Source organism: Anaerofilum hominis (genome assembly GCF_014287275.1).
Lineage (GTDB): Bacteria > Bacillota > Clostridia > Oscillospirales > Ruminococcaceae > Pygmaiobacter > Pygmaiobacter hominis.
Map to the genome: position 1 here is coordinate 1 of NZ_JACONZ010000004.1, position 114,377 is coordinate 114,377.

Annotated in this window: 98 protein-coding genes, 6 tRNA genes and 1 CRISPR repeat array (1 of these 105 running past the window's edge); of the genes, 73 read left to right on the forward strand and 31 right to left on the reverse strand. The window is 61.4% G+C overall.

Annotation, left to right across the window (positions count from 1 at the left end):
• Window positions 1-424 precede the first annotated feature (424 nt).
• From H8S23_RS10540 to H8S23_RS10575, 8 genes are all read left to right on the forward strand, one after another.
• Window positions 425-499 (forward strand) — tRNA-Glu (locus tag H8S23_RS10540).
• 37 nt (window positions 500-536) lie between these two features.
• Window positions 537-612 (forward strand) — tRNA-Lys (locus tag H8S23_RS10545).
• Window positions 613-1,894: 1,282 nt separating this feature from the next.
• Window positions 1,895-2,455, forward strand: a complete 561-nt coding sequence (locus H8S23_RS10550; RefSeq protein ID WP_186888323.1) for a hypothetical protein — start codon at window positions 1,895-1,897, stop codon at window positions 2,453-2,455.
• Between the two features lie 139 nt (window positions 2,456-2,594).
• The gene (locus H8S23_RS10555) at window positions 2,595-3,743 is read left to right on the forward strand and encodes an aldo/keto reductase (protein WP_186888324.1); all 1,149 of its coding nucleotides are present in this window, start codon (window positions 2,595-2,597) and stop codon (window positions 3,741-3,743) included.
• A gap of 507 nt (window positions 3,744-4,250) precedes the next feature.
• Window positions 4,251-4,673, forward strand: a complete 423-nt coding sequence (locus tag H8S23_RS10560) for a MarR family winged helix-turn-helix transcriptional regulator (protein WP_186888325.1) — start codon at window positions 4,251-4,253, stop codon at window positions 4,671-4,673.
• Complete coding sequence (locus H8S23_RS10565; RefSeq protein ID WP_186888326.1) at window positions 4,670-6,376, forward strand: ABC transporter ATP-binding protein; 1,707 nt, start codon at window positions 4,670-4,672, stop codon at window positions 6,374-6,376. Before H8S23_RS10560 ends, H8S23_RS10565 begins: the two co-directional genes overlap by 4 nt.
• Window positions 6,377-8,191 (forward strand): ABC transporter ATP-binding protein, encoded by a 1,815-nt coding sequence (locus H8S23_RS10570; protein ID WP_186888327.1) that lies wholly within the window; start codon window positions 6,377-6,379, stop codon window positions 8,189-8,191.
• 640 nt (window positions 8,192-8,831) lie between these two features.
• Window positions 8,832-10,181, forward strand: coding sequence for an MATE family efflux transporter (locus tag H8S23_RS10575; protein WP_186888328.1), 1,350 nt, complete (start codon window positions 8,832-8,834; stop codon window positions 10,179-10,181).
• Window positions 10,182-10,330: 149 nt separating this feature from the next.
• On the opposite strand, the gene H8S23_RS10580 is transcribed toward H8S23_RS10575, so the two are convergent.
• On the reverse strand, window positions 10,331-11,194 hold the full coding sequence (locus H8S23_RS10580) for a MerR family transcriptional regulator (RefSeq protein WP_186888329.1): 864 nt from the start codon (window positions 11,192-11,194) through the stop codon (window positions 10,331-10,333).
• Between the two features lie 185 nt (window positions 11,195-11,379).
• On the opposite strand from H8S23_RS10580, the gene H8S23_RS10585 reads away from it, so the two are divergent.
• Genes H8S23_RS10585 through H8S23_RS10595 form a run of 3 tightly spaced genes read left to right on the forward strand, consistent with a single transcriptional unit; the run spans window position 11,380 to window position 13,282 of the window.
• Window positions 11,380-11,757, forward strand: a complete 378-nt coding sequence (locus H8S23_RS10585) for a GntR family transcriptional regulator (protein WP_186888603.1) — start codon at window positions 11,380-11,382, stop codon at window positions 11,755-11,757.
• Window positions 11,758-11,759: 2 nt separating this feature from the next.
• Window positions 11,760-12,626 (forward strand): ABC transporter ATP-binding protein, encoded by an 867-nt coding sequence (locus H8S23_RS10590; RefSeq protein ID WP_186888330.1) that lies wholly within the window; start codon window positions 11,760-11,762, stop codon window positions 12,624-12,626.
• Window positions 12,623-13,282, forward strand: a complete 660-nt coding sequence (locus H8S23_RS10595) for an ABC-2 transporter permease (protein ID WP_186888331.1) — start codon at window positions 12,623-12,625, stop codon at window positions 13,280-13,282. The genes H8S23_RS10590 and H8S23_RS10595 overlap by 4 nt, the downstream gene beginning before the upstream one ends.
• Before the next feature lie 412 nt (window positions 13,283-13,694).
• Here H8S23_RS10595 and H8S23_RS10600 read toward each other — a convergent pair whose 3' ends face one another.
• Window positions 13,695-14,153 carry an Lrp/AsnC family transcriptional regulator gene (locus H8S23_RS10600; protein ID WP_186888332.1) on the reverse strand — a complete coding sequence of 153 codons (459 nt, stop codon included), beginning with the start codon at window positions 14,151-14,153 and terminating at the stop codon, window positions 13,695-13,697.
• A 199-nt stretch (window positions 14,154-14,352) separates the two neighbouring features.
• On the opposite strand from H8S23_RS10600, the gene H8S23_RS10605 reads away from it, so the two are divergent.
• Window positions 14,353-15,744, forward strand: coding sequence for an aspartate ammonia-lyase (locus H8S23_RS10605; RefSeq protein ID WP_186888333.1), 1,392 nt, complete (start codon window positions 14,353-14,355; stop codon window positions 15,742-15,744).
• Between the two features lie 491 nt (window positions 15,745-16,235).
• Here the strand turns inward: H8S23_RS10605 and H8S23_RS10610 are convergent, their stop codons facing one another.
• Window positions 16,236-18,011: an oleate hydratase gene (locus H8S23_RS10610; protein WP_186888334.1), complete on the reverse strand. Its 1,776-nt coding sequence runs from the start codon at window positions 18,009-18,011 to the stop codon at window positions 16,236-16,238.
• 510 nt (window positions 18,012-18,521) lie between these two features.
• The gene (locus H8S23_RS10615; RefSeq protein ID WP_186888335.1) at window positions 18,522-19,076 is read right to left on the reverse strand and encodes a TetR/AcrR family transcriptional regulator; all 555 of its coding nucleotides are present in this window, start codon (window positions 19,074-19,076) and stop codon (window positions 18,522-18,524) included.
• Window positions 19,077-19,238: 162 nt separating this feature from the next.
• On the opposite strand from H8S23_RS10615, the gene H8S23_RS10620 reads away from it, so the two are divergent.
• The gene (locus H8S23_RS10620) at window positions 19,239-19,865 is read left to right on the forward strand and encodes a DUF1847 domain-containing protein (protein WP_186888336.1); all 627 of its coding nucleotides are present in this window, start codon (window positions 19,239-19,241) and stop codon (window positions 19,863-19,865) included.
• Between the two features lie 319 nt (window positions 19,866-20,184).
• On the opposite strand, the gene H8S23_RS10625 is transcribed toward H8S23_RS10620, so the two are convergent.
• The 5 genes from H8S23_RS10625 to H8S23_RS10645 form a co-directional block, all read right to left on the reverse strand.
• Entirely contained in the window at window positions 20,185-21,024 is an 840-nt protein-coding gene (locus tag H8S23_RS10625) for a sugar phosphate isomerase/epimerase family protein (RefSeq protein WP_186888337.1), read from the reverse strand.
• A 760-nt stretch (window positions 21,025-21,784) separates the two neighbouring features.
• Window positions 21,785-21,860: transfer RNA gene (locus H8S23_RS10630), tRNA-Asn, on the reverse strand.
• Between the two features lie 79 nt (window positions 21,861-21,939).
• Window positions 21,940-22,212 carry an acylphosphatase gene (locus tag H8S23_RS10635; RefSeq protein ID WP_186888338.1) on the reverse strand — a complete coding sequence of 91 codons (273 nt, stop codon included), beginning with the start codon at window positions 22,210-22,212 and terminating at the stop codon, window positions 21,940-21,942.
• A 573-nt stretch (window positions 22,213-22,785) separates the two neighbouring features.
• Window positions 22,786-23,544: a hypothetical protein gene (locus H8S23_RS10640; protein ID WP_186888339.1), complete on the reverse strand. Its 759-nt coding sequence runs from the start codon at window positions 23,542-23,544 to the stop codon at window positions 22,786-22,788.
• A 118-nt stretch (window positions 23,545-23,662) separates the two neighbouring features.
• A complete protein-coding gene (locus tag H8S23_RS10645; protein ID WP_186888340.1) occupies window positions 23,663-23,995 on the reverse strand; it encodes an alpha-helical endospore appendage domain-containing protein in 333 nt (110 codons plus the stop codon).
• A gap of 687 nt (window positions 23,996-24,682) precedes the next feature.
• Between H8S23_RS10645 and htpG the strand changes: the two genes are divergently transcribed.
• Window positions 24,683-26,605 carry a molecular chaperone HtpG gene (gene htpG / locus H8S23_RS10650; protein ID WP_186888341.1) on the forward strand — a complete coding sequence of 641 codons (1,923 nt, stop codon included), beginning with the start codon at window positions 24,683-24,685 and terminating at the stop codon, window positions 26,603-26,605.
• 132 nt (window positions 26,606-26,737) lie between these two features.
• Here the strand turns inward: htpG and H8S23_RS10655 are convergent, their stop codons facing one another.
• Window positions 26,738-27,064, reverse strand: a complete 327-nt coding sequence (locus tag H8S23_RS10655) for a helix-turn-helix domain-containing protein (protein ID WP_186888342.1) — start codon at window positions 27,062-27,064, stop codon at window positions 26,738-26,740.
• A 166-nt stretch (window positions 27,065-27,230) separates the two neighbouring features.
• Between H8S23_RS10655 and H8S23_RS10660 the strand changes: the two genes are divergently transcribed.
• The 3 genes from H8S23_RS10660 (at window position 27,231) to H8S23_RS10670 (ending at window position 28,758) form a co-directional block, all read left to right on the forward strand.
• Complete coding sequence (locus tag H8S23_RS10660; RefSeq protein ID WP_186888343.1) at window positions 27,231-27,464, forward strand: hypothetical protein; 234 nt, start codon at window positions 27,231-27,233, stop codon at window positions 27,462-27,464.
• A gap of 915 nt (window positions 27,465-28,379) precedes the next feature.
• A complete protein-coding gene (locus H8S23_RS10665) occupies window positions 28,380-28,538 on the forward strand; it encodes a hypothetical protein (RefSeq protein WP_186888344.1) in 159 nt (52 codons plus the stop codon).
• On the forward strand, window positions 28,528-28,758 hold the full coding sequence (locus H8S23_RS10670; RefSeq protein ID WP_186888345.1) for a hypothetical protein: 231 nt from the start codon (window positions 28,528-28,530) through the stop codon (window positions 28,756-28,758). Before H8S23_RS10665 ends, H8S23_RS10670 begins: the two co-directional genes overlap by 11 nt.
• 79 nt (window positions 28,759-28,837) lie before the next feature.
• On the opposite strand, the gene H8S23_RS10675 is transcribed toward H8S23_RS10670, so the two are convergent.
• Both H8S23_RS10675 and H8S23_RS10680 read right to left on the reverse strand, forming a co-directional pair.
• Window positions 28,838-29,482 carry a bactofilin family protein gene (locus H8S23_RS10675; RefSeq protein WP_186888346.1) on the reverse strand — a complete coding sequence of 215 codons (645 nt, stop codon included), beginning with the start codon at window positions 29,480-29,482 and terminating at the stop codon, window positions 28,838-28,840.
• Between the two features lie 38 nt (window positions 29,483-29,520).
• Window positions 29,521-30,450, reverse strand: a complete 930-nt coding sequence (locus tag H8S23_RS10680; RefSeq protein ID WP_186888347.1) for a polysaccharide deacetylase family protein — start codon at window positions 30,448-30,450, stop codon at window positions 29,521-29,523.
• A gap of 412 nt (window positions 30,451-30,862) precedes the next feature.
• On the opposite strand from H8S23_RS10680, the gene H8S23_RS10685 reads away from it, so the two are divergent.
• Entirely contained in the window at window positions 30,863-33,196 is a 2,334-nt protein-coding gene (locus H8S23_RS10685) for a glycogen/starch/alpha-glucan phosphorylase (protein WP_186888348.1), read from the forward strand.
• 19 nt (window positions 33,197-33,215) lie between these two features.
• Here the strand turns inward: H8S23_RS10685 and H8S23_RS10690 are convergent, their stop codons facing one another.
• Window positions 33,216-33,431: a helix-turn-helix domain-containing protein gene (locus tag H8S23_RS10690; RefSeq protein ID WP_186888349.1), complete on the reverse strand. Its 216-nt coding sequence runs from the start codon at window positions 33,429-33,431 to the stop codon at window positions 33,216-33,218.
• A gap of 154 nt (window positions 33,432-33,585) precedes the next feature.
• On the opposite strand from H8S23_RS10690, the gene H8S23_RS10695 reads away from it, so the two are divergent.
• Window positions 33,586-33,948, forward strand: a complete 363-nt coding sequence (locus H8S23_RS10695) for a helix-turn-helix domain-containing protein (RefSeq protein ID WP_186888350.1) — start codon at window positions 33,586-33,588, stop codon at window positions 33,946-33,948.
• Window positions 33,949-34,380: 432 nt separating this feature from the next.
• Here the strand turns inward: H8S23_RS10695 and H8S23_RS10700 are convergent, their stop codons facing one another.
• The 4 genes from H8S23_RS10700 to H8S23_RS14145 all read right to left on the reverse strand — a co-directional run bounded on the left by H8S23_RS10700 (window position 34,381) and on the right by H8S23_RS14145 (window position 36,152).
• Window positions 34,381-34,644, reverse strand: coding sequence for a hypothetical protein (locus H8S23_RS10700; protein WP_186888351.1), 264 nt, complete (start codon window positions 34,642-34,644; stop codon window positions 34,381-34,383).
• Window positions 34,645-34,662: 18 nt separating this feature from the next.
• On the reverse strand, window positions 34,663-35,040 hold the full coding sequence (locus H8S23_RS10705; RefSeq protein WP_186888352.1) for an SHOCT-like domain-containing protein: 378 nt from the start codon (window positions 35,038-35,040) through the stop codon (window positions 34,663-34,665).
• A 19-nt stretch (window positions 35,041-35,059) separates the two neighbouring features.
• The gene (locus H8S23_RS10710) at window positions 35,060-35,419 is read right to left on the reverse strand and encodes a DUF2089 domain-containing protein (protein WP_186888353.1); all 360 of its coding nucleotides are present in this window, start codon (window positions 35,417-35,419) and stop codon (window positions 35,060-35,062) included.
• Window positions 35,420-35,633: 214 nt separating this feature from the next.
• The gene (locus H8S23_RS14145; protein ID WP_279289083.1) at window positions 35,634-36,152 is read right to left on the reverse strand and encodes a hypothetical protein; all 519 of its coding nucleotides are present in this window, start codon (window positions 36,150-36,152) and stop codon (window positions 35,634-35,636) included.
• 1,820 nt (window positions 36,153-37,972) lie between these two features.
• Here H8S23_RS14145 and H8S23_RS10725 point away from each other — a divergent pair.
• The 3 genes from H8S23_RS10725 to H8S23_RS10735 all read left to right on the forward strand — a co-directional run bounded on the left by H8S23_RS10725 (window position 37,973) and on the right by H8S23_RS10735 (window position 39,515).
• On the forward strand, window positions 37,973-38,806 hold the full coding sequence (locus H8S23_RS10725; RefSeq protein WP_186888354.1) for a GH25 family lysozyme: 834 nt from the start codon (window positions 37,973-37,975) through the stop codon (window positions 38,804-38,806).
• Between the two features lie 261 nt (window positions 38,807-39,067).
• A complete protein-coding gene (locus tag H8S23_RS10730) occupies window positions 39,068-39,304 on the forward strand; it encodes a helix-turn-helix domain-containing protein (protein WP_186888355.1) in 237 nt (78 codons plus the stop codon).
• Window positions 39,282-39,515: a DUF6514 family protein gene (locus tag H8S23_RS10735; protein WP_186888356.1), complete on the forward strand. Its 234-nt coding sequence runs from the start codon at window positions 39,282-39,284 to the stop codon at window positions 39,513-39,515. Before H8S23_RS10730 ends, H8S23_RS10735 begins: the two co-directional genes overlap by 23 nt.
• A 418-nt stretch (window positions 39,516-39,933) precedes the next feature.
• Here the strand turns inward: H8S23_RS10735 and H8S23_RS10740 are convergent.
• From H8S23_RS10740 to H8S23_RS10780, 9 genes are all read right to left on the reverse strand, one after another.
• Window positions 39,934-40,009, reverse strand: a tRNA-Thr gene (locus H8S23_RS10740).
• A gap of 3 nt (window positions 40,010-40,012) precedes the next feature.
• Window positions 40,013-40,089, reverse strand: a tRNA-Asp gene (locus H8S23_RS10745).
• Between the two features lie 3 nt (window positions 40,090-40,092).
• A tRNA-Trp gene (locus H8S23_RS10750) sits at window positions 40,093-40,168 on the reverse strand.
• A gap of 174 nt (window positions 40,169-40,342) precedes the next feature.
• Entirely contained in the window at window positions 40,343-41,401 is a 1,059-nt protein-coding gene (mnmA, locus tag H8S23_RS10755) for a tRNA 2-thiouridine(34) synthase MnmA (protein WP_186888357.1), read from the reverse strand.
• 20 nt (window positions 41,402-41,421) lie between these two features.
• Window positions 41,422-41,871 carry a Fe-S cluster assembly scaffold protein NifU gene (gene nifU / locus H8S23_RS10760; RefSeq protein ID WP_186888358.1) on the reverse strand — a complete coding sequence of 150 codons (450 nt, stop codon included), beginning with the start codon at window positions 41,869-41,871 and terminating at the stop codon, window positions 41,422-41,424.
• 64 nt (window positions 41,872-41,935) lie between these two features.
• Complete coding sequence (gene nifS / locus H8S23_RS10765; protein ID WP_186888605.1) at window positions 41,936-43,144, reverse strand: cysteine desulfurase NifS; 1,209 nt, start codon at window positions 43,142-43,144, stop codon at window positions 41,936-41,938.
• 755 nt (window positions 43,145-43,899) lie between these two features.
• Window positions 43,900-44,364 carry a helix-turn-helix domain-containing protein gene (locus tag H8S23_RS10770; RefSeq protein WP_186888359.1) on the reverse strand — a complete coding sequence of 155 codons (465 nt, stop codon included), beginning with the start codon at window positions 44,362-44,364 and terminating at the stop codon, window positions 43,900-43,902.
• Between the two features lie 472 nt (window positions 44,365-44,836).
• Complete coding sequence (gene rnhA, locus H8S23_RS10775; protein WP_186888360.1) at window positions 44,837-45,277, reverse strand: ribonuclease HI; 441 nt, start codon at window positions 45,275-45,277, stop codon at window positions 44,837-44,839.
• 373 nt (window positions 45,278-45,650) lie between these two features.
• Window positions 45,651-46,028 (reverse strand): hypothetical protein, encoded by a 378-nt coding sequence (locus H8S23_RS10780; protein ID WP_186888361.1) that lies wholly within the window; start codon window positions 46,026-46,028, stop codon window positions 45,651-45,653.
• Window positions 46,029-46,310: 282 nt separating this feature from the next.
• Between H8S23_RS10780 and H8S23_RS10785 the strand changes: the two genes are divergently transcribed.
• From H8S23_RS10785 to H8S23_RS10855, 15 genes are all read left to right on the forward strand, one after another.
• Entirely contained in the window at window positions 46,311-48,368 is a 2,058-nt protein-coding gene (locus H8S23_RS10785) for a ribonuclease J (RefSeq protein WP_186888362.1), read from the forward strand.
• Between the two features lie 235 nt (window positions 48,369-48,603).
• Window positions 48,604-50,571, forward strand: a complete 1,968-nt coding sequence (locus tag H8S23_RS10790; protein WP_186888363.1) for a DHH family phosphoesterase — start codon at window positions 48,604-48,606, stop codon at window positions 50,569-50,571.
• 43 nt (window positions 50,572-50,614) lie between these two features.
• The gene (gene rplI, locus H8S23_RS10795; RefSeq protein ID WP_186888364.1) at window positions 50,615-51,058 is read left to right on the forward strand and encodes a 50S ribosomal protein L9; all 444 of its coding nucleotides are present in this window, start codon (window positions 50,615-50,617) and stop codon (window positions 51,056-51,058) included.
• Window positions 51,059-51,531: 473 nt separating this feature from the next.
• The gene (gene dnaB / locus H8S23_RS10800; RefSeq protein WP_186888365.1) at window positions 51,532-52,914 is read left to right on the forward strand and encodes a replicative DNA helicase; all 1,383 of its coding nucleotides are present in this window, start codon (window positions 51,532-51,534) and stop codon (window positions 52,912-52,914) included.
• Entirely contained in the window at window positions 52,901-54,292 is a 1,392-nt protein-coding gene (tilS, locus tag H8S23_RS10805; RefSeq protein WP_186888366.1) for a tRNA lysidine(34) synthetase TilS, read from the forward strand. Before dnaB ends, tilS begins: the two co-directional genes overlap by 14 nt.
• A 7-nt stretch (window positions 54,293-54,299) precedes the next feature.
• Window positions 54,300-54,839, forward strand: a complete 540-nt coding sequence (gene hpt / locus H8S23_RS10810; RefSeq protein ID WP_186888606.1) for a hypoxanthine phosphoribosyltransferase — start codon at window positions 54,300-54,302, stop codon at window positions 54,837-54,839.
• Between the two features lie 100 nt (window positions 54,840-54,939).
• Window positions 54,940-57,075, forward strand: coding sequence for an ATP-dependent zinc metalloprotease FtsH (gene ftsH / locus H8S23_RS10815; RefSeq protein ID WP_279289084.1), 2,136 nt, complete (start codon window positions 54,940-54,942; stop codon window positions 57,073-57,075).
• Window positions 57,076-57,356: 281 nt separating this feature from the next.
• The gene (locus H8S23_RS10820; protein WP_186888367.1) at window positions 57,357-59,336 is read left to right on the forward strand and encodes a DNA gyrase/topoisomerase IV subunit B; all 1,980 of its coding nucleotides are present in this window, start codon (window positions 57,357-57,359) and stop codon (window positions 59,334-59,336) included.
• Between the two features lie 75 nt (window positions 59,337-59,411).
• Window positions 59,412-61,658 (forward strand): DNA gyrase/topoisomerase IV subunit A, encoded by a 2,247-nt coding sequence (locus H8S23_RS10825; RefSeq protein ID WP_186888368.1) that lies wholly within the window; start codon window positions 59,412-59,414, stop codon window positions 61,656-61,658.
• A gap of 74 nt (window positions 61,659-61,732) precedes the next feature.
• On the forward strand, window positions 61,733-62,266 hold the full coding sequence (locus H8S23_RS10830) for a zinc ribbon domain-containing protein (protein WP_186888369.1): 534 nt from the start codon (window positions 61,733-61,735) through the stop codon (window positions 62,264-62,266).
• A 298-nt stretch (window positions 62,267-62,564) separates the two neighbouring features.
• A complete protein-coding gene (gene secG / locus H8S23_RS10835; protein ID WP_186888370.1) occupies window positions 62,565-62,813 on the forward strand; it encodes a preprotein translocase subunit SecG in 249 nt (82 codons plus the stop codon).
• Window positions 62,814-63,020: 207 nt separating this feature from the next.
• Window positions 63,021-65,147 (forward strand): ribonuclease R, encoded by a 2,127-nt coding sequence (gene rnr / locus H8S23_RS10840; RefSeq protein ID WP_186888371.1) that lies wholly within the window; start codon window positions 63,021-63,023, stop codon window positions 65,145-65,147.
• Between the two features lie 181 nt (window positions 65,148-65,328).
• On the forward strand, window positions 65,329-67,233 hold the full coding sequence (locus H8S23_RS10845) for a glycerophosphoryl diester phosphodiesterase membrane domain-containing protein (RefSeq protein WP_186888372.1): 1,905 nt from the start codon (window positions 65,329-65,331) through the stop codon (window positions 67,231-67,233).
• A 397-nt stretch (window positions 67,234-67,630) separates the two neighbouring features.
• Window positions 67,631-68,503, forward strand: coding sequence for an SPL family radical SAM protein (locus H8S23_RS10850; protein ID WP_186888373.1), 873 nt, complete (start codon window positions 67,631-67,633; stop codon window positions 68,501-68,503).
• Window positions 68,504-68,859: 356 nt separating this feature from the next.
• On the forward strand, window positions 68,860-71,436 hold the full coding sequence (locus H8S23_RS10855; protein ID WP_186888374.1) for a cation-translocating P-type ATPase: 2,577 nt from the start codon (window positions 68,860-68,862) through the stop codon (window positions 71,434-71,436).
• Window positions 71,437-71,448: 12 nt separating this feature from the next.
• Here the strand turns inward: H8S23_RS10855 and H8S23_RS10860 are convergent, their stop codons facing one another.
• Window positions 71,449-72,594, reverse strand: coding sequence for an amidohydrolase (locus H8S23_RS10860; RefSeq protein ID WP_186888375.1), 1,146 nt, complete (start codon window positions 72,592-72,594; stop codon window positions 71,449-71,451).
• Between the two features lie 105 nt (window positions 72,595-72,699).
• Between H8S23_RS10860 and H8S23_RS10865 the strand changes: the two genes are divergently transcribed.
• The 25 genes from H8S23_RS10865 to H8S23_RS10985 all read left to right on the forward strand — a co-directional run bounded on the left by H8S23_RS10865 (window position 72,700) and on the right by H8S23_RS10985 (window position 97,844).
• The gene (locus tag H8S23_RS10865; protein WP_186888376.1) at window positions 72,700-73,005 is read left to right on the forward strand and encodes a hypothetical protein; all 306 of its coding nucleotides are present in this window, start codon (window positions 72,700-72,702) and stop codon (window positions 73,003-73,005) included.
• Window positions 73,006-73,194: 189 nt separating this feature from the next.
• Complete coding sequence (spoIVB, locus tag H8S23_RS10870; RefSeq protein WP_207721156.1) at window positions 73,195-74,421, forward strand: SpoIVB peptidase; 1,227 nt, start codon at window positions 73,195-73,197, stop codon at window positions 74,419-74,421.
• 177 nt (window positions 74,422-74,598) lie between these two features.
• Window positions 74,599-75,363 (forward strand): sporulation transcription factor Spo0A, encoded by a 765-nt coding sequence (gene spo0A, locus H8S23_RS10875; RefSeq protein ID WP_186888377.1) that lies wholly within the window; start codon window positions 74,599-74,601, stop codon window positions 75,361-75,363.
• Between the two features lie 231 nt (window positions 75,364-75,594).
• Window positions 75,595-75,948, forward strand: coding sequence for a hypothetical protein (locus H8S23_RS10880; RefSeq protein ID WP_186888378.1), 354 nt, complete (start codon window positions 75,595-75,597; stop codon window positions 75,946-75,948).
• Between the two features lie 17 nt (window positions 75,949-75,965).
• Window positions 75,966-77,111 (forward strand): 2-C-methyl-D-erythritol 2,4-cyclodiphosphate synthase, encoded by a 1,146-nt coding sequence (gene ispF, locus H8S23_RS10885; protein WP_186888379.1) that lies wholly within the window; start codon window positions 75,966-75,968, stop codon window positions 77,109-77,111.
• A gap of 153 nt (window positions 77,112-77,264) precedes the next feature.
• Window positions 77,265-78,221 carry a diadenylate cyclase CdaA gene (gene cdaA / locus H8S23_RS10890; protein WP_243165998.1) on the forward strand — a complete coding sequence of 319 codons (957 nt, stop codon included), beginning with the start codon at window positions 77,265-77,267 and terminating at the stop codon, window positions 78,219-78,221.
• Window positions 78,199-79,497, forward strand: coding sequence for a CdaR family protein (locus H8S23_RS10895; RefSeq protein ID WP_186888380.1), 1,299 nt, complete (start codon window positions 78,199-78,201; stop codon window positions 79,495-79,497). Before cdaA ends, H8S23_RS10895 begins: the two co-directional genes overlap by 23 nt.
• Window positions 79,498-79,539: 42 nt before the next feature.
• Entirely contained in the window at window positions 79,540-81,114 is a 1,575-nt protein-coding gene (locus tag H8S23_RS10900; protein WP_186888381.1) for an NAD(P)/FAD-dependent oxidoreductase, read from the forward strand.
• A gap of 63 nt (window positions 81,115-81,177) precedes the next feature.
• Window positions 81,178-83,211 carry a single-stranded-DNA-specific exonuclease RecJ gene (recJ, locus tag H8S23_RS10905; RefSeq protein WP_186888382.1) on the forward strand — a complete coding sequence of 678 codons (2,034 nt, stop codon included), beginning with the start codon at window positions 81,178-81,180 and terminating at the stop codon, window positions 83,209-83,211.
• Window positions 83,212-83,298: 87 nt separating this feature from the next.
• Complete coding sequence (locus tag H8S23_RS10910) at window positions 83,299-85,452, forward strand: RelA/SpoT family protein (RefSeq protein WP_186888610.1); 2,154 nt, start codon at window positions 83,299-83,301, stop codon at window positions 85,450-85,452.
• A gap of 42 nt (window positions 85,453-85,494) precedes the next feature.
• On the forward strand, window positions 85,495-85,953 hold the full coding sequence (gene dtd, locus H8S23_RS10915) for a D-aminoacyl-tRNA deacylase (protein ID WP_186888383.1): 459 nt from the start codon (window positions 85,495-85,497) through the stop codon (window positions 85,951-85,953).
• Window positions 85,954-86,148: 195 nt separating this feature from the next.
• Window positions 86,149-86,721: an MBL fold metallo-hydrolase gene (locus H8S23_RS10920; protein WP_186888384.1), complete on the forward strand. Its 573-nt coding sequence runs from the start codon at window positions 86,149-86,151 to the stop codon at window positions 86,719-86,721.
• Between the two features lie 23 nt (window positions 86,722-86,744).
• Window positions 86,745-88,241 (forward strand): coproporphyrinogen dehydrogenase HemZ, encoded by a 1,497-nt coding sequence (hemZ, locus tag H8S23_RS10925; protein WP_186888611.1) that lies wholly within the window; start codon window positions 86,745-86,747, stop codon window positions 88,239-88,241.
• Window positions 88,207-89,136, forward strand: coding sequence for an AAA family ATPase (locus tag H8S23_RS10930; RefSeq protein WP_186888385.1), 930 nt, complete (start codon window positions 88,207-88,209; stop codon window positions 89,134-89,136). The genes hemZ and H8S23_RS10930 overlap by 35 nt, the downstream gene beginning before the upstream one ends.
• A gap of 157 nt (window positions 89,137-89,293) precedes the next feature.
• Entirely contained in the window at window positions 89,294-89,656 is a 363-nt protein-coding gene (locus tag H8S23_RS10935; protein WP_243165999.1) for a zinc ribbon domain-containing protein, read from the forward strand.
• A 221-nt stretch (window positions 89,657-89,877) separates the two neighbouring features.
• Window positions 89,878-90,660 carry a nucleoside triphosphate pyrophosphohydrolase gene (gene mazG, locus H8S23_RS10940; RefSeq protein WP_186888386.1) on the forward strand — a complete coding sequence of 261 codons (783 nt, stop codon included), beginning with the start codon at window positions 89,878-89,880 and terminating at the stop codon, window positions 90,658-90,660.
• 50 nt (window positions 90,661-90,710) lie between these two features.
• Window positions 90,711-90,986, forward strand: coding sequence for an HU family DNA-binding protein (locus tag H8S23_RS10945; protein WP_186888387.1), 276 nt, complete (start codon window positions 90,711-90,713; stop codon window positions 90,984-90,986).
• Window positions 90,987-91,507: 521 nt separating this feature from the next.
• Window positions 91,508-92,890, forward strand: a complete 1,383-nt coding sequence (gene cysS, locus H8S23_RS10950) for a cysteine--tRNA ligase (RefSeq protein WP_186888613.1) — start codon at window positions 91,508-91,510, stop codon at window positions 92,888-92,890.
• 49 nt (window positions 92,891-92,939) lie between these two features.
• Window positions 92,940-93,185 carry an RNA-binding S4 domain-containing protein gene (locus tag H8S23_RS10955; RefSeq protein WP_186888388.1) on the forward strand — a complete coding sequence of 82 codons (246 nt, stop codon included), beginning with the start codon at window positions 92,940-92,942 and terminating at the stop codon, window positions 93,183-93,185.
• Window positions 93,186-93,629: 444 nt separating this feature from the next.
• Window positions 93,630-93,962, forward strand: a complete 333-nt coding sequence (locus H8S23_RS10960) for a YabP/YqfC family sporulation protein (protein WP_243166000.1) — start codon at window positions 93,630-93,632, stop codon at window positions 93,960-93,962.
• Window positions 93,962-94,432 (forward strand): spore cortex biosynthesis protein YabQ, encoded by a 471-nt coding sequence (yabQ, locus tag H8S23_RS10965; RefSeq protein ID WP_186888389.1) that lies wholly within the window; start codon window positions 93,962-93,964, stop codon window positions 94,430-94,432. The genes H8S23_RS10960 and yabQ overlap by 1 nt, the downstream gene beginning before the upstream one ends.
• 52 nt (window positions 94,433-94,484) lie before the next feature.
• Entirely contained in the window at window positions 94,485-94,787 is a 303-nt protein-coding gene (locus tag H8S23_RS10970) for an FtsB family cell division protein (protein ID WP_186888390.1), read from the forward strand.
• Between the two features lie 37 nt (window positions 94,788-94,824).
• Window positions 94,825-95,241, forward strand: a complete 417-nt coding sequence (locus H8S23_RS10975) for a S1 RNA-binding domain-containing protein (protein ID WP_186888391.1) — start codon at window positions 94,825-94,827, stop codon at window positions 95,239-95,241.
• A gap of 776 nt (window positions 95,242-96,017) precedes the next feature.
• Window positions 96,018-96,536 (forward strand): ribosome hibernation-promoting factor, HPF/YfiA family, encoded by a 519-nt coding sequence (gene hpf, locus H8S23_RS10980; RefSeq protein WP_186888392.1) that lies wholly within the window; start codon window positions 96,018-96,020, stop codon window positions 96,534-96,536.
• Between the two features lie 198 nt (window positions 96,537-96,734).
• Window positions 96,735-97,844, forward strand: coding sequence for a THUMP domain-containing class I SAM-dependent RNA methyltransferase (locus tag H8S23_RS10985; RefSeq protein ID WP_186888393.1), 1,110 nt, complete (start codon window positions 96,735-96,737; stop codon window positions 97,842-97,844).
• Between the two features lie 415 nt (window positions 97,845-98,259).
• On the opposite strand, the gene H8S23_RS10990 is transcribed toward H8S23_RS10985, so the two are convergent.
• Window positions 98,260-100,122 carry a hypothetical protein gene (locus tag H8S23_RS10990; RefSeq protein WP_186888394.1) on the reverse strand — a complete coding sequence of 621 codons (1,863 nt, stop codon included), beginning with the start codon at window positions 100,120-100,122 and terminating at the stop codon, window positions 98,260-98,262.
• 15 nt (window positions 100,123-100,137) lie between these two features.
• Entirely contained in the window at window positions 100,138-101,046 is a 909-nt protein-coding gene (locus tag H8S23_RS10995) for a radical SAM protein (RefSeq protein WP_243166001.1), read from the reverse strand.
• 524 nt (window positions 101,047-101,570) lie between these two features.
• Between H8S23_RS10995 and H8S23_RS11000 the strand changes: the two genes are divergently transcribed.
• The gene (locus H8S23_RS11000) at window positions 101,571-102,584 is read left to right on the forward strand and encodes a tyrosine-protein phosphatase (protein ID WP_186888395.1); all 1,014 of its coding nucleotides are present in this window, start codon (window positions 101,571-101,573) and stop codon (window positions 102,582-102,584) included.
• Window positions 102,581-103,468: a PfkB family carbohydrate kinase gene (locus H8S23_RS11005; RefSeq protein WP_186888396.1), complete on the forward strand. Its 888-nt coding sequence runs from the start codon at window positions 102,581-102,583 to the stop codon at window positions 103,466-103,468. The genes H8S23_RS11000 and H8S23_RS11005 overlap by 4 nt, the downstream gene beginning before the upstream one ends.
• 58 nt (window positions 103,469-103,526) lie before the next feature.
• Here the strand turns inward: H8S23_RS11005 and H8S23_RS11010 are convergent, their stop codons facing one another.
• A complete protein-coding gene (locus H8S23_RS11010; protein ID WP_207721157.1) occupies window positions 103,527-103,847 on the reverse strand; it encodes a helix-turn-helix domain-containing protein in 321 nt (106 codons plus the stop codon).
• Between the two features lie 187 nt (window positions 103,848-104,034).
• Between H8S23_RS11010 and H8S23_RS11015 the strand changes: the two genes are divergently transcribed.
• The 5 genes from H8S23_RS11015 to H8S23_RS11035 all read left to right on the forward strand — a co-directional run bounded on the left by H8S23_RS11015 (window position 104,035) and on the right by H8S23_RS11035 (window position 105,919).
• Complete coding sequence (locus H8S23_RS11015; protein ID WP_207721158.1) at window positions 104,035-104,556, forward strand: VanZ family protein; 522 nt, start codon at window positions 104,035-104,037, stop codon at window positions 104,554-104,556.
• A 264-nt stretch (window positions 104,557-104,820) separates the two neighbouring features.
• Window positions 104,821-105,117, forward strand: a complete 297-nt coding sequence (locus H8S23_RS11020) for a DUF2089 family protein (RefSeq protein ID WP_186888398.1) — start codon at window positions 104,821-104,823, stop codon at window positions 105,115-105,117.
• Between the two features lie 2 nt (window positions 105,118-105,119).
• Complete coding sequence (locus H8S23_RS11025) at window positions 105,120-105,404, forward strand: hypothetical protein (RefSeq protein ID WP_186888399.1); 285 nt, start codon at window positions 105,120-105,122, stop codon at window positions 105,402-105,404.
• A gap of 25 nt (window positions 105,405-105,429) precedes the next feature.
• Window positions 105,430-105,717, forward strand: a complete 288-nt coding sequence (locus H8S23_RS11030; protein WP_186888400.1) for a hypothetical protein — start codon at window positions 105,430-105,432, stop codon at window positions 105,715-105,717.
• Between the two features lie 13 nt (window positions 105,718-105,730).
• Window positions 105,731-105,919, forward strand: a complete 189-nt coding sequence (locus tag H8S23_RS11035) for a cysteine-rich KTR domain-containing protein (RefSeq protein WP_186888401.1) — start codon at window positions 105,731-105,733, stop codon at window positions 105,917-105,919.
• Between the two features lie 360 nt (window positions 105,920-106,279).
• Here H8S23_RS11035 and H8S23_RS11040 read toward each other — a convergent pair whose 3' ends face one another.
• Entirely contained in the window at window positions 106,280-107,656 is a 1,377-nt protein-coding gene (locus H8S23_RS11040) for an MATE family efflux transporter (RefSeq protein WP_243166002.1), read from the reverse strand.
• A 192-nt stretch (window positions 107,657-107,848) separates the two neighbouring features.
• Here H8S23_RS11040 and H8S23_RS11045 point away from each other — a divergent pair, with 192 nt between their 5' ends.
• From H8S23_RS11045 to cas3, 4 genes are all read left to right on the forward strand, one after another.
• A complete protein-coding gene (locus tag H8S23_RS11045; protein ID WP_186888402.1) occupies window positions 107,849-109,195 on the forward strand; it encodes an MATE family efflux transporter in 1,347 nt (448 codons plus the stop codon).
• Between the two features lie 269 nt (window positions 109,196-109,464).
• Entirely contained in the window at window positions 109,465-110,370 is a 906-nt protein-coding gene (locus H8S23_RS11050; RefSeq protein WP_186888403.1) for a cation diffusion facilitator family transporter, read from the forward strand.
• 73 nt (window positions 110,371-110,443) lie between these two features.
• Window positions 110,444-111,130, forward strand: coding sequence for a sigma-70 family RNA polymerase sigma factor (locus H8S23_RS11055; protein WP_186888404.1), 687 nt, complete (start codon window positions 110,444-110,446; stop codon window positions 111,128-111,130).
• 338 nt (window positions 111,131-111,468) lie between these two features.
• A CRISPR array of direct repeats spans window positions 111,469-112,105; the repeat unit is 33 nt; unit sequence GTCGCCGTCCGCAAGGACGGCGTGGATTGAAAC.
• A gap of 340 nt (window positions 112,106-112,445) precedes the next feature.
• A protein-coding gene (cas3, locus tag H8S23_RS11060) for a CRISPR-associated helicase Cas3' (RefSeq protein WP_186888405.1) crosses the window boundary here: on the forward strand, window positions 112,446-114,377 show its 5' portion. The gene runs 195 nt beyond the window's last position; only the first 1,932 of its 2,127 coding nucleotides appear in the window; the start codon lies at window positions 112,446-112,448; its stop codon lies beyond the right edge, outside the window.

Genomic DNA, 114,377 nt, shown 5'->3' on the forward strand with positions numbered 1-114,377 from the left:
CTTGGTTGGAGACGACCTGGGAAAATAGGTAGGTGCCGGCCCTTTTCTTATATGAGGGGAAAAGATCCTCAGCAAAAAAGCATGAGTGCAAAGAAGAAGCGGAAGATGGCGGTGATCGCAAAGCGATCCGGGACGCGTGAGCGTCACGAGGACATCTTCGCTACATTCAAAAGCACAAAGTGCTTACCCGAAAGAGCCAGAGCGCAGAAGAGCGCCGAGGATGGCCGTGATCGCGAAGCGATCCGGGATGCGTGAGCATCACGAGGGCATCCTCGCTGCAATGAAAGCGCCGGTGGCACTTTTACACAAAAGCATGAGTGCTGGAGTGAGCCGAAGATGGCCGTGATCGCAAAGCGATCCGGGGCGCGTAAGCGTCACGAGGACATCTTCGCTACATTCAAAAGCACAGAGTGCTTTTGAATGCGGCCCCTTGGTCAAGCGGCTAAGACGGCGCCCTCTCACGGCGCAATCGTGGGTTCGATTCCCGCAGGGGTCACCATTACGGAAAAACGGCGTATGCCGTTTTTCTTTCGTCTGCACCTCTAGCTCAGTTGGTAGAGCAGCTGACTCTTAATCAGCGGGCCCAGGGTTCGAGTCCCTGGAGGTGCACCAAATAGCCGACCCCTGGAATGCTGGGCAGTTTAAGAAAACTGTTCAGTATTCCGGGGGTCGTTTTATACCGGAAAGCCTGATTCCATCAGACTTTCCGGCATTTTTATTTGGTTAGGGATACCAGTGGCTATGCCGGTGGAGGCACCGCGCAAAAAAGCTTTCGCTTCAAGTATCGAGCGAAGCGAGTTGCTAACATAGCAGCCTGCCGAGCAGCAACGGCTTAGGGAGATGGGCTTGTGTCCGTTTACGGGCGGCGGAGCAGTTGATGCGAGAGAAAGATGGTTCAGTACATCTTTAGGTGCCCGCCGCTAAAATGCCCTTTTGGGGCTTGATCAAGCCTCCGGCTTGGCTGGAGGTCATGACTTCTTTTCAACAGATAACATGAGTCTGAAAACTGAATTGTTTTTGGAGGATAGGATTCGAAAGCGCGTGCTTTATCCACTCCGTTGTGACCTCTTTTTGCCGATACTGATTTTGCGCGGTAGCGGCAGTTCAAATCCCCTGTTTGGCACGAATCTTCTTCTGTCGGCGAGACTTCTTAGCCAGACAGGAAATTTCTTTGTGTTAGGAGCGGCCCCGTTTCGCCGAACTGCGTCTTGAGGAGGACGCCGCCTGCGGGCAGACCTTTCACCGGAGGCGGGAAAAACTGCGATCCGCCGTGCAGCGCTTTTTGGAGGGACCGGGGACAGCACGGGGAAGCGGAGCCTGCCGCTGTTCCGCCGGCTCTTTATCGGGCCTGCCGGCAGGCCGCTGCTCTCGACGTTTGGCGGCGGGCAGGCGATGTGCAGGCCTTTCCGGGGCAAGGCCTGTCCAGAGGGGGAACTTCCGCACAGCGCATGCGCGAGAGGGAGGCATGGACGAGACGGACTTTCCGCAGAGAGGCAGACAGAAAGTCGGAATGTGTGAAAGGACGGTTTTGATACGCCCCCCCTCTGCGGGCAGGGAAAAAGCCGCCGGTATTTTACGGCGCGGCGGGTTTGAAGGTTTTTTGCAGGGAATGATCATCCTACAGCGGCGGAGCAGGAGAAAGGCCCCGTGCGGGGTGGTTTCCCGCCGGGGGCGCCGGACTGCCGGCCTGCTCTGTACGGCGGGTAACGGCTGTGGTAAAATAGCAGCAGGGGAAGAAGATCACGCTTTCCGGGGTCCTTTGCAGGCGTTTTCCGGGGGCCTGAAAAACGGCGCGCGCCCTGAGAGCCCCGACGGGGCGGCACAAAACGGGGCGCCGCCGCTCCGCGGCCGCCGGGCGTTTGAAAGGACGGGGCAAAGGGGGGGCATACCGCGCATGGAAGAACACACAAAAAAGCCCGGCTATATGCTTCTTCTGGAAAGCAGGGGGATCGCAGCGGGAGGATATTTTTGCCTGGGTGCGCCGCAGGGGAAGAACTGCTTCCGGGTGACGGGCGACTGCCGTCTGCTTGATCTGGATGGTGCGCTGGCAGCGCTGGACGAGAACCGTCTCTGGGAACAGTGGGACAGCCTGACCCCCATCACGCGCAGGGAATTTATCGCCGCGCGGGACGCACTGTGGGAGGCGCGCCGCGCCGCTGACGGCAGGCCCACCGACGCAGAACTGGAGCCCCTGGCGCGGCAGTTTGCACAGGAATACGCCGCGGCTTATGCTGCCGGCAGATGGAAAGCGTTCTGCACTTGGGACGAGGAGACGCTGCGGCGCATTTTGCTGCGGGCAGCCGCTCTTTTGCCCGGTGTGAAAGGCGCCCGGGCAGCGCGCAAAAAGGCGGCGCAGCTTTTCAGCGAGGTGATCGCGGCGGGGCTGAAAAGCGGCCTAGCAGGGCCGCGGAGAAAAAAAGGGCGGCAGGGGCAGGAGACACCGCCCGGCGGCTGACGGGGCGCAGTTTTCTGCACCGGGGAAAAACGGCCGGCTGTGCGGGGCGCGGGCAGGCGCGCTGCCTGGACAAAACGACGGACGGGGCCTGCTGCCGGCCGCCGCAAAAAATGGGAGATCTTAAAAAGGAGGAAGCGGGATGCAATATCGGGAACTGGGGCGGACCGGCCTGCGGGTCGGCGAGATCGGCATGGGCTGTGAGGGCTTTGTGGGCAAAAGCGCGGCGGAGGCTGCCGCGCTGGTGGATGTGATGGAGGAGGCGGGCGTCAACTGTATCGATCTCTATGCGCCCGACCCTGTCATGCGGGAGGCGCTGGGCAAGGCGCTGCGGGGCCGCAGGGACAAATTTGTCCTGCAGGGCCATCTGTGCACGATCTGGAGGGACGGACAGTACAAGCGTACCCGGGAGATCGCTGAGGTGAAGGCCGGGTTTGAGGATCTGCTGGCGCGGCTCGGCACGGACCATGTGGAGATCGGGATGATCCACTATGTGGACGCGCTGGACGACTGGGAAACGGTGAAAAACGGACCGGTCATGGCGTACGCCCGGCAGCTGAAAGCGGAGGGGAAAATCGGCTGTATCGGCCTTTCCAGCCACAACCCGGCCCCGGCGCGGGCTGCGGTGGAGAGCGGCCTTGTGGACGTGCTGATGTTCAGCGTCAATCCCTGTTATGACCTGCAGCCCGCAGGGGAGGATGTGGAGGCGCTGTGGGCGGATGAGAGCTATGAAAAGCCGCTCACGAACATGGACCCCGAGCGGGCGGGGCTTTACGAGGCCTGCCAGCGGCTGGGGGTGGGCATTACGGTGATGAAAGCGTTTGGCGGCGGCGACCTGCTCAGCGCGGAGCTTTCCCCGGCGGGAAAGGCGCTCACGGTCAGCCAGTGCCTCCACTATGCGTTGACCCGCCCCGCGGTGGCCTGCGTGATGTCGGGGGCGCATACCGCAGAGGAACTGCGGGCGTGCCTGCGCTATGAGGACGCCCCGGCCGAGGAGCGGGACTATGCGGCCGCGTTTGCCGCCCTGCCCCGGATCAGCTGGAAAGGGCATTGCATGTATTGCGGGCACTGTGCCCCCTGTCCGCAGGGGATCGACGTGGCCTCGGTGACAAAATTTCTCAATCTGGCCCGCGCCCAGGGCGCGGTGCCCGAGACTGTGCGGGAGCACTATGCCCTGCTGCCCCGCACCGCGGCCGCCTGCATCTCCTGCGGCGCCTGCGAAAAGCGCTGCCCGTTCGAAGTGCCGGTCATCGACAATATGAGACAGGCAAAGGAGATCTTCGGCTGCTGAACCGCTTTCCTGCGTTTGCGCCGGTCCTGCCGTTTTAGAAGGTCCACTTTGGTGGAAGCGGTTTGCGGGGACTGGGAATGGACGGCAGGAGCCGGCAGAGAAAGCATCGCCCTGCAGGGAGCCGTTTTCCGGGCCGGCCCGTTTTGATGTTTTTCCGCTTTCCCTGCCGGTTTCCCGCCTGCTTTGCTGAACTTGTTTCGGGCGCATTTCCGGGCTTTTGGGCCGCTTTATTGTTTGCCCGGCCGGTGGCTGGCGGCGGGATCCCGGACCTGCGCTGTGCTGTGCTGTGCATCCGGGGTGCTGCCGCTTTTCCGAAGCTAAAAGCCCCGAAAAAAACGTATTGCAGCTGAGAAAAGGACACTTGTGCTTTTTCAGCAGGGCTGGTATAATAATACAAAACAGAAGTTCCTTTCTCAGAAGTGTTGAGAAAGGAATTTTTAAGGCCATATAATTGCGCGCGCAATAAATGCGCACGCAACAAAATGACAGGCGAGCGAGGAGGACAGGATGAAACATCATTTGATGGGCAATATCAACACGATCTCGCGCTGTGCCGCCCTGTACCGGGAGGCGCGGCTGGAGGGGACGGGCCTGACCGGCTGGCAGGCCCCGTATCTGCCGGAGATCTGCAGCACGCCCGGCATCACGCAGGACCAGCTGGCGCTGCGGCTGCATGTCAACCGCAGCAATGTGACACGGCAGCTGACGATGCTGGAAGAAAACGGATATGTGCTGCGCCGCCGCAGCGAGAGCGACCGGCGGGCGGTGGAGGTCTATCCCACAGAAAAGGCGCAGCAGATGCTGCCGGTGGTGCGGGAAGCTTTCCGCAGCTGGCGGGAAAAGCTGTTTCGCGATCTGGCTGCTGAGGAGCGGGATCAGCTGGAAGATCTGTTGGAGAAACTGGCGCGCCGCGCGGAGGAGATCGGATGAAAACGGTTTTGCGATATCTGCGTCCCAAAGCGGGCATTATTGCGGTGGAAATGTGCATCAAACTGGCGGGCACGGTGGTGGAACTGCTGCTGCCCTGGATGCTCTCGGTCATCCTGGACGAGGCGGTCCCCTCCGGCGACTTTCACAGCGTGTTGGTATGGGGCGGCCTGATGGTCCTCTGCGCGGCCCTGGCGGTGGTGGGCAATGTGGCGGCGAACCGCATCTCCTGTGCCACCTCGCGGGATGTCACACACAGGCTGCGCGGCGATCTGTTTGCCAAGGTGACCCGCCTCTCCTGTGCACAGGAGGACGCATTTACCACCCCGTCCCTGATCTCGCGGCTGACCTCGGACACCTATAACGTGAACCAGATGATCGACCGCATGCAGCGTCTTGGCGTGCGGGCGCCGATCTTACTGCTGGGCGGGATCGCGCTCACCCTATCGCTTGAACCGGTGCTCACGCTGGTCCTCATCGCCACGCTGCCGCTGCTGGGGGCCGTCGTCTGGTTTGTCTCCACCCGTGGCGTGCGGCTCTACACGCGCACCCAGGCGGCGCTGGACGTGCTGGTGCGGCGCTCGCAGGAGAGCATGGCGGGCATCCGGGTGATCCAGGCGCTGTCCAAGGGCGAATATGAAAAGGCGCGCTTCGACGAGGCGAATGCCCAGGTCGTGGACCGCGAGCGCCGGGCGGGCCTGCTGATGAACGTCACAAACCCGGTCATGAACCTGCTGCTCAACGCCGGTCTGACGGCGGTGGTGGTGGCGGGCGCGTTCCGGGTCAACGCCGGACACACACAGCCGGGCACTATCATCGCTTTTCTGAGCTATTTTACCATTATCCTCAACGCGCTGATGATGGTATCCCGCATGTTTGTGATGTATTCAAAGGGCGCAGCCAGCGGCCGCCGCATCGCCGAGGTGCTCAACGCGCCGGAGGAGCTGCAGAGCCGGCCGCAGCCGGCGGCGGGAGGAGAGGAGCACATCCGTTTTGACCACGTCTCTTTTTCCTACGGCAAGGTGGAGGACAACCTGACGGATATCAGCTTTTCCCTGCGCAGGGGGGAGACGCTGGGGATCATCGGTCCCACCGGCAGCGGCAAAAGCACCATCCTGCAGCTGCTGCTGCGCTTTTATGACCCGGACAATGGTGTGATCTCCGTCGATGGAAAGGATCTGCGCTCGGTGGAGCCGGCGGCCCTGCACAGTATCTTTGGAGTGGTCTTTCAGAACGATTTTCTGTATGCGGACGAGATCGGGGCCAATATTGATTTTGGCCGCGGCCTGCCGCAGGAGCGTCTGGAAGCGGCGGCCCGCACGGCGCAGGCTGACTTTATCAACACCCGGGCGGGCGGCTTTGGCGCCGAGCTGTCGCCAAAGGGCGCCAACCTGAGCGGCGGGCAGAAGCAGCGGGTGCTGCTGGCCCGCGCACTGGCAGCGGACCCGGATATCCTGCTGCTGGACGACAGCTCCAGTGCTTTGGACTATAAGACCGATGCCGCGCTGCGCCGCGCTTTGGCCCGGGACTTCAAAGACACCACCAAGATCATCGTCGCCCAGCGAATCAGCTCGATCCGCAGCGCAGACAGGATCCTGGTGCTGGAGGACGGGCGCGCCGTGGGCTATGGCAGCCATGACGAACTGATGCGGACCTGCGGCAGCTATCGCGAGATCGCCGAGATCCAGATGGGGGAGGTGGAGTAGATGGCGCGCAATAAGGGAATGGGGGGACATGGCCACAGCGCCGCGTTCGAGCGCCCCAACGCAAAATCGTCCGTGATCCTGCGGCGGCTGTGGGGCTACCTCAGCGGCTATAAGTGGCTGCTGGCAGCCGCGGCGGTGCTCAGCCTGTCCAGCAATCTGCTGGCCCTGGTGGGGCCAAAACTGTCGGGATACGCCATCGACGCCATCCGGCCGGGCCCGGGTCGGGTGGATTTTGCCACGGTATTCAAATATGCGGGCCAGATGCTGCTTTTCTACCTGATCTCGGCCGTGCTCAGTTATCTGCTCGCCGCCCTGATGGTGCAGTTGAGCCGCAATGTCGTCTATCGGCTGCGCAAAGATCTGTACGATCATTTGATGAAGCTGCCGGTGCGATTTTTTGATACCCGCGCCATCGGCGATGTGCTGAGCGTGCTCTCCTACGACGTGGACACCGTCAGCGCCTCGCTGTCCAACGATCTGGTGCAGATGCTGGCCAGCGCCATCACGGTGGTGGGGTCCTTTGTGATGATGCTCACCATCTCTCCGCAGCTGATCCTGATCTTCGTGGTGACGATCCCCATCTCGATCGTGTTTACCCGTTATCGCTCCCGGCGGGTGAGGCCGCTTTATCGCGACCGGTCCCAAAGCCTGGGCGACCTGAACGGGTTTGCCGAGGAGATGACCGGCGGTCTGCGCACCATCAAGGCCTATGGGCGGGAAGAAGTGTTTCAGCAGCGCTTTGAAGAAAAAAACCAGGCCGCCTGCGACGCCAACTGCCGGGCCGACACCTTTGCCAGCGCCACCGGGCCGACCGTTAATTTTATCAACAACCTCTCCCTTGCGCTGGTGAGCATCTTTGGCGCGCTGCTCTATATGGGCGGGGGCATCAGCCTGGGCAGCGTGTCCTCCTTTGTGCTCTATTCGCGCAAGTTCTCTGGCCCGATCAACGAATTTGCCAATATCCTCAGCGAGCTGCAGTCGGCGCTGGCGGCGGCAGAGCGGGTATTCCGCCTGCTGGATGAGCCGGAAGAGACCCCCGATGCGCCGGAGGCGGCCGAGCTTGCGCAGGTGCGCGGTGCGGTGGAGCTGCGGGAGGTGCGGTTTGGCTACTCTGCCGGCACACCGGTGCTGGACGGCTTTACGCTGTCGGCCAGGCCCGGGCAGGTGGTGGCCATTGTGGGCCCCACCGGTGCGGGCAAGACCACGGTCATCAACCTGCTGATGCGCTTTTATGACGCCGATTCGGGCGTCATCACCGTGGACGGCAGCGAGATCGGCTCGCTTACCCGGGCCAGCCTGCGCAGGGCCTATTCCATGGTCCTGCAGGACACCTGGCTCTTCTCGGGCACAGTCTATGAGAACCTGGCTTACGGCAAAGAGGGGGTGACGCTGGCAGAGGTGCGGGAGGCCGCCAAAGCCGCCAGGATCGACCGGTTTATCCAGTCGCTTCCCCAGGGCTACGACACGGTGCTGCGGGACGGCGGGACCAACATCTCCAAGGGGCAGCGCCAGTTGCTGACGATCGCGCGCGCCATGCTGCTGGATGCGCCGATGCTGATCCTGGACGAGGCCACATCCAACGTGGACACCCGAACCGAGCGCCGCATCCAGGCAGCCATGCTGCGCCTGATGGAGGGGCGCACCTGTTTTGTGATCGCCCATCGCCTTTCCACCATCCAGAACGCGGACCTGATTGCAGTGCTGCGGGAGGGCGCGGTGGCCGAGTGCGGCACGCATGAGGAGCTGATGCGGCGCGGCGGCTATTACAGTGAGCTTTATCGCGCCCAGTTTGACTGCGCCGAGGGGGCGAGCTGAGCGGCGGCCCATGGTTTGCCTGCGGAGCGGCGGGGGCGGCGGGCAGACGCACTTTTCCGCCGCGGAAAACCGCGGCGCCGGATTTGCTCCCCGGGGCTCTCTCTTGCATCGGCTGCCTGGCCCGGCCTGGCGCGCTTTCACCAGATGGACAAAAAACGGCAGCCGCCTTATCCTGGGCGGCTGCCTGATCGCTAAAAGGCTAGTTTTCTTTTTTTGCGGCAAAAGAACAGCTGACTGCGGCGAACAGGCCGATCAAGATCCACGGGAATGCTGCTTTCATAAAATCACCGATCATGCTCTCTTCCTCCTTGCATGCGGATGGATCAGCGCGGCTTGTGCGCGGAGATATCCTTAGTTTTTTTATTATAGCACATTCCGCGCTGCGGCGCACGGTTTTCGCGGTGTAGGGGGTGAAATTTCCAGCCGCCCAGCGGCCGCCCCCCGGGCAAAAGAGCGGAGCTGGGCGGCCGGTTGACAAATTTTTGCAATTACTTTATACTGGATAACGTTCATCGGAGGGTGGGCGCTCATTGGAAGTTGCGGCACCGGAGAAGATGACAGGCTGAGACGCCTGTTATTTGCTCCGGTGCTTTTTTGTGCAGCCGGGGCGGTCCCATCCGTTTCAGCGCAGGAGGAAACTATGAGTCAGACACAAAATTTCACGCAGGGCAAAATACTGGCGCCGCTTCTCAAATTCACCCTGCCGGTGCTGCTGGCGCTCTGCCTGCAGGCCATGTATGGCGCGGTCGACCTGCTGGTGGTCGGCCGGTTCGGCGCGGCGGCGGACGTCTCGGCCGTCTCCACGGGCAGCCAGATCATGCAGACCATCACCTTTCTTGTCAACAGCCTTGCCATGGGCGCTACGATCCTGCTGGCCCAAAAGATCGGCCAGGGCCGCAAAGCGGAGGCGGGCGGCGTCATCGGCAGCGCCATTTGCCTGTTTGCCGCGCTTGCGGCGGCGATGCTGGTGGTGATGGAACTGGCTGCCGGCGCGCTGGCCGTCCTGATGCAGGCCCCGGCTGAAGCTTATGCCGGCACGGTGACCTATGTGCGGGTCTGCTCGGGCGGGCTGCCCTTTATTGTGGCATATAACGTGCTGGGCGGCGTGTTCCGCGGCATGGGCGATTCCAAAACGCCGCTCTTCACCGTATCGGTGGCCTGCGCGGTCAACATTGCGGGAGACCTGATCTTTGTGGCGGGCTTCGGCATGGGGGTGGCGGGGGCGGCCCTGGCCACCGTGCTGGCCCAGGCGGTCAGCGTGGCGCTTTGCCTGCTGGTCACAAAGCGGCGGGGGCTGCCTTTTCCATTTTCGCGCAGAGACATCCGCTTTGACCGTGCAAATATTTCGCGCATGCTGCGCCTGGGCGCGCCCATCGCCCTGCAGGAGCTGCTGGTCAGCATTTCTTTTCTGGTGATTTTGGCCATCGTGAACTCGCTTGGGGTCATCGCCTCGGCGGGCGTGGGCGTGGCGGAAAAGCTCTGTGCGTTTATCATGATGGTGCCCTCGGCCTATATGCAGTCCCTGTCCGCTTTTGTCGGCCAGAACATCGGCGCGGGGCAGCCGGCGCGGGCAAAGCGGGCGATGCTTTACGGCATGGCGGCGGCGTTCGCGTTCAGCGTGGTCATGGCGGCGCTGGCCTTTTTTAAAGGCGACGCGCTGGCGGGCATTTTTGCCAGAGACCCGCAGGTGGTCGCCGCCGCGTGGGATTATCTGCGCGCTTACGCCATCGACACGCTGATGGTCTCGTTTTTGTTCTGCTTCTGCGGGTATTTCAACGGCAGCGGAGAGACCGCTTTTGTCATGGTACAGGGCATCGTGGGCGCGTTTCTGGTGCGTATCCCAGTCTCTTACTTTATGGGGACGCTGCGCCCGGTCTCGCTGTTCAGGGTCGGGCTGGCGACGCCGGCCTCCACGCTGGTGCAGATCCTGCTCTGCATCGGCTATTTTATCTGGGTGGAGCGGCGGACGCGCGGGCAGCGCGGGCGGTGATCCGCCCGGGGGGGGAAGCCTGGCCCTGCGCCCGCCCCCGGCGGCCGGGGCGGCACAAAAAGACGGTGGAGAAAGCCCAAACGCTTTCTCCACCGTCTTTTTGCTGTTTTTTAACTCCTTTCTCCCTTGTGGGAAAAGGGAGCGGGCGTTCAGCTCTTGTTTTTTTGCTCTTTTCCGTAAAAGCTCTCGATCGCGTGTTTGAAAAACGCCGCCGCCCCATCGCCGTACTTTTCGTCGGTGCCGGCGCGGATGCGCTCGTCCTCGTAGCTGGCGGCCACCTGCAGCATCAGCCCGTCCTCGCGCTTGATCTGATAGAGCTGTTTCAGGAGATACCCATACTCGCCCACGATCTCCTTTACGGCAAAAGTATCTACCGGCTCGTCCCGGTGGGCGATCAGCTTCTGCAGCACCGCGTCCACCCGTTTCATGCAGGCCTGGGCGACCTCCATGCTGGGCGGATCGGTCATTGCTTTCAGGGCGGAGCCTTTGTCCCCATACCATTCAACCAGCTTTTGATAGCCGCGCTGCATGTCTTCTTTTGCGGCGCGCTCGATATAGTGCGCCCGCCACTGTTCTATGCTGCCGAACTCCTGCAGGATGCTCTGACGCAGGAGATCCGGCATGCGGTCGATGGTGGTCTGGCAGAGCGCCTCGATCTCAGAGCGATTAAAAATTTCAAAATCCATTTTGTTCTCCCCTTTCAGGATGCCGTCGATGCTGGCGATCAGCCGCGCGATGCGCGCCTTTTTGGCCTCCAGCATGCCGCGCTGCATCCGAAGAATTTGATCCCGGTCAAGAGACGGGTCTTCCATCACGGCTTTGATCTCTTTTAAGGGGATATCGAATTCACGAAAAAACAGGATCTGCTGCAATACTTCCAGGGCTTTATCGTCATAAAGCCGGTAGCCCGACGCGCTTTTGCCGGTGGGCTTCAGCAGCCCGATCTCGTCGTAATAGTGAAGCGTGCGCACGCTGATCCCTGTCAGGTCCGATATTTCCTTTACTGTTTTCATCGCCGGTTTCCTCCCGCTCTTGATGACCTCATTCTAGACTATAACGCACCGTGAGGGTCAAGTGCTTTTTTGCCTTTTTTAAAAAATTTTTGGAAATGGTGACCCGCCTTTTGTTGACAGAGGGCTCGGGCTGTGTTATAGTGTACTTGTTTGATAAGTACACTATAGAACACTGGGGGACTATCGTGGAACTCGTCATCAGCAGCAATACCAGTAAGCCGATCTATGAGCAGATAACCCTGCAGATCAAGGCCATGATCATGAGCGGGGAGCTGCAGACAGGCCAGGCGATCCCGTCCATGAGGGCGCTGGCAAGGTCGCTGCACATCAGCGTCATTACGGTCCAAAAGGCGTATGAGGACCTGCAGCGGGACGGTTTTATCGAGACCACGGTGGGCCGCGGCAGCTTTGTAGCGCTTCAAAACAAAGATTTTTATCAGGAAGAGCAGCAGCGGCAGGCGGAAGAGCACCTCCAGCAGGCTGCACAGATCGGCCGGACAAGCAATATCCCACTCGAAAAACTGATTGAACTGTTATCCTTGTTCTACACAGAGGAGGAATGACGATGTGCCCTGTTTTGGAACTGACGGATGTTTCGAAAAGCTATGCAAAGTCTGATTTTGTTTTGGACAAGGTTTCTTTCGCCGTACCGGCGGGGACCATTATGGGCCTTGTGGGAGAAAATGGAGCGGGAAAGACCACGGTGATCGGCTGCATCCTCAACACGCTTTTCAGGGACGGCGGGACGGTCAGGTTATTCGGCAGCGAATTGTCGGACGGCGACCGGGAGCTGCGCGAAAACATCGGCGTCGTTTACGACGGAGACAATTTCCCCGATCATCTCTCTGCGGGGCAATTGGCGGACATTATGCGCGGTGTCTACAGGCAATGGGACGACGCGGCCTTTCAGGGATATCTCGACAGCTTTTCCATCACCAGAGAGCAGAAAATAAAGTCGTACTCCAAAGGGATGACGATGAAGCTGGCCATTGCGGCGGCGCTGGCGCATCATCCCAGGCTGCTGATCCTGGACGAGGCGACCAGCGGGCTGGACCCTATTGTGCGCGACGAAATGCTGGACGTATTTCTCGGTTTTGTGGAGGATGAGAGCCATTCGATCCTGCTTTCTTCCCACATCACCAGCGACCTGGAAAGAATCGCGGATCACATCACGTTCCTCCACAGAGGAAAAGTCGTCCTGACCGCCTCCAAAGACGACCTGATCTACCGCTATGCAGTGCTGCGCTGCAAAGAGAGACAGTTTGAGGCGATCGATCCAAAAGACATCATTGCATACCGGAAAAAAGAATACCAGATCGACGTATTGGTGCCCAACGGGAAAGAAGCCCGCCAAAAGTACAAAGACGTCGTGGCCGACCAGACGACGATAGATGAGATCATGCTGCTGCTGGTGAAAGGAAAAACAAAATGAGAGGTCTGCTGAAGAATAATTTTTACAGTGCGCTTGAAAGCCTGAAGCTGTTTTCCGGGTTTTTGCTCCTGTTTGCCGCGGCCCTTGTTTTGACCGGCAATGCGGCGCTGCTGTTTGGGTTTGCGGCCGCGGCGGCCCCGGGGTTTGCGCTTCTCTCCCTTGCAGGGCTGAGAAAAGAGGCCGGTTCCAAATGGGGCAGGCATAAGCTGGCCTTTCCTGTGCGCAGAAGCGAGATCGTGGACAGTTTTTATGCCACCCACGCGGCTTTCTGCCTGCTGGGGGTTCTGGTCACGGCCTTGGCGACGGCGCTGACCGTTTTTTTGCATGGAAACCATTACTTCGACCTGGGCCTGCGGGATGCCCTCACCCTGATCACCGGGGGCGGCGTGATCGCGGTGTTTGCCGGGGCGGTTTTCTGCCCGCTCTTTTATCGCTTCGGCGCGGAAAAGACAGAGGCGCTGATCGTCATCAGCTTTGCCGGCGCGGTCGGTTTTGGGATGCTGCTGGCCTGGGTCATCAATCTGATGAACGGGTTTCAAAGGATCGACGATCTTCGGTATTACATGAGCCTGCTGCTGGTGTGGGCTGTGACGGCCGCCATGTTCTTTTTGTCGTCCCGGCTGGCAAACGCCGTTTTCAAAAGGGCCGAGTATTGAAAACAAGCGGGCGTACCGGCAGGGAAACCGGCCCTGGGCCGCAGGGGAAAGCGCAGGGCTTAGGGCTGGGGCGGTCTCAGGGCGCGGGCGCTGTTTTGCAGCAGCGCCTCAGGGAGCGTAAAACCGGCAAAGGCCGCTGCCCCCGATGGGGGTCCCCGTCGATGCGGGGGACGCAGGCAGACCGCCTGCGGGCCCGGCCGCAGGAGAAAACGGGCAAAAAAACGCGCCCTGGCCCGGCTGCCCCGGAAAGCGGGAATGCGTTTTTCTGCAGGAGCCGCCCATGGAACCACGCAAAAAAGCAGCCGCGGCGCGGCTGCTTTTTTTGTGCCGGCCCGGCGTCCGGGCAGAGGATGGAGCAAAAGGGCGGGACGCAGCGGGAAACAGGGGACGGCCTGAGGCAAAGAGGGCGGTTTCAGCTGCCGGAGGGCTCCGCCGCAACCGCAGCGGGCAGTACCGGCTCGTCCTTGACGGTGGAAAAGATGATCTGGGTCTGGGTCTTGCCAAAGGCCTGCAGCCGCTTGACAAACCGGTCCATCTCCCGCGTGCCGGAAAAACCGGCCCGCAGCACCATGGAATAGGGCCCCGCCACATGATGGCATTCCCACACCTGGGGAGAATCCAGAATCAGGGCCGTGAATTCAGGCTCGCGGGCAGGGGGCATCGAGAGGCTGATCAGTGCCGTCAGCGGATAACCGCACTGCTCCGGGGCCAAAAGCGCACGGTAGCCGCGCAGCAGCCCCTCCCGTTCCAGCCGGGCGATGCGGGCCGCCACCGCGGGCGGGGAGAGATGTACCCGCTGCGAGAGCTCCCGAAAAGAGGCGCGGGCATTTTCTGCCAGCAGGAAGAGCAGTTCCTGATCCAATTGGTCCAAAAGATCCTCTCCTTATTCCCGCGGCGCGGCAACAGCGGTTTTCTGCTTCTATTATAAAACAAAAAAAGCGGCCTTTCCACGAAAAAAACAAAAGTTTTGAGGCGTGCAAACAAAATGTTCCATTGACCTCGGCCGGACCTGTTTACACCCCACGGGGCCTGTTGTATGCTTGAGGCAGACAAAAAGGGGGGCAGTGAAAATGAGGCAGGAGCATGATTCCATCGGCACGCTGGCAGTGCCCGAGCAGGCCTATTATGGCGTGCAGTCTCTGCGCGGACAGGAGAATTTCCCCATTACCGGGCGGCGGCTGCACCCGCAGCTGATCACGGCGCTGGCAGAGGTGAAAAAAGCCGCGGCGCTCTGCAACCGGGACGCAGGGCTGCTGGACCCGGCGCGGGCGGATGCCGTGCTGCGGGCCTGCGACGAGGTCATTGCCGGGGGCCTGCGGGACGCCTTTATCGTGGACCCCATCCAGGGCGGGGCGGGCACGTCGGCAAATATGAACGCCAACGAGGTGATCGCCAACCGCGCCATCGAACTGCTGGGCGGGGCAAAAGGCGATTACAGCATCCTGCACCCCAACGACCACGTGAACATGGGGCAGTCCACCAACGATGTCTTCCCCACGGCGGGCAAGATTGCGGCGATACGGCTGCTGCGGGATGCGCGCGGGGAGCTGTCCCGCCTGCGGGCCGCGCTGGAAAAAAAGGCGCTGGAGTTTGACGGCGTGCTCAAAATGGGGCGCACCCAGCTGCAGGACGCGGTGCCGGTGCGGCTGGGGCAGTCGTTTGCAGCCTGGGCGGCTGCGGCCCGCCGGGACGAGGCGCGCCTGGCTGCGGCGGAACAAAAGCTTTTGGTGGTCAACCTGGGGGGCACGGCCATCGGCACCTCGCTGAACGCCGACCCGCGCTATCTGCAGCGGGTGGTCCCTGTTCTGGCGGAGCTGACCGGCCTGCAGCTGCGCCGCGCGGACGACCTCATCGACGCCACCCAGAACCTGGACTGCTTTGTGGAAGTCTCGGGGCTGCTCAAGACCTGCGCGGTGGACCTCTCCAAGCTGGCAAACGATCTGAGACTGCTCTCGATGGGGCCGCGGGCCGGCATCAGCGAGATCGCACTGCCCGCCAGACAGAACGGCTCTTCCATCATGCCGGGCAAGGTGAACCCGGTGCTGCCCGAAGTGGTGAACCAGGTCGCGTTCCGGATCATGGGCAACGACGTCACCATCATGCTGGCCGCTGAGGCGGGCCAGCTGGAACTGAACGCTTTCGAGCCCGTGCTGCTGCACAGCCTGTTTGAATCCGCCGAGCTGCTGCGCAATGCGGTGCGCACCTTTGTGGACCACTGCGTGGCCGGCATCCGCGCCGAGCGGGAAAACTGCCGCCGCATGGTGGAGCGCAGCGCCGGGGTCGCGGCCGCCCTTTGCCCCATCATTGGGTACGAGCGCAGCGCGGCGCTGGCAAAAGAGGCGGTGCAGGAGGAGATCCCCGTGCGGCTGCTGGCGGAGCGGGAGGGGGTACTGCCGCCCGAGCGGCTGCAGGAGGTGCTGGAACCCCTGCGGATGACAGGCCCCTTGCGCTGCGGCGCCTGAGCGGGCGCGGCAGGGACACGCTTTTGCCTGACTGCGGGGGAGAAGAGAGCCGGGGCGCTGTGCCGCGGCCGCTGTGCGGCGGGAAAAGGCGGCCGGCGGCCTGAGGGAGCCGCAGTTCCGGAACAGGACAGCGGCCCCCCGTCCGCACAGGAGCGCCGCGCGAACGGGGCAGAGAGCGGCATGTGTTCAGCGCCCCAGCCCGGCGCCGGGGCGTCAGCCTGTCCGCGCCGGGGCGGCGCGGCGTACCGCGGCGGCTGAGGCTTTGCCGCAGGGGGGCGGCTGTCCATCCAGGCATGCGATCACGCCTGTGCTCAATATCCCGGCGCGCCGGAAAGAGATCGGCGGCGCGCGAAAAATCGGCGCGCAGAGGCCGCAGATAAGGCGCCTGCGCTGCGACAGGCGCAGAGGAAGAAAAAGAGGGCCGGGCGCTCTCCCCACAAAGCGGGGAAAAGCGCCCGGCCGTTTTTGTTTTTTTGAGCGGACAGACAGGGTCAGATCGCGTGATAGCGGCGCAGCAGCTCTTCCGCCACCGTGCCCTCCAAAGCTTTCAGGGCCTTTTTTTCCACCAGCTGGGCGGCCAGAGGCAGTTTGACGTCGGTGAGCTTTTTGCCGTCCATCATCTTCACAGTCGCGTCCAGCAGGGCGCGCATATCATAGACGCTGCCCCAGACCTCTGGCACGCCGCGGTCCACGTCCAGCAGGGTGTAGACCGCTTCCATTGCGGTGCGCACCGAGTACTCGGTGGTGAAGATGGTGTCCCGCGGGGTCTCGGCAAACTGGCCGAGAAAAGCAAAGTTGACGCAGCCCTGCGGCACCACCGCCGGGCGGTCGCCCGCGGCGCGGGGCATGAAGAACGCCGTGATATAGGGCATCATGACCGGCACGCAGACAGCGGAGTGGGCCGCCATGTCGGGGATCTCCGCTTCGGGGACCCCCAGATGATAGAGCCACTCTTCCGTGATCTCCATGCCGGTGCAGTCTTTCATCGGCTTTTTGACAAAATCACCGGGCCGGTCGGTATACAGACCGTACACCCATACGCAGAGCTGGTCTTTGCCCTGGCTGCGGAACTGAGGCTGACGGTTAACGGTCCAGCTCATGTACCAGCCCGAGTCCCGAACGGTCACGATGCCGCCGGTGACCACTCGGCCGGAGAACGGGTCGCGCTTGCAGATCTTTTCCAGATAGGGAGGAATGCGGCCGTCCAGCGTGGTGACGGTAGCGGATTCCCAGTTGCTGCGGCTGATGTCGGAACAGAACTTTTCAGGACGGCCGAAAGAGGTGTCCTGGGCGGCGATATTGCGCCACAGATCCCAGCAGGCGCCCTCGCCGTTTTTCACCGTGACGGCCGGAGCATGGTCCTGATCGCCATAGGCGGAGCTTTCGGTGCAGCAGCCGTTGGTGACAAAGACCAGGTCGTCCTCGATCAGGTCGATGGTCTCCTCTTTGCCGCCGCGCACACAGACGATCTGCCGCGCGGTTTTTCTGCCGTCCGCGATCTCAAAGCGCACGTTGGTGACCGTCACGCCGTATTCAAACTGCACGCCGTGCCCCTGCAGATACTTTACCATCGGCAGGATCAGGGATTCGTACTGGTTGTATTTGGTGAATTTGAGGGCGGAAAAATCGGGCAGGCCGCCGATATGATGGATATAGCGCTGGATATACAGCTTCATCTCCAGCGCCGAGTGCCAGCGCTCAAAGGCGAACATGGTCTGCCAGTACAGCCAGAAGTTGGAAGAGTAAAACTCCTCGTCGAACACATCGTCCAACGTTTTGTCGTACAGCTGCTCGTCCGGGGTGAAGAACAGCTTCATCACCTGCATGGCCGCCTTGTCGGACAGGGTGAACTTGCCGTCGGTGTGCGCGTCCTGCCCGCGTTTTTCGGTGGCACGGCAGAGAGAGTAATTGGGATCGTGCTTATTCAGCCAGTAATATTCATCCAGCACCGAGACACCCTCGGTCTCGATGGAGGGGATGGAGCGGAACAGGTCCCACAGACATTCGAAATGGTTTTCCATCTCGCGGCCCCCGCGCATCACAAAACCGCGGGTGGGGTCCTGAACGCCGTCGCAGGAGCCGCCCGGCAGATCGAGCGCCTCCAGGATGTGGATGCGGTCCCCTTTCATCTGGCCGTCCCGCACCAAAAAACAGGCGGCAGCCAGCGAGGCCAGGCCGGAACCCACCAGATAGGCTGATTTTTTATCCACGTCTTTCGGCTTTTCGGGGCGCGCGAACGCCTCATAGTTCCCGTTTGAATAATACATTTGTTTTCCCTCCATTAAAAAATGCCGGTCCTCCGCTTTCCCCGACAGGGCAGCGGGGCTTTTCTCAGCGCTTTTCAAGAGCTGTACGGCGTCCGGCCCGGTTGCCTGCGCCATCGTTTTCTCTTGATGGTTCCATGATAGCGCTCTATACGGCCCGCCGCCATGGACAGAAAAAAGGCCGTGTCGGAAATTCCGGCACGGCGGCAAAATTGTATAAATTTTGGTCACAGAGGGGGATCTGTATGAAAAATAGCCGCAGGCTATTTTTTGTAGCCATGCGGCCTGTCCTCAGGCCACGGTGAATCAGAATAAGTTGTTTTTGTTGCAAAGTAACAAAAATAGCCGCGCAGCGGCTATTTTTTCGGCCATCCGCCCGGTTGCCGCGCAAGCGGCGAGGGCGGGGGCAATTAAGATGGATCGCTTTTTCTTGCGAAGCCATAAAAAAACAGAGGGCGGGTCCAGCGGCGGGAAAGGCAGAGCGGAACGAAAAAAGCCGCGCCGCGCCGGGGGTCAGTGGGCGAGGCGGTCCAGCGCGGCGGAGATGCTGCCGTGGATCACCAGTTCCAGCCGCTCCACCAGGGCGCGGGGGTCCTCTTTCATGCCGGCGCCGATCCAGTCCAGCATCAGCCCCACAAAACCGTATTTGTAAAAATTGGCGATAAAGGCCTTGTCGCTGCTGCGGATCGAGCGCCCCGCAGACTGCTCCTCCACCACGTTTTCCAGCAGGGCGTAGGTCTCGCTGAAAAGATAGCGTTCCAGGTGTTCCCGGCTCAGGGAATGGTAGGTGCGCAGCACAAAGGCACGGTTTTCCTGCGCGTAGCGAAAGATCTCCAGAAAACCCTGCTGCCAGGTGTCATAGGTTTTCTTTTCCCCCAACGCGGCGCTGGCCTCGCTGGTATAGATCCATTCCACCAGATCGTAAATATCGCGAAAGTGGTAATAAAAGGTCTGGCGGTTGACACCGCAATCCTCCACCAGGTCGGTGACGGTGATCTTGTCCAGCGCTTTTTCGGCCAGCAGCTTTTTCAGCGAGGCGGCCAGCGCCCGCTTGGTGATCTGAGACATGGCAGAAAACCTCCTTGCAGTGCAGAAAACTGCCTTTAGCATACCACGGCGCGGCGCAAAAGTCGAATCTCCGCGCGCCGCGTTGACAAAAAAGTCGGGCAGGCCTAAGATGAGAGGGAGAAAAAAGTTGGGCGCTGCGCTTGCCCGCGGAAAGAGGGAATCATGTATCCGACCTGTGCCAGTTGTACTGTTCAGGCCTGTGCCAAAGGCACGGCCGAGGGAGTGCCCCAAAATTGTCCCATGCGGGAGCCGATGTTCTTTGAGCAGACCTTTCCCGAGTATCAAAAAGAGGAAAACCACGAGTTTTATGTAGCCGCTTCCGAGATCGAGGGCCTGGGGTATGGCGAGTGGTGCCGCCTCAAAGAGACGCTGGAGCTCTGCAAGGCGATGAACTACCGGCGCATCGGCATCGCTTTCTGCCAGGGTCTGTCGCAGGAAGCGCGCATCATCAGCCGCATCTTTGTCCGGCACGGGTTCGAGGTGGCGTCGGTCATCTGCAAGACGGGCGGCATCGAAAAAGAGCGGGCGGGCATTGCCCGGGAGCACAAGGTGGACCCGGAAGCGGAAGAGATGATGTGCAATCCCATTTCCCAGGCAAAGCTGCTCAACCTGCACGGCACCCAGTTCAATGTCCTGATAGGGCTCTGCGTGGGGCACGACTCCCTGTTTTATAAATACTCGGATGCTCTTGTGACCACCCTGATCGCCAAAGACCGGGTGTTGGCCCACAACCCCGCAGGCGCAGTCTACTGCGCGGAGGGGTATTACAGAAAAAAACTGGGGCTGTGAAGCCGGCGTGCGCAAAACGCCGGTGACAAAAAGCGGTGCCGCTGCCCCCCGCGCACAGCAAGAGAAGCTGCGAGCAGAACCGGAAAGCAGTGCCGCGAGGGCCTCGCTTTGGCCGCTCTCACGGGCTGCAGGCAGGGCGACGGAAGAGGCGGCAGAGCGCTCTCTTTAAGGCGTGCGCTGCGGCCGGCGAGCAGACTTGCAGGGACGCGGGCGCAGGGACCTGGGCACAGCCCACAAAATACGAAAAGGACGGGCCTTGTCCGCTTTTTGAGCGGCAGGGTCCGTCCTTTTCGTGCAAAACAGGAGAAAGAGAAAACACTTAAAAGCCCAGGACGTTGTGCAGGTAATTGCGGCTGTCCATGGCGGACTTGTAGTTGCAGACCGGCTGGTAGTCCAGCTCGACGCAGAGGATGCCGTCATAGCCCTCTTCTTTCAGGCCGCGCACCACGCCCCTGAAGTCCACGCAGCCATAGCCCAGCGGCAGAAAACGGCGCATCGGCCACTCGGGATGAGCTTCGGGGTTGGGGTCAAGGTCTTTCAGATGCATATAACCCACCCGCTTGCCGTATTTTTTCGCGGCCTTGGGGGCGTCCATACCCGCCAGGGTGATGTGGGCGGTGTCCAGGCAAAGCCAGACATACTGGGGGTCGGTGTTGGCGCAGAAAAGATCGATCTGCTCCTCGGTGAATACGGCGGTATTTGCGTGGGGATGCATGCAGGCCTTGATGCCGGCCTCGGCGCACAGTTTGCCGATCACATTGCTGCGGCGCGCATAGCTGAGGATCTTTTCCTCGTCAGTGGGGCGGCTGAAAGGGGTGTCTTTCCACATCACGCCCTGCATATTCATGTGATGCGCCCCCACCTCTTTGGCAAAGGCGATATATTTTTTTGCATTTTCGCAGTCAGCGGCTTCATCATCCGTAAAATAAAAGTAGAGATTTTCGAATTTCAGGCCATATTTGGCAACTACGTCTTTAAAGCCCTGGACATCGTCTGCATAATAGTCGGCGATAAAGCTGAAATTTTCTACCGTCTCATAGCCCAGGTTGGAAACCTCGCGCAGGAACTGCTCGAAATTTTCTTTGTGAAACTCGTTGAACGGGGCCCAGTCGCGATACTCGTCGGTGTCCCAGGTCCAGCCGGTGTACCCAATTTTCATAATAGATCATCCCTCCGTTTTTTGTTGCTGCAAGTTTTACGGGGCGCTCGTCCGACAGAGCACGTCTCCTGCCGACGCCGCGGGCGCGGTCGTTTTTAAGAAACAGATTTGTTTCTGTACCGAGTATATTTGAGTAACTTTGTTACGTAAACTGTTGCAATCGCAAAAAAATAGAGAATGTTTTTGACGGATTTGTACAAAGGAAAGGCAGGAGATCGCTGTATAACAGAGAAAACAGCGGGCAGTTGCGGCCTTTCGTCTGGCAATGCGCCGCACCTTCCATCGTTAGCAGAGGCACAGAGGATGCGGCCGCAGGCGAAAGCACATTTTTGACCGGTAAAGGAGCGAGGTCCTGCTTCTGCATTTTTTTCTGAAGTGTGTTCGGAGGGCAGCGATCAGCCTTACGCTGCTGCCCGGTATCTGTGAGGCCGGCGCGCGGAGAGCAGAAAATATGCGGGCCGCGCACCTTTGGACCGCAGGCAGGGCGGGCAAAAGGCCTGTGCCGCAGATTAGGGCCGGGCACAAGGCAGTATGCAAAAGAGAAAAAAGCAGGCCACATGACCGGCCTGCCCACATACACCGCACGGCTTTTGCAGCCTCACCCTGGGCCGGCTGGCCCCCAGCCCGGTTTTGCCTGTCGCCGGGCCGCGGGCGCAGGCACGTTCCCGCCCGCAGGGCCGGAAGCCCTACGGCGCAGAATACTGCAGCGCCTTTTTTGAGACAAAATAAAAAAGACTTCGTCATTGACGAAGTCTTTTTCTGGCTCCCCCTGTTGGGCTCGAACCAACGACCCTGCGGTTAACAGCCGCATGCTCTACCGACTGAGCTAAGGAGGAATATCTGTTTGGTACTTTGATAATATACCACGTTTTTTTTTCGTTTTCAAGTATTTTTCCAGCATAGGGCGAAAAATATTCACCAATCCGCCACCGAAAAGTTATTTTCTTTCACCGGGGCCAAAGGCTGGGTCTCAAAGCGCTGCACCTGGGCATAGTGTGGGCCGCGGCGCATGGCCTCACAGAACGCTTCCAGGTCGTCGGGAGCGCCCTGGGCTTCCAGCTCCAGATCGCCGTCCTCCCGGTTGCGGACCCAGCCGGTGAGTCCCAGCCGCCGGGCGGAGTAAACGGCATAATAGCGATAACCCACGCCCTGGACGCAGCCGCCGATACGGATATACAGCCTTTCCATCCCCTGTGCCTCCCAGTCCTATAAAAAGCTTTTGTTTTTGATTATAGCATCTGCCGCGGCGCACCGCAAATCCCCGGAGGAAGAGCGGCCGTTCCGCAGCCCGGACAGGGATAGAAAAAAGAGCCGCGGCGGACAGACGGCGTCCGCTGGAAAAAAGAACGCGTCAGACCGCGCGCAGATAGGGGCGGCAGAACGATTTGGACGGCACGATAACGGCGCGGGCCGGGCGGAAGACAGGGCTTGCTGTTTGCCGCAGTTTTCAGAAAAGGGCAGGGCGGCCCGAAGAGAAACGCTGCGCGCGAGGCCGGCTGCGCAGGGGCGCTGACCGCCGCGCAAAACAGCGCTGCGGCTTGAGATCAAAAAGGGAAGCGTCTGCCGCGGCGCGTTTGTCCGGCCCACGCAGGGGGCGTTTTGGGTGCGCGCTTCTGGCGGGGACATGGGGTCCAGACAACAGATGCTGCGGGCAGCTGTTGCGCTGCGCGAAGCAAAATTTCTTTGCTTCGGTAAAAAAGAAGAAAGCCCGCCGGGCGGCGGGCCGAAGTTTGGATAGGAGAGATCTTCCGGATTCTCTTGTCAGCTGCACTGCCAGCAGCCGGTATCTTTGGGCACTGTGCGTTTTTTGGACTCTGTTTTTGAAGGCGCCGCCGTGGGGACGACACGGCGCGAGACCGGAACGCCCCAGGCGCTGTCGGTCGCAGGAGTCAAAAGGTGAACGGATCGCGGTTCACTGGGGGCGCTCATGCCGCGCTGCAGTTCCGGCGGCAGCACCGGGTCGGGCTCCGCAGCGGAAAAAGAGGCGGCTTTGGAGGCCGGCGGAATTTCTTTCTCCGCTTCAGTGGGGAGAGGCTCTTTTTCCGGCGCCTGCTCTTCCCAGGAAAGGGACGGCTCGGGGACTTCGCCGCCAAAGTGTTCTTTCACCGCATCGGGATCGGCGGGCGCGGGGTTTTCAGGCCCCTCCCAGCGCAGGAGAGGGTCGGAAAATTCGCCGCTCCCCCCAGCCTCTTCAGCAGAAGAGGCGCTTTCGCCTGCGGGGTCCTCCCAGCGCAGGAGAGGGGCGGGAAATTCGCCGGTCCCCCCGGTCTCTTCAGCAGAAGAGGCGCTTTCGCCTGCGGGGTCCTCCCAGCTGAGGGTGGGGTCGGGAAGTTCACCGATCTCCCCAGACCCCTCAGGAGAAAAGACGCTTTCGCCTGCGGAATCCTCCCAGTTGAGGGTGGCATCCGGCACGACGCCGATCTCCGCTGCCGGCGCGTCCTCCGGGCCGGCTTTCTGCGGCTCCTGGTCCCAGCAGCCGGGGTCCTCCCAGGTAAGGGTCGGGTCGGGCACGGTCTTCACGTCTTCCCGGCAGCCGGGGTGCGCGCCGGAATAGCCGTCGGGAGAGCCGCCGGCCGTCGGACGGCGGAACAGTTCAGAGCCCGGGGTTCTGGCAGCGGGGCAGTACGCTGCCGGCAGATCAGCACAGGTCGGAAGATCCCTCACACTCTCGGGGGGAGGCGGTTTCCTCCCCGGCCAGCTCCACGACGCTTTCCAATTTAAGCGCCAGAAGGATCTGGGTCATCATGGTGTCCCGCACCATCTTGCGTGCGCTCTCGTTGATGCGGTAGATATCCTCCACATCAAACGGGCTGTCGCCCTCGCGCAGGGTGCCCAGCGCGATCTGGATCTTTTCTCCCTCGGCGTTGAGCAGATGCGCAAGGCTGAGCTCTTCCATGCCGATTGAGGCCAGGATCGTGTTGAGGCTGTCCTCGCGGTCGATTTGTACGTCCGGTAGATTGGGCATAGACATATTCGCGTCCACCTCACTGGTTAGATTGGCCCTCGTCACCGGGAAACGCCGGGGCGAAACGCGGAGCGCCGCACCTCGCCGTCCCCATGCGCCGCACCCCGTCATCTGTCGGGCTTACCACAGTGTATGCCGGTTTGCCCTGTTTTGTCCCCGCAGGTTCGGCGCAAAGCCGCCTTTTTTTGAGTTTTCCCATTTTAAAGGAGGGGAGAAGACTTGGCCGCGTCCCCTGACGGCAGCCCGCCCTTTCCCGCCGTGCCGTGCCCGGCACGGCGGGAACAAAGCGCCGCCTGTCCGGCCTTTCAGCCTTTTCAGGAGGGAGCGGCGTTTTTTCGGCAGGCCTGCCCCGTCCGCCACGACACTCCCGGGAAGCGGCGGGCGGGGCCCCCGGCTTGTGGGAAAGAGGCGAAAAGAGAAGCGGAGCAGCTGCGGAGGACCCCGGGTCCCCTGCCCGCCACGGGAGAGGACGGCGGCCCGCGGCCGGGGCGCGGCGATCGCCCCCAGCAGCAGCGGCGCAAGCCGCATCAGGGACAGCTTTGGACGGGCTTTTTTAAAAAATTGTTAAATCCGCGGCAGAGCTCTTGATTTTGCCCTGAAAAAAGGCTATAGTAATACTTACATTAGCACTCAAAATAAATGAGTGCTAAAAATGAAAATGGCTAAAAAATTCAGATAAAGGATGCGGTAAATATGGCGAAAAAGCAATTCAAAGCGGAATCCAAGCGCCTGCTGGAGCTGATGATCAACTCCATCTATACCAACCGGGAGATCTTTTTGCGCGAGCTGATCTCCAATGCCAGCGACGCCACGGACAAGCGCTACTACAACGCGCTGCACGAGGGCAAAAGCGGCCTCAACCGGGACGAGCTGTCCATAGAGCTTGCGGTGGACAAGGAGGCGCGCACCCTCACCGTCAGCGACCATGGCTGCGGCATGACAAAGGAGGAGCTGGAGCAGAACCTGGGCACCATCGCAAAAAGCGGCTCTTTGGATTTCAAGCAGAACAACGAGACGGCGAAAGAAGACGTGGACATCATCGGGCAGTTCGGCGTGGGCTTTTACGCGGCGTTCATGGTGGCAAAGCACGTGGAGGTCACCAGCCGCAGCATGGAGGGCGACGAGGCATGGTGCTGGCGGTCGGACGGCGCGGACGGCTATACCGTGACGCCCGCCGAGCGGGCCGAGTGCGGCACCGCCATCGTGCTCACGTTGAAAGACAACACCGAGCAGGACAATTACGATGAATTTTTGCAGGAATACCGCCTGCGCGGCATCGTGACCAAATATTCCGACTATATCCGCTACCCCATCCGCATGCCGGTGGAAAAATCCCGCATGGTGGAGGGCAGCGACAAGGACGCCGAGGGCAAGGACAAGACGCCGGAATATGAGAGCTACACCGAGGTCGAGACCCTGAACAGCATGGTGCCGATCTGGAAAAAGCGCAAAGGCGAGGTCAGCGAAGAAGAGTATGACCGCTTTTATCAGGATAAGTTCTACGATTATGAAGCGCCCCTGAAAGTCATCACCTCTTCCACCGAGGGGCTGGCCACCTATAACGCGCTGCTGTTCATCCCGGCCCGCGCGCCCTATAACTATTACAGCCGCGATTTTGAAAAGGGCCTGCAGCTGTATTCCAGCGGCGTTCTGATCATGGACAAGTGCGCCGACCTGCTGCCAGACCATTTCAGCTTTGTGCGGGGCATTGTCGACAGCCAGGACCTGTCGCTGAACATCAGCCGCGAGATGCTGCAGCATGACCGGCAGCTGAAGCTGATCGAGGGCAGTTTGGAGAAAAAGATCAAAAACGAGCTGGAAAGCCTGCTGAAAAACGACCGTGAAAAGTATGAAACGTTCTTCAAAGAGTTTGGCCTGCAGCTCAAATACGGTATTTATTCCAGCTATGGCGGCGCCAAGGACCTGCTGGCGGACCTGCTGCTGTACACCACCTCGGCGGAAAAGAAGTATGCCACCCTGAAAGAGTACCGCGACCGCATGAAAGAGGACCAGAAGTATATCTATTACGCGGCGGGCGAGAGCGCGGCCAAACTGGACGTCATGCCGCAGAATGAACGCCTGAAAGAACAGGGGTATGAGATCCTGTACCTCACCGACGACATTGACGAATTCACCCTGAAAGCCATGCGGGAGTATGACGGCAAGGAGTTCAAGTCCACTTCGGACGACGATCTGGGCATTGACAATGAGAGCGAAAAAGAGGAGATCAAAAAGCAGAACGAGGACAATAAAGATTTGCTTGCCTGCGTGAAAGATGCGCTGGGGGACAGGGTGTCCGCCGTGGTGCTCACCAGCCGCCTCAAAAGCTATCCTGTCTGCCTGACCGCCAAGGGCCAGATCAGCCTGGAGATGGAAAAGGTCCTGAATTCCATGCCCGCGCCCGAAGAGGGGAAGATCAAGGCCGAACGGGTGCTGGAGATCAACGCTGCCCACCCTGTCTTTGCCGCCCTGCAGAAGCTGTATCCCGGCGACGAAGAAAAGGTCAGGTCCTACGCGGAGATCCTCTATACGCAGGCATTGCTCATTGAGGGCATCCCGGTGGAAGACCCCATCGCCTACACCAACGCGGTCTGCGCGCTGATGACCGGCGAATAAGGGCCCGCGCGCCCGGCGCGGAGATCTTGAAAATACAGTTCCGGCGGATGCGGCGGCGGCAAAGCCCGCGCCTGCGGCGACGCCTGGAGAAGAGAAAATAAGGGAACCCGCTCTTGTTTGGAGCGGGTTCCCTTATTGCGTTTCCAAAATGTCCTCTGCGATGGAGAGCAGCAGCTTTTTCTGGGAGGGGGACATTTCCGCGCAGGCAGCGCTGAGGGCGCCGTCCAGATATCCCGGGGCGCCCGGTGCGGCCCCGGCCAGCAGCTCGGAGGGGTCGCAGCCCAGACAGGCCGCAATGGAAGCAAGGGTGTCGAGGCTGACCTTGGTGACGCCGCGTTCGATCTGGCTGACATAGCCGACTGAAACCCCCAGCGCTTCCGCCAGGGTGTCCTGGGTCTGGCCCAGAGCGCGGCGCCGTTTTTTGATCTGGCGTCCCAGCTGGTCATAATCTACCGCCATTTTCATCCCACTTTCTACATTTCGTTCCATTCCTTTCAGTGTAAAAGCAAAATAAAAGAGAGGACAGACAGCAATAAATATAATTAAAGTTATCAATATTGACTGGAAATGCGTAAAATGGTAAAATTCTTGAGGAAACGGGAAAAAAGCGAAAGGGGATGCCGGTGTGGACCTGATGGATGCGCTGACAGAAGCGGCGGGATGCCGGTACCTTTCTGATCTGAGGTATGTTGTGATCGGCCCGGGACAGGAAGAGCGGATACGCGCGCTCTCTGAAACCGAGTTCACGGCAAGCCAATATCGGGAGGCTGTGGTCTATCTCGGAGGGACTCCTGACCCGGGAGCGGACATTGCGGCGCTGAAAGAAAGCATCCTCCGCTGCATGAAGCGCCACACCTGAAAGGGCAGCCGGAGGCCGCTTTTCGCGGCTGCTCGGCTTGTCCCATCGCTGCGGCGGATCAAAGCAAAAATACTGTTTGATGTTTCGGCATCTCGATCGTCCGGGTGCCGATAAGAGCCGGCAGGCCGGCCCTTTTGCTGTCCCGCCGTGCTGTACCATAAAAATGGCCTGCGGCTGTTTTTAGCTGCTATGGGGCCTGTCCTCAGGCCGCGGCGAATGGAAATAAATTGTATTGCGAAGCAATAAAAAATAGCCGCGCAGCGGCTATTTTTTTTGGCCAATGCCCGGTTGTCCCGCAGGGACGAGGGGCGTACCATAGAAATAAGTTATTTTTTTGCCATCCGCCCGGTTGCCGCAAAAGCGGCGGGCAAAAGGCCGTGCGGAGGGCTGCGGCGGCGCGGCGGCCTCCTGCCCCCAGCTGCTGTGTTCGGAAATTTTGGATAAGGAGACGCCCACGGCAATGTCTGCTGCGAAGTAGGCCCCCCGTCTCGTTATAGGGGCCGCAGGGCGGGGCCCAAAACGGCCGAGGCACAGGGGGGAGGCACAGCGGGGAAGAGCAGCAGCGCGGGGCTCCTGATCCTGGAAAAATGCGCGAAGCTGGCGCGCAGGCGGGTCGGGGAGCGCAGAGGAACCCCGCGGCCCGCAGAGGAACGCGGTGCGGCTCGCAGAGAAACCCCGCGGCCCGCAGAGAAACCCGGCGGCCCGCAGAGGAACGCGGTGCGGCCCGCAGAGGAACCCAGCGCCCCGCAGGGGGACCCGGCGCGCCTTGCAGAAGACCCGGCGGCCGGATGGAGCGTTTTTGCCCCGCCGCCGGAACACGGCAGCGCATTTTTTTGTGCTTGTGCCCCAGAGCGCGCCGTCAAAAAGAGTATAAGCTGTCTTTGCTGGGGCAGACTAGCAAAGAGGTGAAGAGAGATGCAGGACCTGCAAAGATTTGACGAACGCATGCGCGCTTATTTTGACACCCTGCCCGCGGATATCCAGAACACGGTGCTGTACAGCGATCTTGTGCTGGACGATCTGGACGGGCTGGAGACCTTTGCGGAAAACGTGATGAAGCTGTATGAGCAGTGAGGGGGACGCCATGGCGATGGAAGAAGCGGTCGTCCACCGGGACAAGGCCTACAGGGCCGACCCTGCCCTGAGAGCGTATTACGTCGCCCTGCCGGGCGAAGTCCAGATCCAGCTCTGCCGTGCGGCGGGCCCCATCAGCACGCTGGGCGAGCTTCAGTCGGCGGCGGAACACCTGAAACAGGGCTGGCGGGACCAGATGGGTGAAGAACGGCTGGAGTAAAAAACAAAAACAGCGGCGCGGGAGCAGACAAGCTCTCGTGCCGCTGTTTTTGTTCTGCAGGACCGCAGGGCGGCCGGGGTCAGCGGTCTTTTTCTTTTTCAGCTTCAGTTTTCGGAGAAGCGCTTCCCTGCCGGCTCTTTTCGGGGGAAGAGATCGCTTCATCCTCCCTTGCGGCGGTCATCTGCAGGTTGCCGCAGAGCTGGGCGCCCTCCCGCACGGCGAGCACCTTTGTTTCCACATTGCCCAGCAGCAGGGCGGTGCCCTCAAAGGTGACGGAATTTTTCAGCTTCAGATCGCCTTCCAGCCGCCCGCAGGCGGTCAGGTCGCCCGCGGAGATATCCCCCACCACAGCGGACTGCGCATCCACCTGGACCCGCTCCGCTGCCGCAATATTGCCGTGTACCGTCCCCGAGAGCAGCGTCACGTTCTGCCCGCTGACGTTGCCCGTCACCTTACCAAAGATCCGCACATCCCCCTGGGTGACCAGATCGCCCTCCAGGGCGCCGTTCAGCTCTACGTTGCCGCGCGCCTCAATGCGGCCGATGATGGTGAGGTCAGAGGTGAGCACCGAGGTGTCCTTGCGCGCGCTGCCGGCAATGGGGGCCGCCGCAGGGGACGGGACGTCCCGGCGGACCGGCGTGTCGGTGGCGGCGGAGCCGTCCGGGGACTTTGCATCCCCAAACAGCTCTCCGGCCGCCTGCATAAAATTTTTCTTCACATCCATGATAGTTTCCTCCTCCTGTATCTGGGGCCCTCTGCGGGTCATTCCCTGTAAAAAAAGTGGATGGGCCGCACCTCGTTGTTCAGGGCGGCAAAAGTGAAGCCCTGGTCCCGCAGGCCCGCGATCACCTCCGGCAATGCTTCGACGGTGGTCTGCTTGCCGGACGAGTCGTGCAGCAGCACGATGCCGCGCATCACGCCCAGCGCCCCCGAAAGGATATTGTCGGAGATCTGCGCCGCGGGCACAGCCGCCGTCGCCGCGTCGCCCGCCGCCAGATTCCAGTCGAAATAAGTGAAGCCGCGCCGCGTCATCTCGCTGATGATCTCGCGGTAGACGCCGCTGTTATAGGTGTTGACGCTGCCGCCGGGAAAGCGGAAAATAGTGGGCGTGACCCCGGTGACGCTTTGGATGTAGGTGAACATCTCATTGAAGTCGTCGAGAAAGCTCTCCACAGAGGTATAGATCTGGAGATAATCGTGCGAATAGCTGTGGATCCCCAACGTGTGACCCTCCCGCACGATGCGCTGTAAGGCCTCGCGGCCCGCGGGGGTGTCGTGGCTGCGGCCGACCACAAAAAAGGTGGCCTTGACGTCGTTCTGAGCAAGGATATCCAAAATCTCTTCCGTGTGATCGGAGGGGCCGTCGTCAAAGGTGAGGTAGATGACCTTTTCAAGATAAACGGGCTCTGTGGGAGGCGTACAATAGAGGTCGGGATAAAGTTTTTGGTAGGGGAGTTCCTCCGTCCAGACACGCTCCTGCAGCGGGAAGCCGGCCTCCGCCTGCGAGGGATCCGCTGCCGCGGCGGCCGGGGCCTGCAGGGTTTTCAGCTGCAGGACAAGCTGGCGGTTGACCGCGTCCAGCTGATGAGCGCGAAGCCCCCAAAAGACGCACAGCCCGGCGGGGATGACGATCATCAGGGCGATGCCTGCAAGGATCAGATGTTTAAAAAAGCGGACGCTGCCCCAATACATCTCAAGCGACTCTCTTTCCGGCAGGGCGGGATCGATATTGCCGCCGCGCCGATGGATTTTGTTTTGGAGACAGGCCCCTGGGCCGGGGCAGCCGCGGCGTTTTGTCCGGCCCCCGCAGGAAAAGCCGGTCTTTGCCGCCGCGCCCGCGGCCACACCGTTTCCGGCGCCTGTCTCTAATATCTGCAAGGCGGGCGGCCGGCGGGCCGGGCTGCAGGCGCTCCTCCGCCGGGCCGGTGCAGCCCGCCGTTCCTCCGCTTCGCATAATTGCTTTCAAGTTCTGTATACTATTTTTATCTCCCGGCTCGCGCCCTGAGCGCAGCCGGGGACCGGGCTGTTGGATAAATATGGAAAACGTCCCCGGGCTGTGTTACAATAAGGGGACAAGAACCGCACTTGGAAAGGAAAGACACACATGAGCGCTTTTTCACAGGATATCCTGGAGCTTCTCCGACTGGATTACGGCGTGAGCCCTGAGCAGGCGTCCACCGTACAGATTTACGACGCGGTGAGCCGGGCGGCGATGGCGCAGGCGCGCAGGCGCTGGCAGACGCCCGCGCGGGGCAAACGGGCCTGCTATTTTTCCGCCGAGTTCCTGATGGGGCGGATGATCGGCGCAAACCTTTATAATATGGGCCTGCTCAAAGAGTGCGCCTCTTTTCTCGCTGCCCATGGGCTGGACATGAATATGTTTGAGGAGATCGGCGACGCCGCGCTGGGCAACGGCGGCCTGGGCAGGCTTGCGGCCTGCTTTCTGGACAGCGCGGCCACCTGCGGCGTGCCGCTGGACGGCTATGGCATCCGCTACCGGTACGGGCTGTTTGCCCAGACCTTTGAGGACGGCTTTCAAAAGGAAGCGCCGGACGATTGGCAGAGGTTCACCGACCCGTGGGCGGTGCGCAGGGAAGAGGACGCCGTGCTGATCCGCTTTGCCGACCAGACCGTGCGGGCCGTGCCCTATGACAGCCCGGTGATCGGCTGCGGCGAAAACGCGCTGGTCAACACGCTGCGCCTGTGGCAGGCAGAGGCCCAGCGGCCGTTTGACTTTGATCTGTTCAACCGCCAGAAATACAGCGCCGCCGTGGAAGAGCGCGACCGCGCCGAGGCGATCAGCGCGGTGCTTTATCCCAACGACGACACCCGCGAGGGCAAGCGCCTGAGGCTCAAACAGCAGTATTTCTTTTCCGCGGCCTCGCTGGCTGACCTGGTCAAGCGCTATAAGGCGGCGCATGGGCCGGATCTCTCCGGCTTTGCCGAGGCCTATGCCATTCAGCTCAACGACACCCATCCCACGATCTCCATCCCCGAACTGCTGCGCCTGCTGATGGAAGAGGGGATGGATTTTGACGCGGCTTTTGCGGTGGTGTGCAGGACCTTTGCCTACACCAACCACACCATCATGGCCGAGGCGCTGGAAAAATGGGACGTCAATCTCTTCAAATCCGTCGTGCCCCAGCTTTACCCTTATGTGGAACTGCTGGAAAACGCTCTGGAGATGGAGCTTGCCCTGCGCCGTGTGCCGCGGGAAAAAAAGCAGAACTACCGCATCATCTGCCGCGGGCAGATCCATATGGCGCGCATGGCGATCTTCGCCACCCATTCCACCAACGGCGTGGCCCGCATCCATACCGAGATCATCAAGCACAGCGCGCTGCCGGAGTGGTATGCCCTCTGGCCCGAGCGGTTCAACAACAAGACCAACGGCATCACCCAGCGCCGCTGGCTGGCGCTCTGCAACCCAGAGCTGTCCGGCCTGATCACCCAGCGCATCGGCGACGGGTGGATCACCGATCTGGATCAGCTCAAACGGCTGGTCCCCTATGCGGACGACCCGGCCACTCAGGACGCGTTTCTGGCGGTCAAGGAGGAAAAAAAGCGTCAGCTTGCACAGGTGATCCGCAGCAAAGAGGGGTTCCGGCTGGACCCGACTTTCCTCTACGACATCCAGATCAAGCGTCTGCATGAGTATAAGCGCCAGTTCATGAACGCCCTGTCCATCCTGGATCTGTACTATGGCATCAAAGAGGGACGGATCACCGATCTCCAGCCCACGGCTTTCCTGTTTGGCGCCAAGGCCGCCCCGGGGTATTACCGCGCAAAGGGGATCATCAAGCTCATCAACGAGATCGCCCGGCTGGTGGATGGCGACGAGGCGGTGCGCGGGCTGCTGCAGGTGGTGTTTGTGCAGAACTACAACGTGAGCTATGCGGAAAAGCTGATCCCGGCCGCAGAGGTGTCTGAGCAGATCTCCACAGCGGGCACCGAGGCCAGCGGCACCAGCAATATGAAGTTTATGCTCAACGGGGCGGTGACGCTGGGCACCTATGACGGCGCCAATATCGAGATCGTGGAGGCGGCCGGAGAAGAGAACAACTATATCTTCGGCGCCCGGGTGGAAGATATCGAAAAACTGCGGCAGAGCTATGACCCCAAACAGATCTATCAGGCCGAGCCGCGGGTGCGGCGCGTGATGGACGCCCTGGTGGACGGCACTCTTTCCGACGGGAGCACCGGCGTTTTCCGCGAGCTGTACGACAGTATTCTGGAGGGGGCCAGCTGGCACCGGCCCGACCAATACTATCTGCTGCTGGACCTGATCCCCTATTGCGAGACGCGTCTGCGGCTGAACCGGGATGTGCGCGACAGACGGGCCTTTGCAAAAAAATGCCTGCTGAACATCGCCAACGCGGGCCAGTTTTCCAGCGACCGCACCATCCGCCAATACGCGCGGGAGATCTGGAGCGTTTGAGGCAGCGAAAAGCAGAAGTTCAGTCTTTTTCGTCCAGCAGCGCCATCAGCTGGCTCTGTTCGATCTGCAGCTGCCGGCACAGGGCCAGCAGCTCGCTGCCGCGGATCGCCGCGTTCTGATGAAAAATGCGCATCAGCCTTTGGTAGCTGATACCGCATCGCTCCGCCAGAACGGAGTACTTGATCCCTTTTTCCCTGATGACCGTTTTCAGGAAATGAATTATTTTTTCATTCATTTTCTCCCACTTCCTTTTAAAGGTTGAATAATTCATTTCCAATCGCATTATACAGTTGAAAATATCGATTGTCAACGCTTTTTGGTTGAAATAGTCAATTTCTGGTTGAGTTTTGACGCTCCTTGTTGTATGATTCATTCGAAGAGGTGATTCGATGGCAAGTAAAAAACTGGGGGAGACGTTGCGCAGGCTGCGCACCCTTAAGGGATATACGCAGCAGCAGGTGGCGGACCTGCTGGGCCTGAAAAACAAAAGCACGCTGGGCTCCTGGGAAGTGGGAAAGTCAGAGCCGGATGGCTATACCTTTTTGAGGCTGTGCCGGATCTACGAGGTAACGGACATTTACGCCGCTTTTGAAGAGGAGGCCTCCGTGCGGCAAAGAAAAGATGCCTCCCACGACGTGCTGGAGAAGTACCGGCAGCTGACCCCGGAGAAGAAAAAGATCGCCGACAGCCTGATCCTGCAGCTGGCCGAGCTGCCTGTCCCAAAGCGGGACCGGCAGGCACAGGAGGAGTGAGGCGGCGGGGAGGGGACAGCGCCTTTTATTCCGCAGATAAAAAACGCAGGGCGGGGCCCCGGCTTTGAACGCCGGGGCCCCGCCCTGAAAAAATTTGACCTGAAAAGTTTAAAGCGTGCTTTGGGGAGCCTCCTGCCCCCTCCGATGCAGAACTGCCCTCCCTTTCGGGCTGCCGCTTTGCCGGGGAAAAGCGGGAGGCGCGGGACATTCTTTCTTTCGGAGCGCCGCGCTTTTCCCCCGCGCGGGGCAGCATCCCCCTGGGAGCCGTTTTCCCGCCGGGCACGCGTTTGCGCTCTGGACTTGACCGAAACAGGGCCCTCTCTGCTTTTTTCAGAGAGGGCCCTGTGTTTTGTGGGTCCTGCGCGCAGAGACCGGCGTGCAGAGGCAGACGGGAGCGCGCTTTTACCGTCCGGCGGCAAGAGAGGACTGCGCTCAGAGCCGGATAGAGATAAAGGTGCCGTCGCGGGCTTCCACATGGACGGCCTCCAGTCCGCGGTTTTCTTTTAAAACGTCGAGACATTGCTCCAGGACCATCGTGACGGTCTCTTTTGTGACAAGGCAGCGGTAGGGCTCCGGCGTGTTGACGGCCATTTTGTCAAACGCCCCGGCGGGGATCAGTTTGACGGCAAAGCCGATCATCGAGACCGGCAGCGGCATGGAAAAATGAAACTCTCTCGTCCTGATCTTTACTTTCATCCGTCCACCCTTGTTCCCTTATTGATCCACGAATATCCGCACGGTGGTCCCGTCGGCGGCTTCCACGTTGACAAAATCCCCCTCGATCTCCGCTTCGAGGCATTCGGCTACCGCGTCCATCATCTCGGAAAGGTCGATCCCCTGCAGATCTTTTTCAGGGATCGGCAGCCTGCCGGTGACCTTCAGGATCTTTTTGACGGCTCCTACCGGAAACTGGATTTTTACCTTGTCTCCCGAGAGGCCGTCCACAAGGATACGGAACATTTTTTTGTCGTAGCTGCCGCGCAGCACATCGTCACCCGGGGCGGCGCCGAGGGCGGCCATCAGCTCGGCCGCCTGTTCCGCGGTGATCGTCCCATCCTCCACCATTTTCAAGATCCTCAATTTTTCATCCATGACCGGTCTCCTTTTTCCTTTATTTCAGCTGTGTGATGGCCTGCTCCGCCGTGATCTCGCCGTTTTCAAGGGCTTTTAAGATCTCCTCCCGCCGGAGCGCCTGCGCATCCGGCCCCGTGTCGTGGCCCAGCTTTTTGATCACCGCGTCAAGCCGGGAGCGGACGGTGGGGTAAGAGATGCCCAGTTCCTTTTCCACCTCTTTGATATTGCCGCGGCAGCACAGAAAGGTCTCGGTGAAGCGGAGTTCTTCCTCTGAGAGATAATCGAATTTGCTGAGCCGGAAGTTATTTTCTATCACCGTGTCGCAGGAAGCGCACCTGAGCCGGGTCACTGCCAGTTCCCCGCTGCACACCGGGCAGCGGCCGATCACTTTTTTCATCGTCCCACTTCCTCTCCGTCTGTCAATAATATAACACAAATATAAAATATGTCAATTAAAAAATTAATTTTTTTAATATAAATATTGATTTTTTTAAACCATTAGAAATTCAAGTGCTGCGAATGCGCTGCAGCAGATGCAACGGCGAAGAGAAACAAAAAGGCCGCCCCGGAGGGCGGCCTTTTTTATTGATGGGAAACAGAGTCCCGGACGGTCAGCTCTGCGCTTCGTCCGGCGGCCAGCGATAATCGGCGATGCGGATGATATCGAGAAAACCGAACAGCCGCACGCTTTCAGAGGCGTTCACTTTGAGGCGGACATAGATATCTACAGGCGCGTAGAACAGGAACGTGTTTGCCGCGGTGACCGCCGCAGCGCTGCTCTGGCTCTGCGTGGTGCAGGAATAGGGGATCTCACTGGAATTTCCGATCACCGGCGTGAGCTTCAGATAGCCGCCGGCAGACACGGTGGCACTGGCGGAGTAACTGAATAGATAGGCGCCGCCCTGCGCCAGCTTTACAGTGACGTCGTCCGGCTGCAGGTCAATGCCGCCGCCATTCCAAAAATACCGAAACAGCGGGATGTAGGTGGCGTCGTCCTGGCACTGGTCGTAGAACTGATACTCGGCGTAGGCCCGGGGACAGGTCCCCGCGGCGCCCTGCGGTCCCTGAGGGCCGACAGGCCCCTGCGGCCCGCGCTCTCCGGCAGGTCCCTGCGGGCCGGGGAGACCCATTTCTCCGGCGGGGCCGACAGGCCCGCGTTCTCCGGCAGGCCCCTGCGGACCCATGGGGCCATCCGCGCCCTGTGGGCCCATGGGACCCTCAGGCCCCTGTGGGCCGGTGAGGCCCATTTCTCCAGCGGGACCGACGGGCCCGCGCTCCCCGGCAGGACCCTGTGGACCCATGGGGCCATCCATGCCCTGCGGCCCCATTGGGCCTTCAGGCCCCTGCGGGCCGGGGAGGCCCATTTCTCCGGCGGGGCCGACGGGCCCGCGCTCTCCGGCAGGACCCTGCGGACCCATGGGGCCATCCGCACCCTGGGGGCCCATGGGACCTTCAGGCCCCTGCGGGCCGGGGAGGCCCATTTCTCCGGCGGGGCCGACGGGCCCGCGCTCTCCGGCAGGACCCTGCGGGCCCATGGGACCCTCAGGTCCCTGCGGGCCGGTGAGGCCCATTTCTCCAGCGGGACCGACGGGCCCGCGTTCCCCGGCAGGACCCTGCGGACCCATGGGGCCATCCGCGCCCTGTGGGCCCATGGGACCCTCAGGCCCCTGCGGGCCGGGGAGACCCGTTTCGCCCCTGGGTCCTATCGGACCGCGCTCTCCGGGCAGGCCTTGGGGCCCCATCGGACCCTCGGGACCCTGTTCGCCCTCAGGTCCCTGCGGGCCTTGGGGACCGCGGGGGCCAGGGCAGCCGGGCAGGCCGGGTAAGCCGGGTTCCCCGCGCGGACCGGGTTCACCCGGTTCACCTTTCGGTCCCTGCGGACCAGGACAACCGGGACAGCCGGGTTCACCGGGCTCTCCCTTGAGCCCTCGGGGACCAGCAGGCCCCGGACAGCCAGGTTCACCGGGCTCGCCCTTTGGCCCCTGCGGTCCGGGGCAGCCCGGACAACCAGGCTCACCGGGATCACCCTTGGGGCCCGTACAACCGGGCTCGCCCGGTTCACCTTTGGGCCCCTGAGGCCCGGGACAGCCAGGGCAGCCCGGCTCGCCGGGCTCTCCCTTGGGCCCTCGAGGACCTGCGGGCCCCGGACAGCCGGGTTCGCCCGGATCACCTTTTGGGCCCTGCAGGCCCGGGCAGCCGGGGAGGCCGGGTTCACCGCGCGGCCCCGGCTCGCCTTTCGGTCCTTGAGGTCCGGGACAGCCCGGACAGCCGGGCTCACCGGGTTCGCCCTTGGGTCCTCGGGGACCTGCAGGTCCCGGACAACCCGGTTCGCCTTTTGGCCCCTGCGGCCCGGAACAGCCGGGTTCGCCCGGCTCGCCTTTCGGCCCCTGCGGTCCGGGGCAGCCCGGGCAGCCAGGTTCGCCGGGTTCGCCCTTAGGGCCCCGGGGGCCCGCAGGTCCCGGACAGCCGATATCGCCTTTTTCTCCTTTGGGCCCCTGTGGCCCCATGGGCCCGGCGGGGCCGGGCTCTCCCTGAGGCCCTACCGGCCCCTGAGGTCCGGGCACGGGACAGCAGTTTTCCGGCAGGCGGCAGAGGGATCCCCGTTCATCGGGCCCCGGAGGCGCACATCCCGGACAATTGTCCTCGCCGCATCCTCCAAACAAAAATCTGGACATACAAACTCCAATCGCCGCACGCGGCAGCCTGCGCGGCCCCGGGGCGCGGCGCCGCTTTTCCGGCAAGCGGCCGGCCAAAACTTACAGCGGAACGCGAAGGCCGGGCAGAAAGACAAAGCGGCAGCCCGCGCCAGTCAAAGCGCTCTGCTACACGTTATGCCGCCGCAGAGAGAGATGTGCCCATGCCTCCCGGCCGCACGGGCTGCGGGCCAAAAAGCACACCGGCGACGCGGGGGGCATAGCATGGGTAAAGTCTCAGGAAAGAGGGGATGACCATGGCCTTTTACGGGATCGACGTCTCACATCACGAGGGGACGATCGACTGGCAGAAAGCCAAAGTGAACGGCCCGGATTTTTGCTTTGTGCGGGTGGGCTACGCCAATGGCGACGGCACCATCACCATGGACCGGGAGTTTGAAAATAACATGAACGGCATTGCCGATACCTGCATCGATACCGGGCTGTATCTTTACAGCTATATCCGCACCGAGGCGGCGGCGGCAGAGGCGGCGGGGGCCTTTCTCACCATTGCCCAGGCCTATGACCTCACCATGCCGCTGGTATTTGATCTGGAGGACGTGGGGGTCTATGGCGCGCTGGGGGTGGAGCTGACCACCAGCATCGCGCAGATCTTTCTGGGGATGGTGCGGGACGCCGGCTATTACCCCATGCTTTACAGCAATACCAATTTTGCAAACAACTACGTCGATATGTCCCAGCTGTCCCAATTTGATTTCTGGGTAGCGGACTACCGCTCCTGGATCGGCTATACCGGCGTTTACGGCATTTGGCAGTATACCGATCAGGGCGTGATCGATGGTATCCGGGACAGGGTGGACCTGAATATCGCCTATCGGGATTATCCGTCGATCATCAAAAGCGGCGGCTATAACCGCCTGCCTGCATGGATGCGCATTTTGCCCGGCAGCGTGGTGCGCATCCTGCCCACCGCCGCCGTCTATGCCAACAGCAGTGTGCCGATCCCGCCCTGTGTGCGCCGGCAGGACTATACGGTGCTCAAGGTGTGCGGGCACACGGCGCTGCTGAGCTGTATCAATTCCTGGGTCCGGCTGGAGGATCTGCAGCTGGTGCGGGGCCCGGCCGTGTGATGGGCACCGGCGGGACACGCGCCCGCCGCAGCCCGCTTTTTTCCAGCGCCGCCGGCAGAAGTAAGCGTCTGCCGGCGGCCTTGTGTGTTCCGATGCAGGATGCAGCCGCTGCAAAAGTGCCGTTTCCGCCGGCAAAAGCTGTAAAAGGTCCCAAGCCACAGAAAAAAGCCCGAGCTGATTTGTACAGGCTTACAATATGAACTGGAGTTCGTTTCAATGGGGCGAAAAATGACATAAAATCCCCACCAGAGGAGGATTTTCATGTCGATAAACATGATCTTTTCCCGGGTGATGCTGCAGCGGCGCATCTCCAAAAATCTGACCCAAAGCCAAGCCGCAGAGAGATGTGGCCTTTCACTGCGCGGATATCAAAAGCTGGAAAGCGGGCGCGCCGTCCCGAGTTTTGCCAGCGCCTTGTATATTTCAAATGAACTGGATTTCAGTCTGGATCAGATCAAAAAGGAAGTGTTTCAGGATGATACTGTATCAGCTCACTGAAAAGCCTGTTGAGGTTTCCGGCCTGGAGAAAAAAGCCTCTTTTGGGATCGAATGCCGGACGGTGGAAAACGGAGAAGCCGTGCTGCTGGACGCGATCGAGGATATCGCCAGCAGCAGGCAAAGCGTGGCCGCTCTGGCACAGCGCTGTACGCAGGCCCAGTTGTCACCTGTGCATTTTCGGGATGTGGTGGAAGACTTTCTTCTGCGGTAACAGAAAAAATAAAAAACGGGGAGACCGGTTCTCACAGAGCCGCGTCTTCTTTTTTTGTTGACCCAAGCGGGACGAATGGGGTGTAGAACGCCAGTAGGAGGGTCGAAACGTAATCACACCACATCGGGCCCGACATACTTTCACAGCCGCAGCCATCAAAGCAGGTGTGGCCCGGAGGCTTTGACAGAAGTGCTGGAACACACAAAATACTCTACTACAGTAGAAAAATACGGTGATCAGTTGGACACTGATTTTATTAAAGAAGAGCTGCAAAAAGTAAGGTGATCTTGTTAGCTTATCTGTTAGTTTATGACGCTTTGTTATGCTTTTTCATGATTTTTGTGCAACAAATATCTATCTATTTTCACAAATAAAAAACCCGCAAACTGGCTTTATAGGCCAATCTGCGGGTTTTTTATGGAGCTGTCTATGCGATTCGAACGCACGACCTCTTCCTTACCAAGGAAGTGCTCTGCCGACTGAGCTAAGACAGCAAATGGCGACCCGGATGAGGCTCGAACTCACGACCTCTAGCGTGACAGGCTAGCGTTCTAACCAACTGAACTACCGGGCCACATGGCAGGGGCAGAAGGACTTGAACCCTCGGCACGTGGTTTTGGAGACCACTGCTCTACCAACTGAGCTATACCCCTATTTCGGGCAGGCCCTTAAGTGAGGGCGCTTTAATATAATAACGAAAACAGCAAAGAAAGTCAAGCCCTTCCAACCAAAAAAATTGACAGTTTTTTTGCGTAGGGGCAGGACGGTAAAAGCGCGGGGGCCATGGCACCGAAAAGGCGGCGGAAAAGCGCCGGGGCGGCGCCTTTTCACCGCGCGGGGGCCTGCGGCAAAATGTCGCGGATCAACCCGCCGCCCACCAGCAGATCGTCCTGGTATAAAACGGCGGATTGTCCGGGGGCGGGGGCGCGGGCGGGCTGGTCGAAAACGATCAGTGCGCTGTCGGCCCCCCGCGCCGTCACCGTGCAGGGCACGGGCTTTGCCGCAGAGCGGATCTTGACCTGATAGCGGCCGCCCGCCGCCAGCCCGGCCCCTGTTTCGGCCAGATGGTCCAGTTCTATGGCGGCGTAGTATTCGTCGCCGGAAAAGGCCAGTTCAATGTCTCCGCCGGGCAAAATGCGCCGGACAAAGACCGGCTTGCCCAACGCCACCCCCAGCCCGCGGCGCTGGCCTACGGTGTAGTGCAGCACCCCCCGGTGCGGGCCCAGGACAGTGCCGTCTGGCGCGATAAAGCGGCCGGCAGGGCCGCGGCAGCCGCGGCTTTCAATGTAGGACGCATAGTCGCCGTCCGGGATAAAGCAGATCTCCTGGCTATCCGGCGCATTTGCCGCGGCAAGGCCCAGCGCCGCGGCGCGGTCGCGGACAGCGGGCTTTTCAAATTCCCCCACGGGCAGCAGCAGGCGGCTGAGAATGGACTGGGGCAGCCGGTAGAGCATATAGCTCTGGTCGCGCGCTGCGCTGACCGCCTGGCGCACGTAAAACGCGCCGTCCCGCCGGGCGATGCGGGCATAATGCCCGCTGGCGACCAGCGGGATGCCGCGCTCGTCGGCCACGTCGCAGAGCAGCCGGAATTTGACCTGCGGGTTACAGATCACGCAGGGGTTTGGCGTGCGCCCGGCACAGTACTCCGCGCAGAAAGGGGCAATGACCTCCCGCTCAAACTCCGGGCCGCAATCGCGCACCGTCAGGGGCACGTCCAACTGCCGGGCGGCCTCCTGCGCGGCGGCCACCGCTTTTTCGTGCGCGGGCGAAAAGCGAAGGACCAGGGCCTCCACAGAAAAGCCCTGGTCTTTGAGCAGCTGAACGCACACGCTGGAGTCCACGCCGCCCGACAGGGCGACCAGGACGCGGCCAGACGGATATTGCATAAAAACGATCCCTCCATTTTTTACTGCGGCGCGCCGCAGCCCGCCGCTTCGCAGGCGTGACAATCCTCCACCAGTTTGCCGACGATGGGTTCCGGGTCCACGCCCTGGCGGCGGTAGTAGTCGGACAGGGCGGCCTTTACCGCCTGTTCCGCCAATACGCTGCAATGCACCTTTACCGGGGGCAGGCCGTCCAGAGCCTCGATCACCGCCTTGTTCGACAGCTGAAGCGCCTCGTCTACCGATTTGCCCTTGATCATCTCGGTGGCGATGCTGGAGGTGGCGATGGCCGCGCCGCAGCCAAAGGTCTTAAACTTGACGTCGGTGATCCTGCCGCCGTCGATCTTCAGGTACATCTTCATGATATCGCCGCAGGTGGGGTTGCCCACTTCGCCGACCCCGTCGGCGTCAGCAATCTCCCCCACGTTGCGCGGGTTGGAAAAGTGATCCATGACTTTTGCACTGTATTGCATCTGCGATTCTCCTTTAACTATATCAAAAATCTGCTGAAAAGTACAGGGGACAGGGGCGCGGCGCTCAGCCCAGCAGCGGCTTTGCCTCGCCCTTTTCGATCTTGTCCCATACCGGGCTCATGGCCCGCAGCCGGGGGATGATCTCCTGCAGTGCGCTGCAGGCCGCCTGGGCGTCCTCCATCGTGTTCTGGGGGCCGAAGGTCAGCCGCAGGCTGCCGTGGGCGATCTCGTGGGGCAGGCCGATGGCCAGAAGCACATGGCTGGGGTCCAGGCTGCCGGAGGTGCAGGCGGAGCCGGAAGAGGCACAAACCCCTTTCATATCCAGCAAAAGCAGCATGCCCTCGCCCTCGATGCCCTCAAAAGAAAGGTTGACGTTGCCCGGCAGCCGACGGGTGGGATGCCCGTTCAGCTTGACGTTGGGGATGCTCTGGCGCACGGTGCGGATCACGTAGTCGCGCAGTTTTTCCAGATGGACGGCTTTTTCCGCCAGCTGCGCGTTTGCCAGCTCCAGCGCTTTGCCCAGGCCCACGATGCCGGCCACATTTTCAGTGCCCGCGCGCCGGCCGTTTTCCTGCCCGCCCCCGTCGATGAGGTTGGGCAGCCGCAGACCTTTTTTCAGATAGAGCGCGCCGACGCCCTTGGGGCCGTTGAACTTGTGGGCCGACAGGCTGAGCGCGTCGATCTTCTGCGCCTGCACGTTGATCTTCAGCGTGCCGGCCGCCTGCACCGCGTCGGTGTGAAACAGGACCCCCGCCTCACGGCAGACCGCGCCGATCTCGGCCACCGGCTCAACGGTGCCGATCTCGTTGTTGGCGTACATGACGGATACCAGCGCGGTGTCGGGACGGATCGCGGCCCTTACCTGATCCGGGCTCACCAGCCCGTCGGCGTCCACCGGCAGATAGGTGACCTCAAACCCCTCTTTTTCCAGCTCGGCCATGCTGTGCAGGATGGCGTGATGCTCGATGGAGGTGGTGATAAGGTGGCGCTTGCCCTGGGCCGCCAGCTTGTGGGCAATGCCCTTGACCGCCCAGTTGTCGCTTTCCGACCCGCAGCCGGTAAAAAAAACCTCCTCCGGCAGACAGTTCAGGGCGGCGGCCACCTGGGTGCGGGCGGCGTCGAGGGCCTCTTTGCTCTGCCGTGCGATGCCGTAAACGCTGGAGGGATTGCCGTAGTGCTGGGAAAAATAGGGCAGCATGGCGTCCAGTACCGGGCCTGATACCGGCGTGGTGGCCGCGTTGTCCAGATAAATGATCTTACCAGTTTGTTCCAACTGAATCACCTGTACTTTCTGTAAAATAGCTCTGAATTTAATATATACTATTTTACTAGGAATTACAACAGGAAATTCATATTAAAATAATAGGAATTTGAATTCTTGTGAATTGTGACCTTTCAACAGAGGTGATAGCTTGCCCATGAAATACTCAGAAAGCTTTGAAAGCAAAAGATCTGCCGCAATCATTTTTCATGCTCTGCCAACCGCTTCAACTGGGTATTTTGATACGGAAAAGCGTCATAGGGATCTAGGACCCCTGGTTTTTAAATATCCGGCGCGGGCTTTGGTGGCATACTCTGCTCTCAGATGAGCTCTTGCAGAAAATATTTTGCGCCCACGCTGCGGGGAAAACGACGCGCACGCCCCGCAAAACTGCCGGATAAAGTGGCTGATGGAGAATAAAAAAGTTCCCTTGTTTCGGCTTGTAGAAGCAAAAACAAGGGAGCATACATAAAGTGTGAACATTTGATAGGCGTAAGTAGGTATTATGCCCTAAAAATAAAGGTGTGATAGAGAGTTTGGCAGATAAAATGGAATTTAAAAGAAAATTTTTTGCTCCGCGGCATAAACGCGGTGCAGGGGGCATATTTAAAAACTGCAAAGCTCTGTTTTCGCCGCGAGTCTGCCGCCGCACAGGCGCTTAAAACGCCCCGTGTGCTGCGCGCCCCGCACCGTTTTTTGCCGCAGCCCCCGCCATCACGGCGGGCGGCGCGCTGGGATAAGAGCAGCACAAGCAGTCCCGTCGGATTCTAGCGCCCGGCCAGCCCTCTTCCGACCACATAAACGCCGATCAGCATTTCGGCGATGGATGCGCCCGATACAAGCCCGCTGAAAAAGTCTCGCATGCCGGAGCCGCCGATCGTGCGTGCAAGAAACTGCAGCGCGATCCCCATCACGATCAACAAGACCCCGTACAGCAGCTCTTTTTGCTTTTCCAATTCCTGAGTCCGCCGCAGCAGCTCCAACATCTGCTCGCTGTCGTACAGGCGCACGCTTTTTTCGGCCGCTTCCTCGCCGTCCAGCAGTTCAGCGACCGTGACGCCCAATTCTGCGCACAGGTCTTTCACGACGCTGTAATCCGGCATGCATCTGCCGGTTTCCCATTTTGAAATGGTTTTATTGGAAACCCCCAGCCTTTCTGCCAGCTGCTCCTGCGTCCATCCTTTTTCTTTTCTTTTTTTCGAGATCAGATCTCCTGTGTTCGACCGGTTCATTTGGCTTTGCCCCCTTTGTCTTATAACAAAAGGATAACCTTTGAGGACCTGAAATAACAGCCCTCCCTGGGAGAATTTGAGTGGAAATAGAGCCGCAGCGCCGCCGCAGACGGCTTGAAATGCGCAGAACAGGACCCGGCCGGGAACACGTTCCCCCTCCCTTTGCAGTAAAGGAGAGGAAACGGCCCGGCCGGGTCCTGAAGCACAGTTATTTTGATTCGCCGTGGCCTGAGGACAGGCCACATGGCTGCTAAAAAATAGCCTGCGGCTATTTTTTGTTGCTGCGCAACAAAAAACAAATCATCTTAATGGCCCCGCCCTCGCCGCTTGCGCGGCAACCGGGCGAATGGCCGAAAAAATATCCTCCGCTTCGCTCCGGCTATTTTTTAATTGCTGCGCAACAAAAAACAAATTATCTTGATTCGCCGTGGCCTGAGGACAGGCCACATGGCTGTTAAAAAATAGCCTGCGGCTATTTTTTAAATTTTTGGCTTTCCGCCACGGCCATGGCGTCGCAGCGCTCGTTTTCCGGATGGCCGGCATGGCCCTTGATCCAGTGATAATGGATGACATGGGGCTCGGTGGCCTGCAGCAGCGCGTCCCACAGATCGGGGTTGAGCGCCGGTTTCTTGTCTCCCTTGCGCCAGCCGTTGCGCTTCCAGCTTTTGGCCCATCCTTTGGAGAGGCCGTCCATCACGTATTTGGAATCGCTGCACAGAGTGACCTCGCAGGGCTCTTTCAGCAGTGCAAAAGCGCGCAGCACGGCGGTCAGTTCCATGCGGTTGTTGGTGGTCTCGGCCTCGCCGCCGCTGACGGCCCGCTCGATGTTCTGGTAGCGCAGGATCGCGCCCCAGCCGCCGGGGCCGGGGTTGCCGCTGCACGCGCCGTCGGTGTAAATGGTGACCTGTTTCATATGCTGCTCTCCTGTGATGGGTTTAAAGTCCGCCGCGGCGCAAAAGGGCTGCCGGGCAAAGGGCGTTATCATTATAGCCTGTTTTTCTGCCCGGTACAAGACGCGGGATATCCGCCTTCAAATCCGGCGGCCTGCAGCAGGAACGGACAAAGCGGCTGCGGCGCGGAGAAACGTCTTTTGGGACAGGGGGCTCTGCCGCGCCGGCTGTGCTGTGGAGATAAAACGTTTGCCGGGCCCGTCTGCCGGCTTTTCGACGGGCGGGTGAGGTCATCGGGGGCGGACGCTCTCTCGCGGCACCGACGTCCGGAACGGCAACGCAGGCGGGACGCACCGGTCTGGGGAGGGCGCGGGCCGGCAGGGGGCGGGGACGGCTTCAGGCGGGGCGGTGTTCTGGGCGTTTGCCGGTGTTCCATTGTAAAAAGCAGTCGGGGGTTGTCTTTGCGGCTGATCGCGCGGCCGCCGCTTTTGGAGAGGGGACGAAGCCGGCAGGACAATTATTTTTGTTGTGCGGCAATAAAAATTGCTGTGAGGCAATAAAAATGGCCGCAGCGCAGCACGGATCGTTTTTCGCGTCGATCTCCCGCCCGCCGATTTTGCGGCGGGGCGAAACCTCCGGGACAAGTGACTTTTGTCGCGCAGCGATCAAACGGGTCATTCGGGCGCCGCGCTGGGCAGACCGCTGCCGAATGCCCGACACCGGCAAATTTTTGCCGCGGCGCAAAAAAATAGTTTCAAAAAGTGTATGAAACATTTGTTGATTGTGTTATACTCTATTCAAGTAAGTTTGTGCTAAACGGCAAAAGCCCGGCCCTTGGGGCGGCACAGACCAGTCATGGATGAATGCACGCGGAAGCCGTGCTTTTTATACGCTGCGACCTCTTGCGGGTGCGGCTGAAAACATCAAATAAAATTACAGAACGGAAACGCGGGGCGGCGTGCCTTTTTTGCAGAAAGGCCTGCCCGCCTGTTGCGATCAGAAGCGGGTATTCGCTCCTGGTCTTGTTTTCGTTCGGGAAACCGGAGGAAATTACAGATGGAAGAGACGACAGGCAAGCAGAAAACAGGGGAGGGGCAGGCCGCGCCGCGCCCCAAGCGCAAGTACTATCCCCGCCGCCCCCGCGCGGCAAAACCGGCCGCACAGGCAGGCGGCGAGGCGCAGGCTCCGGCCGAGAACAAGCCCGCGCAGGGACAAAAGCCCCCCAGAGAGGCGAAAAAGCCGCAGGCAGCCCCCGCGGGGGAGACGGCAAAAAAGCAGCCCGCCCGCGCGCCGCGGCAGGCAAAGGCGCAGCAGGCGCCCGCGGCCCGGGGCGGCCGCGGAGGCCGCGCCAAGGCGGCGTCCCCGGCTGCGGCGGCTGCCGCTGCAGCGGCAGCTTCTGCGGCGGAGCCGCGCGCGGCAAAGGCGCCCCGCCAGCCCCGGCGCGGCAAAAATGCGCCCCCGGTGCGCATTATCCCCCTCGGCGGTTTGGGCGAGGTGGGCAAGAACATGACCCTTTACGAGTGCAAAGGGGATATGTTCCTGGTGGACTGCGGCTCGATGTTCCCCGACAGCGAGATGTTCGGCGTCGACCTGGTCATCCCGGATTTTTCTTATCTGCAGGCGCACAAAGACCAGCTTCACGGCCTGGTCATCACCCACGGACATGAGGACCACATCGGCGCGCTGCCCTATTTTCTGCGGCAGTTCAACGTGCCGGTCTATGCCACCCGCCTCACCTGCGGGCTGATCCGCAACAAGCTGGAAGAATACGGCCTGGCTGCTTCGACCAAGCTGGTGGAGATCCTGCCCGGGCAGGAGATCGCTTTCGGCTGCATGAAGGTGCGGGCCATCCGGGTCAACCATTCCATCCCCGACGCGGTTGCCTACGCCATCGACACCCCGGCCGGCGTCATCATCCAGACCGGCGACTTCAAGATCGACTTTACGCCCGTCACCGACGAGATGATCGACCTTGCCACCTTTACCGAGTATGGGCGGCGGGGCGTGCTGGCGCTGCTGGCCGATTCGACCAACTCCGAGCGGCCGGGCTTCTCCCGCAGCGAGCGCTCGGTGGGCCAGAGCTTTATGAACCTGTTTGCCCGGGCGGAGGGCAAGCGGATCATCATCGCCACGTTTGCCTCCAACCTGCAGCGCATCCAGCAGATCATCGACATGGCGGTCAAATACGACCGCAAGGTGGCCATCTCGGGCCGCAGTATGGTCAACAACACCACCATGGCTTTTGAGCTGGGCTATCTGCACGCGCCGGAAAATATCATCGTCGACATCGAGTCGATCCACCGCTACCGCCCGGAAGAGCTGGTCATCGTCACCACCGGCAGCCAGGGCGAACCGATGAGCGCGCTCTCGCGCATGTCGGGGGGCAGCCACCGCAATGTAAGGGTGGGGCAGGGGGACTTTATCATCATCTCCGCGACCCCGATCCCCGGCAATGAGAAGATGGTCACCAAGGTGGTCAACAGCCTGCTGCGGCTGGGCGCAGAGGTGATCTATGAGAGCATGTACGATGTGCATACCTCCGGCCACGCCTATCAGGAGGAGCAGAAGCTGATGCTCAGCATGGTGAAGCCGAAGTTCTTCATCCCAGTGCACGGCGAGTACAAGCATCTGAAAAAGCATTCCCAGACGGCGGCAGGCGTCGGTATCCCGGAAAAAAATATCGTCATCGCAGACATCGGCGACGTCATCGCCCTCACCCCCGACAAGGTGGGCATTGTGGATACAGTGCCCTCCGGACGGGTGCTGGTGGACGGCCTGGGCGTGGGCGACGTGGGCAGCGTGGTGCTGCGGGACCGCCGCCACCTCTCGCAGGACGGCCTGATCATCTCGGTGGCCGCCATCGACGCGGGCACCGGCAAGCTGGTCTCGGGGCCCGATATCGTCAGCCGCGGCTTTGTGTATATGAAAGAGGCCGAGGGGCTGATCGCCGAGGCCAAGGATGTCACCCGCAAGGTGATCGAGCGGGCGGAGGCGCGGGGCGGCCGCCGCAACCTGGAAGAGCTGCGCGGCGCGGTGCGCGACCAGCTCTCAACGCTGCTCTACCGCAACACCAAGCGCAGTCCCATGATCCTGCCCATCATCCAGGAGGTCTGAGCGCTCCGCCCTCTTTTGGAAGAAAAGGGCGGAAAAGTCAAACTTTTTGTTTCCCGGGCTGGAATTCGACACGAAAAAAAAGTATAATAGCCGTGAGTATTGCTTACCGGCTATTATACTTTTTTTCCATCCCGCGCCGTATAATGCAGCAGAGGGCGCCGCCCGGGCCCGGATGGAGCAATTTAACCGTGTGCGCCCGCGCCGGAGGCTGCCGGCGGGGCATTCTGGGGGAATCATGAAAAAGAGACTCATCACCGTGGACATCATCGTCGCCGTGCTGGCGCTGATCTGCGTTGGGCTGACTGTGGCGCTGGGGCTGGTCAGCCCGACCCTGTTCCTGATCTCCGTGGCCGTGCTGTCGGTGTTCACGATCGTCATTCTGCTCAATATCCAGCGCATGAGGCGCCTGATTGCAAGGCTCCTGCACGGCGCGGGCTACGAGGACAGCTCCACCCAGCACTCGCTGGCCAATCTGGCGGTGCCGGTGCTGATCCTGTCAGGCAAGAACATCGTCTGGTACAACGACGCCTTTGCCGCGGGAGTGCTTACCGACCGGGAGTACTACCTGCAGAGCGTGTACAAGGCGATACCAGGGTTTGACCCGGAAAAGATCGCCCGCCCCGAGGGGCAGCCGCTGGAGGTGGAGGGCAGGCTGTTCACCGCTTTCGGCAGCGGGGTGGCCCGGGGCGACGGACTGTTTGTGGCCTATTTCATCAACGACACGGTGCTGAAGACCGAGGCGATGGAGTACCGCGCCACCCGCCCGGCGGTGCTGCACATTATGGTGGACACCTATGACGAGGTGCTCAAGGATCTGAAAGACAGCGAAAAGGCCGCCCTCACCGGCGAGATCGACCGGGTGTTTGAGAATTTCATCGACGGCACCACCGGCTTTTTGCTGCGCCTTTCGTCCTCCCGCTATCTGGCGGTGATGGAGGAGCGGCACATGGCGGAGGTGGTGGCCGGCAAGTTCGCCGTTTTGGACCGGATGCGGGAGATCGGCAATGAAAACGGCGTGGTCACCCTGTCCATCGGTGTGGGCCGGGGCGGGGCGACCTTTGCCGAGTGTGAAAAGATGGCCCGCGCGGCGCTGGATATGGCGCTGGGCCGGGGCGGAGATCAGGCGGCGGTGCGCAGCGCGGACGGGGGCTTTGAGTTTTACGGCGGCGTCTCCCGCAGTGTGGAAAAGCGCACCAAGGTCAAGAGCCGCATCATCGCCAACGCGCTGGGGGACATCATCCGCCAAAGCGACAGCGTGGTCATCATGGGGCACCGCATGTCTGATCTGGACGCCATTGGCGCGGCCATCGGCGTGCTGCGCATCTGCAAGATCTTCGACAAGCCGGCCGCCGTCGCGGTGGACGAAAAGCATACGCTTGCGGGCAGCCTGATCGACCGCTTCCGCCGCAGCGGCCTGGGCGAGGATTTCATCACCCCCGCCGAGGCGCTGGAGGGCCTCACCCGCCGCACGCTGGTGATCATCGTGGATACTCATGTGCCCCACCTGCTGGAGTCGGGCGAGATCTACCGGGCGGCGAACAATGTGGTGGTCATCGACCACCACCGCAAGATGGTGGGCCATATCGACAACGCGGTCATCTTTTACCACGAGCCCTATGCCTCGTCGACCTGCGAGCTTGTGGCGGAGCTGCTGCAGTATGTGGGGGAACGCGAGGACCGCCCCACCGCCCTGGAAAGCGAGGCCATGCTGGCCGGCATCATGCTGGACACCCGGGATTTTGTCATCAACGCCGGGGTGCGCACCTTTGAGGCGGCCGCCTATCTGCGCCGGATGGGAGCCCAGACGCAAAACGTGAAGCGTCTGTTTGCCGGCAGCCTGGAAAGCTACACCAGCAAGGCCCGGCTGGTCAGCGAGGCGGTGCTTTATAAGGGCTGCGCCATCGTGGCCTCCGATGATGTGCCCGCCGACAGCGGGGTCATCGTGCCGCAGGCAGCGAACGATCTGCTCTCCATCGAGGGGGTGCAGGCGAGCTTCGTGGCGGTGGATATGGGCGGCTTCATCAGCGTTTCGGCGCGCAGCCTGGGCGAAGTGAACGTGCAGGTCATCATGGAAAAACTGGGCGGCGGCGGGCACCTGACCATGGCGGGCGCCCAGATGAAAGACGTCAGCCTGGATAAGACCAAAGTCTACATTATGGCGGCGATCGACGAGTATCGCAAAAACCAGGCGGAGGAAGAGTAAAAAGCTGCCCCCGCAGAGAAATAGGACAAAGGAGCGAAGAAAAATGAAAGTAGTGCTGAAAGCAGACGTGAAAGGGACCGGCAAGAAAGACCAGATGGTGGAAGTCTCGGACGGATACGCGCGCAATTTCCTTCTGCCCCGCGGGCTGGCGGTGCCGGCCAACGCCGCGGCCGTCAATGAGGTAAAGACCAAAGAGAGCGCCAAGCGGCACCACGCAGAGGTGGAGCTGGCCGACGCGCAGGCCACGGCGAAAAAGATCGGCGGCATGACGGTCACGGTGAAAGCCAAAGCGGGCCAGGGCGGACGCCTGTTTGGAGCCGTGACCGGCAAAGACATCGCGGAGGCGGTGAACAAAGCGGCCGGCGTCTCCATCGATAAACGCAAGGTCGTGCTGGACGCCGATATCAAGAACTATGGCCAGTACGAGGTGGAGATCAAGGTCTACCCCAGCGTGACGGCAAAGGTGACTGTGGTCGTGGAAGAATAAGAACAGAATAAAAAAGCAAAGCCGAAAGTTTTGCCCGCGTTCATGCCCTCACGCGCAAGCGGGAGAAACCGTTTTGGGAGAACGGCAAAGCCGTTCTCACCGGGCCGGCGCAGCGCGAAAGGTCACGGGCCAAGCCGGGACCGGCCCCAGTGACGGCAAAGGTGACTGTGGTCGTGGAAGAATAAGAACAGAATAGAAAGGCAAAGCCGAAAGTTTTGCCCGCGTTCATGCCCTCACGCGCAAGCGGGAGAAACCGTTTTGGGAGAACGGCAAAGCCGTTCTCACCGGGCCGGCGCAGCGTAAAAGGTCGCGGCGCTAAACCAGACCCCCCCCCGAAGGCAGGCCGGGCGCAAGAGCAGTGCGGGCCGCGGGACCCCGGGAGCAAAGAAGCGGAAGCGCAAGGATGAAAAGCGGCGGGCCGGCGCGGCGCGTCCCGTCTGAAAAAACGGTCAATAAATGGTAAAGGAACCTCTATGGACAACCTATCCCTGACATTTGAAAATATGGGCGTGCAGCTGCCCTATAATATGGAGGCGGAACAGGCGGTGCTGGGCGCCGCCCTGCTGCAGGCGGAGTGCATCCCCGCCCTGGTGGAAAAGCTGCGCCCCGAGCATTTTTATGCGCGCCAGAACGGGGAGATCTTCGCCGAGCTGGTGCGCCTGTTCACAGGCGGCGCCGCCATTGATTTTGTCACGGTGCTGGGCGCGGTGCTGGACGCGGGCGTTTTTTCCGCCGAGGATGAGGCCAAGGTCTACCTCACCGGCCTCGCCGAAACGGTGCCCTCCATCTCCAATGTGGAGCATTATGCGGGCATCGTCTATGAAAAATATCTGATCCGCCAGCTTATGGGGGCGGCGAAAGATATTCTGGAACAGACCAGCGAGGAATCCGACGCGGACATTTTGCTGGAGAGCGCGGAGCAGAAGATCTATGAGATCCGCTCGGGCCGCGACCAGAGCGCCATGCAGCCCATCTCCAGCACCATCATCGACACCTATAACCAGCTGCAGAAGATCTCCGGCCCGGACAGGGACAAGTATCTGGGCATCCCCACCGGTTTTACCTATCTGGACAAGATGCTCACCGGCCTGGGCCGCAGCGATCTGATCATCCTGGCGGCCCGCCCCGGCATGGGAAAGACCAGTTTTGCGCTGAACATCGCCACCAACGTGGCCAAAAAGCAAAAGATCCCGGTGGCGCTGTTTTCGCTAGAGATGACCAAGGACCAGCTGACCAGCCGCATCCTGTCCAGCGAGGCGGCCATCGACAGCCAGAAACTGCGCACCGGCACCCTCTCCGGGCAGGACTGGGTGGACCTGGCACAGGCCAGCGATATCTTGGCGCAGGCCCCCATTTACATGGACGATACATCGGCCATCACGGTGCCGGAGATCAAGGCCAAGGTGCGGCGGCTCAATCAGGACCCGGCCCGGCCCGACGTGGGGCTGGTGGTCATCGACTACCTGCAGCTGATGAACTCCGGCAAGCGCACCGATTCCCGCGTGCAGGAGATCAGCGACATCACCCGAAACCTCAAGATCATGGCAAAAGAGCTCAACGTGCCCATCATCTGCCTCTCGCAGCTGTCCCGAAATACCGAGCGCAGCTCCAACCGCGATCACCGGCCCATGCTGTCCGACCTGCGCGATTCGGGCTCGATCGAGCAGGACGCCGACAGCGTACTGTTTTTGTACCGCGAGGCGTATTATGACACCGAGGGGCAAAGCGACACCTCCACCGCCGAATGTATCGTGGCAAAAAACCGCCACGGCGAGGTGGGGACCGTCAGCCTGGGCTGGGACGGCGCGCACACCCGCTTTATGAACATCGAGTACAGCCACAATGACGGATATTGAAAAGCTGGAAAAAAAGGCGGCGCGTTTTATCGCGGAGCAGGCGCTGCTGCAGAGCGGGGACACCGTGCTGTGCGCGCTTTCGGGCGGGCCGGACTCGGTGGCCCTGTTCCACGTTTTGCGCAGCCTTGCCCCGGCGCTGGGCATCGGGCTGCAGGCCGTGCACCTCAACCACGGCCTGCGGGGGGCGGAGGCGGACCGGGACGAGGCCTTTGTGAGAGAGCTCTGCGCGCGGTGGTCGGTGCCGCTGTGGGCCGAGCGGGCGGAAATGGCGCAGCGGCCGCGCCCGGCGGGCCAGAGCGAAGAGACTTTTGCCCGCGCGCTGCGGTATGATTTTTTTGAGCGCGCGGCGGAGGCAGCGCAGGCGCTTTCGGGCGGCCCGGTAAAGGTGGCGACCGCACACACCGCCAGCGACAACGCCGAGACGCTGCTGTTCCGGCTGGCGCGCGGCACCTCGCTCACCGGCGCGGGGGGCATCCCGCCACGCCGCGGGGGGTATATCCGCCCGCTGCTGTGCTGTACCCGGCAGGAGATCCTGGCCTACTGCCGCAGCGCGGGTCACGCCTACCGGACCGATTCCACCAACCTGCTGCCCTGCTGCAGCCGCAACCGGCTGCGGCTGCAGGCGATGCCCGTGCTGCGCGGGGTCAACCCAAAGGCGGAGGAGGCCCTTTCGGCTTTTGCGGAGGACGCGCGGGAGACGGCCGCCTTTTTAGACGGGCTGGCCCGGCAGCTGCTGGCTGCTGCTGCGGCGGGGGCCGGGTGGAGGGCCGGGCAGCTGGCCGCGGCCCCGGGCCCGGTGCGCCGCGCGGCACTGGCGCAGCTGCTGGCCGCCCGGGACGTGACGGGGCGGGAACAGGTGACGGAGGCGGCTGCGGTCGTCTGCGGCGAAAAGGCGTCCTCACAGCTGGGGGAGGGCCTTTTTGCCCGGCGCAGCGGCGGCATTTTTTATCTCGAACAAACTGCACCCGCGCCCCCGGCGGACTGGGAGCTCCCCTTTTCCACCGGCCTGCTCCCGCTGCCGGACGGCCGGATCGTGGCCGTTCTGGAACAAGAGTATGAAGAAATCGTAAAACTTTGCGGTGAAGATAAAAAAGAGTTAAAAAAATTTGCAGATTATGGTATGATAAATAAGATTTCCACTTTCCGCACCCGGCGGCCGGGAGACCTGTTCCGGCCGGCCGGGCGCGGGGTGACGAAATCCCTCAAAAAGCTGATGGCGGAGGACGGCGTCCCCCGCAGCGCCCGCGGCCGTTTGCTGGTGTTGGCGGAGGGCCGGAAGGTGCTTTGGCTGGAGGGGGTCGGCGTGTGTGAGGAGCTGCTGCCGCGCCCGGGCTGCCGGCGGGCGGTACAGATCAAGTTGATAGAACCGGAGGAATGAAAAAATGATGAAAGACGACGTCAAAAAGGTACTGCTCAGCGAGGAGGAGCTGCACGCCAAGGTTGCGGAACTGGGCGCGCAGATCACAAAGGACTACGAGGGCAAAAACCTGCTGCTCGTGACGGTGCTCAAAGGGGCCGTTGTGTTTCTGGCGGACCTGATGCGCACCATCGACCAGCCGGCGGAGATCGATTTTATGGTGGTCTCTTCTTATGGCTCCGGTGTAAAAAGCAGCGGCGTGGTTAAAATAGTCAAGGACCTGGATATCAATCTGGAGGGCAAGGACATCCTGATCGTGGAGGATATCCTCGACAGCGGCATGACGCTGGATTACATCAAGGGCATGCTGCTGGACCGCAATCCCGCCTCCATCCGCATCTGCGCGCTGCTTGACAAGCCTGCCCGGCGCAAGGTGGACCTGCAGGCGGACTATGTGGGCTTTACCATCCCCGACGAGTTTGTCATCGGGTACGGTCTGGATTACGATGAAAAATACCGCAACCTGCCCTATATCGGGGTACTCAAGCCGGAGGTCTATTCGGTCTGAGCGGCGGCGGGCCGGGCCTGCCCGGCTGTCGTGAGGGTGCACACGCTGAAAACGGCTATTTTTACAGCCGCCGGCAGGCGGCAGTTGGAGTGAAAAGAATTTGAGCAAAAAACCAAACAGAAGTACGGCAAGCTTTGTCATCCTGCTCGCGCTGGCGGCGGTGCTGGTCTTTCTGATCTTTCGGATGCCGACCTCCACCATGAATATGAAGTACTCGCAGGTGCTGGGATATTTCAAAGAGCAGAAGGTCAAAAGCTTTACCTTTGATCCCAACGACGGCACATTGACGCTGGTCATGTCCGCCGAGGACGCCGCGGCGGCGCTCAAGGAGACACAAAAGCTGAACGGGGTGACCCAGGTGGTCGCCATCGGCGGCTTTGGCTCCCAGCAGGCCCAGGCGACCCCTGCCCCCACGACGGGGCCGGACGGGCAGGCGCAGGCCGCGCCCAAGGATCAGGAACTCACCTATACGGTGGCCTATGCCAACCTTTTCCTGAACCAGGTGATGCCTTATATCGACGAGTACGACCAGGCGCATCCCGACGCGCCGATGGTCTACGACATTTTGCCGGTGCAGTCCACCCCCATGTGGCTCAGCTTTTTGCCCACCATCATCATGGTGGTGGCCCTGGGCGCGCTGTTCTGGATGATGATGCGCCAGTCCGGCGGTGGCGGCGGCGTGATGAACGTGGGCAAGGTCAAGGCCAAGGATCAGGCGTCCGAGGGGCGCAAGGCCACCTTCGCCGATGTGGCGGGCGCAGACGAGGAAAAGGCGGAGCTGCAGGAGATCGTTGAATTCCTCAAAAGCCCGGCCAAATTCAACGCCCTGGGCGCGCGTATCCCGCGCGGCGTGCTGCTGGTGGGCCCTCCGGGTACCGGCAAGACGCTGATCGCCCGGGCCTGCGCAGGCGAGGCAGGGGTGCCGTTTTATTCCATCTCCGGCTCTGACTTTGTGGAGATGTATGTGGGCGTCGGCGCCTCGCGCGTGCGGGACCTGTTTGAAAAAGCAAAAAAGAGCGCCCCCTGCATCGTCTTTATCGATGAGATCGACGCGGTGGGCCGCCAGCGCGGCGCGGGTCTTGGCGGCGGGCATGACGAGCGCGAACAGACCCTGAACCAGCTGCTTGTCGAAATGGACGGCTTCACCGCCAACGACGGCGTTATCGTGATCGCGGCCACCAACCGGGCCGATATTCTCGACAAGGCGCTGCTGCGCCCGGGCCGGTTTGACCGGCAGATCTATGTGGGGCTGCCCGACGTGCGCGGCCGCGAACAGATCTTGAAAGTGCATACCCGCAATAAGCCGATGGCGCCCGATATCAACCTTGCGACCATCGCGAAATCCACGCCCGGCTTTACCGGCGCGGATCTGGAGAATCTGGTCAACGAGGCGGCGCTGCTGGCCGCCCGGCGCGGCAAAAAGGCGATCACCCAGGCGGAGATCGAGGAGGCCAGCATCAAGGTCATCGCCGGCCCCGAGAAAAAGAGCAGGGTCATCACCCCCAAAGAGCGCAGGCTCACCGCTTATCACGAGGGCGGCCACGCCATTGCGACCTACTATTCCAAGACCGGCGACCCCGTGCACCAGATCACCATCGTGCCCCGCGGCGCTGCGGGCGGTTTTACCATGAGCCTGCCTGAAGAGGACACCAACTACACCACCAAAAGCCAGATGGAGGATGAGATCGTCATCCTGCTGGGCGGCCGCGTGGCCGAGAAGCTGGTGCTGGACGACATCTCCACCGGCGCGTCCAACGATCTGGAGCGCGCCACCGCGATTGCCCGTGCCATGGTCACCCGCTACGGTTTTTCAGACCGGCTGGGCCCTGTGGTCTACGGCAGCGACCCCAGCGAGACGTTCCTGGGCCGCGATTTCTCACAGGGAAGAGGTTTTTCCGAGACGGTGGCGGCCGAGATCGACTCGGAGATGCGGGAACTCATCGACGACGCCTATGACCAGTGCGCCGGCATCCTGACCGAGCACATGGACCAGCTGCACAAGGTGGCTGCGGCGCTGCTGGAGAGGGAGACCCTCTCCGGCGAGGAGTTCAAGGCCATCATGGAGGGCCGCGAGCTGCCGCCCAAAGAGGAGCAGGACAAAAAGACGTCCGCCGCCCCGGCATCTGACGCACAGACGCAGGCTGGCGGAGAAAACGGCGCCAAGGCTGTGGAGGAGATCCCCATGCCCAGCCCTGTCCAGCCCGATGAGGCGGAGCCCGACGACTCCCAGCCGTAAAGGCACGACGGAGAACAGATCTGTGACGGCGCTTTTTGTACAGGCCGGAACCTGATGGTTCCGGCCTGTACTTTTCCCAAAATTCAGATGAATGACGATCCGGGAAATGGGCAGGATGAAAAAGACCGGCCGTGCAGCGGCCACCAGATATGGACCCCCTTCTTGACAAGAATACAATAAAAAGTGTTTAATAAAAAAGGAACATAAAGAGGAGAACGAGTGCGCACCCGGGCATTGTCCCCGGGTGCGGCTTTTCGAAACGAACTTTACAGGAGGCAAGCATGCCCAAAAAGCAACCGGTATACAACAACGAGAGCATCTCCAGCCTCAAAGGGGCCGAGCGGGTGCGCAAGCGCCCGGGCGTCATCTTTGGCTCTGACGGCATCGAGGGCTGTGAACACGCGGTCTTTGAAATTTTATCCAACGCCATCGACGAGGCGCGCGAGGGCTACGGCGACCGCGTGTCGGTCACCCTGTTCAAAGACGGCTCCATCGAGGTGGAGGACTTTGGCCGCGGCATTCCCGTGGACTACAATAAAAAGGAAGAGCGCTACAACTGGGAGCTGCTTTTCTGCGAGATGTATGCGGGCGGCAAGTACGACGCTGCGGCCAGCAACTACGAGTATTCCCTGGGCCTGAACGGCCTGGGCCTCTGCGCGACCCAGTATGCCTCCCGCTGGATGAAAGCGGACGTCTACCGTGACGGCCTGCATTACCATCTGGACTTTGAGCGGGGCGAAAATATCGGCGGCCTGCAGAAAGAGCCGACAAGGTCCAAGCGGACCGGCACGGTCATCCGCTGGCTGCCGGACCGGGAGGTCTTTACCGACATCGACATCCCGGTGGAGTACTTCAAGGATGTGATGAAGCGACAGGCGGTGGTCAACGCGGGGGTGCTGTTCCAGCTGCACGATCAGAGCACGCCCGGCGGGGAGACCACGGAATTCCGCTATGAGAACGGCATCGCCGACTATGTCGCCGAGCTGGCGGGGGAGGACGCCCTGACGCCCGTGATCTCCCGTTCGTCGGAGGCCGAGTGCCGTGACCGGGACGACCGGCCGGAATACAAGGTGAAGATGGGCGCGGCGTTCTGCTTTTCCAACAAGCGGCAGGTGCTGGAGTACTATCACAACTCCAGCTGGCTGGAGCATGGGGGCAGCCCCGAGCGGGCGGTGAAAACGGCTTTTGTCAGCCAGATCGACGCCTATCTCAAAAACAAGGGCCTGTATAAAAAGGGCGAGAGCAAGATCACCTTTGCCGACGTACAGGACTGTCTGATCTATGTGTCCAGCAGCTTTTCCACCGTGACCAGCTATGAGAACCAGACCAAAAAGGCCATCACCAACCGGGGCATCGCGCAGGTGATGACCGAGTTTTTAAAGCACACGCTGGAGGTCTATTTCATCGAGAACCCCGACGAGGCGCAGAAACTCTGCAGCCAGGTGCTGGTCAACAAGCAAAGCCGCGAGCACGCGGAAAAGACCCGCCTGTCCATCAAGAAAACGCTGACCTCCCAGATCGATATCGCCAACCGGGTGGCAAAATTTGTGGACTGCCGCACCAAGGACCTCACCCGCCGCGAGCTTTATATCGTGGAGGGTGATTCCGCCATGGGGGCGGTCAAGACCAGCAGGGACAGCGAGTTCCAGGCCATCATGCCCATCCGGGGCAAAATTTTGAATTGCCTCAAATCGGACTACAGCCGCATCTTCAAAAGCGATGTCATCACCGACCTTGTCAAGGTGCTGGGCTGCGGCGTGGAGCTGGACGGCAAGGTGAAGAATGACTTTGCCGCTTTCAGCATGGACAACCTGCGCTGGAGCAAGGTCATCATCTGCACCGACGCCGATGTGGACGGCTACCAGATCCGCACGCTGGTGCTCACCATGCTTTACCGGCTGGTGCCCACCCTGATCAATGAGGGCTATGTCTACATCGCCGAGTCGCCCCTGTACGAGATAGAGAGCCGGGGCAAAACCTATTTTGCCTACACCGAACCGGAAAAAGCGGACATCCTCTCCCGCATCGGGCAGGACAAATACACCATCCAGCGCTCTAAGGGCCTGGGCGAGAACGAGGCGGAAATGATGTGGCTGACCACCATGAACCCCGAGACGCGCCGGCTCATCAAAGTGCTGCCCGAAGAGGCGCAGCGCACCGCCGAGGTCTTTGACCTGCTGCTGGGCGACAACCTGGCGGGCCGCAAAGAGCACATCGCCACCCACGGCTACGAGTACCTGGACGATCTGGACGTGTCCTGAGGCGCGGGGCCCGCGCCGGAGCGACCGGCCGGGCGTCTGCACAGGACCTGCGAATAAACTGTAAGAGGGAAAAGAATGGCAAAAAAACAGCCCAAGAAAAAAGCGCCGCTCCAGCGGCCTCAGCTCGGCGATGCGGTGGAGATCCTGGACGCGGGCAGCGTCATCGAAAGCCGGATCACCGAGACGCTGGAGAGCAACTATATGCCTTATGCGATGAGCGTCATCGTCTCCCGCGCGCTGCCCGAGATCGACGGCTTCAAACCCGCGCACCGCAAGCTGCTGTACACCATGTACCAGATGGGCCTGCTCAAGGGAAACCGCACCAAGTCGGCCAACATCGTCGGCAGCACCATGCACCTCAACCCCCACGGCGACGCGGCCATCTACGACACGCTGGTGCGCCTGTCCCGCGGCAACGAAAGTTTGCTGCTGCCCTATATCTCCAGCAAGGGCAATTTCGGCAAGGCCTATTCCCGGGACATGGCCTACGCGGCCTCCCGCTATACCGAGGCCAAATTGGAGGACGTCTGCCGCGAGTTGTTCGCGGATATCGACAAGGATACGGTGGACTTTGTCGACAACTACGACGCCACCACGACCGAACCCACGCTGCTGCCGGTGACCTTTCCCACCATCCTGGCCAACAATACGCTGGGCATCGCGGTGGGCATGGCCTCCAATATCTGCTCGTTCAACCTGGGCGAGCTGTGCGAGACCACCATCGCCCTGCTGCGGGACAAAAAGCACGACATCCTCTCCACCCTGAAAGCGCCGGATTTTGTCGGCGGAGGCCAGATCCTTTACGACGAGGGTGAGCTGCGCTCGATCTATGAGACCGGGCGCGGCAGCGTGCGGGTGAGGGCGCGGTACCAGTACGACAAAGAGAACAACATGATCGAGATCACGCAGATCCCGCCCACCACCACGGTGGAGGCGATCATGGATAAGATCGCCGAGCTGGTCAAGGCGGGCAGGGTGCGCGAGATCAGCGATATGCGCGATGAGACAGATCTGGGCGGCCTGAAGCTGACGCTTGACCTCAAGCGCGGGCAGGACCCCGACAAGCTGATGGGGCGGCTGTTTAAGATGACGCCGCTGGAGGACAGCTTTTCCTGCAACTTCAACATTCTCATCGCGGGCCAGCCCCGGGTGATGGGGGTGCGGGAGATTCTGACCGAGTGGAGCGCTTTCCGCACCGAGTGCGTGCGCCGCCGCACCTATTTTGATCTGGCCGGCAAGGAAAAACGGCTGCATCTGCTGCGCGGGCTGGAAGCCATTTTGCTGGATATCGACAAGGCGATCAGGATCGTGCGGGAGACCGAGGAAGACGCGGAGGTGGTGCCCAACCTGATGATCGGCTTTGGCATCGACCGGGTCCAGGGCGAATATGTGGCGGAGATCAAACTGCGCCACCTCAACCGGGAATATATTCTCAAGCGCACCGACGAGATCACAGCGCTGGAAAAGGATATCGCAGAGCTCCAGGGCGTCCTTGACAACCCCGCCAAGGTGAAAAAGATCATCATTGCAGAGCTGACCGAGGCGGCAAAAAAATATGCGCAGCCCCGGCGCAGCGAGATCCTCTACGACGCGCCCGCAGCGGTGGAGGAAGAGGAAGAACAGCAGATGCCGGACTATCCGGTGACCATTTTCTACACCGAAGAGGGCTACTTCAAAAAAATCACCCCCGCCTCGCTGCGCATGAGCAGCGAGCAGCGCCTGAAAGAGGGCGACGCGGTGCGGTATGAGATCGAGACCAAAAACAATGCGTGGCTGCTCTTTTTTACCAACCGCGCCCAGGTGTACAAATGCCGCGTGGGCGATTTTGCGGACACCAAAGCCAGCGCCATGGGCGAGTATCTGCCGGCAAAGCTGGGCATGGAGGACGGGGAAGTCCCCATCTATGTCACGGTGACAAGCGATTACCGCGGGCACATGGTCTTTTTCTTCCAGAACGGCAAGGCCGCCAAGGTGCCGCTTTCCAGCTATGAGACCAAGCAGAACCGCCGCAAGCTGGTGGGGGCCTACAGCGACAAGGCGGAGCTGGCCGCCGTGCGCGAGCTGCCGGAGGAGGGGGAACTGGCGATCCAGACCACGAACGGCCGGCTGCTGCTGGTCCATTCCACCCAGATCCCAGAAAAGACGACCCGCAACACGCTGGGCGTGGCGGTGATCACGCTCAAGAAAAACGTCCGCATCGCCAGCGTAAAGGCCGCCGCGGACCTGGAACTGGCCAACCCGCACCGTTATAGGGTGCGCAGTTTGCCCGCCGCGGGCGCCCTGCTGCGGCCCGAGGATGTGGCGGAACAGATCACACTCTGAGGGCGGGACCAGAAAAGCCTGAATTTTTATTTTGACGTTATGGGGACGTTTCAGCCCAAAGAGGAGGGATCGCCATGCGCTGTGCGCACTGCGGCGCCGAGATCGACGAATACGAGCTCTATTGCCCTTTCTGTGGCCAGGCGCTGCCCACCGGCGCGCTGTCGGAGGCGGAACGGCTGCTGGTGCGGAAAAATACGGGGTATTACGGGCGGCATTTCGCCGCTCTGCGCGCCGGCAAAAAAACGGACTGGAACTGGGCTGCGTTTGCGGCGTTTCCTTTCTGGGCGGCCTACCGCAAGATGGTGCTGCCCGCGCTGCTCTCTTTCATCGCTTTCGGGGCGCTGTTCTGGTTCCGGGTCCCGTGGCTGGCCCCGGCGCTGATGGTGGTGTTCGGCCTGCTGGGCAACCCGGCCTATTACCGGCGCACCCAGGCGCTGGCGGAGGGCCTTGCCGCGGAGCCGCCGGAGCAGCTGGAGCAGACCTGTCTCAGGCGGGGCGGCGTGGACTGGCTGCTGCCGGTGCTGCTGGGCGTCGCGCTGCTGCTGGTCGGCGTCTGGTGGCAGTTTTTCCTGCACCGGGCCGCGCTGCTGCTTTATCCGCGGGGATAGGCGCACGGGGGGAAAACAAAAGGCCGGGCGTTTGCCCGGCCTTTGGCATCATCAGGTACACTGCGGATGCCGGTTTCACCTTTCCGCAGCGGTCCTGGATGACGTTTGCGTCCTGTGTGAAGCTTTCAGTATCCGTTTTGTGTAAATCGAGTGATGCGTTCCTAGCCTGCCCGGTTTGGAGAGGGATTATGCGGCAAAGGAAAAAAGAAATTTTACAGGGCTTTTACCGGCCCCGGCTCTTGCTTTTGCCGGTGGAGTATGCTATAGTAACTTTGTTACACTTTAGGGAGGTTCTGAGATGAGCGTATTAGAGATCGTTGGCGGCGTCCTGCTGATCATCGCCAGCCTTGTGATTATTTTTATGGTTCTGGTGCAGCAGCCCAGCGGCAACGGCCTTTCCGGCGCGATCGGCGGCGGCGAGGCGATGACCTCCGAGGCACGCACCCGCACCACAGACGCGGTCCTGGCGAAGTATACAAAAATCGCGGCGATCGTCTTTTTTGTGGTGACCCTGGCCGTGAGCCTGTTCAGCGTATTTGCGAAATAGCTGCCAGCAATGCCCGCCGACCCTTTCGGCGGGCTTTTTCTGTAAACAGCGGGGGCGATCTCCGCAGGGCAGGCCCTCCCGGCCCAGTACTTTCGACGGGGAGGGGGAGACGGCGGACTGCCGCCCGCCGCACCGGAAGAATGGCGGAAGGAAAGTATATCCGGCTTGCAGGCCGGAAACCCTAGAAGGGAGAAAAGGAACGGATTTATGTCACTGAGAGCTAAAATTTTAAAAGAACTGGAAAAGCGCCCCCGGCGCCTGAAAGAATTGAAAGCCAAATTCGACGAGGACAAAAAGGTCCAGGCGGTATTGGGCTTCCTGGTGAAGGACGGCCTGGTGGTGGAAAAGGACGGCGTTTATTTCCGCAAGGCGCGCTCCGCCCAGCCCGCGACCACCGGCGACGCGGTAAAGTGCACCGTCGTCAAGGTGGCCAAGAACTTTGGCTTCGCCGCCCCGGTGGTGGAGGAAGAAGCGGGCGGGCCGCCCGCGGAAAAGCCCGCGGACTTTTTTGTGCCGGGCCGCTTTTTGCTGGGCGCAATGCCCGGCGACGTGGTGCTGGTGAAACGGCTGGTGGGCGGCCGCAGCGAGGACGAGGGCCAGGTCGTCGCCATCGTGGAGGAGAACAACAAGCTGGTGGGCGTGGTGGACCGGCAGGAGGGCCGCCTGGTGCTGCTGCCCGACCGCTGCCCGGCGCTGCCGCTGCAGATCAAGAAAAGCGCGGACGGCGGCGCCGAGGTGGGCGAGAAAGTCGCCGCCGAGATCCTGGAGCGGGGCGAGAGCCACCGGGATCACCGGGTGGGGATCTCCCAGTGCTTTGGCTCCTCAGACAGCGCCAAATCCTGCACCAAGGCCATCCTGTACGCCAACGACATCGTCAAGTCGTTCCCCGGCAAGGTAAAGGCGGAGGCAAAGCGCCTTGAGGGGGCCGAGGTGAAGCAGGACGATCTCAAGGGGCGCCGGGACTTCCGCGACCGGGTCATCTTCACCATCGACAGCGCCGACACCAAGGACATCGACGACGCCATTTCGCTGACGCGCACCGAGACCGGCTACGAATTGGGCGTGCACATCGCGGACGTGAGCAATTATGTCGTGCCCGGCACAGGGCTGGACGAGGAAGCGTATCACCGCGCCACCTCGGTCTACACCCCGGGCGCCGTGGTGCCGATGCTGCCGCGCCAGCTCTCCAACGGCATCTGCTCTCTCAACCCGGGGGTGGACAGGCTCTGCTTTTCCTGCGTGATGGCGCTGGACGTCACCGGCAAGGTGACCGATTTCAGCTTTTACAAGGCCGTTATGCGCAGCCGGGTAAAGGGCGTGTACAGTGAGATCAACAGCATCTACGCCGGCCTTGCGGGCGGGGAGCTGGTGGAAAAATATGCCGACTGCCTGCCCACGCTGGAGCTGATGCGTGAGCTTTACGACAAGCTGGCAAAGCGGCGCGCGGCGCGCGGCTGTATGGAGATCGAGACCGGCGAGGCCAAGATCGTCCTGGACGCGGACGGCAGGGCCGTGGATGTCAAAAAGGTCGAGCGCGGCGTGGCGGAGCAGATGATCGAGGAGTTTATGCTGCTTGCCAACACCAGCGCCGCCAAGCTGGGCAAAAAGCTGAAAGTGCCTTTCCTCTACCGCGTGCATGAGCTGCCGGACCCGGACCGGGTCACGCGGCTGCACGACGCGCTGACCGGCATGGGCCTAGACGCAAAATTTGCGGGCGAGACCCCCACCCAGCTGGAACTGTCCAAGCTGCTCAACGACGCCCGGGGCACCAGCCTGGAGCGGGCGGTGCATATCAATGTGCTGCGCAGCATGGCAAAGGCGAAATACCTCAGCGAGCCCAAAGGGCATTTCGGCCTGGCCCTGCCGGACTACACCCACTTTACCTCCCCCATCCGCCGGTATCCGGACCTGATCGTCCACCGCATCCTCTCGGCTGCCCTTGCGGGCGCAAACGAGAAAGAACTCACCGGCAAATACGGCGAGTTTGTGGTAGAGGCGGCGCGCCACACCAGCGAGCGCGAGGTGCTGGCCATGGTGTCCGAGCGCAGTGCGGACGACTGCTATAAGGCCGAGTATATGGCGGATAAGATCGGCCAGGAGTTTGAGGGGACCATCTCTTCGGTCACCAACTTCGGCATCTATGTAGAGCTGGAAAACACGGTGGAGGGGCTTGTGCATGTCAGCCGCCTGTCGGACGGGGAGATGAACCTGGCCAACAGCATGGCGCTGGTGGACAGCCTCACCGGCAAAAGCTACCGCATCGGCGACCCGGTGCGGGTGCGCCTGATCGGCGTTTCCATCTCGGCGGGCAACGTGGACTTCGAGCTGGCCTGAGGGCGGCGGAAGAGCAGCGGGCTCTGAAATTTTTGCGATGATCCAGAGGGCTGCCGCGGGGCGAACAGCGTCCGCGGCGGCCCTTTTTCCGCCATCGGCCCCGGGCGGCCATCCGCGCCCCAGGCGGCCCGCAGAGGACGGCCCCGGACAAAAAACAACTGTTTTGAGAGGAAGATGCGTGATGCGCTCGCCCTGCCGGCCCCTGCCGCAGACCCTGAAGCTGGTGCTGCAGACCTATCTCGGCATTCTGCCGGGACTGCTGTTGTTCGAGCTCGCTTACAAGGCGCTGGCTGCGCTGCTCCTGCGGCCGGCCCTGTCCTGGATGACGAACACCCTGCTGGGCCTGGCGGGACGGGAACTCGTCTTTAACGAAAACATCCTGTCCGTTTTTACCCATCTGCTGGGCCTGCTGGCTGCCGTGCTGCTGGCTGCGCTGGCTGCCGCGCTGTCCTATTATGAGTTTTCGGCGCTTTTCCTGACGGCCCACTGCAGGGCCTGCGGCAGGCCGGTCTCTTTCCGGCTGGCTCTGGAGCTGGGTTTCACCACCCTGCACGGGCTGAAAAGCCCCTGGAGCCTGCTTTTTGCCGCATACGCGCTGGGGCTGCTGCCCCTGGCGGACCTGGGGCTTTCTCCCTCGCTGCTGCCCGTGCTGCGCATACCGAACTTTGTCACCGGCGAGCTGGCCAAAACGCCGCTGGGCGGCGTTTTGGTGGCGCTGTTTTACGCGGCGGTCCTGGCGGCGTTTCTGCTGCTGCTTTTTGCCCTGCCCGCCATGATCCTGGGGCGGCGCCCGTTCGGGCAGGCGGCACGGCGCAGTTTTGCCGCCGCCCGGCGGCTGGGCTGGCGGGGGTGGGTGCTTTGCGGCGGCTTTGCGGTGCTGTGGGGCGGCCTGTTCCGCATGCCGGGCCTGGTACCTACCCACTTTGTGGGCATTACGGGGGCGGGGTTCCACGAGTTTACCGCAAACCTGCTCAGCGGGAAGATCCTCTCCTCGCTGCCGGCTTTTGCGCTGTCCGGTTTGCTGTGCGCGGCCCTCACCCTCTTTCTGATCTCGCTGCTGACCGTGCTTTACGTCCAGCTGGAGGATCCCGCAAAGCCCGACGAAACCGGGCTGCCCGCGATCTCGGCCCGGGTGGACCGGGCGGAAAGGGAAGCCCGGCGGCTTTGGCAGGGGGCACGGCGCGGTGCTGCGGCGCTCTGGGCGCGGGTGCAGAAGCGGCCGTTCTATCAAAAACACAAAAAGCTGGTGCTTGCGGCTGCGGCGCTTGCGGCGTTCTGGGTCGTCACCGGCATCTTCACCGTCCCGCCCGAGCTGCACGCCCCCATCGCCGTGGGGCACCGCGGCAGCCGGGTGGGGGTGGAAAATACCTTTGAAGCGGTGCAGGGCGCTGCCGACGCCGGGGCGGATTACGCCGAGATCGACGTCCTGCTTTCCGGGGATGGGGTGCCCATGGTGATCCACGACGCAGACCTTTCCCGTCTGACCGGCACGCGGGAGAACGTGTACAGCCTCACCGCAGAGGAACTGCAGCAGCTCACCCTTTCCCAGAACGGCTTCACGGGGCGCATCCCCACCTTGCAGGAGATACTGGAATTTTGCGAGGGAAAGATCCGCCTGGTGATCGAGCTGAAGACCCATGGACGGGAGAGCGCCGACGTGGCCGAGCGGGTGGCGGAGACGGTGGAGCGCGCGGGCGCGCAGGACCGCTGCATCTTCATGTCCATCGATTACGCCATGGCGCAGCGCCTGCGGCAGCTGCAGCCCGGCTGGGTGGTGGGATACTGCGTCTACGGCAATGTCGGGCGCCTGAGCACAGGGGCCTTGCTGGATCTGGACGTGGATTTCCTCACCATAGAGGAAAGCATGGTCAGCCCGCGTTTTGTCCGTCAGTGCCTGCAGGCGGGGCTGCCCGTCTATGTGTGGACGGTGGACGATATCGACAAGATGCGCACCTATCTCAAAACCGGGGTGAACGGTATCGTCTCCGATTACCCGGAGATCGCGAAAATAGCGGTGAGCGACTATGGGGGAGAGAGCGCCGAGGAATTTTACGGCTGGCAGAAAGAGAGCTATTCGGGCGTTTAAAGGCGCTGCCGCCGGGGGGCAGAAAGACGCTTTGGCCGTACCGGGCAAAGCGCGGCGGTCGGCCGGAGGATCCGACGGGGGCTGACGGGGGCTGATGGAGGCTCTCCCGCTGCCGCGGGCCGCTTTTGGCAGAGGAATATCGCGATATCGCGGCCCCGCCGCGGCGATCGGCCCCGTCGGCTTTTTAGGGGCTCTCTGTTCGTCCCTACCGGCCGCGCGCCGGGAGAGGCTTTCTGCGGGGCCCGGTCCCGCCGCTGTGCCGAGCCCTGTCCCCGGGCCGCGCGCGGGGGGACCGCTTTTTTCGCACGGGGGAGCCGCAGACGTGCTGTGCGCGGCGCGCAGGGCCCGGCGGAAAGGCGCACAAAATGCGGGAACGCCGTTTGGGAGGGAGAAGAACATGCACTTTGTCAGAGCAAAGGGGATCTTGTCGGCAAAAAATGGAATGAACCTCTATCGCGGCTGTTCGCACGGGTGCATCTACTGTGATTCCAGAAGCAGGTGCTATCACATGGAACACGAGTTCGAGGACATTGAAGTCAAGGAAAATGCCATAGAGCTGTTGGAAAAAGAGCTCGCACGAAAGCGCAGAAAGGGGATGCTGAGCACGGGCTCGATGACAGACCCCTATCTCCCGCTGGAAAAAGAAACGCAGAACGTCCGCAAGGCACTGCTGCTGGCGGAACGATATGGCTTCGGGTTTACCCTGATCACGAAATCAAGCAGCGTCCTGCGGGATCTGGACCTCCTGAAAAGCATAAATGAAAAGACAAAGTGCGTCGTGCAGATGACCTTGACGACCTGCTGCGAGGAGCTGTGCAGAAAGATCGAACCCAACGTGAGCACGACGCGGGAACGGGTCGAAACATTAAAACAGCTGCACAGCGCGGGGATACCGACCGTCGTGTGGCTCTGCCCCATTCTGCCCTGGATCAATGACACCGAGGAGAACATAAAAGGCATTTTAAAGTACTGCATCGAAGCAAAGGTTTACGGGATCATCTGCTTTGGCATGGGGCTGACGCTGCGCGAGGGGAGCCGGGAATACTTTTATAAGCAGCTGGACCGGTTGTTTCCGGGCATGAAAGAAAGATATATGCGCGCGTACGGGGAACGGTATCAGCTCAACAGCCCGAATAACAGCGCCCTTATGAGGCTGTTTCATCAGATCTGTGCGGAGAATGGGATCGCACACGATAATGAACAGATATTTGAGTATCTGAATACGTTCGAGGAAAAACAGGACACTGTGCAGATGGGACTGTTTGATTAGGCCCAAAAGCGCGGCGCCCCTGCCCGCCGGTACGGGCCCCCTCCGATGCGGCAGCCTGCCGCATCGGGCGCTTTTTAAGGGGCGGATGCCCGCTTTAACATCTGCGAAGTCTGCGCGCAGGAGCGGGCCTTTCTCCGGCGATGTCCCGCAGACAAAAGATCCCCTGCTTTTTTGAGCAGGGGACCGGGCCCGCTGCCGGAATGCAAAAAAACAGCCGCACAGCGGCTGTTTTTGCGTCTGGGCTCCCCCGCCGTCATAATCCCCACCCGCCGCCTCATAGATTTTGAGGAGAAGCCCGCGCTGCCGGAGTTCAGCCGGGAGGGACGAGAGAACGGACAAAAAGGGGATTTTGCAATATGCAGACAGGCGGCAGGGGACTTTCCTCGCAGGAGGCAAAACAGAGGCTGGAACAGCACGGGCCAAATACGTTGTCCAGGAAGAAGAGCACCTCGGCGGTCGGTATGTTTCTGGCCCAGTTCAAAGACCTGATGATCGTGATCCTGGCCATAGCCACGGTGCTGTCCGCGCTGCTGGGCGAGACCACCGAGGCCGTCACCATCATCGCCATCGTGCTGCTCAACGCCGTCATGGGCTTTGTGCAGGAGTACCGCACCGAAAAGACGCTGGAGGCCCTGAAAGCGCTCTCGGCCCCAGTGGCAAAGGTGTGGCGGGACGGCCGGCTGGTCACGCTGGCGGCCGAAGAGCTGGTGCCCGGAGACCTACTGTCCCTCACCGCGGGCGACCGCATCCCCGCAGACGCGTCGGCGGAGGGCTGCGTGGCGCTTTCCAGCGACGAGTCCATCATCACCGGCGAAAGCGTGCCGGTGGCAAAAAAGAACGGCAGCAAACTGTATATGGGGGCCACGATAGCGGCCGGGCACTGCGAGGCGCGGGTCACCGCCACCGGCATGGACACCGAAATGGGCCATATTGCCGGTATGCTGGAAGAGCACAGGGAGGAAAAGACCCCCCTGCAGCAGAGACTTGACGAGCTGGGCAAATTTGTGGCCGTGGCCTGCATCGTGGTCTGCCTGGCGGTCAGCGCCATCGGGTATTTCAAGGGCGAGAGCCTGATGAACATGATCCTTACCGGCATTTCGCTGTCGGTAGCGGCCATCCCCGAGGGGATGCCCGCGATCGTCACCATCGTGCTGGCCCTCTCGGTGGGGCGCATCCTCAAAAAGGGCGCGGTCATCCGCAAGCTGCACGCGGTGGAGACGCTGGGCAGCGCGGGGGTCATCTGCACCGACAAGACCGGCACCCTGACCCAGAACAAGATGACCGTGAAAGAGATCTACTGCGGCGGCCGCGGCATCGCGGTGGGCGGCGACGGGTACGCGGCGCAGGGCAGCTTTTCCTGCGCGGGCAAATATGTGGACGCCGCGGGGGACCCGCTGCTGGGGCGGCTGTTTGCCGTGATGGCGCTGTGTACCGAGGCGCGCGTCACCCTGAAAAAAGACCGCTATGAGGTGCAGGGAGACCCCACCGAGACCGCCCTGCTGGTGGCGGCGGGCAAGGCGGGGGTCACCCGCGAAAAGCTGCTCGCTGAGTGGAAGCCCACGGGAGAACGCCCGTTTGACTCGGCGCGCAAGATGATGAGCGTCACGGTGCGCGGGCGCGGCGGGGACCTGCTGCTGTGCAAGGGCGCGCCCGACGTGCTGCTGGGGCACTGCAGCCGGGTGGCGCTGCCGGGCGGCAGCCGGCCCATGACGGCGGCAGACCGCCGGGAGATCGAGAACGCCGCCGAGGCGATGGCCAAGCGGGCCCTGCGGGTCATCGGCCTGGCGGAGAGCCCCGACCCCGGCACAGGGGAAAAAGACCTGGTGTTCCTCGGCCTGGCGGGCATGATCGACCCGCCCCGGCCCGAGGTGGCCCCCGCGGTGCGGCAGTGCCGGCGCGCGGGCATCAAGCCGGTGATGATCACCGGCGACCACCGGGATACCGCGGCCGCCATTGCCCGGGAGGTGGGCATCCTGCGGCCGGGGGACGAGGTGCTCACCGGGGCGCAGATCGAAAAGCTCACCGACGCGGAGCTGGCGGCCAAGTGCCGGCGGGTATCGGTGTATGCCCGGGTGAGCCCGGCCCACAAGCTGCGCATCGTCAAGGCCTGGAAAGCGGCGGGCAAGGTGGTGGCCATGACCGGGGATGGTGTGAACGACGCGCCGGCGGTCAAAGCGGCGGATATCGGGGTCGCGATGGGCATTTCCGGCACCGATGTCACCAAAGAGGCGGCCAGCGTGGTCATCCTGGACGACAACTTTGCCACCATCGTCTCGGCGGTGGAGGAGGGGCGGGTCATCTACCAGAATATCCGCAGCTTCATCCGCTATCTGCTGACCTGCAATCTGGGAGAAGTGCTGAGCATGCTGTTCTCGATGATGCTGGGCGCGCCGGTGGCCCTGCTGCCCATCCAGATCCTGATGGTCAACCTGCTCACCGACGGGCTGCCGGCCATTGCGCTGGGCATGGAACCGCCCTCGCACAAGATCATGGAAAAACCGCCCAGGCCCAAAAAAGAGGGCCTTTTTGCCCACGGGCTGATGGCGACGATCATTGTGCGCGGCATTTTTCTGGGCGCGTGCACCTCGGGCGCGTTCTACTCCGTTTACCAGATGAGCGGCGGGGATATCGTGCTGGCCCGCAGCGCCGGGTATCTGGTGCTGGTGCTCTCCCAGATGGTACATATCTTCGAGTGCCGCGGCAAAGGGTTTTCGCTCACCGGCAACCCCTATCTGATCTTTGCCTCGCTCGTCTCGGTCTCCTCCACCCTGCTCACCGTTTATCTGCCGGTCTTGCAGCCCATCTTCCGCACCACGGCGGTGGGGCCGGAGTATGCGCTGCCGGTGCTGACGGGCATCTTTGCCGGGCCGGTGCTCTTCTTCGTGCTGCGCAAGACCTGGCATCTGCTGCGGCGCGGCCGCCGCCCCTCCTGAAAAAAGGGCGGGTCAGGCCCTGGGCCGGTAGACGACGCGGCCGCCCACAACGGTGGCGCGCACGCGGCTGGCGATCACCAGGGGGCTGCCGTCAAAGATGGCGAGGTCCGCGTCCTTGCCCACTCGCAGGCTGCCCAGCCGGTCGTCGACCCGGCAGATGCGGGCGGCGTCGATGGTGACGGCGCGCAGCGCGGCTTCCTCGCCCAGCCCCTCCTTTGCCGCCAGGGCGGCGCACAGCGGCAGGTATTGGATGCGGGTGACGGGGTGGTCGGTGGTCAGGGCGATCAGGACCCCCGCTTTGTGCAGGACGCCGGGCGTGTGAAAATCGGACTGCTCCACCTCGATCTTGCTGCGCGAGGCCAGGGACGGCCCGACGATGGCCGGAAAACCGCTCTCGGCGATCGCGTCCGCCACGAGATGCCCCTCGGTGCAGTGGTCCAGGGTCAGCCCCAGGCCAAATTCCTTTGCGATGCGGATGGCCGTGAAAATGTCGTCCGCGCGGTGCACATGGGCTTTCAGCGGGATCTTCCCCTCGAACAGATCGCGGTAACATTCATATTGAAAGTCCGGCGGCGTGCCGCCGGATTTTTGCTGTTCCAGGTATTGGCGGGCATGGAAGAGCGCCTCGCGCAGCAGGGCGGCGATGCCCATGCGGGTGGCGGGCATGTTGCCGTTGGGGCCGTAGTTGCCCTTGGGGTTTTCGCCAAAGGCGATCTTGAGCGCTGCGGGGGCCAAAACGACCATTTCTTCCACGCGGCGGCCATAAGTTTTGAGAAAAGCGAACTGCCCGCCGATGACGTTGGCGCTGCCTGGGCCGATCATGGCGCCGGTGATGCCTGAGGCCAGCGCGTTGTGGAAAGCGCTGTCCATGGGGTTGATGGCGTCTATGGCCCGCAGGCAGGGGGTGATGGGGTTGGTGCCCTCATTGCAGTCATCCCCCTGCACGCCGATCTTTTCCTCCGAGATGCCGATATGGCTGTGGGCGTCGATGATGCCCGGGTATACCTCCAGGCCCGCGGCGTCAAACACCTCTGCGCCCTCGGGCGGGTCAATATGCGGGGCGATGCCGGCGATCCTGCCGCTGCAGGCCAGCAGATCGGCCCGCAGCGTTCCCTCCGCTTCCATGGTATGCAGTGTGCCGCCTTTGATCAAAAGCATAAAACAAGCCTCCTGTGTGGATCGATTCGGGAATATTTTGGACCAATTGGCGCCAAACTATCCTCAGAACCGGAAAGATCCGGCAATATAAGGAGGCAAATAAAAATGGATTTCGATTATCGCAGCAGCCAGAACCAGAACAATCAGCAGAACCAGAGCAACCGGCAGAACCAGAACAACCAGAGCAACAGCCAGAATCAGAACAGCCAGAACAACCAGAACAATCAGAGCAACAGCCAGCAGAACCAGAGCAACCGGCAGAACCAGAACAGCAGCCAGAACCAGAACAACCAGAGCAACAGCCAGAACCAGAACAGCCGGCAGAATCAGAACAACCAGCAGAACCAGAACAATCAGCAGAACCAGAACAGCCGGCAGAGCCAGAACAGCAGCCAGCAGAACAACCGCTGATCCCCCGCGGGCGCGGGCAGCCGCGCCCGCAAAAGAAAAGGGCGGTTTGTCCGTCCTCTTTTTCGCAGCCTTTCAAATATTCGCGCCCCGGCAGGAAATACTAACGGCCAGGGGGCGCAAAAGACACCCCCGGACAGGCAGGTGAAGAGGAATATTCCCGCTGTGCCTGCCTTATTTGGGGGTGTTTTTTTGTTCAGAACGATTAAAAAAACAGCGGCATTTCTGCTGCTGTCGGTCCTGGTGCTGCTGGCTGCCCTGCGGGTGACCGTTTCCTCCATGCTGCCGGACACTTTTTATCTTGCAGGAGAGGAGCGGCTGCGTATCGCCTCCCTGCCTTTTGTGAGCGCCCGCCAGCCGCGGGGTGAGGTCGCGGCGGCCAGCACCGAACCCGGCAGCTCTTATAACGTGGACCTGCGCCTGTTTGGCCTGCTGCCGCTCAAAACGGTGCGGGCAGAGGTGGTGCAGCGGCGCCAGGTGGAGGTCTGCGGCACCGGCTTTGGCATCAAAATGTTCTCCAGCGGCGTCATGGTCGTGGGCTTCAGCGATATCCTGAGCACCGGCGGCTATGAAAACCCCGCCAAAGAGGCGGGACTCTCGCTGGGGGACTATGTCATCACGGTGGACGGGGCCAAGGTAAAGACCAACGAGCAGATGGGGGAACTGGTGGCCAGAAGCAACGGCGTGCCGTTGGAGGTGGTCTACACCCATGACGGCGAGCGCCGCACCACCAGCCTGCAGCCGGTGAGGGACAGGACCACCGGCGGCTGGCGCGCGGGCATGTGGGTGCGGGATTCCTCCGCGGGCATCGGCACCCTTACCTTTATCGACACCAACGCCTCGGTCTTTGCCGGGCTGGGGCACAGCATCACCGATGTGGACACCGGCGAAAACGTCTCTCTGGGCAGCGGCGAGATCGTGCCGGTAGATATCTCGGGGGCCGTTGCCGGCACGCCGGGCCTGCCGGGCGAGCTCAAGGGCAGCTTCGCCAGCTTTGTGCCCATGGGCACCATCCGCGTCAACGGCGATACCGGCGTGTATGGGCTGATCTATGATACCGCGGGCAAGGGGACGATGATGGAGACCGCGCAGCAACAGGAGGTCGTGCCCGGCCCGGCCCAGATCCTGGCCACCATCGACGGCGAAGGGCCGAAAGTCTATGATGTGGAGATCGAGGAGCTCTCTTTCAACGCGGCGGACCCGAACAAGAATATGATGCTGCACGTCACGGACAAAAAACTGCTGGCCCAGACCGGCGGCATCGTGCAGGGTATGAGCGGCAGCCCGATCATCCAGAACGGGCGTCTGGTGGGCGCGGTCACCCACGTGCTGGTGCGCGACCCCACCCGGGGCTTTGGCATTTTTGTCGAAAATATGCTCAAAACCGCAGACCAGGTCACCGCCGGGGCGGCCGCGTGAGAAGCGCCGCGAAAAACAGAGGCGGTCGCTCGACAGCTTTCACGCGGAAACCCTAAAAGTAGTGGGGAAAATGCAAAACCTCCTATTCGAAATCTGTTGCAATAAATGGAAAAATATGGTAATCTATTGCCAGTGAAGAGAGTTGCAAAGAATATACGAATATTTGGAGGAATTTGAATGGAAGCCAGGGCAAAAGTGTTGATGACCGATTCAAAGGACGCGCAGTCCCGCCTGTGCGCAGAGGCGCTGGAAAAAGCCGGCGCGCAGGTCATCCTGTGTGAAAAAAACGGCGCCCGCGTGCTGCAGTCGGTGCTGGAAGAGCAGCCCGACGCCTGCCTTCTCGACGCGTTTATGCCCGGCCTTGACGCCATCAGCGTCAAAGCCCGGTACGAGGAGGAACGCCCCAACGGGAAAAAGATCCTGTTCTTTGCGATGGGGAGTGCGGAGAACGACACTTTTCAAAACGAACTGATGGAGAACGGCATCGCCTATTACTTTTTAAAGCCGTTCGATGTAAACGCCATGGCCCGCATGGTGAACAGGGCGGCGGACGGCGCGCGGCCCCAGCTTCCGTCTTTGGGCGACGACGAGTTCAAGGTGACCGAGATCCTGCATCAGATCGGCGTCCCGGCACACATCAAGGGATACCAGTTCCTGCGCTGTGCGATCCTGATGAACGTGGAGGACCCCACGCTGATCAACTCGGTCACAAAACGCCTTTATCCCGAGATCGCAAAGCGCAACGACACCACTGCCAGCCGGGTGGAGCGGGCCATCCGTCACGCCATCGAGGTGGCCTGGGACAGGGGGGACGTGGATGTGCTCAACAGCTATTTCGGTTACACCATCCACAACCTGCGCGGCAAGCCGACAAACTCGGAGTTCATCGCCATGATCTCCGACCGCATGCGGCTGGAAAAGAAGATCGGCCGGGTGGGCTGAGCGGAAAACAGGGACAGATCAAAAGCGTGCGCTGCAGCGCGCGCTTTTTTGTTTGTCCGGCGCAGCGGTCCGCGGGCTGAAAAAAGGGGCCGGACGTCCGCAGGCGGCGGGCCCAGGGGGCGGGCAAAAACTTTTTGCCGGTGCGCGGTAGATTTTTTCTTCTGATTTTACTATAATTATGCTGTCTTACTGCGCGATCCTGACAGACCATCCTACACAAGAGAAATCGGGTTGAAACAGATGAAAAAAAAGACCGCTTTTCTGGCCGGGGCGGTGACCCTGGCGGCCACCGGGCTGTTCGGGTGCATCTTCGCCCTGCTGGGCAGCTGGCGGCCGCCGGTGCCGGCAGGCCTTGCCGTGGGCTTTGGGGCCGCCTGCCTGTGCCTGTTCCTGTTCTACCGCGCTGCGAACGTGACCCCGGAGCAAAAAAGTTGGGGTATCCTGCTGTTCTTTTCGCGCTGGGTGGTGGCGGTGGCGGTCATCGCGCTTTCCCTGCTGATCCCGGCCGTCGACAGCGTGGCGGTGATCCTGCCCCTCACCGTGCCCGTCCTTGCCGCGGCGGTGCTGATGGGCCTGGAAAAATAAAAAAGGGGGAAAACGCGGTGCTGAACGGAAAAAAAGTGACGGCTGTCATCGTGGCGGCCGGAGCCTCGCGGCGGATGGGGTTTGATAAACTGTTCTATGAGCTGCAGGGCAAACCTGTGCTGGCCCATACGCTGGACGCCTTTGAGGGGCATCCGCTCGTGGACGCCATCGTGCTGGTGGCGGGGGAGAACGAGGCACGGGTCCGGGCGCTGGCGCAGGGCCGCCCCAAGGTGGAAGCCGTGGTGCGCGGGGGCGCGACCCGGGTGGCGTCGGTGCGCGCGGGCCTTGCCGCCGCCGGGCGGCAGGGGCTGGTGGCCATCCAGGACGGCGCGCGCCCCTTTGTCAGCGAAGCGCTCGTCACCCGGGCGCTGGAGGCGGGCGCCCGCTGGGGGGCGGCCGCGCCGGCGGTGCCGGTCAAGGACACCATCAAGGTGGTGGACGCGGAGAAGTTCGTGCGCGGCACCCCGCGCCGCGACAGCCTGATGGCAGTGCAGACGCCGCAGGTGTTCGACGCGTTTCTCTACAGTGAAGCGCTGGCCGCCTGTGCGGACGACACGGCGACGGACGACTGCGGCGTTTTTGAGGCTTTCGGCGGCCGGGTAAAGCTGGTGGAGGGCGATTACGCCAACCTGAAGATCACGACGCGGGAGGACCTTGCGCCGTATGAGGGAAAGGAGAGGACGGCAGTGCGCATTGGACACGGATACGACGTCCACCGTCTGACAGACGGCCGCAAACTGATTTTGGGCGGCGTGGAGATCTCCTGGGAAAAGGGCCTGCTCGGTCATTCGGACGCGGACGTGCTGGTCCATGCCGTCATGGACGCGCTGCTGGGCGCCGCGGCGCTGGGCGATATCGGCAGGCATTTCCCGGACAGCGACCCCGCCTATGCCGGCGCGGACAGCCTGGCCCTGCTGCGCCGGGTGGCCGGGCTGCTGCGGGAGGCCGGCTGGGAGCCGGAGAATATCGACGCGACTGTTCTTTGCCAGGCGCCCCGGCTGGCGCCGCATATCCCGGAGATGCGCCGGCGCATCTCCGCGGCCGCGGGCCTGCCGGAGGCCGCGGTGTCGATCAAGGCCACCACAGAGGAGGGCCTGGGCTTTACGGGCGCGGGCGAGGGCGTGGCCGCCCACGCCGTCTGCCTGCTGCGGGAAGCGGATTGAGCTTTGCCTTTTGCGGCGGAAGATCGGCTCAAAACCGCTGTGCGGGCGCATTTGCGTTGAGAAAAGGGCCATATTGTGGTATACTTAAAAAGATAGAGTAAAATAAATGCTGGGAGGAAAACTCCCGGCTTTCTTGGGAACGGAGGCTAGAGTATGGGCCTGGCAGAATCCTGGAGCGCTTTCATCCGGGCGATGAACACCGGCTTTTGGAGCTTTTTAGAGGATGTGGGCAATGTTCTGCGGGATTTCAAACCCGCGGACCTGCTGGATATCGTGGTGGTCGCCTTTTTGACCTATGAACTGATCGTCCTGGTGCGGCAGACCCGGGCCGCGCAGCTGGTCAAGGGGATCCTGATCCTGTTCGTGGCCTCCTTTTTGTCGGACCTGTGGGCGATGCGCACCCTCAGCTATGTCCTGCAGAAGATCCTGCAGTTCGGCGTGCTGGCGCTGGTGGTGGTCTTTCAGCCCGAGATCCGCCGCGCCCTGGAGCAGGTGGGCCGCACCAATATCTTTGCGATCTCGATCTTCAAGGGCAAAACGCCGGACGAACAGCTGCGCGAGCGCTGGAAAACGGCCATCGCCACGGTCTGCGACGCTGCCGAGCAGATGAGCGATTCGCGCACCGGCGCGCTGATCGTGTTTGAGCGGCGCTCGAACCTGAGCGAGATCATCAAGACCGGCACGGTGCTGAACGCCGATATCAATGTGGAGGCCATCGGCACCATCTTTTATGAGGGCACGCCGCTGCACGACGGCGCGGTCGTGGTGCGGGACGCACGCATCAAGGCGGCCGGCTGCGTGCTGCCGCTGTCGGCAAATCAGGATATCAGCAAGGATATGGGCACCCGCCACCGGGCCGCGCTGGGCATGAGCGAAAATTCCGACGCGCTCTGCGTGGTGGTGTCGGAGGAGACCGGCATCATCTCGATGGCGAAAAATGGCGTGTTGATCCGCCGCCTGGACCGGCAGAACCTGTATAACCTGCTTCAGATGGAACTGATCCCCGACCCGCCCGCCGAAGAGGAGCGGCGCACACAGCGCGTGCTGAACCGGCTGCGGGGCAAGAAAGCGAAGGAGGTGAGCGTCGATGGGGACAAAAAAGCAGAGTGAAAAAGGCGCGAAACGCCGTTTCAGCCTGTGGAAGCTGTTTGAGAACAATCAGTTCAACGTGGTGATCTCCATCGTCATCGCCGTCCTGGCCTGGCTGGTCGTCTCGATGTATGTCAAGCCGGAGACCGAGGGCACGGTGTCCAATATCCCGGTAAAGCTGGATTACAGCGCGCAGACGCTGCAGGCAATGGGCCTGGATGTGGTCAGCGAGGGGGACGCGCCCACAGCCAACGTCCGCGTCACCGGGGACCGGGCCGTGCTGGGCGGCCTGGACCCGGAGGATATCACCGTCTATCCGCGCCTGAGCAACGTCACCGAGGCGGGCCAGTATGAGCTGGAGCTGGTGGCGGTGAAAAACGACAGCTCGGCCACCTATACCATCAAGTCGGTGCAGCCGGCCCGCATCACGGTGCGGTTCGCCACCCTGACCCAGAAGAAGTTCGTGGTGGAGACCGACACCAGCGGGGTGAAGCCGAAAGACGGCTACATCCTCACCAACGCCTACGCCACGCCGGGCGAGGTCACCCTCACCGGCCCCCAGGAGGAGATCCGCTCTGTGGGCCGGGTGGTGGCAAAGGTGGAGATCGGCGAAGAGCTGACCAGCACCCGCATCGCCACCGCCGGGCTGACGATCTACGATAAGGACGGCAACGTCATGAACAGCAAGGTCATCACGGTGGACGCCGAGTCGGTGGAGGTGACCGTGCCCATCCTGCAGAAAAAGAGCCTGCCGGTGACAGTCGGCTATACCAATGTGCCGGAGGGCTTTGACATCAGCCTGCTCAAGCCCAGCTTTTCCGTGGGGTCGATCAACCTGGCGGGGCCTGCGGATTCCATCCAGAACAAACAGGAGCTCTCGCTGGGCTATATCGACCTGCAAAGAGAATTTGCCCTGGGCTTTACCAAGGATTTCCCGGTAACGCTGGACACGGGGTATGAAAATCTGGATAACCTGCGGCAGATCACGGTCAGCTTTGATACCAGCGCTTTCTCGCAAAAGCAGGTGACGGTGGACGGCATCCGGGTCGTCAACGAGCCGCAGAACCGCACGGTCACGGTGAACACCAAACGGATCCACGATGTCACCATCCTCGGCCTCACCGACGAAGTGGAGGCTCTGACGGGCAAGAGCGTCGTCGCGGAGATCGACGCGGGAGACCTGACCCTGGGCGAGGGGGAACAGACCGTGCCGGTGACCATGAAGATCCCGGGCAGCTCCACCGCCTTTGCAGTGGGCAGTTACACGGCCCTGGTGGAGATCAGTGCCAACGACTGACCCCGGGCGCCGGGGCATAAAGACATGAAAGGGGGCGGCGTCATGCTGCAGTTTTCGGGGCTGACGCTGCCCCTTTCCTCCACCAGGGAGGACGCCTTTGCGGCGGCCCTGGCCCGCGCGGGCCTCAGCGCCGCAAAGGTGGCGGATTGGGACGTCACCCGCCTGTCGGTGGATGCCCGCCATGGGCGGCCCAAGCTGGTGTGGGGCATCGGTATGACCCTTGTCCCCGGGCTGCGGGAGACGGCGTTTGCCGGCCGCGGCGCGGCGGTCAAAACCGAAGCGGCGCTGGTCATCCGGCCCGGGCCGCAGCGCGCGCATCTGCGGCCGGTGGTGTGCGGCTTTGGCCCCGCGGGCATCTTTGCGGCCCTGCTGCTGGCGCGCAGCGGCGCGCGGCCCATCGTGCTGGAGCGGGGGCCCTGCATCGAGCGCCGGGCCGCGGCGGTGGACGCTTTTTTCGCCGGGGGTCCCCTGGACGAAAACGCCAATATCCAGTTCGGCGAGGGCGGGGCGGGCACCTTTTCCGACGGCAAGCTCACCACCCGCATCGGCGACCCTCTCTGCGACTATGTGCGGCGCACCCTGCTGGAGCACGGCGCCCCGCGCGAGATCGCCTGGCGCGCAAAGCCGCATATCGGCACCGACCGGCTGCGCGGGGTGATCACCTCCCTGCGCCGTGAGATCGAAGAGCTGGGCGGAGAAGTGCGCTTTGACACCCGTCTCACCGGTTTGGAGATACGGGACGGCCGCATCGCGGGGGCGCGCACCGCTGCGGGCGTGATCGGGACGGATACGCTGGTGCTGGCCATAGGCCACTCGGCCCGCGACACCTTTGAGATGCTGCGGGAGGCCGGGGTGCGGCTGGAGGCGAAGCCGTTCTCGGTGGGCCTGCGCGCCGAGCATCTGCAGGCCGACATCGACCGCGCGCTGTACCACGGCGCAGCGGGGCATCCGGCTCTGCCGCCCGGGGAATACCAGCTCTCGGCCCATGTGGGTGGCCGCGGCGTCTATACTTTCTGCATGTGCCCGGGCGGCCAGGTGGTGGCCGCCGCCAGCGAGACGGGGGGCCTTTGCACCAACGGCATGAGCTTTCACGCCCGTGACGGCGCCAACGCCAACGCGGCGGTGGTGGTGGGGGTGGACGGCGCTGATTTCGGCGGCGACCCGCTGCAGGCCGTCGCTTTCCAGCGGAAGCTGGAACGGGCGGCGTTTGCGCTGTCCGCGGACGGCAGGGCCCCGGCACAGGATATGAAGCATTTTCTCGCCGCAGAGCCGGGCTTTGTGCAGGGGCGGGTGCGCCCTACCTATCCCCGCGGCGTGGCGGCCGCGGATCTGGGCGCGCTGCTGCCGCAGGAGCTGGCTGCGGCCCTGCGCGGCGGCCTGCGGGCCTTTGGCGCGCGTCTGCCCGGCTACTGCGCGGAGGACGCGGTCCTCACCGGCCCTGAGACCCGCACCAGCAGCCCGGTGCGCATCCCGCGCGGCGAGGGGGGCGAGAGCAGCGCGCTGGCGGGCCTTTATCCCTGCGGGGAGGGCGCGGGCTATGCGGGGGGCATCGTCAGCGCAGCCGTGGACGGCCTGCGCGCCGCCCGGTCCATCCTGGAGCGCTGCCGCTATGACTGAAGCGCGGCCCCCGGGAGGGCCAAGCGCATCGAAAAAAGCTGAAAAAAGGAAGAAACGATATTCATGATTTATCATCCATGGCTCTGCGGACGGCCCAAAACTGAAAACACGAAAGCGCTTTCCGAGGCGCTGGGCCTGCCGCGGCTGGTCTGCGACGTGCTGGCGTCCCGCGGGTTCGACACGCCGGAAAAGGCGCGCGCCTTTCTCAGCGAGGAGACGCCGATCTCCCCGCCCGCGCTGCTGAAAAATATCGACGCGGCGGCGCAGCGCATCCGGCGGGCAGTGGATGAGGGCGAAAAGATCGCGATTTTCGGCGACTATGACGTGGACGGCGTCTGTGCCACGGCGCTGATGTACAGCTATCTGGAAAGCCTGGGGGCGGAAGTTTACTATAAATTGCCCAACCGCGCCGACGAGGGGTACGGGCTGTGCCGCTCATCCATCGACCTGATCGCCTCGCGCGGCATCACGCTGATCATCACGGTGGACAACGGCGTCTCTGCGGCCGAAGAGGTGGCTTACGCTGCCGGCCTTGGGGTGGACGTGGTGGTCACCGACCACCACCTGCCCCCCGAGACGCTGCCTGCGGCGGCGGCCGTGGTGGACCCCCAGCTGCCCGGCGACGAGAGCCCCTGCAAAGCGCTGTCCGGGGTGGGGGTGGCGTTCAAGGTGGCCTGCGCGGTGGACGACACCCCACCGGAAGAGCTGCTGGAATGGTACGGCGACCTGGTGGCCATCGGGACGATCGCGGATATCATGACCCTGACCGGGGAGAACCAGGCCATCGTGCGGCGCGGGGTGGAGATGCTGCAGGACTCGGCGCGCCCCGGCGTACGCGCGCTGGTGGAGGTCGCGGGCCTGGGCGGGCGCTCGGTGAGCGCGGAGAACGTCAGTTTCGGCCTTGCGCCCCGCCTCAATGCGGCGGGCCGGATGGACGACGCCACCGCCTCGCTGCGGCTGCTGCTGGCGGACGACGACGAGGAGGCCGCCGAGCTGGCCGCGGCGCTGGACAGCTATAATCAGGAGCGGCAGAAGACCGAACGGGAGATCGTGGACAGCATCGCGGAAAAGATCCGCTCGGACGACAGGCTCTCCCGCCGCAGGGTGATCGTGGTCTGGGGCGAGGGCTATCACCAGGGGGTCATCGGCATCGTGGCCAGCCGTCTGGTGGAGCGGTTCGGCCGGCCGGCCATCGTCTTTTCCGTCGATGGGGAAGAAGCCAGGGGCTCCGGCCGCAGTGTGCCCGGTTTTTCGCTTTACGAGGCCATTGCGGCCTGCGGTGATCTGCTGGTGCGCTTCGGCGGCCATGACGCCGCCGCGGGCATGTCGATAAGGACGGACCGGCTGCAGGCATTTTCCGACGCGGTCAATGCGTTTGCTGCGCAGAGGCACCCGGTGATGGAGGTGCCGCCCCTGCGGGCGGACGCGCCGGTGAGCCTTGCGGGGCTCACGACCGACGACGTGGCGGCTCTGTCGGCGCTGGCGCCGTTCGGCAACGGCAACCCCGCCCCGCTCTTTTTGCTGGAAAACGCGGTGCTGGACGCGGTATATCCGGTGTCGGAGGGCAAACACAGCCGCCTGCGGCTGCGGCAGGACGGCGCGTCCATCTATGCGGCGCTGTTCGGCGTGTCCCCGGCGGCGCTGGGATACCGGCCGGGCGACAAGGTGGAAGCGCTGCTCTCGCTTTCCGTTTACGAGGGACAGAACGGCCCCATGCTCTCCGCCCGCGTCAAAGAGCTGCGCCCGGCGGGGCTGGGCAACGACTATGTCCGGGAGACCCAGCTTTACCAGTCCTTTCTGGGCGGTGTAGAGCTGTCGGCACAGCAGCGGCAGGCCCTGCTGCCCACCCGCGCCGAGGTGGCCAGCGTTTTCCGCCTGGCACGGGCGGAGGGCATCCCGGCGGCGGACCTGTGCCCCTGCTTTGCGCGGCTGGCGCCGCTGGGGGCGGGCAAGGTGCTGGTGGCGCTGCAGGCGCTTTCAGAGCTGGAACTGATCGAGAAAAAAACGGCCGGCGGGGAAGAGCGGTATGTGGAGCACCCGGTCGGCGGGAAGCGGGACTTGATGTCTTCGCCCACCCTGGCGGCGCTCACCGGCTGAAGCCGGCGCGTGCAGTGCGGGGGGCCGGCGGGCACAGGGGGCCGCCGCGCAGGGGAAGAGGAGAGGGTGACCGGTTTGGAAGAGTGGATGACCTATGAAAAACTTGAGGAGCTGTTGAAAGAGGCGGGCCGCAGCTATGATATGGAGCTGATCGGCCACGCCTATGAAGTCGCTTCGGCGGCGCATCGCGGCGTCAAGCGGCGCAGCGGCGAACCCTATATCACCCATCCGCTGAGCGTGGCGGCCCTGCTCATCGACCTGGGGCTGGATTCCGCCAGCATCGCGGCGGCCCTGCTGCACGATGTGGTGGAGGACACCGAGGTCACCAAAGCGGACGTGAAAAATGCGTTCGGCGAAGAGGTGGCCAACCTGGTGGACGGGGTGACCAAGCTGGGGCAGATCACCTTTTCCACCATGGAGGAACAGCAGGCCGAAAACCTGCGCAAGATGCTGCTGGCCATGAGCCAGGATATCCGCGTCATGCTGATCAAACTCTGCGACCGGCTGCACAACATGCGCACCATGGCGGCCATGCCGGACCAGAAGCGGCGGGACAAAGCGCTGGAGACCATGGAGGTCTACGCCCCCATCGCCCATCGCCTGGGCATGAACAATATCCAGGAGGAGCTGGAGGACCGAAGCCTCGCGTTTCTGGACCCGGTGGGGTATCAGGATATCGTCTCGCTGCTGGAGCGGCACGGCGGGCGCGGCGAGTTCATCGCCGATGTGGCCAGGCAGATCCGGCAGCGGCTGGAAGAAAACGGGATAGAAAAAGCGCAGCTTTCCAGCCGGGTCAAGTCCATCTACGGCATCTACCGCAAGATGTATATCCAGAACAAAGAGTTTGAGGGGATCTACGACGTCTATGCGCTGCGCATCATCGTCGAGACGGTGGCCGAGTGCTACAATGCCCTGGGTGTGATCCACGACATGTACCACCCGCTGCCCAACCGCTTCAAGGATTATATCTCCACCCCCAAGCCCAACGGCTACCAGTCGCTGCACACCACGGTGCTGGGGCACGAGGGCATCCCCTTTGAGGTGCAGATCCGCACCTGGGATATGCACCACACAGCGGAGTACGGCGTGGCCGCGCACTGGAAGTACAAGGCCGGCATCCAGGGGCCGGATAAGCTGGAAGAGCGCCTGGCCTGGGTGCGCCAGCTGCTGGAGAGCCAGCGGGACTCTGAGGACGCGGTGGACCTGCTGCGCAATATCAAGTCCGAGCTGCTGCCCGAGGAGGTCTTTGTCTTTACGCCCAAAGGCGACGTGATCAACCTGCCCACCGGTGCCACCGTGATCGACTTTGCCTATGCCATCCACACGGCGGTGGGCAACCGCATGACCGGCGCAAAGGTGAACGGCCGCATCGTCCCCATCGACCACAAGGTCGCCACCGGCGAGGTGATCGAGGTGCTCACGGGCGCCAAGGACAAGGGCCCCAGCCGGGACTGGCTGTCCATCGTCACCACCAGCGAGGCAAAAAGCAAGATCCGCAACTGGTTCAAAAAAGAACGGCGGGAGGAAAACGTCGCAGAGGGCAAAAACATGCTCGACAAAGAGCTGCGGCGCAACCTGATCACGCTGCCCGAGGACAAATACGACTCGTTCATGGAGGATATCGCTCACCGGCAGCGGATGAACAGCGCGGAGGAGATGTTTGCAGCGCTGGGCTATGGCGGCCTGCAGATGAGCCGCCTGCTGCCCAAGGTCAAGGACGAGTACGCCAAGCTGGTGCGCTCCGCCGACCCGGTAGAGATCTTTGAAATGCCGATCAAAAAGCAGAAGAGCAGCGAGGGGGTCATCGTCGAGGGCATCGACAACTGCCTGATCAAGTTTGCAAAATGCTGCAATCCTCTGCCCGGGGACGAGATCGTGGGCTTTATCACCCGCGGCTACGGTGTGTCCATCCACAAAAAGGATTGTCCCAACGCGCTGGTGGGCCGCAATCTGGACGAGTCGAGCCCCCGCTGGGTAAACGCCTACTGGGCGGACGGCGTGCGGGAAAGCTTTAAATCCACGTTGGAGATCATCGCCGTCGACCGGCCCTCCCTGATCGCGGACGTCAGCGCCATGATCGCCAACATGAAGGTGCCGATCTACGCTTTCACCGCGCGGCAGAATGCCGACGGCCGCAGCAGTATTCTGGTCACGATAGGCATCAACAACATCGACCACCTGGGCTCGGTCATCGCCAAGCTGAAAAAGGTCAGAGACGTGGTCTCGGTCACCCGCACCTGAACGGGCGGGGGCCGCAAATTACAGAGCGAAAAAGGAGCGGTTATGAGAGCAGTCGTACAGCGGGTGCGTTCCGCACAGGTGACCATCGACGGGCAGGAGACCCGCGCCATCGGGTGCGGGCTTCTGATCCTGCTGGGGGTGGCCGCAGAGGATACCATGGAGGACGCGCGGCTGCTGGCGCGCAAGTGCGCCGAGCTGCGCGTGTTTGAGGACGGGCAGGGCAAGCTGAACCTGTCGGCCCCGGAGTTGGGCTATGAGGCCATGGTCGTCAGCAATTTCACGCTGCAGGCGGACACAAAAAAGGGGCGGCGCCCCAGCTTTATCCGGGCGGCAAAGCCGCCCCTCTCGGTGGAGGCCTACCATCTGTTTGTAGAGTGCGTGCGCAGCAGCGGTCTGGCGCGGGTCGAGACGGGGGAGTTTGGCGCGGATATGCAGATCGCCCTGGTCAACGACGGCCCCGTGACGCTGGTGCTGGACACCGAGGAGTGGAAGCGCAGCTGAGGCCGGCGCCGGAAAGATCGCAAGCCGCGCCCGCACCTCGGGACCGCTTTTGCCGGTCCGTGGAGCAGCAGACAAAAAAGTGCAGCGGCGGGAAACAGCAGACAAGAAAACGGGGGCGCGGCGGTCCCGGCGCGCGCTGCCCGGCGCGCCGCGCGGCCCCATTTTCTCCATTTAACTACGGAAAAGGTGGTCCTTATGAAATTTTATCATCTCAACGCTCCCGGTCCCTATTACACCAACAGCTTCCTTATCATCAGCGAGGCGGGCCGCGGTGTGGTCATCGATGCCTGCGCCGCGCCGGAAAAGTATCTGGAGCTGCTGGACCGGGAACACGCCTCTCTGGCCGCCATCCTGCAGACCCATGGCCATTTTGACCATGTTGGGTCCATCCCGGCTCTGAAAAAGGCCACGGGCGCGCGGGTGTACCTCAACAAAAACGATGCCGTGCTGTTTGGCCTCAAGGCGGACGAGAGCCTGGAGGATGGGCAGACCGTGCAGGTCGACGAGCTGGCATTTTCGGTCATCACGACACCGGGGCACACGCCGGGCAGCGTTTGCCTGCAGATGGGCGACCGCCTGTTCTCCGGCGACACGCTCTTCGCCGGGGATATCGGGCGCACCGATCTCGAGGGAGGCAGCTATACTGAAATACAGAGATCGCTGCACAAGCTGCTGGACAGGATCCAGGGGGACCCGCAGGTTTTGCCCGGCCACGAGGAGTTCTCCACCTTTTCGGCGGAGAAAGCCTATAACCGCTATCTGCGCTGAGAAAGGGACCCCACGCCGTGTCGATGCTTTTATCTGTCAGCGGGCTGCCGGTCTATGAGATCGAGCACATCGCCCGCATGTTTTACCGCGATCTTCTCGTGCGGGAGGGCGTCGCCCGGCCAAAGCCCGGCGACGTGCTGGAACCCACCACCCGCCACCGGGAGGCAGTGCTGTGCGACGGCCTGATCGCGGTGCGCGCGGGCAGGCGCCGCATTCTGGCCGCGCTGCGCACACCGCAGGGGGCCTTTGTACAGACGATGCCCCGTCCCGAAGAAAAAGAATTGGAATTTGCCCTCTGCCGGCTGCTGTACGGGCTGCTGTGCAGCCGCACAGGCTCCCGGCCGCCCTGGGGCGTGCTCACCGGGGTGCGGCCGGTGCGGCTGGTGCACGAGCTGTGGGAGAAAGGGGCGGACGACGCGTCGGTGACGTCCCATTTTACCGGCCGCTGTCTGGTCACGCCGCAGAAGACTGCGCTTGCCCTGGCCACAGCCCACGCCCAGCAGCCGGTGATCGCCCGGCTGCCCCGGCGCAGCTGCAGCCTGTATATCGGCATCCCTTTCTGCCCGTCCCGGTGCAGCTATTGCTCGTTCGTCTCCCGCACCATTGGGCGCGAGCAGGCGCTGGTGCAGCCCTATCTCGATAAGCTCTGCACAGAGGTGGAACACACGGTAAAGATCATCCGGGAGCTGGGGCTGCGGCTGTGCACGGTTTACATCGGCGGGGGCACCCCCACGGCGATCTCGGCCGCGCAGCTGCGCCAGCTGATGGGCACGGTGCGCCGCTGCGTCGACCTCGCCTCCCTGGAAGAGTATACCGTCGAGGCCGGGCGGCCCGACTGCACCGACGAGGAAAAACTCGCGGTCCTGCTGGAATACGGCGCCACCCGCATCTCCATCAACCCGCAGACCTTCAGCGACGAGGTGCTCGCTGCCATCGGGCGCAGGCACACTGCGCAGGCAATTTTGGACTGTTACGCCACAGCGCGGCGGGTGGGGCACAAAAACATCAATATGGACCTTATTGCGGGGCTGCCCCGGGACACGGTGGAGGGCTTCGAGCGCAGCCTGCGCCAGACCATCAGCCTCGGGCCGGAGAATATCACCGTGCACACGCTCACCCTGAAGCGCGCCTCAAACCTGGTCATTGAGCACGCCCGGGACGAGTACGAGGACGTGGCGGCCATGGTGGAAAAAAACCGGCTGCTGCCGGAGGCCGGATATGCCCCCTATTATCTCTATCGCCAGAAGGGCACCCTGCAGAATCTGGAAAACACAGGCTTTACAAAACCGGGCTTCGCCGGGCTGTATAATATCTATATCATGGAAGAGCTGCACACCATCTTCTCCACCGGCGCGGGCGGCTCCACCAAGCTGAAAGCCCCGGGCGGTGACCGCATCGAGCGCATCTTCAACTACAAATATCCGGCGGAATATATCGCCGGTTTTGATACGATACTGGAGAGAAAGAAAAGGATAGGTGAATTTTATGGCCGCTATCTGGATCCCGAAACGTCTTGTTGAGATCGGCCTGGTGAACACGGCGGCGGAAAACCCCGAGAGCTTTATCAGCCATTGTGAGATCGAATATCAGAGCAGGGTGGAGGCGGCCGCGCGGGAGGTGCTGGTCCAGCGGCGCAGCATCGTTATGCTCACCGGGCCCTCCGCCTCCGGCAAGACCACCACAGCCCACAAGCTGGCCGACTGCATCCGCAGGAACGGCAGCTATTCCTGTGTGATCTCGCTGGATAACTTTTTTAAAAATCTGGAGGATTACCCCCGCCTGCCGGACGGCAGCAAGGACTATGAAAACGTGGAGGCCATCGACGTGCCGTTGGTCAACCGCTGTCTGGCAGAGCTGCTGCAGACCGGGCACACCCGCATCCCGGATTTTGACTTTTTGTCCGAGCGCCGCAAAGAGGAGTGGCTGGACCTGGATCTGAACGGCGGCGTGGTGGTGGTCGAGGGCATCCACGCGCTCAACCCGGCGCTTACCGCCTCGCTGCCGCGCAGCAAGGTCTACAAGATCTATGCCGGCCTGCGGGAGGAGTACTCCTACCGGGGCCAGCGGGTGCTGCCCACCCGGGACATCCGCCTGGCGCGGCGTATGGTGCGGGATTACAAATTCCGCGGCCACAGCCTGGAAAAGACCCTGGGCATGTGGGACAACGTCTGCATCGGCGAGGATCAGTTCATCAAGGTCTTTAAGCCGGAGGCCGACCTGTTGCTGGACACCTCTTTCAGCTACGAGATCTGTTGCCTTGCGCCCTCCGTCACGCCGCTGGCCGGCAAGCTGCCGGAGAACAGCCCCTATGCCGAGCGGCTCTATCAGCTGGCCGGGGCCTTTTCGCTGTGCACCCCCATCGACGACGGGCTGATCCCGGCGGATTCGATGCTGCAGGAATTTTTGGGAGAGTGAGCCCGGACGGTTGCACGCTGCGGCCGTCCCCGCTATAATGGAAAAAGAGAGCCTGCAAAACCAGGGATCCCAGATCGGGCCGCAGGCTCATATGACCGCCCTTTGCCCAGCGTTTAAGGGCTGCGCAGAGGGCCATACTAAGAGAGAAGGTTACCAGATGGCAAACGCGTTGGATCAATTCATGGATGCCGCCCGGGAGGTGGCGAACAAGGCCGTGGATACGGCTGAAAACCTGGCGGCCCGGGGCAGGGACAAATTGGACCGCATGAGCCTGGAAAACGAGCTGGCCAAGGCGCAGCGGCAGCTGGGCGCGCTGGTCTACTCGCTGCGCAAATCCGGGGAGGAAAATCCCGGCCTGGTAGACCATTACATTGAAATCATCGCCGGTGTGGAGGAAAAACTCAACGAACACGAGGCCGCCCAGGCGGAGCGCTACTGCGTTTCGATCTGCCCCGAATGCGGCGCGGAGGTCGCGGAGGATGCCGGGTTTTGCTCTCACTGCGGGGCTAAGCTGTCCTGACGGCAGGGCCCGCTTCTGGTATCTGGAAAAAAAGCGGCGCCCGGGCGGCGGAACTCTTCGCTGAGGGCGGAAAAACGGCGCAAAAGAGGTATGGAAAATTTTACCTGGCAGCGGCAGGCTGAAAATGCCGCCGCACCGCTTAAAATGGTGTTTTTAGGCTTGAAATGTGCTTTTTTTTGCTGTAATATAGACATACGCGTTAAAAACCGGGGGGGACGGAAGTGGAGTTTTCGCTCAAAGAAAAGTATGGCGCGACTGATCTGATCGAGATCGTGCGCCTCCTGCGCGCCCCCGGCGGTTGTCCATGGGACAGGGAGCAGACCCACGCTTCCATCCGCATGAATTTTATCGAGGAGACCTACGAGGCCGCCGAAGCCATCGACGCGGGGGATCCCGCGATGCTGGAAGAGGAACTGGGCGATGTGCTGCTGCAGGTCGCCCTGCACGCCCAAATGGAGGCCGAGGCGGGCCGTTTTACCTTTGACGACGTCTGCGACGGCATCTGCAAAAAGCTGATCTATCGCCATCCTCACGTCTTTGGCGACGTCACGGCGGACACCTCGGGGCAGGTGCTCAAAAACTGGGATGAACTGAAGAAAAAAGAAAAACATCACGAGACGGCGGCAAGCGACCTGGAGGCGGTCCCCACCACCCTGCCGGGGGCGATGCGCGCCGCAAAGCTGCAAAAACGCGCCGCAGGCTACGGCCTTGGCTGGCACGGGGCGCAGGAAGCTCTTTCCGCCGCTGCCGCTGCGGGCGAAGCGCTGTGTGCGGCCGCGGAGCAGGAAGCGCGCGCTCAGGCCGCAGGCCGGCTGCTCTTTGCGGCGGTGGGCGCCGTGCGCCTGGCCGGCGTCGACGCGGAGCTGGCGCTCACCCGGGCCAGCGAAACATTTACCGCCGCTGCGGCAGAGGCGGAACGGCGGGCGGAGGCAAAGGGCGGGTTTTCCGCTCTTTCCGGCCCGGAACGGGACGAGCTCTGGCGCGGGATCACAAAGTTCCCTTAATGGGGAAGACCCCTTGTCATATATTCATTTTTAGTGGAGGTATTTTTATCATGACGAAAGCAGATTTAGTCGCCAAGGTCGCGGAGGACGCCGGCCTGACCAAGAAAGACGCCGACAAGGCCGTCACCGCTGTTCTGGATTCCATCACCGCCGCGCTGGTCGACGGCGACAAGGTCGCCCTCGTTGGTTTCGGCACTTTTGAGACCCGCAAGCGCCCGGCGCGCAAGGGCCGCAATCCCCGCACCAAAGAGGAGATCACCATCCCCGCGACCGTGGCTCCTGCTTTCAAGGCCGGCAAAGCCCTGAAAGACGCCGTCGCGAAATAAGACCTCGCATCAAAATCAGGGCGCCCCGCAGAGGGCGTCCTTTTTTTGCGCCCGGGCGCGCAGCGCGGCGCACTTTTTACAGGGCGCGAAAGGCCCCCCGGCGGCACGGCGAAAGGCGGAAAAGGCCGCCGCCGCACGGTTTGACGGGGCGCATAAAACCTGCTATAATGAGCGACAATAAGGCAAATGCGATGGCGCGTTTCTGGCGCGCCGGCACCGGGAGAAGTACCGGCAGGGCAGACGCTGCAGAGAAGGCGCGCAGCGCGGAGAAAACCTCCGCACCGCTGCGAGCGCGCCCCGTCGCCGCCCGCCGCAAAATGCACCCGGCAGCACGGGAGGTGAACGGGCTTTCGGCCCCGGTAGCCGCCTGCGGCCGCCCCCGTTATCAAGGGCTAAGAGTAATAAGCCGAAGTGGAACCGCGGTATCAGGCCGCCTTCGTTTTGCCTTTCCAGGGCAAACGGGGGCGCTTTTTGTACCCGGTCTTTGGCTGCTTTGAAAGGAAATGAGAGAGATGTCACACATGAAGATCTTCAACACCATGAGCAGACAAAAAGAGGAATTTGTCCCCATGAAAGAGGGCGAATACCGCATCTATGTCTGCGGCCCCACCGTCTATAACTATATCCATGTGGGAAACGCCCGGCCGGTCTGTGTTTTTGACACGCTGCGCCGCTATCTGGAGTACAGGGGCAACCGGGTGCTCTATGTCTCCAATATCACCGACATTGACGACAAGATCATCAAAAAGGCCAACGAGGAGGGCGTCTCCTACGATGTGATCGCCCGCCGCTATGAAGAGGAGTATTTCAAGGACTGCCGCGGCCTGAACGTCAAACCCGCCACCGTCCATCCGCGGGCTACCGAGCATATCGAGGAGATCCAGTCCATCATCAAAGACCTCATCGAAAAAGGGTACGCCTATCCGGCCGGCAACGGGGACGTTTATTTCCGCTCCCGCAAAGACGCGCATTACGGCAAGCTGTCCCATCAGCCGCTGGAAGATCTGGAAAGCGGCGCCCGCATCGCAGTGGGCGAGATCAAGGAGGACCCGTTGGACTTCGCGGTCTGGAAAGGCTCCAAGCCCGGCGAACCGGCGTGGGATTCTCCCTGGGGCCCCGGCCGTCCCGGCTGGCACATCGAGTGCTCGGCCATGGCCCGCAGGCATCTGGGCGACACGATCGACCTGCACTGCGGCGGCGTGGACCTGGTTTTCCCGCACCATGAAAACGAGATCGCCCAGTCCGAGTGCGCCAACGGCTGCACCTTTGCCCGCTACTGGATGCACAACGGCTTTTTGAATATCGACAACCACAAGATGAGCAAAAGCCTGAACAACTTTTTCACCGTGCGGGACGTGGCGGAACAGGTGGGCTATGAGCCCATCCGCTTTTTCCTGATCAGCGGCCATTATCGCACCCCCATCAATTACACCAAAGAGGTCATCGAGAGCTGCAAAGCCAGCCTGGAGCGGCTGCACACCTGCCGCGACAATCTGGACTTTGCCATCGCCAATGCCTCCGGCAGCGACACCGCGCTGGCGGACCGGGCCGACGCGGCGCAGGAAAAATTTATCGCGGCCATGGACGACGACCTGAACACCGCCGACGCCATTGCGGCTGTCTTTGAGCTGGCGCGGGACATCAACACCCTGTCCGCCGCGTCCTCAAAGGAAACGCTGGAAAAAGCGGCCCGGGTCTTTGATGAGCTCACCGGGGTGCTGGGCCTGCTTTATAACCGCGCCAAGGACGAGGTGCCCGCCCGGGTGCAGGAGCTGGCGGAGGAGCGCGCGGAAGCCCGCAAGGCGAAAGACTGGCCGCGCGCGGACGCGATCCGGGATGAGCTGGCGTCGCTGGGCTACGCGGTGGAGGACACCCCCAACGGCCCCAAGATCATAAAGAAATAACCGTGCCGGCGGCACGCGCGGCGAGCGCGTCCCGGCAGAAGGAGCATCTATGCGCATAGACAAATATCTGAAAGTCTCCCGCCTGATCAAGCGCCGCACCGTGGCCAACGAGGTGGCGGACGCGGGCCGCATCACGGTAAACGGCAGACAGGTCAAGGCCAGCTACGCCGTGAGCGAGGGCGACGTCATCGAAGTGCAGTTCGGCCAGAAGCCGCTGCGGGTCAAGGTGACGTCGGTAGAGCCGCCCTCGGGCAAGGACGTGGCGCGGGAGATGTACGTGGTTCTGGAAGAATGACCCGCAGGGGGAGACGCAGCGCGTCTCCCCCTTTTTTTATGAGGTCAAAAAATGCGGCCTGCGGTTTTCAAGGCGGTAAAAGCAGGGCCGGGCCAGGGGCAGCGGACGATGAGGGCGGCGCGCTTTCGGGCGCCGGGCGGCCGGGACCTTTGCGGGACGGTCCCGCCCCAACCGCGCGCAGGGGCGCATGGGCGCGGACAGGCTGCGGCGGACACGGCGGCAGAGCGGGAGAAGATAGGCGAGACGGGGGCGCAGGGGCGCGGGCGGCGGGGCGGGGCAGCCCCCGGCCCCTTTGCCGCGGGACGCATACGGGACGGCGGGCCCGCATAGAGATAGGGTACAAGGCGCTGCGCGGCGACCCTTTTTGCGGATGCGCGGAAAGACCGCGCCGCGTGCGGCGAACAGGGGCGGCACACCGCCCAAAGGAAGGGAAGAGGGATCTCTATGATGCAGCCACAGGCAAAAAACGTGTTCCGCGCAGAGGCGGGGGCCGCTGCGCCCGCTCAGACGGCCCCGCAGACGGTGCGGCACAATCTCATCGTCGAAAACAGGTCGAATCTCACCGCCACGGGCATCCGCCAGGTGGTCTCTTACGATGAGTATTCGGCCACCGTGCTCACCGATCTCGGCATGCTGGTCATCGGGGGCAAAAACCTCAAAGTCAGCGAGCTCTCCTGCCAAAGCGGAGAGCTGCGGGTCAGCGGTGAGATCGAGTATATCCAGTATGAGGACAAAAAAGAAAGGAAAGGCGGGCTTTTGGGCCGCCTGACCCGCTGATGGTCACTCAGGTCCCTCTGCAGCTGCAGGGGATGGACGCTTTTTCCGCACTGGGGCTGGGGCTGCTGCTGGCGGCCCTGTACGACGCGGTGCGATTTTTTCTGGGCGGGGCCAAACCGGTCGTGTTCTTCTGCGATCTGCTTTTTTTTGCGCTGTCGGCCGCGGCGGCGGTCAGCTTCGGCGTGTCCTACAGCTATACGGGCTTTCTGCGCTGGTACATCGCAGCGGGCATGGCGGCGGGGTATGCGGCTTATTTTTTCGCGGTCGCGCCCTTTACGGCAGCGCTGCGCCGGGGGCTGCTGTTTTTGTTGCTGCTTCCCTGGCGGCTTTTGAAACGGTATGTGATCGCCCCGCTGGGCAAAAAGCTGGGCGCGCACCGGGAGAAACGCAAAAAAAAGCGCCGCGAAAAAAAGAAAAGAAAGAAGGAACCCTTGCAACCGGCAGGGAAAGTGTTGTATAATTCAAATTAACAGTGAGCAAAGGGTTCATTGCGTCCATTTTTAAACGGAGGGGGGCTGCGGGATGCGCAAAAAGAACAGCGGCAGGGGGCTGAACCTGTCGGGTTTTGTGCTGCGGGTCGGCGCGGCGGGCCTCATCGTTTATCTCGCCGTCACCCTGATCATCAGCCAGGTGGATATCATGGTCAAGCGTCAGCAGCTGAACTCGCTGAACACGGACCTCACCCGCCAGGCAGAGCAGAACACCGAGCTGGAGCGGCTGATCTCTTCAGGCGGCGAAGACGAGTATATGGAACGGATCGCGCGGGACCGGCTGGGGTACGCTGCCCCCGGTGAACGCATCTTTATCGACATGTCCGGCAAATGAGCCGGAGCCACACAAAGAGAAGGAGAAATTCGGGTACATGGCAGTTGAGGTAGGGAGTATCGTAGAGGGCAAGGTCACAGGGATCAAAAAATTCGGCGCATTTGTCCAGCTGCCGGACGGCAAGACCGGCATGGTGCATATCTCAGAGGTTTCCAACGAGTATATCCAGGAGCTGAGCACCGTGCTGAGCGAGGGCCAGCAGGTCAAGGTTAAGGTGATGTCGGTTTCGCCGGAGGGCAAGATCGCGCTTTCGATCAAGCGCACCATGCCGCGCCCCAAGCCGACGCGCGCCGATACCGGCAAGGTCTGGCAGCCGCGCCAGCAGGCGCCGCAGGGCGATCTGAGCTTTGAGGACATGATGGCAAAATTCAAGAGCCAGAGCGAAGAGAAGATCTCCGACCTCAAGCGGGTGACCGAGGCCCGCCGCGGCGGCGGTTATTCCCGCAGAAGATAAGCAGATACAAAAATAGCCGCGCAGCGGCTATTTTTTCGGTTCTGTGCCCGGCAGTCCCGCAGGACGGCGGCGCAGTCTTCAGGACGAGCCGCTTTTTCGGGCATCCGTTCCAACACTCTGCCAAAGGGCAGGGGGAGGGGCCCGGCCGCGGGGCGGCAAAAAAGCAGCCGCCCTGCGGCTGTTTTTTGTTTGCGCACGCTCTGTGCGGGAGAGGCGCGATCAGCACTGGCCAGGGGAAGCGCCCGTCGGCTTTTGCTCCGCCGCCGCGGCGGCCCGCAGAGAAAAAAACGTATGCTGCAGCCAGACGCCCCGGCGGCGGACTGCACTCAGAAAGGCGACGCCGCTTGTGGCGGAGGGGTAAAAAAGGTCTGCCGGCAGGCCCGCGCCGCCGCTTTTGCCGTGCGTTTCTCGCGGAGAAGAGCGGCGGGCCTTAAAAAGACATTTTTGCGGATATCGAGCGGCGCGCGCCCGGCGCCTAAAACTTTTTGCGGCTGCGCCCGGGGCCGACCCCGGCTTTTTTGCGCGCCGGCGGCAAAAAGTAGGACGGCGGCACAAAAGCAGTTCTTGTGCCGCCGTCTGGGGAATGCAGTTACAGTGTACCCCGCGCAGCGCAAAAAAACAGTCGAAGCGCGCCGCTCTGCGGCAGGCCGTCACAGGTTCACAAATATTTGTCAAATTGACTGTAAAATCTTCTTTTACGCCCGCATGTTTTGTGATATAATCATAACAGGAACCCGGCAACGGGGGCCAGTAGCTCTCAGCTAGGAGGTATTGTTATGAAGATCAGCACCACGGGCAGAAAAGTCAGTTTGAAACCGGCGTTCATCGAGCGCGCTGACAAGCGCCTTTCCAAGCTGGACAAGTTCTTCTCCGACGAGGCCGCCGCACAGGTGACTGTGACGGTGGAAAAAGACTGGCAGACCGTCGAGATCACGGTGCGCGACAAAGGCTTTGTCGCCCGGGCCGAAAAAAGTGCCGATAATATGGAGGACGCGCTGGACGCGGCGGTGGAGATCCTCACCAAACAGATCGTCAAAAACCGCAAGCGGCTCGAGACCAAGCTCTACAAAGCGGCGTTTGACGATTATGCCGGGATCGAACAGGAAGAAGAGTCGTTTGCCGTTGTGCGCGAAAAGCATTTCTATGTCAAGCCCGCCAGTGTGGACGAGGCCATCCTGCAGATGAACCTGATCGGGCACTCGTTTTTCCTGTTCCGCAATGTGGACAGCGACGAGATCAACGTGGTCTACCGCCGCAAAAACGGCACCTATGGCCTGCTGATCCCCAAGGAATAAAAGCCGTGACCCTGCAGGTGCGGGCCCGCAGCCGGGCGCCGGCGGGATCGTGAACGACCAGATAGACCGCAGGAGAGGGCGGAGCGTTCCGCCCTCTCTTTTTGAGCAAAAACGGGCGTTTGACGGGACGAAAACACCTGCGCGGAAGCGCCGGCTGTCCCGTATCGGCAAACGCCCCTTACAGAAAGGAAGTTTTCCATGACCTATGAATTTGTCGCCCCCTGCTATTTCGGCACCGAGCGCAGCGCTGCATTTGATTTTAAAAAGATCGGCGCCAGCGACGTCACCGTGACCGACGGCCGAGTCTCTTTTAAGGGGGACGAGCGGGTGCTGGCCGCGGCCAATCTTCAAAGCCGCTGTGCCGAGCGGATCCTGCTGCTGCTCAAGCGCTGCCGCACCGCCACCTTTGACGAGCTGTTCGACGCGGTGACCTCGGTGCCGTGGGAGGCGCTGCTGCCCGCGGACGCGGAGTTCCCGGTCAAGGGGTCCTCGCTTTCCTCCACCCTCTCCAGCGTCCCGGCCTGCCAGGGCATCGTCAAAAAGGCGATCGTGGAGCGCCTTAAAAGAGGGCACGGCGTTTCGGTGCTGCCCGAAGATGGCCAGCTGTACAAGGTGCGCTTTTCCATCCGCAAGGATGTGATGGAGCTGTTCCTCGACACCAGCGGCGACGGTCTGCACAAGCGGGGCTACCGAGCGCGCGCCACGGAAGCGCCCATCAAGGAAACGCTGGCCTCGGCCATCGTCGACCTGGCCCGGGTGCGGGGCGACAGCCTGGTGCAGGACCCTTTCTGCGGCAGCGGCACCATTGTCATCGAGGCGGCCCAAAAGGCTTTGCACATCGCCCCGGGCCTGCGCCGCCGCTTTCTTGCCGAGCATTACGCCTTTGTGCCGCAGCAGGTGTGGCGCGAGGCGCGGGAGCAGGCCCTTGCCGAAGTGGACAGGACCGCGGCCTTTGAAGGCGTGGGGTTTGATATCGACCCGCATGCGGTGGAACTGGCCAACAAAAACGCCAAGCTGGCCGGCGTGGGCGAGCGCTGCCGCTTTTTTACCGCGGACGTGGCGGATTTTGCCCCCGCCCCGCGCAGCCTGGTGCTCACAAATCCCCCTTACGGGGAGCGGCTGGGAGATCTGGCCGAGGCGGGCCGCCTGGAAAAAACGCTGGGCGCGCGGCTGCAGGAGAGCCCGGTCTCGGGCGCCTATATCATCACGGCGGACGCTGAGTTTGAGCAGAATTTCGGCAAAAAGGCCGCCCGGCGGCGCAAGCTCTACAACGGCATGATCCCCTGCCAGCTCTACATGTACTTCTAAGCCGCCCCTCCCGACGGCGCTCCCGCTTACCGGGCGCGAAAAAGTGAAACTCCCGCGGCTTTTTCTTTAGCGAAAAGGGCCGCGGGAGTTTTTTGTGCTGCCGCCGGAGCAAAAGGGGGCTCTCCGGCTCTGCCGGGCCGGGCAAAGAGCCTTTTGCATCAGGTCCCGGGCAAAGCGGGAGACCCCATAATGCCCTTTTCACACAGCAGGGCGTAGTCCACGCAGCGAGCGGCTGTCCCGGGGCTGCGGGGCGGGCGATGGGGGAGAGAGCAGGTCCCATACCGCCTGAAAGGCCTGACGGCATCCTGTCCGTTCAGGGCTTTTCCGGCGTTTTCGCCGGCTTTCCCGCGGACGGGCTTCAAAGAGGAGGCCAACGCGCTGCCCGCAGAGAGAGCGGACCCCTCTGCGCCGGGCCTCAGCGGATGCGGTACACCGTCACGCCGTCCGCGGAATAGACGGCCTCGTAGCGCTCTGCATACCAGGCCTCCGCGCCGCCGGCAGCGCGTTCATAAGAGGAGAACCAGGCGTAATCGATCTTCCATTGCTCCAAAAGGGACTCGTCGGGGACGGTGAGCAAACGCTGCATTGCATCATACTGCGCGCCGTAATCCAGGCCGTGATAGTAGAGATAACTGCCGCTGCCGCAGAGGATGCGCCTGCCCGCCAGGCTGGCCAGGGCGTTGTTGTGGTTGTCCGCGGTGAGGAAAAGCGCCCCGGGGCTGGTGGCGCTCTCCGCCCAGGCGGCGGCCCGCACCTCCGCTGCGCCGAACTGCTGGTAACCGCTCACCAGTTCGCGCCCCGCCGTGAGCACAGAGCCAAAGGTGGCCAGAAAGACCCCCAGCCCGGCCGCGGCCCTGCGCCAGCGCCGGTGACGAAGCCCGGCAGCAGCCCGCCACAGCAGCCCTGCCGCCAGCATACAGCCCATGAAATGCCAGATGTAAAGCAGCTTGTTGTTGTCATAGGGGTTGGGCTGAAAAACGATGCACTCACAGAGGGCCAACAACGCCAGACCGCCCCCATACAGCCAGCGCTGAGGCCGGTCGGCGCGGAAAAAAGCCAGTGGGGCCAGCAGATAAACAAGGCCGATGTTTTTGAGATAGAACCAGAAATAGTTGTCCCGCCCCGCGTTGACCCAGTTGAAAGAAAAGCGGATGAAATGCTGCGCGCCCGAAGCCCCCAGCGTGAAGCAGAGCACCTGCGGCAGGGCCGCCGCGGCGGCAAGCCCCGCATAGAGCAGCCAGGCGGCCAGCTGGCGGGGAGGCCGCTCCCGGTCCAGCAGGGCGTATACCAAAAGAACGGCGCTCACCACGGCCAGGGAGAGAAACGAGTGGGTGTGCAGCATCGGCAGTGCGCCCGCCATCAGCCCCAACAGGGGCGCCACGCGCCGGTCGCGGGCGAACGTGAGACGGCACAGCAGATACAGGCAGCTGAAAAGCACGGCCCAGCCGAACAGGGTGGCGCGCTGGGGGACCAGCAGATCCACGATGGGGTTGACCCAAACGACGTTTTCCTCCACATAGTTGGTGGGGGTCTCATAAAAGGCGGTAAAGATGCGGCTGAAATTTCCTCTGCCGCCGCCGAGGAAGTAAAAAAAGCCGAAACCGCTGCCCATAAAAAAGAGATAAAAGGCAAGAGCGGCTTTTCCCGCATGGCCGAGGACCTCCCGCAGCAGCTGGTAGGCGCCGCAGAAGACGGCGGCCAGGGCGATAAGCTGGGGCGCCAGGCAGGCCGCGCGCAGGGGCAGGCCCAACAGCAGTAAGGCAGAGGACACGCTTTCACACAGAAAGGGATAAGACAGGGGCAGGTCCCCCGCCACCAGCGTGTAGACAGGGGGGAAAACGCCGTTTTCCGCAAGGCTTTTGATAAAGGCGAGATGCATCGGCAGATCGCCGAAAGTCGATTGCCCGGCCCACAGGCTGCCGTCCGCCCGCGGGGAAAGGGTGTGGGTGAACAATAAAAAAGACCCCAGGGCAAGCATCGGCAGCACGCAGGCCCAGAAAGCGGGCCCAAAGCCGCCGCGCACCGCGTCCCGGGGCCGCAGGCGCAGGGCCGCCAGAAAAAGGACGGCACAGAGGGCCGCGCCCGCCAGCACGCTGGACAGGCGAAAACCGAGAAAAAAGGCGGGCAGCGCAGGCAGCCAGGCCATCAGGACCACAGAGAGGGACAGCCCGACCGCGGCCCGCGCCGCCAGGGGCTCGCGCGGCAGGGCCAGGCCCGCCAGCAGGATGCCGGTGCCGATGAAAAGCGCCAGATACAGGGACGCGTACAGATAGATCAAGCGGGATGCCTCCTCTCACAGGCCGGTCAGGTCAAAGGGCGGGGTGTATTCCTCTTTGGCGGCGGTGCGCTGCTGGGTGTAGGCCCGGGTAAAGCCCAGGCGCAGGGCTTCTTTTACCACAGCGTCGTATTCAAAGGTGGAAAGACGGCGGTTCAGCTCTTTATAGGGCAAAGGGCGATAGGGCGTGTACTGGCTCATCAGGCTCAGGATAAAGCTGTCGCGGGGCAGGGCGCCGGCAAGCCAGCGCAGCAGGCGCAGGCTGTCGTCCCGGTGGCCGGGCAGCACCAGATGCCGCACGATGACGCCGCTGCGCAGCAGGCCGCGCGCGTCATAGACCGGCGGCCCGGCAACTTCCACCATGCGGCGCACAGCGCGGCTTGCCGCTTCAAAATAATCCGGTGCGCGGGAAAAACGGGCCGACAGGGCGGGGTCTTGGTATTTGAGATCCGGCATGAAGATGCCGACCCCACCCTCTCCGGCCAGTGCCTCCACGCTTTCCAGCGTTTCATAGCCGCCGCAGTTCCAGGCCACCGGCAGCGTCAGGGCGGGGCGGGCCAGCGCCAGCGCCCGCAGGATGCCGGGCAGATAGTGGGTGCCGGTGACCAGGTTGATGTTGGCCGCGCCGCGGGCCTGCAGCTCCAGAAAGATCTCGGCAAGCCGCTGCTCGGACACCGCTTTGCCGCGGTTTTCTTCGCTGATCTCAAAATTCTGGCAAAAGCAGCAGCGCAGCGGACAGCCGCTGAAAAATACGGTGCCGCTGCCCGGCGCGTTGGGGCCCTCGCCGCTGATGCAGGGCTCTTCCCAGAAGTGGAGCGCGGCCCGGGCCAGACGCAGCTGATCTGTGCCGCCGCAGGGGCCGGCTGTGCGGGTGCGGTCTGTGCCGCAGCGGCGCGGGCAAAGGGTGCAGTGTTCATATCCGGCCAAAAGATCACACGCTTCCTGTAAAAGTAGTATAAATAGTGTACCATATGTCAGTGGGGATGTGGTATAATAACGGCGAAGCGCGCACATCATGCGCAGCGCCTCGCCCCTGCGCGGCGGCGCGGAGGGCAGCCGGTTTTTGATGCGCCGGGACGTCATGGCCGCCTGCGCGTCTATGGTATAATAACGGCGAAGCAAAGCCGCGGGTTTGGGGCAAAGCTGCGCGGCCGGCTGTCTCGGTCCGCGTCAGACGGCCCGTCCTTTGCGGGACGGCCGCTTTTTGACGGCCGGTTTGCGCCGTTTTTTGCTTTGCAGTTACAGCTACAGCGCACCGCGGCAAAGCGGGCCTGCTGCAGGGATAAAAAGTGCCCGGCCCCGCCTTTTGCAGGGCGGCCGTGGCACGGGGATGCCGTCCGCGCTCGGCGCTCACGGCATCATCATAACACAAATAAAGGCTTGGAGCAAAGTCTCCACGTTTTGGCCCGCGCCGGTTTGCGGGCGGAGAGAAGAAAGGGCGGGAGTCGGCGATGCACGGAGAAACGGTTTGGTTTGAGACACAGCGGAGGCCGGAGGGCTATCGGATCTTTGGCACGGAGGAGGGGGCATATACCGCATACCACAGCCTTTCCCCCGACGGCTTTTCCCCGGACAACAGCGTCGCCGGCTTTGCCCGCGAACTGCTGGCGCCCGATCTTTATCCGGGCAGGCGCAGTTATTTTCATATCCTGGACGAGGCGGGCGGCCATTTCGTGACCGCTCCCCGCGACCTAGGCTTTGAGAGCGTGCGCAATTTCCGCGAGCTGGGCGGATATCCGGCCGCCGACGGGCGCAGGGTGCGCTGGGGCAGATTTTACCGCAGCGCGCGGCTGGGGGGCATCACCCCGGAGGAGAAGCAGCGCTTTGCACAGCTGGGGATCCGGGTGGTGCTGGACCTGCGGAGCGACGGCGAGATCGCCCAGATGCCCGACCCCGTCTTTGAGGGCAGCGAGCAAAAGGTGATCTCGGCGCTGATCCAGAAAAACAAACAGCAGGTAAATCTGGACCCCAGTGTGCTGTTCACCTTTTCGCCGGAGGAGATGCTCGAGGACGACGCCGCGTTTACCGAGCGCTACCGTCAGATGCCCTTTGACAACGAGGCTTACCACTATCTGTTTGACAAGCTGGAAAAAGGCGAGACGCCCGTGCTTTTTCACTGCACGGCAGGCAAGGACCGCACCGGCGTGGCCGCGATGCTGATCCTGCTGGCGCTGGGGGTCTCGTGGGAGACCATCAAAGAGGATTATATGCTGACCAACCTTTTTTGCGGGGATATCCTGGATGAGGTGCTGGACAAGTATTATAAGCCCGGCCAGCCGGAGCATGTGCGCCACTTCCTCACCTGCATCGCGGGGGTGGAGCTGCGCAATCTGGAGGCGGCGTATGAGTCTGTGCTGGCGCGGTATGGAGACGTGCAGCGCTATTTCAGCGAGGAATTCGGGCTGCAGGGCGCGCGGATGGAACGGCTGCGGGACCGATACCTGGAGGAGGTGAGACCGCGTTGAAGCTGCTCTCTTTCGGCTCGCTCAACCTGGACCAGGTCTACCGGGTGCGCCAGTTTGCCCGCCCGGGCGAGTCGGTGCGCGCGCGGGAGACCCAGACTTTCTGCGGCGGCAAGGGCCTGAACCTGAGCATCGCCGCAGCGGCGGCCGGATGCGAGGTCTGGCATGCGGGCAAGGTGGGGCCGGATGGGGCCATGCTCATTGAGCGGCTGATCCGCTCGGGGGTGGACACCACCCTCATCTCCACCGGCGGCACGGTGAGCGGACACGCCATCATTCAGGTCAACGACGCGGGTGAGAACCAGATCCTTATCGCCCCGGGCGCGAACGGGGAGATCACCCCGCAGGAGTGCGAGGCCGCGGTGCGGGGCTTTTCCGCCGGCGATTGGCTGGCCCTGCAGAATGAGACCAGCTGCCTGCCCGAGCTGCTGCGCCTGGGCAAAGAGCAGGGGATGACGGTGGCGCTGATCCCCTCGCCGGTAGACGGGGAACTGGAAGCGGCGGACCTGTCCGCGGTTTCTTACTTTATCATGAGCCGCTATGACGGCAGCGCCCTGACCGGCAGGCAGGCGCCGGACGAGATCTGCGGCGAGCTGCTGCGGCGGTTTCCCGCCGCGCATGTAGTGCTCAACCTGGGGGCCCAGGGCAGCCTTTACTGCACGGCGCACCAGACGGTACACCAGCACGCCTATCCCTCGCAGATCGTGGATCCTACCGGCGCGGGAGACATTTTTGCCGGGTACTTTATCGCGCGCATGGCGGCGGGAGAAAAGCCCGGGCGCGCCCTGCGCAGCGCGGCAAAGGCGGCAGCGCTGTCCACCGCCCATCTGGGGGCCTGTGAGTATGTGCCCACCCCGCTTGAAGTGGAGAATGCCTATCGTCTGTGAAGAAACAAAAAATAAAATGCTCCGGGGAAGTCCCGGAGCATTTCTGCTGTTTTGAAACTCAGCGGATATCCAAGACCCGCTGCACGGCCGTCTGCATTTCCGGCTGCCCGCGATAGGCCTCGATGATCTGACGCTCGGTAAAGCTCAGGTCGTCGGCGCCATAAGAGCCGTACCTGCCGTAGATGTCTGAAATGGAGATGCCCAGCACGCAGCAGATGCGGTACAGCACCTCAATGTCAATGGCGTTGGTGCCCTTTTCCCACGCGGAGATAGAGTTGTGCTTGACCCCGATGCTCTCTGCGAGCTGCCGCTGGGTGATCCCTTTCTTTTTGCGGTAATACAGCAGTTTTTCAGCGATTTCTTTTCGGACTTCTCCCATGGTGAATCCCCCCTCTTTCCGGCCTGGGACAACTTGGATCAGAAGAATTGCCGCAAAACGCCGGTATTCCCTGAACTCTGAATTCATGATATCATATGGAAATACCGGGTGCAACGACGCAGGCGTTAAGATTCCGTTAATCTTTAGAGATATTGTCATATTTAGAGGAAAACAGGGGGAAGAAGAGGTGAGCTTTACGAGAAGAGAGAACGCGCTGCGGCGCCCTGTACTGCGGTGGCTGCCGGCCTTTTTGTGGATGGGGGCCATCTTCGGCTTTTCCGCACAGAACGGCGAAGAATCTGCGGGGCTAAGCGAAGCGCTGGAGGCATTTCTTTTTCGCACCGGCGCGGCGGGCCCCTTTCAATTTGTGCTGCGCAAGGGTGCTCATTTCTGCGCTTATGCCCTGCTGGGCATGCTTTGCCTGCTGGGGGCAAGAGGCGTGGCGCGTCTGCAGGGACGCTGGTGGCGTGCCCCTGCGCTGGCGTGGGGGCTTGCGGCGCTTTATGCGGCGGCGGACGAGCTGCACCAGGCCTTTGTGCCCGGGCGGAGCGCCGAGCTGCGGGATGTGCTGCTGGACGCCTGCGGCGCGCTGAGCGGCATCCTGCTGGCCCTGCTGTTTTTACGGCTGAGCCGCAGACGGAGGGCGGGGAAGAACGCCCCGGACGCTCCTGCAGACGGCCCTGACGGGATGTGGCAGGAGGGAACGTGACTTCAGCGATCCTGCCCGCAGGCGTTTTCCCGGCGGCGGAAGCGGAACCTAAAAAATAGCCGCAGGCTATTTTTTTTGGCCATCCGCCCGGTTGCCGCGAAAGCGGCGAGGGCGGGGCCATTGAGATAAATTGTTTTTTAACATGAATAAATGTGACAGAACCAGATAAAAACAACAAAATAAAATATTGTATTCCTATTGACTTTAATATTGTTTATGATATACTTAATTTTATTAAAAATTATAAGAAAGGAGGGCTGAAAAATGGAAATTGATAAAATCCCTCAATGGATACTGACGTTGGAACAGGAGGACGCGACTTTTCTTAAAAACTTTGTTCTAAAGTCTGGTTCATTGAAAGAAATAGCAAGACTGTATGATGTTTCATATCCAACTGTTAGATTGCGATTGGATAAACTGATACAGAAAATAAATCTTAGCGACCAACAGGAAGATGAACCATTCCAAACTTTTATTAAAGGACTAGCTGTTGATGCTAGAATAGACCTAGAAACAGCAAAAATTATTATTGAAAAATATAAAAAAGAAAAGGAGAAGTGATTATGTTGTTCGTCAAATTTATAAGCACTTGTGGCCTAACACTATTTATATCAGGTATGCAGAAATATCTTAGCACAAGAAAAAATTGGTTGTCAGGAGCTATTGTTCCTATTTTGACCGTGGGCATTTTGGCTATACTATTTTCTTTTACAAAAGTACCTTTCTCTTTTGAAACACTTGCGCCATGTGCTGTTCTTATTGCTTTAGAGTTATTTATTTGGGTAGACGGACGATTTCAATACAAACGAATGGAAATAAGAAAAATGAAAGCAAAAGACATTGCTTAATAGAAATTAGCAAGGAGGGATAAAGATGTTTGATTTAGCTGTTGGTTTTGCTATCGCAGGAATTTTAATGATATGTGAATATTACATTTGTACTAGACTAAAAAATCCGTTATGGGGTGGAATTATTCCTGTATTGATATTGATAGGTACAATTTGGATTTTTGTTACAGGTAAAGTACCATTAGAATTAAAGACTGTTTTTCCGCTTATTATTTGCAATTCAATTTTCTTTGGCGAATGGGATAATGGAAGAAAGAAATATCTTGAACGCAAAAAGACTGAAATGGACAAGATGAAAGCAAAAGATATTTAATGGAGAGATAAATATGTCAGTTGAACAATGGGTATTTTGCCCTATATGCAAGAATAAAACAAGATTAAAAATCCGAATGGATACCGAATTAAAAAAATTTCCTTTATACTGTCCCAAATGTAAACAGGAAACACTGATCAATATTCAACAATTAAATATGTCAGTTATAAAAGAGCCAGACGCTAAGACGCAGAGCCAATAATTTTGAGTTTATAAAATCTCATAGATTATTGGCTTATTTTTTTGTTACTGACGTTGTACCTCATATAATAATGAGATATTAGTGCTTTGGCTCGCACAGACAATACATATTTTGTGCGGGCTTTTTTAGTTCCAGAAAAGTTTTTTTATGATTACACTACAAATAAAAAAAATAGCCGCTGTGCGGCTATTTTTCTTATCCGGTGATTTTACGGCGGCAGGGCTGGTCACCCAGGGACCTGCAAACAGCTGCACCGGCTGTGTTGAAAGACCGGCCGCTAGGGGAAAAGACAGCGCGGCGGCAGAGAGGGAGCCGTGCGCTCCCATGCCGGGCCCGCTGCCCCTGCGCCGTGGCTTTTTGTCACTCCGCCGCGGCGCCGCCCTCCTGCCCCAACGGGCAGATGACCTGCTTATAGAGCCGCAGATAAAGCACGATGCTGGCGGCCAGGGCGAAAAGTTCTGCGATGGGGAAAGCGAACCAGACTGCATTCAGCCCCACGCGGGAGAGCAGAAATGCGGCGGGCAGCAGGATGACCAACTGGCGCAGCACCGAGATGAGCAGGCTGTTGAACCCGTGCCCCAGAGCCTGAAAAGCGGTGGAGAACAGGATGCCGAGGGCGGCGGCGACAAAACAGGTGCTGATGGTGCGCAGCGCCGGCACCCCAATGGCGAGCATGGTCTCGGAGGCGTTGAAGATGGAGAGCAGCTGGGCGGGGACGGCCCAGAAGAGCACGGTGCCCGCGGCCATGATGCAGACGGCGATCGAGCAGCCCACCTTTACTGCGCTGGTGACGCGGTGGCGCTGCCGGGCGCCGTAGTTGTAGCCGATGACCGGCATAACGCCCTGGTTGAGGCCGAATACCGGCATAAATACAAAGGACTGCAGCTTGAAATAGACCCCGAAAAAGGCGACTGCCGTTTCGGTAAAGCGGATCAGGATGGCGTTCATGCCCACCGTCATCAGCGAGCCGATGGACTGCATGACAATGGAGGGGAATCCGACCGCATAGATGTCCCGCACGATGCCGCCGTGGAATTTGAAACGGCGCAGGTCGATCCGCAGCACTTTTTCACGGAAAGCCAGCACAAAGAACAGGAAGAACATTGCCAGGATCTGCCCCAGCACTGTGGCGATGGCCGCGCCCGCGACCCCCATTTTGGGCACGCCCCCCAGCCCGAAAATGAAAACCGGGTCCAGGATGATATTGGTCACCGCGCCCAGCATCTGGGAGATCATGGGGTAGATCATATTGCCGGTGGCCTGCAGCGTCTTTTCGATACAGCCCTCCATGCAGATGCCGAGCGAGGCCGCGCAGACGATGGACATATACTGTACGCCCATCTCCACCACAGCGGCGTTGGCGGTGAACGCCGAGATGAAAGGCCGCGAGGCGAACAGGCCGATGACGGCAAAAAGCAGCCAGTTAAAGACCGCCAGCAGCAGGCCGTGGGCCGCCGCCGCGCGCGCGTCGTCCAGCCGCCCCTCGCCCAGGCGCCGGCTGATCAGGGAGTTGAGGCCCACGCCGGTGCCGATGGCTACTGCGATCAGCAGGTTCTGCACCGGGAACACCAGCGATACGGCGGTGAGCGCATCCTCGCTGACTTTGGCCACAAAATAGCTGTCGACGATGTTATACAGCGCCTGTACCAGCATGGACATCATCGCCGGCAGCGCCATGCTCATGACCAGCGGAAACATCGGCTTGGTCCCCATGGGGTTCAGCTTTGCATTCTCCAAAAAAAACACTCCATTCGTCAAAATAGTGCTAACTTATCTATTCTACATGGTATTAAAAAAAGTTGCAAGAGAAAGTAAAGAAAAGAGTATGATTTTGTCCCCGAACCATTTACAAAGCGGCGAAAGCGCACTATAATAAAAATCGTTTTGAATACAGGGGGAACGAGTCCCCGGCTGGTGGGAGGAAAAGGGATGGCGATCCACAGCATGACGCAGGGGCCGATTCCGCGGCAGCTGCTGCGCTTTTCGGTGCCGATGATCCTGGGCAATCTGTTCCAGCTCACTTACAATGCGGTGGACACGGTGATCGTGGGCCATTGCGTGGGCAAAAATGCTGTGGCTGCGGTGGGCACGGCCAACCCCATCATGAATGTGGTGATCTTTTTTATCGGCGGGATCTGCATGGGGGCTTCGGTGCTGATGAGCGAGTATTACGGCGCGCAGGATCTGCGGCGGCTCAAGCGGGAAGTCAGCACCACGCTGCTGTCCGGCGGACTGTTTGCTCTGGTGATGTCCGCGGTATGCGCGCTGCTGGCGCGTCCGGTGCTGCTGCTGATCCGCACCCCGGCGGAGATCATCGACGAGGCGTCCGGCTACCTGCACATCATTTTTGCGGGACTGCTGTTCACCTATCTGTACAATTTTTACTCCAACACGCTGCGCAGTATCGGGGACAGCCGCACGCCGCTGCTGTTCCTGATTTTGTCCAGCGCGTTGAACATCGGCCTTGATCTGGCCCTGGTGGCAGGGTTGGGGCTGGGGGTGCGCGGTGCGGCGGTGGCCACCGTGATCTCGCAGGGGGTCTCCGGCGTGCTCTGCATCCTCTATATCCGGCTGCGCATCCCGCTGCTGCGTTTTGGCCGCGGCGAGCTGGTGATCGACCCGTCTATGCTGGCCCGCACCCTGAACTACAGCTGGGTGACGGCGCTGCAGCAGACCTGCATCTACATCGGCAAGCTGGCTGTGCAGGGGGCCGTCAACCCGCTGGGGGTGGACAGCATCGCCGCATTCAACGCGGTGGCCCGGGTGGACGACTTTGCCATCACCCCGATGCAGAGCATCGGCAGTGCGTTGACGACCTTTACGGCGCAGAACCACGGCGCCCACAACGAGGGACGCATCCATAAGGGCCTTGCCGCCGGCGCGGCGATCGGGACCGCCTACTGGGCTGTCATCTGTGCGCCCATCTATTTTGGCGCAGGCTTTGTCATGCAGCTTTTTGTGCCCACCGGCGGCGAAGCCGTTCTGGCCCTTGGGGCCGTTTATCTGCACCGGATGGCGTTTTTCTATCTCTTCACCGCGTGGACCAATTCCCTGCAGGGCTATTTCCGCGGCCGCGGTCTGCTGACGGCCACGCTGGTCAGCAGCCTGCTGCAGATCGGCATCCGGGTGGTCTGCTCTTACTGGCTGGCCCCAGCGGCGGGCATCGGCGGCATTGCGCTTGCCTGCGGCATCGGCTGGACGGTCATGATGATCTATGAGCTCCCGCTCTATCTGCGCGACCGGGCAAAAAGAAAGTTGGAAGAGCAGGAGATATAAGCGTTTTTCTGATCGGGAAGACACGGCGGGACGGGCCGCGTTTTCCCGATTTTTTCTGGGGGAGGGAAAACGGTCCTCGTCCCTGCGGCCGTCACCGGCCCGCGGAAAACGCATTCGGCCGGCCGCTCTGTTTGGCCCGCACTGCGCCGGCAGGCGTGCAGGCTGCATCCGGCCGCGGTTTTTGCAGGAGAGAAGATCGGTCGCCCGGGATCGCCGCACTTTTTTCGCCGCCGCCGCATAGACTGGAGACAATGCGGGGGTGGCACGGCATGGAGCAGAGGGATTCAGAGCGTTTGACAATGCGGGTATCGGGCTGGAGCATCGCGATCAACCTTGCGCTTTCGATATTCAAATTTTTTGCCGGGGCCGCGGCGCATTCGGAGGCCATGATGTCGGACGCCGCGCACTCGGCCTCCGACGTTCTCAGCACCCTGGCGGTGATGGTGGGCGTAAAGCTGGCGCATCGGGCGCCGGACGCCACCCATCCTTACGGGCATGAGCGGTTCGAATGTGTGGCGTCGCTGTTGCTGGCTGCCGCGCTGGCCCTCACGGGGCTGGGGATCGGCGCTTCTGCGCTGCAGCGGGTCTGGGGGCCGCAGGCGGCCCTGCCGGTCCCGGGAAGGCTGGCCCTGGCGGCGGCGCTGCTCTCGATCGCGGTAAAAGAGGGGATGTACCGTGTCACCCGCGCAGCGGCTCAAAAAAACGGCTCCAGCGCCTTGATGGCGGACGCCTGGCATCATCGGTCGGACGCGCTTTCCTCTGTGGGCAGCTTTGCGGGCATTTTGGGCGCGCGGCTGGGCGCGCCGGTGCTGGACCCCCTGGCGGGCGTGCTCATCTGCGGGCTGATCGTCAAAGCGGCGGTGGAGGTGTTCCGGGATGCGGTCGGCCGCATGACCGACCGTGCTTGTCCGCAGGAGGAACAGCAGAAAATGCGGGACGCGGTGGGGGCCCAGCCCGGCGTGCTGGGCGTCGACCGGCTGACGACCCGCCTGTTCGGCGACCGGGTGTATGTGGACGTGGAGATCCGGGCGGACGCATACGCGCCGCTTGCAGAGGCCCACGCCGTGGCGCAGCGCGTCCACGACCGGGTGGAGACGAGATTCCCGCAGGTGAAACACTGCATGGTGCACGTCAACCCGGAGCCGGGCCGCACAGACCTGGAAGAAAAAACATAACCCGATTTTTTGCCCCATATCCTTTATGGATGGGGGCGGGCACAGCCCCCGATTGAACCGGGGGTGTTTTTTTATGTTCGGGACCTTTCTCAGCTTTATCGCCGGTCACATGCTTTATTTTTGGCTGCATCTGGAGAGCAGCAGTTTTCCGCGCCCGTTATCCTCCAAAGAAGAGGCGGAATGTCTGGCCGCGCTGGGGCGGGGGGATATGGAGGCCCGGGACAGGCTGATCCGCCACAACCTGCGGCTGGTCGCCCATGTGGTGAAAAAATATTATCCCGGCAGCGCGGATACCGACGACCTGATCAGCATCGGCACCATCGGTTTGATCAAGGCGGTGGCGAGCTTTGACAGCACAAAAAAGGCGCGCTTTTCCACCTATGCGGCCAAGTGCATTGAAAACGAAATATTGATGTATTTCCGTGCGGATAAAAAAAACCGCGGCACCCTGTACATCAACGAGCCTCTGGAAGCGGACGGCGGCGAGGGGGCGCTGACCTTGAACGACGTGCTGGCGGACAGTTTTTTTGTGGATGAGGACTATGAGCAAAAGGCCGATGCGGAGCGTTTGCGCGGATATGTGGACACCATCCTGGACGGCCGGGAGCGGCAGATCGTGCGGTTGAGATACGGGTTTGCCGGCGGCGATCCTCTCAGTCAGCAGCAGGTGGCGGATATCCTGGGCATTTCCCGCAGCTATGTGAGCAGGTTGGAAAAGAAAGCCGTGGAGCAGCTGAAGGCAGCCATGGAAAAAGAATAGTCCCAGTACGGGAGCGGGAAAGAACGGTTTTTTTCGGGCAGCTCGATTTTTATAAAAAAGCTTTTTGATATATGGAAAGACATTCCATTTTTGTGTGGATCCAGATATAATAGATAAAGGGAAAGAGCTGTTCCGGATAGCTCTCTTTATACAAAAGGCGGGACGCGCTGTGGGCAGGTGCGAAAGAAGAGCTCTCATAAAATGGCTGTGAGGTTCGCACCGGAAAAAAGACCTTTTTTATGGTTCGAAGAATTGAAAACAAGGAGAGGAAAAGAAAAAACGACGATTTATGAGTGAACCTATACAAAGCTAAAGGCGATTTATTGTAAAAGTTCGCCGTCGCCGTCCGCAAGGACGGCGTGGATTGAAACAGACCATTGACAACTGCATTGTGCTGGACTGGCAGTCGCCGTCCGCAAGGACGGCGTGGATTGAAACATAAATACATAATATCCCCCGCCGGTGCCTTGTGTGTCGCCGTCCGCAAGGACGGCGTGGATTGAAACTTTTTTTGGCCTGCCGGGGCGCTTTGCAGGGCATGTCGCCGTCCGCAAGGACGGCGTGGATTGAAACACCCACACGGTTGCCGATGGATGCCCGCCCGACAGTCGCCGTCCGCAAGGACGGCGTGGATTGAAACCCCGCGCAGTCGAAATACAAAATCTGGTAGGTTGTCGCCGTCCGCAAGGACGGCGAGGATTGAAACACATGCAAGAAAAAAAGACCGCCTTGCGGCGGTGTCGCCGTCCGCAAGGACGGCGAGGATTGAAACCTCCCGGGTATAGAACTCTTTTCCCGCGCTGCCTGTCGCCGTCCGCAAGGACGGCGAGGATTGAAACTATGGGGAGTACGAGGCCTCCGTGGGCGTGGACGGGTCGCCATCCGCAAGGACGGCGAGGATTGAAACTGGGACACGGCAGCCTCCATGCTGCTTCTGGCTCTGTCGCCGTCCGCAAGGACGGCGTGGATTGAAACTTGGCAGATGCAAATAATATGCCAAGCAAGACGCGTCGCCGTCCCCAAGGGACGGCATAAATTACGCGATCGGCAGAAAGCCGATACGCGGGGCGGCGCCGTGGCTGGCGCCGAAGAGGGCGCGGCCGATGCTCTTTCCCAAAAACGAAACACAAAAAGCACAAAAAGGGACAGGGGAGATACATTTCCTCTGTCCCTTTTTGTGTGGAGGCAAAAACGATCCCCTTTTTGAATCGAAAAACAAAAAATACCAAAAAAATCATAAAAACAATAAAAATAATGGACTTTTTGACGATAAAAACCTATAATAAAAGAAACAAAATGGAAAAAAGAGGATATTATGGACCGCTATTTGGCGCACCGCACAGAAGATGGGCGGCAGCAGGAACTGATCGATCATTTGCAGGGGACTGCCCGGCTGGCAGCCCTGTTTGCGCAAAAGTTCGGGGCCGAAGAACTGGCCTGGCAGATCGGCATGGCGCATGATATCGGCAAGTATTCTCATGCATTTCAGGCTCATTTGTGTGAAAACGGCCTTTCCCCGGATCACGCCACCGCCGGCGGTATTGAGATCGGCCAGCTTAACGGCGTACCGGCTGCCTTTTGCGTTATGGGACATCACGGCGGCCTGCCAGACGGCGGCACTTCGGTCGATGGCCGCGACAGCGGCACCCTGATGGGGCGCAGAAAAAAGAGACTGGAGGACTATCAGGCTTTCCGGCAGGAGGTAGAGCTGAAAAGGGCGTCCCCCAAATTGCCGACTCTGTTGGGGCAGGGGCGGTTTACAGCTTCTTTTTGGACGCGGATGCTTTTTTCCTGTCTCGTGGACGCGGATTTTCTGGATACCGAGCGGTTTATGCGGGGGACGCCCGCCGCCCGCGGGCAGGGGGAAAGGATAGAAGCGCTCTGCGCAAAGCTGGATGGATTTGTGGCCCATTGGTGGGACCCGGACCGCCCGATCGATCAAAAGCGCTGCAGCATCCTGCGGGAATGCATGCAAAAGGGAGAACGCCAGGCGCCGGGACTTTTCTCCCTCACAGTCCCCACAGGGGGCGGAAAAACGGTGAGTTCTCTGGCGTTCGGCTTATACCATGCCCGGGCGCAGAGGTTGGAGAGGGTCATCTATGTCGCCCCTTATTGCTCTATCATCGAGCAGACGGCAGAAAAATTCCGCGAGATATTGGGCCCGGAAAATGTGCTGGAACACCACGCCAATGTGGACCTGAGCGACGACCCGGTCAAAAAACTGGCCGCTGAAAACTGGGATATGCCGGTCGTCGTCACCACCGCCGTTCAATTTTTTGAATCTCTTTTTGCAAATAAAACTTCCCGCTGCCGCAAGCTGCACAATATCGCCGGCAGCGTGATCATTTTTGACGAGGCGCAGACGCTGCCCCTGTCCTATCTGGAGCCTTGCCTGCGGGCGATCGCGGAATTGACGGTCAATTATGGCTCCAGCTGTGTGCTGTGTACGGCTACTCAGCCGGCACTGGGACCTTTGCTGCGGCAGATCTCCCCATTGCTGCGCTGCCGGGAGATCTGTTCGGGGGGCGATGAACTGTATCAGTTTTTCCGCCGCGTGCGTTTTGTGCGGGTGGGGCCCCTGACCGATGAGGAATTGGCAAAGAGGCTGAACGCGGAAAAGCAGGCGCTTTGTATCGTTGGGACGAGAAAGCAGGCGCAGGCGGTGTACCATCTGCTGCGCGGGGAGGGAAATTTCCATCTTTCCACCCTGATGACGCCCAGCCACAGAAGCGCGGTGCTGGAAGAGATAAGGGCGCGCCTGAAAGATGGCGCACCCTGCACGGTGGTGGCGACCAGCCTCATCGAGGCGGGGGTGGACGTGGACTTTCCCGCTGTTTACCGCAGTATGGCCGGGCTGGATTCCATGATCCAGGCGGCGGGGCGGTGCAACCGGGAGGGGAGGCGCGCCCTTGAGCAAAGCCGGGTCTGGCTTTTTGAGCCCGAAGACCGCTATACCGCGCACCTGCCGCACAGCATGCTGCGGCCCCTTGCGGCGGCCCGGGGCGTGATGGAGCGCTGGGAACAGATCGATGCGCCGGAAGCGGTAGAGGCGTATTTTGCCGAACTTTACCGGCTGAGCGGCCCGGAGCTGGACGCAAAGCAGATCGTGCCGATGCTGGAGAAAAGAGGGGACGGGCTTTATCCTTTCCGCACCGTGGCGGAAAACTTTCACCTGATCGACCAGGATACCCGGCAGGTGCTGATCCCTGTCGGGGAAGAGGCGCAGGCGCTGGCGGCAAGGCTGCGG

Excerpts from the sequence above, each read along its gene's own strand:
- H8S23_RS10550 (WP_186888323.1), top strand. The coding sequence starts at position 1,895 with ATGGAAGAACACACAAAAAAGCCCGGCTATATGCTTCTTCTGGAAAGC.
- H8S23_RS10555 (WP_186888324.1), top strand. The coding sequence starts at position 2,595 with ATGCAATATCGGGAACTGGGGCGGACCGGCCTGCGGGTCGGCGAGATC.
- H8S23_RS10560 (WP_186888325.1), top strand. The coding sequence starts at position 4,251 with ATGAAACATCATTTGATGGGCAATATCAACACGATCTCGCGCTGTGCC.
- H8S23_RS10565 (WP_186888326.1), top strand. The coding sequence starts at position 4,670 with ATGAAAACGGTTTTGCGATATCTGCGTCCCAAAGCGGGCATTATTGCG.
- H8S23_RS10570 (WP_186888327.1), top strand. The coding sequence starts at position 6,377 with ATGGCGCGCAATAAGGGAATGGGGGGACATGGCCACAGCGCCGCGTTC.
- H8S23_RS10575 (WP_186888328.1), top strand. The coding sequence starts at position 8,832 with ATGAGTCAGACACAAAATTTCACGCAGGGCAAAATACTGGCGCCGCTT.
- H8S23_RS10580 (WP_186888329.1), bottom strand. The coding sequence starts at position 11,194 with ATGAAAACAGTAAAGGAAATATCGGACCTGACAGGGATCAGCGTGCGC.
- H8S23_RS10590 (WP_186888330.1), top strand. The coding sequence starts at position 11,760 with ATGTGCCCTGTTTTGGAACTGACGGATGTTTCGAAAAGCTATGCAAAG.
- H8S23_RS10595 (WP_186888331.1), top strand. The coding sequence starts at position 12,623 with ATGAGAGGTCTGCTGAAGAATAATTTTTACAGTGCGCTTGAAAGCCTG.
- H8S23_RS10605 (WP_186888333.1), top strand. The coding sequence starts at position 14,353 with ATGAGGCAGGAGCATGATTCCATCGGCACGCTGGCAGTGCCCGAGCAG.
- H8S23_RS10610 (WP_186888334.1), bottom strand. The coding sequence starts at position 18,011 with ATGTATTATTCAAACGGGAACTATGAGGCGTTCGCGCGCCCCGAAAAG.
- H8S23_RS10615 (WP_186888335.1), bottom strand. The coding sequence starts at position 19,076 with ATGTCTCAGATCACCAAGCGGGCGCTGGCCGCCTCGCTGAAAAAGCTG.
- H8S23_RS10620 (WP_186888336.1), top strand. The coding sequence starts at position 19,239 with ATGTATCCGACCTGTGCCAGTTGTACTGTTCAGGCCTGTGCCAAAGGC.
- H8S23_RS10625 (WP_186888337.1), bottom strand. The coding sequence starts at position 21,024 with ATGAAAATTGGGTACACCGGCTGGACCTGGGACACCGACGAGTATCGC.
- H8S23_RS10635 (WP_186888338.1), bottom strand. The coding sequence starts at position 22,212 with ATGGAAAGGCTGTATATCCGTATCGGCGGCTGCGTCCAGGGCGTGGGT.
- H8S23_RS10645 (WP_186888340.1), bottom strand. The coding sequence starts at position 23,995 with ATGTCTATGCCCAATCTACCGGACGTACAAATCGACCGCGAGGACAGC.
- htpG (WP_186888341.1), top strand. The coding sequence starts at position 24,683 with ATGGCGAAAAAGCAATTCAAAGCGGAATCCAAGCGCCTGCTGGAGCTG.
- H8S23_RS10655 (WP_186888342.1), bottom strand. The coding sequence starts at position 27,064 with ATGGCGGTAGATTATGACCAGCTGGGACGCCAGATCAAAAAACGGCGC.
- H8S23_RS10665 (WP_186888344.1), top strand. The coding sequence starts at position 28,380 with ATGCAGGACCTGCAAAGATTTGACGAACGCATGCGCGCTTATTTTGAC.
- H8S23_RS10670 (WP_186888345.1), top strand. The coding sequence starts at position 28,528 with ATGAGCAGTGAGGGGGACGCCATGGCGATGGAAGAAGCGGTCGTCCAC.
- H8S23_RS10675 (WP_186888346.1), bottom strand. The coding sequence starts at position 29,482 with ATGGATGTGAAGAAAAATTTTATGCAGGCGGCCGGAGAGCTGTTTGGG.
- H8S23_RS10680 (WP_186888347.1), bottom strand. The coding sequence starts at position 30,450 with ATGTATTGGGGCAGCGTCCGCTTTTTTAAACATCTGATCCTTGCAGGC.
- H8S23_RS10685 (WP_186888348.1), top strand. The coding sequence starts at position 30,863 with ATGAGCGCTTTTTCACAGGATATCCTGGAGCTTCTCCGACTGGATTAC.
- H8S23_RS10690 (WP_186888349.1), bottom strand. The coding sequence starts at position 33,431 with ATGAATGAAAAAATAATTCATTTCCTGAAAACGGTCATCAGGGAAAAA.
- H8S23_RS10695 (WP_186888350.1), top strand. The coding sequence starts at position 33,586 with ATGGCAAGTAAAAAACTGGGGGAGACGTTGCGCAGGCTGCGCACCCTT.
- H8S23_RS10700 (WP_186888351.1), bottom strand. The coding sequence starts at position 34,644 with ATGAAAGTAAAGATCAGGACGAGAGAGTTTCATTTTTCCATGCCGCTG.
- H8S23_RS10705 (WP_186888352.1), bottom strand. The coding sequence starts at position 35,040 with ATGGATGAAAAATTGAGGATCTTGAAAATGGTGGAGGATGGGACGATC.
- H8S23_RS10710 (WP_186888353.1), bottom strand. The coding sequence starts at position 35,419 with ATGAAAAAAGTGATCGGCCGCTGCCCGGTGTGCAGCGGGGAACTGGCA.
- H8S23_RS14145 (WP_279289083.1), bottom strand. The coding sequence starts at position 36,152 with ATGGGTCTCCCCGGCCCGCAGGGACCTGCCGGAGAGCGCGGGCCGCAG.
- H8S23_RS10725 (WP_186888354.1), top strand. The coding sequence starts at position 37,973 with ATGGCCTTTTACGGGATCGACGTCTCACATCACGAGGGGACGATCGAC.
- H8S23_RS10730 (WP_186888355.1), top strand. The coding sequence starts at position 39,068 with ATGTCGATAAACATGATCTTTTCCCGGGTGATGCTGCAGCGGCGCATC.
- H8S23_RS10735 (WP_186888356.1), top strand. The coding sequence starts at position 39,282 with ATGATACTGTATCAGCTCACTGAAAAGCCTGTTGAGGTTTCCGGCCTG.
- mnmA (WP_186888357.1), bottom strand. The coding sequence starts at position 41,401 with ATGCAATATCCGTCTGGCCGCGTCCTGGTCGCCCTGTCGGGCGGCGTG.
- nifU (WP_186888358.1), bottom strand. The coding sequence starts at position 41,871 with ATGCAATACAGTGCAAAAGTCATGGATCACTTTTCCAACCCGCGCAAC.
- H8S23_RS10770 (WP_186888359.1), bottom strand. The coding sequence starts at position 44,364 with ATGAACCGGTCGAACACAGGAGATCTGATCTCGAAAAAAAGAAAAGAA.
- rnhA (WP_186888360.1), bottom strand. The coding sequence starts at position 45,277 with ATGAAACAGGTCACCATTTACACCGACGGCGCGTGCAGCGGCAACCCC.
- H8S23_RS10780 (WP_186888361.1), bottom strand. The coding sequence starts at position 46,028 with ATGTTTCATACACTTTTTGAAACTATTTTTTTGCGCCGCGGCAAAAAT.
- H8S23_RS10785 (WP_186888362.1), top strand. The coding sequence starts at position 46,311 with ATGGAAGAGACGACAGGCAAGCAGAAAACAGGGGAGGGGCAGGCCGCG.
- H8S23_RS10790 (WP_186888363.1), top strand. The coding sequence starts at position 48,604 with ATGAAAAAGAGACTCATCACCGTGGACATCATCGTCGCCGTGCTGGCG.
- rplI (WP_186888364.1), top strand. The coding sequence starts at position 50,615 with ATGAAAGTAGTGCTGAAAGCAGACGTGAAAGGGACCGGCAAGAAAGAC.
- dnaB (WP_186888365.1), top strand. The coding sequence starts at position 51,532 with ATGGACAACCTATCCCTGACATTTGAAAATATGGGCGTGCAGCTGCCC.
- tilS (WP_186888366.1), top strand. The coding sequence starts at position 52,901 with ATGACGGATATTGAAAAGCTGGAAAAAAAGGCGGCGCGTTTTATCGCG.
- hpt (WP_186888606.1), top strand. The coding sequence starts at position 54,300 with ATGAAAGACGACGTCAAAAAGGTACTGCTCAGCGAGGAGGAGCTGCAC.
- H8S23_RS10820 (WP_186888367.1), top strand. The coding sequence starts at position 57,357 with ATGCCCAAAAAGCAACCGGTATACAACAACGAGAGCATCTCCAGCCTC.
- H8S23_RS10825 (WP_186888368.1), top strand. The coding sequence starts at position 59,412 with ATGGCAAAAAAACAGCCCAAGAAAAAAGCGCCGCTCCAGCGGCCTCAG.
- H8S23_RS10830 (WP_186888369.1), top strand. The coding sequence starts at position 61,733 with ATGCGCTGTGCGCACTGCGGCGCCGAGATCGACGAATACGAGCTCTAT.
- secG (WP_186888370.1), top strand. The coding sequence starts at position 62,565 with ATGAGCGTATTAGAGATCGTTGGCGGCGTCCTGCTGATCATCGCCAGC.
- rnr (WP_186888371.1), top strand. The coding sequence starts at position 63,021 with ATGTCACTGAGAGCTAAAATTTTAAAAGAACTGGAAAAGCGCCCCCGG.
- H8S23_RS10845 (WP_186888372.1), top strand. The coding sequence starts at position 65,329 with ATGCGCTCGCCCTGCCGGCCCCTGCCGCAGACCCTGAAGCTGGTGCTG.
- H8S23_RS10850 (WP_186888373.1), top strand. The coding sequence starts at position 67,631 with ATGCACTTTGTCAGAGCAAAGGGGATCTTGTCGGCAAAAAATGGAATG.
- H8S23_RS10855 (WP_186888374.1), top strand. The coding sequence starts at position 68,860 with ATGCAGACAGGCGGCAGGGGACTTTCCTCGCAGGAGGCAAAACAGAGG.
- H8S23_RS10860 (WP_186888375.1), bottom strand. The coding sequence starts at position 72,594 with ATGCTTTTGATCAAAGGCGGCACACTGCATACCATGGAAGCGGAGGGA.
- H8S23_RS10865 (WP_186888376.1), top strand. The coding sequence starts at position 72,700 with ATGGATTTCGATTATCGCAGCAGCCAGAACCAGAACAATCAGCAGAAC.
- spo0A (WP_186888377.1), top strand. The coding sequence starts at position 74,599 with ATGGAAGCCAGGGCAAAAGTGTTGATGACCGATTCAAAGGACGCGCAG.
- cdaA (WP_243165998.1), top strand. The coding sequence starts at position 77,265 with ATGGGCCTGGCAGAATCCTGGAGCGCTTTCATCCGGGCGATGAACACC.
- H8S23_RS10895 (WP_186888380.1), top strand. The coding sequence starts at position 78,199 with ATGGGGACAAAAAAGCAGAGTGAAAAAGGCGCGAAACGCCGTTTCAGC.
- H8S23_RS10900 (WP_186888381.1), top strand. The coding sequence starts at position 79,540 with ATGCTGCAGTTTTCGGGGCTGACGCTGCCCCTTTCCTCCACCAGGGAG.
- recJ (WP_186888382.1), top strand. The coding sequence starts at position 81,178 with ATGATTTATCATCCATGGCTCTGCGGACGGCCCAAAACTGAAAACACG.
- H8S23_RS10910 (WP_186888610.1), top strand. The coding sequence starts at position 83,299 with ATGACCTATGAAAAACTTGAGGAGCTGTTGAAAGAGGCGGGCCGCAGC.
- dtd (WP_186888383.1), top strand. The coding sequence starts at position 85,495 with ATGAGAGCAGTCGTACAGCGGGTGCGTTCCGCACAGGTGACCATCGAC.
- H8S23_RS10920 (WP_186888384.1), top strand. The coding sequence starts at position 86,149 with ATGAAATTTTATCATCTCAACGCTCCCGGTCCCTATTACACCAACAGC.
- hemZ (WP_186888611.1), top strand. The coding sequence starts at position 86,745 with ATGCTTTTATCTGTCAGCGGGCTGCCGGTCTATGAGATCGAGCACATC.
- H8S23_RS10930 (WP_186888385.1), top strand. The coding sequence starts at position 88,207 with ATGGCCGCTATCTGGATCCCGAAACGTCTTGTTGAGATCGGCCTGGTG.
- H8S23_RS10935 (WP_243165999.1), top strand. The coding sequence starts at position 89,294 with ATGGCAAACGCGTTGGATCAATTCATGGATGCCGCCCGGGAGGTGGCG.
- H8S23_RS10945 (WP_186888387.1), top strand. The coding sequence starts at position 90,711 with ATGACGAAAGCAGATTTAGTCGCCAAGGTCGCGGAGGACGCCGGCCTG.
- cysS (WP_186888613.1), top strand. The coding sequence starts at position 91,508 with ATGAAGATCTTCAACACCATGAGCAGACAAAAAGAGGAATTTGTCCCC.
- H8S23_RS10955 (WP_186888388.1), top strand. The coding sequence starts at position 92,940 with ATGCGCATAGACAAATATCTGAAAGTCTCCCGCCTGATCAAGCGCCGC.
- H8S23_RS10960 (WP_243166000.1), top strand. The coding sequence starts at position 93,630 with ATGATGCAGCCACAGGCAAAAAACGTGTTCCGCGCAGAGGCGGGGGCC.
- yabQ (WP_186888389.1), top strand. The coding sequence starts at position 93,962 with ATGGTCACTCAGGTCCCTCTGCAGCTGCAGGGGATGGACGCTTTTTCC.
- H8S23_RS10970 (WP_186888390.1), top strand. The coding sequence starts at position 94,485 with ATGCGCAAAAAGAACAGCGGCAGGGGGCTGAACCTGTCGGGTTTTGTG.
- H8S23_RS10975 (WP_186888391.1), top strand. The coding sequence starts at position 94,825 with ATGGCAGTTGAGGTAGGGAGTATCGTAGAGGGCAAGGTCACAGGGATC.
- hpf (WP_186888392.1), top strand. The coding sequence starts at position 96,018 with ATGAAGATCAGCACCACGGGCAGAAAAGTCAGTTTGAAACCGGCGTTC.
- H8S23_RS10985 (WP_186888393.1), top strand. The coding sequence starts at position 96,735 with ATGACCTATGAATTTGTCGCCCCCTGCTATTTCGGCACCGAGCGCAGC.
- H8S23_RS11000 (WP_186888395.1), top strand. The coding sequence starts at position 101,571 with ATGCACGGAGAAACGGTTTGGTTTGAGACACAGCGGAGGCCGGAGGGC.
- H8S23_RS11010 (WP_207721157.1), bottom strand. The coding sequence starts at position 103,847 with ATGGGAGAAGTCCGAAAAGAAATCGCTGAAAAACTGCTGTATTACCGC.
- H8S23_RS11020 (WP_186888398.1), top strand. The coding sequence starts at position 104,821 with ATGGAAATTGATAAAATCCCTCAATGGATACTGACGTTGGAACAGGAG.
- H8S23_RS11025 (WP_186888399.1), top strand. The coding sequence starts at position 105,120 with ATGTTGTTCGTCAAATTTATAAGCACTTGTGGCCTAACACTATTTATA.
- H8S23_RS11030 (WP_186888400.1), top strand. The coding sequence starts at position 105,430 with ATGTTTGATTTAGCTGTTGGTTTTGCTATCGCAGGAATTTTAATGATA.
- H8S23_RS11035 (WP_186888401.1), top strand. The coding sequence starts at position 105,731 with ATGTCAGTTGAACAATGGGTATTTTGCCCTATATGCAAGAATAAAACA.
- H8S23_RS11045 (WP_186888402.1), top strand. The coding sequence starts at position 107,849 with ATGGCGATCCACAGCATGACGCAGGGGCCGATTCCGCGGCAGCTGCTG.
- H8S23_RS11050 (WP_186888403.1), top strand. The coding sequence starts at position 109,465 with ATGGAGCAGAGGGATTCAGAGCGTTTGACAATGCGGGTATCGGGCTGG.
- H8S23_RS11055 (WP_186888404.1), top strand. The coding sequence starts at position 110,444 with ATGTTCGGGACCTTTCTCAGCTTTATCGCCGGTCACATGCTTTATTTT.